At 60.8% G+C, this 114,412-nt stretch carries 93 protein-coding genes, 7 tRNA genes and 10 pseudogenes (1 of these 110 only partly in view); 70 read left to right on the top strand and 40 right to left on the bottom strand.

The genetic code is table 11. The annotated features are described in order from the left end of the window. The first annotated feature begins 193 nt into the window (after window positions 1–193). Window positions 194–763: a phosphonate metabolism protein/1,5-bisphosphokinase (PRPP-forming) PhnN gene (gene phnN / locus R1A29_RS20950; RefSeq protein WP_438299450.1), complete on the top strand. Its 570-nt coding sequence runs from the start codon at window positions 194–196 to the stop codon at window positions 761–763. Here phnN and R1A29_RS20945 read toward each other — a convergent pair. Together R1A29_RS20945 and R1A29_RS20940 are read right to left on the bottom strand one after the other, a co-directional pair. Beyond that, window positions 738–917, bottom strand: coding sequence for a PA3371 family protein (locus tag R1A29_RS20945; RefSeq protein WP_438299449.1), 180 nt, complete (start codon window positions 915–917; stop codon window positions 738–740). The genes phnN and R1A29_RS20945 overlap by 26 nt on opposite strands. 20 nt (window positions 918–937) lie before the next feature. Continuing rightward, on the bottom strand, window positions 938–1,168 hold the full coding sequence (locus R1A29_RS20940) for a hypothetical protein (RefSeq protein ID WP_438299448.1): 231 nt from the start codon (window positions 1,166–1,168) through the stop codon (window positions 938–940). Window positions 1,169–1,449: 281 nt separating this feature from the next. Here R1A29_RS20940 and R1A29_RS20935 point away from each other — a divergent pair. After that, window positions 1,450–1,526: transfer RNA gene (locus R1A29_RS20935), tRNA-Arg, on the top strand. Window positions 1,527–1,587: 61 nt separating this feature from the next. Here the strand turns inward: R1A29_RS20935 and R1A29_RS20930 are convergent. Then, on the bottom strand, window positions 1,588–2,961 hold the full coding sequence (locus tag R1A29_RS20930) for a lysozyme inhibitor LprI family protein (protein ID WP_438299447.1): 1,374 nt from the start codon (window positions 2,959–2,961) through the stop codon (window positions 1,588–1,590). Between the two features lie 222 nt (window positions 2,962–3,183). Here R1A29_RS20930 and R1A29_RS20925 point away from each other — a divergent pair, with 222 nt between their 5' ends. From R1A29_RS20925 to R1A29_RS20910, 4 genes and pseudogenes are all read left to right on the top strand, one after another. Continuing rightward, on the top strand, window positions 3,184–4,788 hold the full coding sequence (locus R1A29_RS20925) for a response regulator (protein ID WP_438299446.1): 1,605 nt from the start codon (window positions 3,184–3,186) through the stop codon (window positions 4,786–4,788). After that, on the top strand, window positions 4,785–5,477 hold the full coding sequence (locus tag R1A29_RS20920) for a sensor histidine kinase (protein ID WP_438299445.1): 693 nt from the start codon (window positions 4,785–4,787) through the stop codon (window positions 5,475–5,477). Before R1A29_RS20925 ends, R1A29_RS20920 begins: the two co-directional genes overlap by 4 nt. A 219-nt stretch (window positions 5,478–5,696) precedes the next feature. After that, window positions 5,697–6,937, top strand: a pseudogene (locus tag R1A29_RS20915) (glutamine synthetase family protein). A gap of 68 nt (window positions 6,938–7,005) precedes the next feature. Further along, entirely contained in the window at window positions 7,006–8,376 is a 1,371-nt protein-coding gene (locus R1A29_RS20910; protein WP_438299444.1) for an MFS transporter, read from the top strand. A gap of 75 nt (window positions 8,377–8,451) precedes the next feature. On the opposite strand, the pseudogene R1A29_RS20905 reads toward R1A29_RS20910, so the two are convergent. From R1A29_RS20905 to flgA, 4 genes and pseudogenes are all read right to left on the bottom strand, one after another. After that, window positions 8,452–9,185: pseudogene (locus R1A29_RS20905) on the bottom strand (flagellar brake protein). Window positions 9,186–9,280: 95 nt separating this feature from the next. Next, entirely contained in the window at window positions 9,281–9,748 is a 468-nt protein-coding gene (locus R1A29_RS20900; RefSeq protein ID WP_114884859.1) for a flagella synthesis protein FlgN, read from the bottom strand. A gap of 48 nt (window positions 9,749–9,796) precedes the next feature. Beyond that, window positions 9,797–10,123, bottom strand: coding sequence for a flagellar biosynthesis anti-sigma factor FlgM (flgM, locus tag R1A29_RS20895; protein WP_085711005.1), 327 nt, complete (start codon window positions 10,121–10,123; stop codon window positions 9,797–9,799). Between the two features lie 160 nt (window positions 10,124–10,283). After that, entirely contained in the window at window positions 10,284–11,045 is a 762-nt protein-coding gene (gene flgA / locus R1A29_RS20890) for a flagellar basal body P-ring formation chaperone FlgA (protein ID WP_438299443.1), read from the bottom strand. Window positions 11,046–11,127: 82 nt separating this feature from the next. Here flgA and R1A29_RS20885 point away from each other — a divergent pair, with 82 nt between their 5' ends. From R1A29_RS20885 to R1A29_RS20845, 9 genes and pseudogenes are all read left to right on the top strand, one after another. Next, on the top strand, window positions 11,128–12,060 hold the full coding sequence (locus R1A29_RS20885; RefSeq protein ID WP_065258844.1) for a chemotaxis protein CheV: 933 nt from the start codon (window positions 11,128–11,130) through the stop codon (window positions 12,058–12,060). 47 nt (window positions 12,061–12,107) lie between these two features. Beyond that, the gene (gene cheR / locus R1A29_RS20880) at window positions 12,108–12,935 is read left to right on the top strand and encodes a protein-glutamate O-methyltransferase CheR (RefSeq protein ID WP_007960327.1); all 828 of its coding nucleotides are present in this window, start codon (window positions 12,108–12,110) and stop codon (window positions 12,933–12,935) included. A 242-nt stretch (window positions 12,936–13,177) separates the two neighbouring features. Beyond that, window positions 13,178–13,585, top strand: a complete 408-nt coding sequence (gene flgB, locus R1A29_RS20875; protein WP_438299442.1) for a flagellar basal body rod protein FlgB — start codon at window positions 13,178–13,180, stop codon at window positions 13,583–13,585. 3 nt (window positions 13,586–13,588) lie between these two features. Beyond that, entirely contained in the window at window positions 13,589–14,032 is a 444-nt protein-coding gene (gene flgC, locus R1A29_RS20870; RefSeq protein WP_046031555.1) for a flagellar basal body rod protein FlgC, read from the top strand. Between the two features lie 15 nt (window positions 14,033–14,047). Beyond that, window positions 14,048–14,776 carry a flagellar hook assembly protein FlgD gene (flgD, locus tag R1A29_RS20865; RefSeq protein ID WP_438299440.1) on the top strand — a complete coding sequence of 243 codons (729 nt, stop codon included), beginning with the start codon at window positions 14,048–14,050 and terminating at the stop codon, window positions 14,774–14,776. A 30-nt stretch (window positions 14,777–14,806) separates the two neighbouring features. After that, complete coding sequence (gene flgE, locus R1A29_RS20860) at window positions 14,807–16,132, top strand: flagellar hook protein FlgE (RefSeq protein ID WP_438299439.1); 1,326 nt, start codon at window positions 14,807–14,809, stop codon at window positions 16,130–16,132. Between the two features lie 190 nt (window positions 16,133–16,322). Then, a complete protein-coding gene (locus R1A29_RS20855) occupies window positions 16,323–17,483 on the top strand; it encodes an efflux RND transporter periplasmic adaptor subunit (protein WP_438299438.1) in 1,161 nt (386 codons plus the stop codon). A 59-nt stretch (window positions 17,484–17,542) separates the two neighbouring features. Continuing rightward, window positions 17,543–19,497, top strand: a pseudogene (locus R1A29_RS20850) (MacB family efflux pump subunit). After that, window positions 19,494–20,879 carry an efflux transporter outer membrane subunit gene (locus R1A29_RS20845; protein WP_438299437.1) on the top strand — a complete coding sequence of 462 codons (1,386 nt, stop codon included), beginning with the start codon at window positions 19,494–19,496 and terminating at the stop codon, window positions 20,877–20,879. The pseudogene R1A29_RS20850 and the gene R1A29_RS20845 overlap by 4 nt, the downstream one beginning before the upstream one ends. Window positions 20,880–21,635: 756 nt before the next feature. On the opposite strand, the gene R1A29_RS20840 is transcribed toward R1A29_RS20845, so the two are convergent. After that, window positions 21,636–24,530, bottom strand: a complete 2,895-nt coding sequence (locus R1A29_RS20840) for a ribonucleoside-diphosphate reductase subunit alpha (RefSeq protein ID WP_085711001.1) — start codon at window positions 24,528–24,530, stop codon at window positions 21,636–21,638. 734 nt (window positions 24,531–25,264) lie between these two features. Here R1A29_RS20840 and R1A29_RS20835 point away from each other — a divergent pair. Both R1A29_RS20835 and R1A29_RS20830 read left to right on the top strand, forming a co-directional pair. After that, window positions 25,265–25,987 (top strand): response regulator, encoded by a 723-nt coding sequence (locus R1A29_RS20835; RefSeq protein WP_085711000.1) that lies wholly within the window; start codon window positions 25,265–25,267, stop codon window positions 25,985–25,987. Further along, window positions 25,984–27,594, top strand: coding sequence for an ATP-binding protein (locus R1A29_RS20830; protein ID WP_438299436.1), 1,611 nt, complete (start codon window positions 25,984–25,986; stop codon window positions 27,592–27,594). Before R1A29_RS20835 ends, R1A29_RS20830 begins: the two co-directional genes overlap by 4 nt. A 6-nt stretch (window positions 27,595–27,600) precedes the next feature. Here the strand turns inward: R1A29_RS20830 and R1A29_RS20825 are convergent, their stop codons facing one another. Further along, complete coding sequence (locus R1A29_RS20825) at window positions 27,601–28,326, bottom strand: 4'-phosphopantetheinyl transferase family protein (RefSeq protein WP_438299435.1); 726 nt, start codon at window positions 28,324–28,326, stop codon at window positions 27,601–27,603. An 84-nt stretch (window positions 28,327–28,410) separates the two neighbouring features. After that, window positions 28,411–29,202 (bottom strand): dienelactone hydrolase family protein, encoded by a 792-nt coding sequence (locus tag R1A29_RS20820; protein ID WP_114884849.1) that lies wholly within the window; start codon window positions 29,200–29,202, stop codon window positions 28,411–28,413. A 206-nt stretch (window positions 29,203–29,408) separates the two neighbouring features. Here R1A29_RS20820 and R1A29_RS20815 point away from each other — a divergent pair, with 206 nt between their 5' ends. Continuing rightward, window positions 29,409–30,086: a response regulator gene (locus tag R1A29_RS20815; protein WP_438299434.1), complete on the top strand. Its 678-nt coding sequence runs from the start codon at window positions 29,409–29,411 to the stop codon at window positions 30,084–30,086. Beyond that, window positions 30,083–31,429: an ATP-binding protein gene (locus tag R1A29_RS20810; RefSeq protein WP_438299433.1), complete on the top strand. Its 1,347-nt coding sequence runs from the start codon at window positions 30,083–30,085 to the stop codon at window positions 31,427–31,429. The genes R1A29_RS20815 and R1A29_RS20810 overlap by 4 nt, the downstream gene beginning before the upstream one ends. Before the next feature lie 4 nt (window positions 31,430–31,433). Here the strand turns inward: R1A29_RS20810 and R1A29_RS20805 are convergent, their stop codons facing one another. Next, window positions 31,434–32,432 (bottom strand): AraC family transcriptional regulator, encoded by a 999-nt coding sequence (locus R1A29_RS20805; protein ID WP_438299432.1) that lies wholly within the window; start codon window positions 32,430–32,432, stop codon window positions 31,434–31,436. Window positions 32,433–32,784: 352 nt separating this feature from the next. Between R1A29_RS20805 and R1A29_RS20800 the strand changes: the two genes are divergently transcribed. Further along, on the top strand, window positions 32,785–34,119 hold the full coding sequence (locus R1A29_RS20800; RefSeq protein WP_085710993.1) for a dicarboxylate/amino acid:cation symporter: 1,335 nt from the start codon (window positions 32,785–32,787) through the stop codon (window positions 34,117–34,119). A gap of 158 nt (window positions 34,120–34,277) precedes the next feature. Further along, complete coding sequence (locus R1A29_RS20795) at window positions 34,278–35,459, top strand: CaiB/BaiF CoA transferase family protein (protein WP_438299431.1); 1,182 nt, start codon at window positions 34,278–34,280, stop codon at window positions 35,457–35,459. Window position 35,460: 1 nt separating this feature from the next. Here R1A29_RS20795 and R1A29_RS20790 read toward each other — a convergent pair whose 3' ends face one another. Both R1A29_RS20790 and R1A29_RS20785 read right to left on the bottom strand, forming a co-directional pair. Continuing rightward, complete coding sequence (locus R1A29_RS20790; protein WP_007957760.1) at window positions 35,461–35,955, bottom strand: SprT family zinc-dependent metalloprotease; 495 nt, start codon at window positions 35,953–35,955, stop codon at window positions 35,461–35,463. A 157-nt stretch (window positions 35,956–36,112) separates the two neighbouring features. Beyond that, window positions 36,113–36,715, bottom strand: a complete 603-nt coding sequence (locus R1A29_RS20785) for a Yip1 family protein (protein ID WP_085710991.1) — start codon at window positions 36,713–36,715, stop codon at window positions 36,113–36,115. Window positions 36,716–37,004: 289 nt separating this feature from the next. Between R1A29_RS20785 and ttcA the strand changes: the two genes are divergently transcribed. Both ttcA and R1A29_RS20775 read left to right on the top strand, forming a co-directional pair. Then, window positions 37,005–37,829, top strand: a complete 825-nt coding sequence (ttcA, locus tag R1A29_RS20780) for a tRNA 2-thiocytidine(32) synthetase TtcA (RefSeq protein WP_064598661.1) — start codon at window positions 37,005–37,007, stop codon at window positions 37,827–37,829. Between the two features lie 69 nt (window positions 37,830–37,898). Continuing rightward, window positions 37,899–38,573 (top strand): DNA-3-methyladenine glycosylase I, encoded by a 675-nt coding sequence (locus R1A29_RS20775; protein WP_438299430.1) that lies wholly within the window; start codon window positions 37,899–37,901, stop codon window positions 38,571–38,573. A 51-nt stretch (window positions 38,574–38,624) separates the two neighbouring features. Here the strand turns inward: R1A29_RS20775 and R1A29_RS20770 are convergent, their stop codons facing one another. From R1A29_RS20770 to arsC, 3 genes are read right to left on the bottom strand one after another with little or no spacing between them, the layout of a single operon-like run. After that, window positions 38,625–39,050 (bottom strand): DUF2069 domain-containing protein, encoded by a 426-nt coding sequence (locus R1A29_RS20770; protein WP_305838382.1) that lies wholly within the window; start codon window positions 39,048–39,050, stop codon window positions 38,625–38,627. 1 nt (window position 39,051) lies between these two features. Then, window positions 39,052–39,648 (bottom strand): NAD(P)H:quinone oxidoreductase, encoded by a 597-nt coding sequence (gene wrbA, locus R1A29_RS20765; RefSeq protein WP_438299429.1) that lies wholly within the window; start codon window positions 39,646–39,648, stop codon window positions 39,052–39,054. Next, window positions 39,645–39,998: an arsenate reductase (glutaredoxin) gene (gene arsC / locus R1A29_RS20760; protein ID WP_438299428.1), complete on the bottom strand. Its 354-nt coding sequence runs from the start codon at window positions 39,996–39,998 to the stop codon at window positions 39,645–39,647. The genes wrbA and arsC overlap by 4 nt, the downstream gene beginning before the upstream one ends. 114 nt (window positions 39,999–40,112) lie before the next feature. Between arsC and R1A29_RS20755 the strand changes: the two genes are divergently transcribed. After that, entirely contained in the window at window positions 40,113–40,580 is a 468-nt protein-coding gene (locus R1A29_RS20755; RefSeq protein WP_114884832.1) for a TlpA family protein disulfide reductase, read from the top strand. A gap of 39 nt (window positions 40,581–40,619) precedes the next feature. On the opposite strand, the gene R1A29_RS20750 is transcribed toward R1A29_RS20755, so the two are convergent. Both R1A29_RS20750 and R1A29_RS20745 read right to left on the bottom strand, forming a co-directional pair. Next, window positions 40,620–41,024 (bottom strand): META domain-containing protein, encoded by a 405-nt coding sequence (locus tag R1A29_RS20750; protein WP_085710985.1) that lies wholly within the window; start codon window positions 41,022–41,024, stop codon window positions 40,620–40,622. Continuing rightward, window positions 41,024–41,458 (bottom strand): hypothetical protein, encoded by a 435-nt coding sequence (locus R1A29_RS20745; RefSeq protein ID WP_007957770.1) that lies wholly within the window; start codon window positions 41,456–41,458, stop codon window positions 41,024–41,026. Before R1A29_RS20745 ends, R1A29_RS20750 begins: the two co-directional genes overlap by 1 nt. 133 nt (window positions 41,459–41,591) lie before the next feature. On the opposite strand from R1A29_RS20745, the gene R1A29_RS20740 reads away from it, so the two are divergent. Further along, window positions 41,592–42,035 (top strand): hypothetical protein, encoded by a 444-nt coding sequence (locus R1A29_RS20740; protein WP_438299427.1) that lies wholly within the window; start codon window positions 41,592–41,594, stop codon window positions 42,033–42,035. A gap of 13 nt (window positions 42,036–42,048) precedes the next feature. Here R1A29_RS20740 and R1A29_RS20735 read toward each other — a convergent pair whose 3' ends face one another. Next, complete coding sequence (locus R1A29_RS20735; RefSeq protein ID WP_438299425.1) at window positions 42,049–43,038, bottom strand: 2-hydroxyacid dehydrogenase; 990 nt, start codon at window positions 43,036–43,038, stop codon at window positions 42,049–42,051. A gap of 83 nt (window positions 43,039–43,121) precedes the next feature. Next, a complete protein-coding gene (locus tag R1A29_RS20730) occupies window positions 43,122–45,875 on the bottom strand; it encodes a response regulator (RefSeq protein ID WP_438299424.1) in 2,754 nt (917 codons plus the stop codon). Window positions 45,876–46,092: 217 nt separating this feature from the next. Between R1A29_RS20730 and R1A29_RS20725 the strand changes: the two genes are divergently transcribed. The 7 genes and pseudogenes from R1A29_RS20725 to R1A29_RS20695 all read left to right on the top strand — a co-directional run bounded on the left by R1A29_RS20725 (window position 46,093) and on the right by R1A29_RS20695 (window position 54,425). Beyond that, entirely contained in the window at window positions 46,093–46,815 is a 723-nt protein-coding gene (locus R1A29_RS20725; protein WP_438299423.1) for a response regulator transcription factor, read from the top strand. Then, a pseudogene (locus R1A29_RS20720) lies at window positions 46,802–48,225 on the top strand (histidine kinase sensor domain-containing protein). Before R1A29_RS20725 ends, R1A29_RS20720 begins: the two are co-directional and overlap by 14 nt. 170 nt (window positions 48,226–48,395) lie before the next feature. After that, on the top strand, window positions 48,396–49,298 hold the full coding sequence (gene cysM, locus R1A29_RS20715) for a cysteine synthase CysM (RefSeq protein ID WP_114884822.1): 903 nt from the start codon (window positions 48,396–48,398) through the stop codon (window positions 49,296–49,298). Continuing rightward, window positions 49,298–50,650 carry a 23S rRNA (uracil(1939)-C(5))-methyltransferase RlmD gene (gene rlmD, locus R1A29_RS20710; RefSeq protein WP_438299422.1) on the top strand — a complete coding sequence of 451 codons (1,353 nt, stop codon included), beginning with the start codon at window positions 49,298–49,300 and terminating at the stop codon, window positions 50,648–50,650. Before cysM ends, rlmD begins: the two co-directional genes overlap by 1 nt. A gap of 124 nt (window positions 50,651–50,774) precedes the next feature. Further along, window positions 50,775–53,018, top strand: a complete 2,244-nt coding sequence (gene relA, locus R1A29_RS20705; RefSeq protein WP_085710978.1) for a GTP diphosphokinase — start codon at window positions 50,775–50,777, stop codon at window positions 53,016–53,018. After that, window positions 53,015–53,856, top strand: a pseudogene (gene mazG / locus R1A29_RS20700) (nucleoside triphosphate pyrophosphohydrolase). Before relA ends, mazG begins: the two are co-directional and overlap by 4 nt. A 26-nt stretch (window positions 53,857–53,882) precedes the next feature. Further along, window positions 53,883–54,425 carry a DUF2058 domain-containing protein gene (locus tag R1A29_RS20695; RefSeq protein WP_085710976.1) on the top strand — a complete coding sequence of 181 codons (543 nt, stop codon included), beginning with the start codon at window positions 53,883–53,885 and terminating at the stop codon, window positions 54,423–54,425. Between the two features lie 97 nt (window positions 54,426–54,522). On the opposite strand, the gene R1A29_RS20690 is transcribed toward R1A29_RS20695, so the two are convergent. The 6 genes from R1A29_RS20690 to R1A29_RS20665 form a co-directional block, all read right to left on the bottom strand. Beyond that, the gene (locus R1A29_RS20690; protein ID WP_007957795.1) at window positions 54,523–54,711 is read right to left on the bottom strand and encodes a hypothetical protein; all 189 of its coding nucleotides are present in this window, start codon (window positions 54,709–54,711) and stop codon (window positions 54,523–54,525) included. A 276-nt stretch (window positions 54,712–54,987) separates the two neighbouring features. Continuing rightward, window positions 54,988–56,208, bottom strand: a complete 1,221-nt coding sequence (gene fabB, locus R1A29_RS20685; RefSeq protein WP_007968959.1) for a beta-ketoacyl-ACP synthase I — start codon at window positions 56,206–56,208, stop codon at window positions 54,988–54,990. Window positions 56,209–56,219: 11 nt separating this feature from the next. Continuing rightward, on the bottom strand, window positions 56,220–56,735 hold the full coding sequence (gene fabA / locus R1A29_RS20680) for a 3-hydroxyacyl-[acyl-carrier-protein] dehydratase FabA (protein ID WP_003227150.1): 516 nt from the start codon (window positions 56,733–56,735) through the stop codon (window positions 56,220–56,222). Between the two features lie 247 nt (window positions 56,736–56,982). Continuing rightward, entirely contained in the window at window positions 56,983–58,884 is a 1,902-nt protein-coding gene (locus tag R1A29_RS20675; protein ID WP_438299421.1) for an ATP-binding protein, read from the bottom strand. Continuing rightward, a complete protein-coding gene (locus R1A29_RS20670) occupies window positions 58,881–59,813 on the bottom strand; it encodes an ABC transporter substrate-binding protein (RefSeq protein ID WP_438299420.1) in 933 nt (310 codons plus the stop codon). The genes R1A29_RS20675 and R1A29_RS20670 overlap by 4 nt, the downstream gene beginning before the upstream one ends. Then, on the bottom strand, window positions 59,814–61,877 hold the full coding sequence (locus tag R1A29_RS20665; protein WP_438302072.1) for a TonB-dependent receptor plug domain-containing protein: 2,064 nt from the start codon (window positions 61,875–61,877) through the stop codon (window positions 59,814–59,816). It lies immediately after the preceding gene. Window positions 61,878–62,133: 256 nt separating this feature from the next. On the opposite strand from R1A29_RS20665, the gene R1A29_RS20660 reads away from it, so the two are divergent. The 5 genes and pseudogenes from R1A29_RS20660 (at window position 62,134) to R1A29_RS20640 (ending at window position 66,199) form a co-directional block, all read left to right on the top strand. Continuing rightward, window positions 62,134–63,159: an NAD(P)H-dependent glycerol-3-phosphate dehydrogenase gene (locus R1A29_RS20660; RefSeq protein WP_114884804.1), complete on the top strand. Its 1,026-nt coding sequence runs from the start codon at window positions 62,134–62,136 to the stop codon at window positions 63,157–63,159. A gap of 32 nt (window positions 63,160–63,191) precedes the next feature. Beyond that, window positions 63,192–63,539: a DUF4389 domain-containing protein gene (locus tag R1A29_RS20655; RefSeq protein ID WP_438299419.1), complete on the top strand. Its 348-nt coding sequence runs from the start codon at window positions 63,192–63,194 to the stop codon at window positions 63,537–63,539. Continuing rightward, window positions 63,536–63,986, top strand: a pseudogene (sixA, locus tag R1A29_RS20650) (phosphohistidine phosphatase SixA). Before R1A29_RS20655 ends, sixA begins: the two are co-directional and overlap by 4 nt. Before the next feature lie 82 nt (window positions 63,987–64,068). After that, complete coding sequence (locus R1A29_RS20645; protein WP_438299418.1) at window positions 64,069–65,724, top strand: AMP-binding protein; 1,656 nt, start codon at window positions 64,069–64,071, stop codon at window positions 65,722–65,724. A gap of 31 nt (window positions 65,725–65,755) precedes the next feature. Then, on the top strand, window positions 65,756–66,199 hold the full coding sequence (locus R1A29_RS20640; RefSeq protein WP_007957810.1) for a hotdog fold thioesterase: 444 nt from the start codon (window positions 65,756–65,758) through the stop codon (window positions 66,197–66,199). Between the two features lie 18 nt (window positions 66,200–66,217). On the opposite strand, the gene R1A29_RS20635 is transcribed toward R1A29_RS20640, so the two are convergent. Continuing rightward, complete coding sequence (locus tag R1A29_RS20635) at window positions 66,218–69,238, bottom strand: RHS repeat-associated core domain-containing protein (protein ID WP_438299417.1); 3,021 nt, start codon at window positions 69,236–69,238, stop codon at window positions 66,218–66,220. Window positions 69,239–69,456: 218 nt separating this feature from the next. Between R1A29_RS20635 and R1A29_RS20630 the strand changes: the two genes are divergently transcribed. The 4 genes from R1A29_RS20630 to R1A29_RS20615 all read left to right on the top strand — a co-directional run bounded on the left by R1A29_RS20630 (window position 69,457) and on the right by R1A29_RS20615 (window position 73,170). Then, window positions 69,457–70,263 (top strand): alpha/beta fold hydrolase, encoded by an 807-nt coding sequence (locus R1A29_RS20630; RefSeq protein WP_438299416.1) that lies wholly within the window; start codon window positions 69,457–69,459, stop codon window positions 70,261–70,263. Continuing rightward, window positions 70,260–71,114, top strand: coding sequence for an alpha/beta hydrolase (locus tag R1A29_RS20625; RefSeq protein WP_438299415.1), 855 nt, complete (start codon window positions 70,260–70,262; stop codon window positions 71,112–71,114). Before R1A29_RS20630 ends, R1A29_RS20625 begins: the two co-directional genes overlap by 4 nt. Before the next feature lie 127 nt (window positions 71,115–71,241). Continuing rightward, entirely contained in the window at window positions 71,242–72,048 is an 807-nt protein-coding gene (locus tag R1A29_RS20620; RefSeq protein WP_438299414.1) for a DUF4892 domain-containing protein, read from the top strand. 69 nt (window positions 72,049–72,117) lie between these two features. After that, window positions 72,118–73,170: an AI-2E family transporter gene (locus R1A29_RS20615; RefSeq protein ID WP_438299413.1), complete on the top strand. Its 1,053-nt coding sequence runs from the start codon at window positions 72,118–72,120 to the stop codon at window positions 73,168–73,170. A gap of 675 nt (window positions 73,171–73,845) precedes the next feature. On the opposite strand, the gene xopAW is transcribed toward R1A29_RS20615, so the two are convergent. The 3 genes from xopAW to R1A29_RS20600 form a co-directional block, all read right to left on the bottom strand. Continuing rightward, on the bottom strand, window positions 73,846–74,700 hold the full coding sequence (gene xopAW, locus R1A29_RS20610) for a XopAW family type III secretion system calcium-binding effector (RefSeq protein WP_438299412.1): 855 nt from the start codon (window positions 74,698–74,700) through the stop codon (window positions 73,846–73,848). Between the two features lie 109 nt (window positions 74,701–74,809). Beyond that, window positions 74,810–75,859 (bottom strand): sensor histidine kinase, encoded by a 1,050-nt coding sequence (locus R1A29_RS20605; RefSeq protein WP_248740101.1) that lies wholly within the window; start codon window positions 75,857–75,859, stop codon window positions 74,810–74,812. Next, the gene (locus tag R1A29_RS20600; protein ID WP_438299411.1) at window positions 75,859–76,608 is read right to left on the bottom strand and encodes a response regulator; all 750 of its coding nucleotides are present in this window, start codon (window positions 76,606–76,608) and stop codon (window positions 75,859–75,861) included. Before R1A29_RS20600 ends, R1A29_RS20605 begins: the two co-directional genes overlap by 1 nt. A gap of 295 nt (window positions 76,609–76,903) precedes the next feature. Here R1A29_RS20600 and pyrF point away from each other — a divergent pair, with 295 nt between their 5' ends. Then, window positions 76,904–77,602, top strand: coding sequence for an orotidine-5'-phosphate decarboxylase (gene pyrF / locus R1A29_RS20595; RefSeq protein ID WP_162803507.1), 699 nt, complete (start codon window positions 76,904–76,906; stop codon window positions 77,600–77,602). A gap of 52 nt (window positions 77,603–77,654) precedes the next feature. On the opposite strand, the gene R1A29_RS20590 is transcribed toward pyrF, so the two are convergent. Continuing rightward, window positions 77,655–78,659: an NADP-dependent oxidoreductase gene (locus tag R1A29_RS20590; RefSeq protein ID WP_438299410.1), complete on the bottom strand. Its 1,005-nt coding sequence runs from the start codon at window positions 78,657–78,659 to the stop codon at window positions 77,655–77,657. Between the two features lie 226 nt (window positions 78,660–78,885). Between R1A29_RS20590 and R1A29_RS20585 the strand changes: the two genes are divergently transcribed. From R1A29_RS20585 to R1A29_RS20570, 4 genes and pseudogenes are all read left to right on the top strand, one after another. Continuing rightward, window positions 78,886–79,647: an SDR family oxidoreductase gene (locus R1A29_RS20585; protein WP_085710959.1), complete on the top strand. Its 762-nt coding sequence runs from the start codon at window positions 78,886–78,888 to the stop codon at window positions 79,645–79,647. 192 nt (window positions 79,648–79,839) lie between these two features. Continuing rightward, window positions 79,840–81,238 (top strand): annotated as a pseudogene (locus R1A29_RS20580) (PLP-dependent aminotransferase family protein). A 108-nt stretch (window positions 81,239–81,346) separates the two neighbouring features. Further along, window positions 81,347–82,447 (top strand): annotated as a pseudogene (locus R1A29_RS20575) (HAMP domain-containing protein); the annotation flags it as partial. Further along, the gene (locus R1A29_RS20570) at window positions 82,427–83,308 is read left to right on the top strand and encodes a methyl-accepting chemotaxis protein (protein WP_371856510.1); all 882 of its coding nucleotides are present in this window, start codon (window positions 82,427–82,429) and stop codon (window positions 83,306–83,308) included. The pseudogene R1A29_RS20575 and the gene R1A29_RS20570, both read left to right, overlap by 21 nt. Window positions 83,309–83,945: 637 nt before the next feature. Here R1A29_RS20570 and R1A29_RS20565 read toward each other — a convergent pair. After that, window positions 83,946–84,704: a hypothetical protein gene (locus tag R1A29_RS20565; RefSeq protein ID WP_065261849.1), complete on the bottom strand. Its 759-nt coding sequence runs from the start codon at window positions 84,702–84,704 to the stop codon at window positions 83,946–83,948. A 387-nt stretch (window positions 84,705–85,091) separates the two neighbouring features. Between R1A29_RS20565 and R1A29_RS20560 the strand changes: the two genes are divergently transcribed. The 6 genes from R1A29_RS20560 (at window position 85,092) to R1A29_RS20535 (ending at window position 85,716) form a co-directional block, all read left to right on the top strand. After that, window positions 85,092–85,167: transfer RNA gene (locus R1A29_RS20560), tRNA-Glu, on the top strand. A gap of 2 nt (window positions 85,168–85,169) precedes the next feature. Then, window positions 85,170–85,245: transfer RNA gene (locus R1A29_RS20555), tRNA-Gly, on the top strand. A 104-nt stretch (window positions 85,246–85,349) separates the two neighbouring features. Beyond that, window positions 85,350–85,425: transfer RNA gene (locus R1A29_RS20550), tRNA-Glu, on the top strand. Between the two features lie 3 nt (window positions 85,426–85,428). After that, window positions 85,429–85,504, top strand: a tRNA-Gly gene (locus R1A29_RS20545). 58 nt (window positions 85,505–85,562) lie between these two features. After that, window positions 85,563–85,638 (top strand) — tRNA-Glu (locus R1A29_RS20540). 2 nt (window positions 85,639–85,640) lie between these two features. Further along, window positions 85,641–85,716: transfer RNA gene (locus R1A29_RS20535), tRNA-Gly, on the top strand. A gap of 126 nt (window positions 85,717–85,842) precedes the next feature. On the opposite strand, the pseudogene R1A29_RS20530 reads toward R1A29_RS20535, so the two are convergent. The 4 genes and pseudogenes from R1A29_RS20530 to R1A29_RS20515 form a co-directional block, all read right to left on the bottom strand. Next, a pseudogene (locus R1A29_RS20530) lies at window positions 85,843–87,583 on the bottom strand (dipeptidase). 238 nt (window positions 87,584–87,821) lie between these two features. Further along, complete coding sequence (locus R1A29_RS20525; protein ID WP_438299409.1) at window positions 87,822–88,460, bottom strand: LysE family translocator; 639 nt, start codon at window positions 88,458–88,460, stop codon at window positions 87,822–87,824. Between the two features lies 1 nt (window position 88,461). After that, on the bottom strand, window positions 88,462–89,232 hold the full coding sequence (locus R1A29_RS20520; RefSeq protein ID WP_085710954.1) for a 2OG-Fe(II) oxygenase: 771 nt from the start codon (window positions 89,230–89,232) through the stop codon (window positions 88,462–88,464). Window positions 89,233–89,322: 90 nt separating this feature from the next. Then, on the bottom strand, window positions 89,323–89,949 hold the full coding sequence (locus R1A29_RS20515) for an alanyl-tRNA editing protein (protein WP_438299407.1): 627 nt from the start codon (window positions 89,947–89,949) through the stop codon (window positions 89,323–89,325). 90 nt (window positions 89,950–90,039) lie between these two features. Between R1A29_RS20515 and R1A29_RS20510 the strand changes: the two genes are divergently transcribed. Next, on the top strand, window positions 90,040–91,035 hold the full coding sequence (locus tag R1A29_RS20510; RefSeq protein ID WP_438299406.1) for a LysR family transcriptional regulator: 996 nt from the start codon (window positions 90,040–90,042) through the stop codon (window positions 91,033–91,035). 63 nt (window positions 91,036–91,098) lie between these two features. On the opposite strand, the gene R1A29_RS20505 is transcribed toward R1A29_RS20510, so the two are convergent. Beyond that, complete coding sequence (locus tag R1A29_RS20505; protein ID WP_007950758.1) at window positions 91,099–91,506, bottom strand: PA2817 family protein; 408 nt, start codon at window positions 91,504–91,506, stop codon at window positions 91,099–91,101. A 74-nt stretch (window positions 91,507–91,580) separates the two neighbouring features. After that, window positions 91,581–94,028, bottom strand: a complete 2,448-nt coding sequence (locus R1A29_RS20500) for an acyl-CoA dehydrogenase (RefSeq protein WP_438299405.1) — start codon at window positions 94,026–94,028, stop codon at window positions 91,581–91,583. A gap of 247 nt (window positions 94,029–94,275) precedes the next feature. Between R1A29_RS20500 and R1A29_RS20495 the strand changes: the two genes are divergently transcribed. The 4 genes from R1A29_RS20495 (at window position 94,276) to R1A29_RS20480 (ending at window position 97,442) form a co-directional block, all read left to right on the top strand. Then, window positions 94,276–94,935, top strand: a complete 660-nt coding sequence (locus R1A29_RS20495) for a transglutaminase-like domain-containing protein (RefSeq protein ID WP_438299404.1) — start codon at window positions 94,276–94,278, stop codon at window positions 94,933–94,935. Between the two features lie 43 nt (window positions 94,936–94,978). Further along, on the top strand, window positions 94,979–95,602 hold the full coding sequence (locus R1A29_RS20490) for a glutathione S-transferase family protein (RefSeq protein ID WP_134827769.1): 624 nt from the start codon (window positions 94,979–94,981) through the stop codon (window positions 95,600–95,602). Between the two features lie 131 nt (window positions 95,603–95,733). Beyond that, on the top strand, window positions 95,734–96,666 hold the full coding sequence (locus R1A29_RS20485) for an ABC transporter ATP-binding protein (protein WP_134827768.1): 933 nt from the start codon (window positions 95,734–95,736) through the stop codon (window positions 96,664–96,666). Then, complete coding sequence (locus R1A29_RS20480; protein WP_085710947.1) at window positions 96,663–97,442, top strand: ABC transporter permease; 780 nt, start codon at window positions 96,663–96,665, stop codon at window positions 97,440–97,442. The genes R1A29_RS20485 and R1A29_RS20480 overlap by 4 nt, the downstream gene beginning before the upstream one ends. 54 nt (window positions 97,443–97,496) lie before the next feature. Here the strand turns inward: R1A29_RS20480 and R1A29_RS20475 are convergent, their stop codons facing one another. Then, window positions 97,497–98,015 (bottom strand): DUF2062 domain-containing protein, encoded by a 519-nt coding sequence (locus tag R1A29_RS20475; RefSeq protein ID WP_114884766.1) that lies wholly within the window; start codon window positions 98,013–98,015, stop codon window positions 97,497–97,499. A gap of 136 nt (window positions 98,016–98,151) precedes the next feature. Here R1A29_RS20475 and R1A29_RS20470 point away from each other — a divergent pair, with 136 nt between their 5' ends. The 12 genes and pseudogenes from R1A29_RS20470 to R1A29_RS20415 all read left to right on the top strand — a co-directional run bounded on the left by R1A29_RS20470 (window position 98,152) and on the right by R1A29_RS20415 (window position 109,567). Continuing rightward, window positions 98,152–100,395 (top strand): DNA internalization-related competence protein ComEC/Rec2, encoded by a 2,244-nt coding sequence (locus R1A29_RS20470; protein ID WP_438299403.1) that lies wholly within the window; start codon window positions 98,152–98,154, stop codon window positions 100,393–100,395. Window positions 100,396–100,473: 78 nt separating this feature from the next. Further along, on the top strand, window positions 100,474–101,109 hold the full coding sequence (locus R1A29_RS20465) for a MotA/TolQ/ExbB proton channel family protein (protein WP_162803506.1): 636 nt from the start codon (window positions 100,474–100,476) through the stop codon (window positions 101,107–101,109). Continuing rightward, window positions 101,106–101,534, top strand: a complete 429-nt coding sequence (locus R1A29_RS20460; protein WP_007950767.1) for an ExbD/TolR family protein — start codon at window positions 101,106–101,108, stop codon at window positions 101,532–101,534. The genes R1A29_RS20465 and R1A29_RS20460 overlap by 4 nt, the downstream gene beginning before the upstream one ends. Next, window positions 101,534–102,544, top strand: a complete 1,011-nt coding sequence (lpxK, locus tag R1A29_RS20455) for a tetraacyldisaccharide 4'-kinase (RefSeq protein ID WP_438299402.1) — start codon at window positions 101,534–101,536, stop codon at window positions 102,542–102,544. Before R1A29_RS20460 ends, lpxK begins: the two co-directional genes overlap by 1 nt. Window positions 102,545–102,567: 23 nt before the next feature. After that, window positions 102,568–102,753, top strand: coding sequence for a Trm112 family protein (locus R1A29_RS20450; protein WP_003179363.1), 186 nt, complete (start codon window positions 102,568–102,570; stop codon window positions 102,751–102,753). Continuing rightward, on the top strand, window positions 102,750–103,514 hold the full coding sequence (kdsB, locus tag R1A29_RS20445) for a 3-deoxy-manno-octulosonate cytidylyltransferase (protein WP_433898330.1): 765 nt from the start codon (window positions 102,750–102,752) through the stop codon (window positions 103,512–103,514). Before R1A29_RS20450 ends, kdsB begins: the two co-directional genes overlap by 4 nt. Continuing rightward, a complete protein-coding gene (locus tag R1A29_RS20440; RefSeq protein WP_085710942.1) occupies window positions 103,514–103,978 on the top strand; it encodes a low molecular weight protein-tyrosine-phosphatase in 465 nt (154 codons plus the stop codon). The genes kdsB and R1A29_RS20440 overlap by 1 nt, the downstream gene beginning before the upstream one ends. Continuing rightward, window positions 103,975–104,993 (top strand): annotated as a pseudogene (gene murB, locus R1A29_RS20435) (UDP-N-acetylmuramate dehydrogenase). Before R1A29_RS20440 ends, murB begins: the two are co-directional and overlap by 4 nt. A gap of 215 nt (window positions 104,994–105,208) precedes the next feature. Beyond that, a complete protein-coding gene (locus R1A29_RS20430) occupies window positions 105,209–105,679 on the top strand; it encodes a (2Fe-2S)-binding protein (protein ID WP_265813554.1) in 471 nt (156 codons plus the stop codon). After that, window positions 105,676–107,997 carry a molybdopterin cofactor-binding domain-containing protein gene (locus R1A29_RS20425; RefSeq protein WP_438299401.1) on the top strand — a complete coding sequence of 774 codons (2,322 nt, stop codon included), beginning with the start codon at window positions 105,676–105,678 and terminating at the stop codon, window positions 107,995–107,997. The genes R1A29_RS20430 and R1A29_RS20425 overlap by 4 nt, the downstream gene beginning before the upstream one ends. Beyond that, on the top strand, window positions 107,997–108,974 hold the full coding sequence (locus R1A29_RS20420; protein ID WP_438299400.1) for an XdhC family protein: 978 nt from the start codon (window positions 107,997–107,999) through the stop codon (window positions 108,972–108,974). The genes R1A29_RS20425 and R1A29_RS20420 overlap by 1 nt, the downstream gene beginning before the upstream one ends. Continuing rightward, a complete protein-coding gene (locus R1A29_RS20415) occupies window positions 108,971–109,567 on the top strand; it encodes a nucleotidyltransferase family protein (RefSeq protein WP_438299399.1) in 597 nt (198 codons plus the stop codon). Before R1A29_RS20420 ends, R1A29_RS20415 begins: the two co-directional genes overlap by 4 nt. A 69-nt stretch (window positions 109,568–109,636) precedes the next feature. Here the strand turns inward: R1A29_RS20415 and rne are convergent, their stop codons facing one another. Next, on the bottom strand, window positions 109,637–112,870 hold the full coding sequence (gene rne / locus R1A29_RS20410; protein WP_438299398.1) for a ribonuclease E: 3,234 nt from the start codon (window positions 112,868–112,870) through the stop codon (window positions 109,637–109,639). 697 nt (window positions 112,871–113,567) lie between these two features. On the opposite strand from rne, the gene rluC reads away from it, so the two are divergent. Further along, a protein-coding gene (gene rluC / locus R1A29_RS20405; protein WP_011335441.1) for a 23S rRNA pseudouridine(955/2504/2580) synthase RluC crosses the window boundary here: on the top strand, window positions 113,568–114,412 show its 5' portion. The gene runs 118 nt beyond the window's last position; only the first 845 of its 963 coding nucleotides appear in the window; the start codon lies at window positions 113,568–113,570; its stop codon lies beyond the right edge, outside the window.

Genomic DNA, 114,412 nt, shown 5'->3' with positions numbered 1-114,412 from the left:
AGAAATGCGGACTGGTTTGAAAAGAATGCATCGGCCCGTATCGCTGACCGCGTCCTGAAGCGCACGAAGGGATGCCCGAAGGCCTCGGACCGTGCATGCTATGCGAATAAAATCCTTGTTCCTTACCTTGTACAGGATAGTGGCAAATGGCCGATTTACTAGGGGCAAATGTCCGCCGGAGGGCGTTTTCAGGATGGATGGCAGGCTGATTTATCTTATGGGGCCATCCGGGTCCGGCAAGGACAGTCTGATCGATGCTGCGCGTGAGCCTTTGCATGCGCTGAACTGCGAAGTGATGCGTCGGGTGATCACGCGTTCGGCTGAATCGGTGGGCGAAGATGCGATCGGAGTATCACCGCAAGAGTTCGAGCGGCTTCAGCTCGCAGGCGAGTTTTCGCTGGCCTGGCAGGCCAACGGTCTCTCCTATGGAATACCGGCGGAAATGGACCAATGGTTGAAAGCCGGGAAGCATGTGCTGGTTAATGGTTCCCGGGCGAACCTTCGACAAGCGATAGAAGGCTACCCTTCGCTGCTGCCGGTGTTGCTGACGGTGCGGGATGATGTTTTGCGTGAGCGCCTGCTCCGGCGCGGTCGCGAGACGCTTGAACAGATCAATGCAAGGCTTGCCCGGAACGCGCTGTTCAAGGAAAGACGTTCAACCGACAGACCTGTGCATTTGATCGACAATTCGGGTGATCTGGCGGATGCCGTCGGTCATTTGCTGCAATTGGTCAGCTTCAGCGCAGTACCGGATCAAACTTGATCCTGCGCCCGGCAACCAGGGCCAGCGCAAACAGAACAGCGAAAACGCCGCAGCCGATCAGCGGCAGAGAGATTTCTGTTTCTTCGAACAGCGAGAAATGCAGAACACCGCTCAAGACAGCGAGGATCAATAACCCCAAGGCGGATTTGGACATGCGGTACTCCCGAAAATGATTCAAAACACCAAGCGTTCCGACATCTGTGTCGTCGGTGCCTGATCGGACTCGCTGACGTCATGCGCAGCAAAACCGCGCTGATCGTTCATCACCGCCCATTGCGGTGCCTTCTGCACTTGCAGGTAATGCGGCATGCGCTGGGCCACGGCTTGGTTGTGCTGGGGGATGAAATGAAAACCCACCAGAACCGTCAGGGCGATTGCGTTTGCGAGCAAGAGGAAGCGGTTCATGAGGCGATGCTCCGTTTGTTCTTTTGCAAGAACGGAAGCAGCTGCCGTGCCAATAGTCTAACCGCTGTTAAGTCCTTTAAAAACAAGCATTTGGAAGGGCTTTTAGAACGGTGCGGATTGCATTCTGCAATGATGGCTTTTTGCGGTGATGCAAATTGCACGACAAAACATCCCACGATGCTGGAAGGCGCCTGCCTACACTCAAAAAGCCCCGCGGACGACATGACAAATCGGGGCCTGCCCGTTAACATGCACGCCGTCTGTCGCTTCGGCAGTTTTGTGTCTCAGTAGCTCAATTGGATAGAGCATCCCCCTCCTAAGGGGAAGGTTGGCAGTTCGAACCTGCCCTGGGACACCATCTATTGAAAAGCCCCGTGCAGAGAAATCTGGCGGGGCTTTTTGCTGCGCGGGATAATGACCTAGAACGTCTCGGCGCCACCTTCGGCTTTGCCAATCGAGGTGCTGATCTGGGTGATGTGCCGACGCCCGTTGACCGTATAACCACGCTCCTGGCCCTCAGACTCTGGCTTGCGCATCGTCAGTTGTGCATAAAGCCCGTTCTTTTCATCGTATGTGCCGAACCAGTTGATCAGTCGTGCGACAAAACAATCATCACCGATGATCACGGGGAAGTCGGCGACAGGTTCGATCGCGTAATAGCTCGCACCGTAGCCGTAGTACTCCTCACTGTCCTTGGCGGTTTGGGGGATGGGGCAGAGTGGTTTTTTCTGCTGGCCCGTCATCCCTGGATTTGCATTCATGCCCGTCACAGCTTTGGCTAGCGCCTTCTGCAGGGATGGTTCCAGTTCGTAGGCTTTATTGCTGTCCTCGATGTATTGAGTGTGTGGAACGGTGAGTTGGTAGTCGTAGCGCACGCTGACAGTCGGCACCTGCCTGTTGACCTTCAGAGGATTGAGCAGGTAGACCTGATCTTCGCCGTAGCTACCGTTTCGGTAGGCGAAATAGATTTTTCCGCGAGTAGCGATCAGGTACGCGGACTGATTGGCGCCTCGGTCATTGGTATAGAAAAGTACGCTGTCGCTACTGGCTTGAGAGTCAATCTCAGCCGTTCTCCTGACAAATCGGCCGTCGACCTGACGCCAGGTTTCCGTGTAATGAAACATCCCGGTGCCGCCGGCGTAGGTTTCCACGATGAGGTCACGCTGGCCGTCTCCGTCCAGATCCATCAGGGTGTACGAGGTTTGACCTGCCTCTGCGGCTCCCTTGATGGCGGATGCTTGCAGTGCTTTCCACTCGTCTTGAGTGACATCTTTGGGAATGCGTGTGGGAAAGAGTGGTTGCTCGTCTTCATCCAGCTCGGCTGAAAATGAGCTGCCGACTTCGCCAAGGGTCAGAGAATCCAGCGCCCGCTCCAGCGCAAACTCCGGATTCTCCCTGCTCATCTCCTGAACCCGCCGCTGCAGATCCTCCATGACCTGCCTGTCAATGTCGTCGGGCTTATAGGCAACCGCCTCAATCCACTGCGCGTGCAATACCTCCAAGCGATTCCGATAGTGCTGGCTCAGGCAGTCGATATTTTCAGCGCATTCATTACGTTCGTTCAGCCACCGACGCTGGGTCTTCCTCAGTTCGCTCTGTGTCTGCGGGGCGGTCTTGATCAACTTGCGATAAACCGACCCCATCTGCGCATCCAGCTCATACAGAGGCTTGTTCGCACAAATCGTGGTTTCCACAACACTTGCAGCCTTTGTGCAGTCCATTCCGGTCGCCATTGCCTGCTGGAAAAACAGCAGTGCACAGGCCGACACGATGCAACGTCCTTTGATGTACACGATGAAAACCTTGAAGTAGGAGGGTAAGAGCAGGCGCGCAGGGTAATCGCTGTGCGATGAATCTTGAACCCCCGCTTCAAGAGAACCGTTGATCCGGCCGATAACCCATACGGTGACTTCAGAGTCGCACGAAATCGCTTGATAGCATTTTGCCGGCAGCTATCATCTGCGCGCCTGAAATGTGTCCCCGGTCCATCCTCTTCAATTGCCTGGAAATCCTCGATGCTGTCGTATCACCAAAAGAGTTTTCTGATCGTCGATGATTTCTCGGATTTCCGCAGTTCCGTACGCTCGATGTTGCGTGAGTTAGGCGTCAAGGACGTGGACACCGCTGACACCGGTGAGCAGGCGCTGAAAATGTGTGCGCAAAAGTCCTACGATTTCATTCTTCAGGACTTCCACCTCGGTGACGGCAAGAAAAACGGTCAGCAGGTGCTGGAAGACCTGATGATGGAGAAGCTGATCAGTCACGAAGCGGTGTTCGTGATGGTCACCGCCGAGACCAGTCAGGCGATGGTGCTCAGTGCTTTGGAGCATGAGCCGGATGCCTACCTGACCAAGCCGTTCAATCGCATCGGCCTGGCACAGCGTCTGGAGCGTCTGGAACAGCGCAAGACCCTGCTCAAGCCGATTCTGCAGGCCCTCGATCGTGGCAAACCGATGGAGGTGCTCAACGCCTGTATCGCCCTGTGCAAGCAGGACATCCGCTATTCGCCGCTGTGCCTGCGCTATCGCGCCGATGCCTTGCGCGACATGAATCAGAACGAAGCGCTTGAGCGCCTGTATGACAGCATCATCGCCGACCGACCGTTGCCGTGGGCCTTTGCCGGACTGGGCAAGTTGCTGTTCAAGCGCGGTCAGGTGGCCCAGGCCAAAGGCGTGTATGAAAAAGCCCTGAAAGTGTTTCCGATGATGCCGGCGCTGTACGACGGCATGGCCGATGTGTTGGTGGCCGAGGGCGATACCAAGGGGGCGCAGAAGGTGCTGGAGGAGGCGATTCGCCTGTCGCCGCTGGCGGTGCGCCGGCAGGCGCTGCTCGGCAAGCTGGCAATGACCAACGAAGATTTTGACACGGCCTCGAAGGCTTACCGTCAGGCGGTGGCGCAGGGGGCGCAGTCGCGTTTCAAGGATCCGGAAAGCAATCTGGGTCTTGCCCATGCGTTGATCAGCAAGGGTAGCGAGAAAGGTCTCGATACTCGCACGCGGCTGGAGATCAACACCACCCTCAGTGCCGTGGCCAAGGAAAACCCGACCGATCCTGGCTTGCAGATTCGCGCGCGTCTGATGAAGGCCACCAGTCTGCTGCTCAATGACGCCGAGACCGCCGAGAAGCTCACCGAGCAAGCGCTGATGCGTCTCGACGGCATGGAGCAGTTCATGAGCCCCGAGGCCGCGTTGCTCGTTGCCAAGCAATTGCAGATGCTCGGCCAGGCAGAGGCGGGTACGTCGATGCTCAAGAGCTGCGCGGAAATCTACGGCGATGACCCGACGGTGATGAAAGACATCGCCAAGCTCACCGACGACCCGACTATTCTCAGCTCCAGTAATGCCGCCGCCGACCTCAACCGTCAGGGCGTGCGGGTGTACAAGACCGGCAACCTGGTGGAGGCCCGCGAGGTATTCCGCAAGGCGCTGAAGATGCAACCGAAGAACATCAGTATTGCGCTGAACATGGCGCAGTCGCTGCTGCACGGCACCGACACCAGTGTGCCCTCGGCGGAGCTGGAAGAATGTCGGGCCTGCCTGAAAATGGTTGGCCTGATGCCCGACACCGACGCGCGTTATCCGCGTTATCAGAAGCTGAAAAGCAAGGCGTTTGGCGAATGAACCAAGACGAGCAGGCACTGGATTTTTCCACGGTGATTGCCTCCACCGTGCACGACATGAAGAACTCCCTGGCCATGCTGATGCAGGCCCACAGCCAATGGCTGGCGCGTTTGCCCGAGGCTCAGCGGCAGGCGCCGGAGCAGGGCGTGATCGACTTCGAGTTCGCCCACCTCAACGGCATGCTGGTGCAGTTGCTCGGGCTGTACAAGCTCGGCGTCAACCAGATGCCGTTGCAGCCGGCGTATCACGAACTGGACGATTTCATCGAGGCGCAACTGGCGGCTCATCAAGAGGTTTTCGCCAGTCGCGGTATCGTCGCGACTTACGAAGTCGACCCGCTCAGTCCATTGGGTTTCTTCGATCGTGAACTGATCGCTTCGGTGCTCGGCAATTGCATCAACAACGCGATCCGCTACGCCCGTGAATCGCTGCTGATCACCGTCAGCGATGAGGCCGGGCAACTGGTGTTGAGCATCAACGACGACGGTGACGGTTACCCGGTCGAGATGCTCGAGCGTCAGGCCGATTATGTGCAGGGCATCAATCACAGCAGTGGCAGTACCGGCCTCGGTCTGTACTTCGCCGGACGCATCGCGGCACTGCATCAGCGCAACGGTGTCGGCGGTCGTACCGAGATCCGCAATGGCGGGCCATTGGGTGGCGGCGTGTTCAGTATTTACCTGCCCTGATTCACGAATTTATCGACTGGCATTCTTTTTGTTGGCCGCTGCTTGATATTCCGAACAGCTGAAGCCTATTTTGTCCGGGTCGCCGTTCGCGGCTCGCACAATAACAAGGATTGCGTCATGACAACCGATGGCCAGCGTTCACTCGCGCAGCGATTGACGGGCATTGATGAAATTGAATGTGTCACGCCGGATTTGAACGGCGTGCCACGGGGCAAGGTAATGACCGCCGAGGGTTTCCTCGAAGGGCGGCGTTTGCAGATGGCCCGGGGGTGCTGCTGCAATGCATCATGGGGGGCTATCCCGCTGCACGGTTCTACGGCAGCGATGACGGCGACCTCGCGCTTGTGGCCGATCCTGCGCAGATCCATCCTCTACCGTGGAGCCAGGAGCCGCGCGCGCTGGCCATCTGTGATGCCGATGAGCTGACCGGCGAGAGCTCCAACCTGTCGACTCGTGGCCAGCTGAAGAAAGTCATTGCCCGCTACGCGGCCCTCGGCCTGGCGCCGGTAGTGGCAACTGAACTCGAATTTTTTGTGTTCGCCCCGAACACCGATCCAACGCAACCATTCCAGCCACCGGTCGGCCTCGACGGTCGTCGCGAGGACGGTCACTCGGCGTTCAGCGTCAGTTCCAACAACGGTCTGCGACCGTTCTTCAGTGAAGTCTACAAGTGCATGGCGGCCCTGGGCCTGCCGCGCGATACCTTCATGCACGAGATGGGCGTCAGCCAGTTCGAGATCAACCTGCTTCACGGTGATCCGTTGCTGCTGGCCGACCAGACCTTCCTGTTCAAGCACCTGCTCAAGGAAGTCGCGCTCAAGCATGGCCTGACCGTGGTCTGCATGGCCAAGCCGCTGGCACACACACCGGGCAGTTCGATGCACATTCACCAGAGCATCGTTGACACCCATAGCGGCAAGAACGTGTTCAGCGACGAGAACGGCCAGCCAACTGCGATGTTCCGCCACTTCATCGGCGGGCAGCAGGCGGGCATGGCGGACTTCACCGCGCTGTTTGCACCGAACGTCAATTCCTACCAGCGCCTGTGCCATCCGTTCGCGTCGCCGAACAACGCCTGCTGGTCCCACGACAATCGCGCGGCGGGTCTGCGGATTCCGGCCAGTTCGCCGGTGGCCCGCCGGGTCGAGAACCGTTTGCCGGGCGCCGATGCCAACCCTTACCTGGCCATCGCTGCGAGTCTGGCGGCCGGTCTGTATGGCATCGAGCATGAGCTGGAACCGAGCGCGCCGATCCAGGGCGAATTCGACGTGCCGGACAATCTTTCGCTGCCGTGCACCCTGCACGCTGCGCTCGAGCGTTTGAAGCGCAGCCAGTTGGCGCGGGAACTGTTCGGTAACGAGTTCATCGAAGGCTACATCGCTTCGAAGACCATGGAGCTGACCAGTTTCTTTGATGAGATCACTCCCTGGGAACGGCGCGTTCTGGCAGCCCAGGCCTGACGAAATGTCGTCATCGGGCTATCGTTTGATAGCCCGACACTCACCGCAAGGAGCCGCTCGGAACGCCGATGCGCCAAATCTGGAAATCCTTTCGAGCGCTGTATTTCGCCTCGCTGATGATGTTGATCGGCTCGGGCCTTCTTTCTACTTATCTGGCGTTGCGCCTGGCGGCCGACCATGTCGACGGACTGTGGGTCGGTGCGTTGATGGCGGCCAACTATTTCGGTCTGGTGCTGGGCGGCAAGATCGGTCACCGGTTGATCGCCCGGGTCGGGCATATACGTGCGTACTCCGCTTGTGCGGGGATCGTCGGCGCGGCGGTGCTCGGTCATGGTCTGGTGGACTGGCTGCCGGCCTGGCTGGTACTGCGGACCATCGTCGGCCTCGGCATGATGTGCCAGTACATGGTGATCGAGAGCTGGCTGAACGAACAGGCCGACGCCAACCAGCGCGGTGTGGTGTTCAGCGGCTACATGATCGCTTCGTACCTGGGGCTGGTGCTCGGGCAGCTGATTCTGGTCATGCACCCGGGCCTGGGTCTGGAGCTGTTGATGCTGGTTGCCCTGTGTTTCGCATTGTGTCTGGTGCCGGTGGCGTTGACTCGGCGGATTCACCCGGCACCGTTGCATCCGGCACCGATGGAGCCACGCTTCTTCATCAAGCGCGTGCCGCAGTCGTTGAGTACGGTGCTGGGTGCCGGTCTGATCATCGGCTCGTTCTACGGTCTGGCACCGCTGTATGCGTCGCAGCAGGGGCTGTCCACCGAGCAGGTCGGTCTGTTCATGGGTACCTGCATTTTTGCCGGGCTGCTGGTGCAGTGGCCGTTGGGCTGGTTGTCAGACCGTTATGACCGGGCCTTGCTGATCCGCTGCTTCGCCGGGTTTCTGGCTATAGCCGCATTGCCGCTGGCGATCATGCCGCAGGTGCCACTGGAGATTTTATTCATCGTCGGCTTCCTGTGCTCGCTGGTGCAGTTCTGCCTGTACCCATTGGCCGTCGCGTTCTCCAACGACCATGTCGAAGGTGATCGGCGGGTGTCGCTGACGGCGATGCTGCTGGTGACCTACGGGGTCGGTGCCAGCATCGGGCCGTTGCTCGCCGGTGTGTTGATGAAAATGTTCGGCAGCCAGAGCCTGTATGCGTTCTTCACCTTTTTCGCGCTGGTGCTGGTGTGGCGAATCCGGCCGAAAGCCGTGACCAACCTGCACCAGGTCGACGACGCACCGCTGCATCACGTGGCGATGCCGGACAGCATGTCCAGTTCGCCGCTGGTGGCGGCGCTCGATCCACGGGTCGACGAGCAAGTGGTGCAGGAGCAGATGCAGACCACCGTTGCGCCAGAGCCAGTGCCTGAGCCCGTCACCGAACCTGAACCGCCTGTGGAGCCCGAGACCGGCAGTGACAATCCTGCGCCGGACATCAGTGGCGCCAGGCCTTGATCCTGGAAAAACACCAGGCATAAAAAAACGGGCAGTCACCGCAAGGGACTGCCCGTTTTTCAGGGTGCGTACGAATCAGAGATCGTCTTTGTCGAAGCGCCGTGCTTCACGTTGCAACTGATAGACGAAACGCTCGACGTTACGCGCTGCCGGGCCACTGATGTTGTGAAAGCGCAGGCCGGCGAAGGTGATGTTGAGTTTTTCTTCGAAGTGCAAGTAACGCAGCTCGACCGCCGCTGGCTGATTGCCGAACAGCGGCGGGGCGATCAGGCGATCGTAGACCTGGCCCAATTGCAGGCGGTCGGTGATGTCGCCTTCGAAACGCAGTTTGCAGCCGGTGGCGGAGATATCCAGGAGTTTACCGCCAAGAGGCGACTTGAGCTTTTCTCCCCCAGTTCGACGCTCACCAGGTCGGTCAGCTTCAGTGCAGCGCGGAAGGCGTTGCGACGCTGGTGATAGACCACTTCGGTAGGCATCTCGCCGACATAGAAGCGGTCGCCGTCGGATTCCTTGATGTCCAGCGTGCCGTTGTATTCCCAGGCGATGCGTACGCCTTCATGGAAGCCTTCGACCTTGAACGGTTCACCAGCCAGCAGGAAGCGCTCGCCATCGCGCGGAATCATTTCATCCAGGGCAATGGTGGCGGTTTCCCGGTCAACCTTGATCAGGTAGCTCTGGAAGCGCTGGCTGCGCTCGTGAAAGGTGATGATCAGCGGATCGTGGCTCTCTTGCAGCTGGCGCAGATTGCTGGAGATCTCCAGGGGCGTGGTAAGCACCTTTGGGGGCTGCGGAGCGTCATCATTGGACACGTTAAATCAATCTCCAGACAAATTTTGACTACGGCTGGCCAGTATTTTGCCAGCATGTATCGCGCGTTGATAGGGCGCAAGCATAGAAGAAAGAATCACGCCTGGCTGAGCGCGCGGGGTTTCTGCAGTTTGGAGAAGGTGCCGCTGGCATCGTAGAGCGCGGGAGGCTCGCCACCGGTGAGGATTTTCAGCTGATTGGCCGTGGCGGCCTGCTGCATCACGATCGACTGGCCATTCTTGACGTTGGCCGCCTGGCACTGGGCGATCAGGTCAGTCAGGACATCGCTCTGGCTCAGCAACTGATCGCCGATGCTCGACTGGCTGGCCAGTTGTTCAAGGCCCTGGCGGTCGAGCGACAGATTGAGGCTGGCGAGGATTTCGCTGCGTTTGCGGCCATGCTGCTCGAGCAGAATGATCAATGCCTGTTTGCGCGCCAGAATTTCTTCCAGCAGGGGCATGTCGCGACCGTGCAAGGCGAGGGACTCGGTATGCAGTAACTCCAGCAGTTGTTGAGCTGGAGCAAAGTCGTCGGTGATCAGTTGCAATAAAGTAGTGTCGTGCATGGCTGGCCTTGGGTTTTAAGCGTCCAAAAGCCTGGCGCAGACCGAGGCCTAGCGCTGGGCTTCGAAGTTGAGCAGTTTGCTGGCTACACGGTTGCTGTCGACTTTATAGCTGCCATCGGCAATCGCTGCTTTCAACTCGGCCACGCGGGCTTTGTCGACGGCAGGCTGATCGCGCAGCTTGTCAGTGACCTTCTGCAACTGTTGAGCCTCATTGCTGAGGTGTACCGATTCCCCGCTTTTTGCGGTACTGGCCTGTTCGGCCGGGGTATTCAGCGGCGCGGAGGTGCCGGTTTCGGCGGTTTCCTTGGGCGCGCTGGTACGTGTACTGCCCGTAAGTGACGAGGAGCTGTTCAAACGGCTGAAATCGATGACCATGTTAAAAACCTCTGGGAATTTGGACGCTTGCCATGTTCTCGGCCATCCCCTGGAAAACTTTAGGCTCTTTTACCAATGAGCCTGCATGCGCCGCGCAGATCCTGCTGCGGCACAGTTTAGGGAACAGCCGGGGTCGGCGCCAGTTTTCTCCTTGCCTGTTTTACATGGCCACTTCCACCTGGCCCGGCGCCATGACCTGCGCCTTGATGACCCGCTGGGAGTTGAGGTTTTTTACCCGGATCTGTTCTTTCAGGCCGCCGTTGGACAGGGCTTCGCCGGGCATGCGCACGGCGAGTGTGCCGCTGCGGGCGGTAATCACCACCTGGTCGCCCTTGCGAACGACTTCTGCCTGCTCCATGTGCACCAGGGTCAGCACCTGGTCGGCTACCGTTGGTCGGGTCAATTTTTGCCCGATGGCCTCGTCTACCGACGTCAGGAAACCCTGATTGATCTGGCTCACGTCATGTTCACGCAGCGTCACGTCCTGAGGCTCGATTATCCCGGCGCGCTTGAGGGGACGAGTGGTCGTCACAACCTCGCGAAACAGGCGGACTTGAGCGGGCACGAACACTGTCCAGGGCGATGCGCCTTCACAGCGGACCTTGACGGTCACCCGACCCAAAGGGCGCCCCGGACTCTCCAGGGAGGCTGTCAATTCCTTGTCGCACATAGGCATGCGCATACGCGGATCGAGCTGCTTGACCTCGATTTCATAACGCCCTTCCGTTTGACTGGTAGCCAGATAGTCTTCTACGGTGAATTCAAGAAAGCCCTGAGTGACGCCGATAAGCATGTCAGGCAAGGTAACCGCATCAGCACTGGCAGGGCTGCCCGCGAAAAACAGGCAAGCGGCGGACACCGCGCAAAGTCCTCTGCGGATAGGGGATGTCAGGCGTCGGAAAAATGTCGTTTGAGTGTTCATACGAGTTAAAAAGCAAGCGCCGTGCCGTTTAGCAATGAATGTGCGTCGCAACAACACTTGGCGTTGGTGTAGGAGTCTGGGCATGGCTGGTGTAATGGATTCGGTGAACCAGCGCACGCAACTGGTAGGGCAGAATCGCCTGGAGCTGTTGTTGTTCCGTCTCGACGGCCAGCAGCTCTACGGGATCAACGTGTTCAAGGTTCGGGAAGTGCTGCAGTGCCCGCAACTGACGTTGATGCCCAAGTCCAGTCCTGTCGTGTGCGGGGTGGCGAATATCCGGGGGGCGACCATTCCGATCCTCGATCTGGCAATGGCGACCGGCTCCGGGGCGTTGAAAGACAAGAACAGTCCGTTCGTGATCATCACGGAATACAACACCAAGACCCAGGGTTTCCTGGTGCGCTCGGTGGAACGTATCGTCAACATGAACTGGGAAGAGATCCATCCGCCACCCAAGGGCACCGGTCGCGATCATTACCTGACCGCTGTGACTCGGGTGGATAATCAGTTAGTCGAAATCATCGACGTCGAGAAGGTGCTGGCGGAAGTCGCACCGACGCCGGAAGCGATTTCGGTCGGCGTGGTGGATGTCGAGACCCAGAGCAAGGCGCTGTCTCTGCGGGTGCTGACGGTCGATGACTCGTCGGTGGCGCGCAAGCAGGTGACACGCTGCCTGCAGACGGTCGGTGTCGAAGTGGTGGCGCTGAACGACGGCAAGCAGGCGCTGGATTACCTGCGCAAGCTGGTCGACGAGGGCAAGAAGCCGGAAGAAGAGTTCCTGATGATGATCTCCGACATCGAGATGCCGGAGATGGACGGGTACACCCTGACGGCGGAAATCCGCGGCGACCCTCGCATGCAAAAGCTTCATATCATCCTGCATACTTCGTTGTCGGGTGTTTTCAACCAGGCGATGGTCAAGAAGGTCGGTGCCGATGACTTCCTGGCCAAATTCCGTCCTGATGACCTGGCATCCCGGGTAGTCGACCGGATCAAAGCAGCAGATATCAGCTAGGGGCCTTCTGCCCCTGGCGGTCAACACGATTTAAGAGGCGGCATCATTTGTCTACGGGTAATTTGGATTTCGAACAGTTCCGGGTCTTCCTGGAAAAAGCCTGTGGCATTTTGCTCGGTGAAAACAAGCAGTACCTGGTGTCGAGCCGTCTCAACAAACTGATGGAGCAGCAAGGCATCAAGTCCCTGGGTGAGCTGGTACAGCGCATCCAGACCCAGCCGCGCAGCGGTTTGCGCGAGCAGGTGGTCGATGCCATGACGACTAACGAAACCCTGTGGTTTCGCGACACCTATCCGTTTGAAGTCTTGAAGAACAAGGTGCTGCCCGAGGCAATCAAGGCTGCTCCCAACCAGCGTCTGCGGATCTGGTCGGCGGCCTGCTCGTCGGGTCAGGAACCCTATTCGCTGTCGATGTCGATCGACGAGTTCGAGCGGACCAACATCGGTCAGTTGAAGATGGGTGTGCAGATCGTCGCCACGGATCTGTCCGGCAGCATGCTGACCAACTGCAAGACCGGCGAGTACGACAGCCTGGCGATCGGTCGCGGTCTGTCCGCTGATCGGCTGCAGCGCTACTTCGACCCGAAAGGGCCGGGGCGCTGGGTGATCAAGGCGCCGATCAAGAACCGGGTGGAGTTCCGCTCGTTCAATCTGCTCGACAGCTACGCCAGTCTTGGCAAGTTCGACATCGTGTTCTGCCGCAACGTGCTGATCTACTTCTCCGCCGAGGTGAAGAAAGACATCCTGTTGCGCATTCACAGCACGCTGAAGCCGGGCGGTTATCTGTTCCTCGGCGCTTCCGAAGCGCTGAACGGTTTGCCGGACCATTACCAGATGGTCCAGTGCAGCCCGGGGATCATTTACCAGGCGAAGTGACTGGCACCGGCAACACAAAAAACGGGAGTCCTCGGGGGGCTCCCGTTTTTTTATGCCTGAGATTTTTGCGGTGGCGGCAAGCGGCAGAAAAGCGGCATCCGGCGGAAACCCGTTGCCGCTTTTCTGGCATTGCCGTCTTGCCGATCTCCCTGCAAAGCCCCGAAAACCGGGGCTTCTTAAAACTGGCACGACGCTTGCTATAGCCCTGTTACGAAAAACCCGGTCACCTGAAGGTTCCCGACATGAGCATCAGCTTCGATAAAGCGCTCGGAATTCACGAAAAAGCCCTGGGCTTCCGCGCCCAGCGTGCCGAAGTCCTGGCCAACAACATCGCCAACGCCGACACCCCGAACTACAAGGCTCGGGATCTGGATTTCTCCAAAGTGCTCGAAGCACAGACCCAGAAAACCAACAACGGCACTATCGCCCTGAACATGACCAACAGCCGTCACATCGAGGCTGAAGGCCTGGGCAATGGCGACGAGTCGCTGATGTATCGCACGCCGATGCAGCCGTCGATCGACCAGAACACCGTTGACGCCCAGCTGGAACAGTCGAACTACGCGGAAAACGCCGTCGGCTTCCAGGCCAGCTTCACACTGCTCAACAGCAAATTCAAAGGGCTGGTGTCAGCCCTGCGCGGAGAGTAATCCATGTCCCTGTCCAGCGTTTTCAACATTGCCGGCAGCGGCATGAGCGCCCAGACCACGCGTTTGAACACCGTGGCTTCGAACATCGCCAACGCCGAAACCGTATCGTCGAGCATCGACCAGACCTATCGCGCCCGTCACCCGGTGTTCGCCACCATGTTCCAGGGCGGCCAGAGCGGCGGCAGCAACTCGCTGTTCCAGAGCCAGGACGCCGCAGGCCAGGGCGTACAGGTGCTCGGCGTGGTCGAAGACCAGAGCAACCTCGAAGCGCGCTACGAGCCGAATCATCCGGCCGCCGACGCCAAGGGCTACGTCTACTACCCGAACGTCAACGTGGTGGAAGAAATGGCCGACATGATTTCCGCGAGCCGGTCCTTCCAGACCAACGCCGAAATGATGAACACCGCCAAAACCATGATGCAGAAGGTACTGACCCTCGGTCAGTGATAAGGGGCGACTGCCATGAGTGTTACTGATACCACCAGCAGCCTGAGCATGAAGGACATCCTGGCGAACTCGTCGAAAAAGACCAGTTCGACCACCGGTGACGGCATCGCTTCGGCCACCAACAGCGCCACCGGCGGCCAAGCCCTGGGCAAGGACGCGTTCCTGCAACTGCTGGTGACCCAGCTGAAAAACCAGAACCCGCTCGACCCGCAGGACAACAGTGCATTCGTTGCCCAGCTCGCGCAGTTCAGCAGCCTCGAGGGGATCACCACCCTCAACAGCACCGTGAGTTCGCTGGCCGGCAACTACAACTCGTCGCAAGCCTTGCAGGCTTCGTCGCTGGTTGGCCGCAACGTGATCGTGCAGACCAACTCGGTCCAGCTCGACGACCCGAGCAAAGGCATGACCGGTTCGGTCACCGTTCCGTCGTCGATTGCCGGCGGCACCGTCAGCATCACCGACAGCAGCGGCACGGTGGTTCGCACCCTTGATCTGGGCAGTCGCGCCGCAGGCAGTGCGAGCTTCACCTGGGACGGCAAGGACAAGGATGGCAACCTGGTCAAGACCGGTACCTATACCGTCAAGGCCAATGCATCGATCAACGGCACTTCGACCGATATGGCGACCTACCTGCCGGCAACCGTGACCAGCGTGACGATCAGCCAGACCGGCGGCGAGCTGATGCTCAACCTGTCCGGCAAGGGCACCGTTGCCCTGTCCAAAGTACAAACCATTGGTATATAGAGCCGACTAACCGGCACAAAGGAGTGGAATATGTCTTTCAATATCGGCCTTAGCGGTCTCTATGCAGCCAACAAGCAACTGGACGTGACCGGCAACAACATCGCCAACGTCGCGACCGCCGGTTTCAAATCGTCCCGTGCAGAATTCGAAGACGTCTACTCGGCCACTCGCCTGGGTAGCGGCAGCAAGGTCATCGGTAACGGCGTGCGCCTGGCCAACGTTTCCCAGCAGTTCACCCAGGGTGACATCAACAATACCGGTAACGTGCTGGACATGGGTATCAACGGTTCCGGCTTCTTCACCATGAGCAACAACGGCTCGATTTCCTATACCCGTGCCGGTACGTTCAAGGTCGACGACAAGGGTTTCATCACCAACACCGACTACACCTCGCGCCTGCAAGGTTATGGCGTGGATGCCAACGGCAAGATCATCAACGGCGTACTGACCGACCTGAAGATCGACACCTCGAACCTGGCGCCGAAGTCCACGTCGTCGGTGACTTCGACGATCAACCTTAACTCGTCGGAGAAGCCGATCGACCAGACGGCGTTCCCGTTCGATCCGGCCAAGCTCGAGTCGTACACCAAGTCGTTCAGCACGCCGATCTATGACACCCAGGGCAACTCCCACGTCATGGATCAGTACATGGTGAAAACCTCCGACAACACCTGGAAGGTTTACACCCTGGTAGACGGACGCAACCCGGATGCAACCGGCAGCAACCCGGTCACTACGCCTCCTGTTGCGTCGACCCTGACGTTCGACAGCGCAGGCAAATTGGTGCAGGTCAGCACACCAAACCCGGCGGACCCGGCCAACCCGATCATCAGCAGTGACTTGAAGCTCACTAACTGGAAACCGGGCACCGTGACCAATGGCGTCTTCACCCCTAACGGCGCGGCAGCAAACCCGGCGGGTGTGACCATTTCCCTGGCCAAGACCACTCAGTACAACGCTGACACCGCGCGTTCGATCCCGACTCAGGATGGTTATGCCACCGGCCAGATCACCAACCTGACCATCGACGGCACCGGTACCCTGTTCGCCAACTTCAGCAACAACCAGAACAAGGCGATCGGCCAGGTTGCGCTGGCCAGCTTCACCAACGAACAAGGCCTGCAAGCGATCGGCGGCACCAGCTGGAAGGAAACCTTCGCGTCGGGGGTTCCGGGTTATGACGCTCCGGAAACCGGTACTCTGGGTTCTATCCAGTCCAACTCGCTGGAAGAATCCAACGTTAACCTGACCAACGAACTGGTGGACCTGATCAAGGGCCAGAGCAACTATCAGGCGAACGCCAAGACCATCTCCACTCAGAGCACCATCATGCAGACCATCATTCAGATGACCTGATATTGATGCTTTGTAAAAAGCTGTAACGGAAAGCCCCTCTTTGAGGGGCTTTCTGGTTTAATGCGCGCGCCGGGGCCACTCGTCCGCGGCATTCGCATTTGCGCAGGCGCATTCACACGTCTGCTCACGCTATACCCGGGCGCCAATGAGCGGTTCGCCCAACCACTGACAGGGATGTAACGATTACTTCATGGTTTTTTTCTCTCGCTCCCGAATCGTGTTCGGGACGCTGCCCGTTATTGCCTTGCTGGTCTGGTTTGTATGGGGTCAGGGCTGGGGCGCCACTCCAACGAAATTCCTGACAGCGACCGTCACCGTTGAAGATCTGGAAGAGACCGTATTGGCCAGTGGTACGGTCAAACCCTTTCAGCAGGTCAGCGTCGGCGCACAAGTCAATGGGCAACTCCAGAGTCTGAAAGCCGGGTTGGGCGATACGGTGCGCCAGGGCCAGCTGTTGGCTGAGATCGACCCGTTGTTGCCACAGAATGAATTGCTCAAGTCCCGGGCTGCTTTGCTCAGTGTCCGGGCGCAATACAAAGCCCGGCAGGCGATGATCCGCCAGTACGAACTTGATTTTCGTCGCAAGCAAAGCCTGGTTGCCAGTGAAGCCGGATCGCGGTCCGATCTGGAAATTGCCGAGGCGCAGTTGCAAAGTTCGCGCGCCGAACTGGCATCCCTGGCCGCGCAGATTTCCCAGGCGGAGATAGAAATCAGGATCGCCGAAGTCAACCTCGGATATACGCGGATCAGTGCGCCGATGGATGGCGAGGTCATTGCTGTGGTGACCAGGCAGGGCCAGACCGTCGTTTCGGCGCAGAGTGTTCCGACATTGCTGATACTCGCCCGTCTGGACCGGATGACGGTCGAAGCGCGAATCTCGGAAGCAGACGTGGTTCGGGTCAAGGCCGGTCAGGCCGTGTCCTTCAATATTCTGGGTGATCCGGACCGGCGTTTTACCAGCCACATACGAGCTGTGGAGCCGGCGCCCGAGTCCATTGCCCGGCAGGATCAAATGCAGGGTGGCGGTGGCTCGACTGCCGGTGGTGCCGATGCCGCGGTGTATTACAACGCGCTGTTTGACGTACCCAATGACGATCGTTCGTTGCGCACCTCGATGACGGCGCAGGTCAGCGTTCTGCTCGACTCGGTGCCCAAAGCCACAACGGTCTCGGTGGCTGCGCTGGGCAAGCGTGTCGCTGACGGTCGCTATGAAGTGCGCCGACTGGTTGATGGTCAGGCGCAGACGGTGCTGGTGACAACCGGGTTGCGAAATGACCTGAGCGTTCAGGTGCTGGACGGGCTCAAGGAAAATGATGAAGTCGTTGTCGGCGAAGAGCCCGAGCCTCGATGAGCAGCGCCGATAATCTTCACGGCTGGACGCCAAGCCCCGTGAAAGACGAGCTGCCGGTCATGCCTTTGCTGGCTCTTGAGGGTGTGCAGCGTTGGTTCGCCGATGGTGAGGCTCGGACTCATGTGCTGCGTGACGTGAATCTGACCATCGCCGCTGGTGAAATGGTAGCGATCGTCGGGCCGTCCGGCTCTGGAAAATCCAGTCTGATGAATATCCTCGGATGCCTGGATCGTCCCTCTGCTGGCCGCTACAGCATCAACGGTGCCGACATGGCCCGAATGAGTAGCGATGAGCTGGCGACGCTGCGTCGTGAGCATTTCGGATTCATTTTTCAGCGCTTTCATTTGCTGTCGCATCTGAGTGCGGAGGCCAACGTGCAGGTGCCGGCCATTTACGCCGATCAGCCGTTTACCGAGCATCGGCAAAAGGCCAGGGGGCTGTTGCAGCGTCTCGGGCTGGGTCAGCGCATGCTGCATCGGCCAGGACAACTTTCCGGTGGACAGCAGCAGCGGGTCAGCATTGCCCGTGCCCTGATCAATGGCGGCGCGATTGTTTTGGCCGACGAGCCCACCGGCTCGCTGGATTCGCGCAGTGGCGAGGAGGTGATGGCGATCCTGCGCGAGCTGCATCGCAGCGGTCACACGATCATTATCGTGACCCATGATTCGCAGGTGGCGCAGTGCGCAGACCGCATCATCGAGATCCATGACGGCGAAATTGTCAGTGATCGTTTGAATGCCGACCGCAAGGTGCTGGCGGCGCCGGTCACCGAGCCAGGCGACAGCCCGCACACCAAGGGGGCGACGCGACAGCGGTGCATTGGCGCCGCTTCAGCGAGGCCTTCAAGATGGCCTGGATCTCTCTGCGCAGCCATCGCATGCGCACATTGCTGACCATGCTGGGGATCGTCATCGGTATTGCCTCGGTGGTTTCCGTGGTAGCGCTGGGGCAGGGCGCACAGACCCGAGTGCTGCGTGATATCAGTGCGATGGGCACCAATACCATCGATGTTTATCCGGGCAAGGATTGGGGGGATGAGCAGGCAGCTTCAATCCGGACATTGCAGCCCGTCGACTTGCGGATCATCCAGGCGCAGTCCTGGGTAGACAGTGTTTCTGCGATGGTCAGTGGCAACCGGACGATTCGTTACCGCAATCTGCATGTCAGTGCCACGGTCAATGGTGTCAGTCAGGATTACTTTCAGGTGATGGGCATCCGCGTGAGCCAGGGCGCCATGTTCAATGCAAGTGATGTGGTACGGCGCGCTCAGACGCTGATCATCGACCACAACACTCGACAGCGGCTGTTCAAGGACTGGGAGCAACCGCTGGGCAAAGTCATCCTGGTTGGTGGCCTGCCTTGCACGGTGGTGGGGGTCATGGAAAGTCGCGATGACGGTTTTTCAGGGCCGAGCCTGCAAGTCTATTTGCCTTATACGACGGTGATGGGGCGGTTGTTGGGGCAGAGCCATTTCAATTCGATCAAGGTTCGGCTCAAGGAGCAGGTTGCCAGTCCCGCAGCAGAGCAAGCGCTGCAGACATTGTTGGTGGCACGTCATGGGCGTGCGGATTTCTTCCTCAGCTCCAGCGACAGCATCCTTAAAATCGTGCAGAAAACCACGGACACACTGACGCTGCTGATCTCTGCCGTGGCGTTCATTTCACTCTTGGTCGGTGGTATCGGGGTGATGAATATCATGCTGGTATCGGTCACCGAGCGCACCCGGGAGATTGGCATCCGCATGGCCGTCGGTGCGCGGCGCGCGGACATCCTGCAGCAGTTTTTGATCGAGGCTGTGCTGGTCTGTCTGCTGGGGGGCTTGCTGGGTGTCCTGCTTTCGTTGTTGATCAGTCAGGTGTTCGGCTACTTCGTGCAGACAATCGTTATGGAGTTCACCGCTTTGGCCATGATTTCAGCGTGCTTGTGCTCGCTGCTGGTCGGAGTGTTGTTCGGTTATATCCCGGCGCGCAATGCCGCCCGGCTTGATCCCATTCAGGCGTTGTCCCGAGAATGAAGTACATGAAATGCAAATGGATCTGGGCATTGCCGTTGCCTTTGTTGTTGGGGGGCTGTAGTGCTCTGCTGCACAGCGAATACCGCCAACCGGAAGTGAAGACGCCGGCCTTCTGGTTTGGTGACGCGGCCCGTGAGCGCTCATTGAGTGTGCGAGAGCGATGGTGGGAAACGTTTGATGATCCGCGTCTGAACGCCTTGGTCGACAACGCCCTGGCGCGCAATAACGATCTTGCAGTTGCTGCGCTCAGAGTGCGTCGGGCAGCGCTTCAGGCAGGACTCACGGGCACCAATATCACGCCCGATCTGGACGTGGGGGCGGGGGCGGACTGGAGCAGGAATCTACATCGAGACAATTCAGGCCAGCGTCGATTTTCCACGAGCTCGTCGGTGCGTTACGAAGTCGACTTGTGGGGGCGGCTGGCGAGTACGCGCGATGCCGGGCAATGGGCGCTGTTGGCGACCGACTTTGATCGGCGTGCCAGTGCGCTGAGCCTGGTGGGTGCGACGGCGCGCCTGTATTGGCAAATCGGTCTGTTCAGTGAACTGACCCAATCGGCACGGGAAAGTATCCGGTACGCCGAACAGACGTTGCAACTGGTGCAGTCCCAGCGTCTGGCGGGGGCGGCAACAGGGCTTGAAGAGGCGCAAGCCGAGCAGGTCCTGGCCACGCAGCGTGCTGTATTGAGCGACTATCTGCAGCAACTTGAAGTGGCGCGCAACGCACTGGCCATTGTCTTCGATCAGGCGCCCGAGCATCGGTTTGCAGAACTTGTGCAATTGCCTTCGACGACTTTGGCGAGTGTGCCGGCAGGCTTGCCGGCTGATCTGGTTGATCGACGCCCGGATCTGCAGGCGGCTGAATGGCGATTACGCCAGGCGCTGTCGAACTATGACGCAACGCGTGCCAGTTTTTATCCTTCGTTCACACTGACTGGCGGTCTGGCGACTGGCGGTAGTCGGGAGTTAAGCCAAGTACTCAACAACCCTGTCGGACTATTGGGCGTTGGTATCAGTCTGCCGTTTGTTCAGTGGAATGTTCGCAAATACACGGTGGGTATATCGGCGGTGGATTATGAGGTGGCGATAATCGATTTTCGCCAAAGCCTTTATATCGCGCTGGCGGAAGTTGAAGATGCGCTATCGGCGCAAGTGCAGTTTGCTGATCAGGGAATGCGGCGAGAGCAGGCTCTGGCCGCTGCAATAAAAGCCGAAGGGTTGGCCGAAATCCGTTATCGCAGCGGGCAAACGGGTATCAAGGAGTGGCTGGACCTGCAAGAGAGCCGTCGTGCCGCGCAAATTTCACTGGCGCAGAATCGCTTCGAGCGACTGCAGGCGCGAATGGGGCTGTATCTGGCGCTGGGCGGAGGCTTCGCGCGTTAATTTATTGCGCAGATAAACGTTAACTTGTTGGAACGTTGTTTTTAATTAAGGAAGATTGTGTCGCGTGTCCGGTTTTAGTTAGCGTATTTTTTTGATCGTGGTCAATTTTTTATATGCAGTTGAAGTTGTAGGGTTTTGTGTGTCTGTTGAGTTTTTGTGGATTTGATTAACGGAAAAATAGTTTTGGATGTTGCTGTTTCTTTGTTGTTTTTAATTGTTTCTCAATGTAATGTGCGCGCTCTTTCGTCAGGGTCTTGATGAAGGGATGAGTGTTCGGCTGTAACACTCTTACTGCTGTCTCAGGTTGTGTCGGCAAGATGATGAACTATGAAATTATTGCGCCGACGGCCGTTTGAGACGTTTATTTGAAATGGAGATCGTTATGTCGCTGCGTATTGGTTTTGGTCTGACTTTGGCCGCAAGTTTGCTGTTGGGTGCAGTCGTTGTTCAGGCTGCTCCGGCTTCCTGGTGGCTTTATGAGTCGGCTTCGACCGGCCGTACTATGTGCAGCAACGTTCCGCAAGCCAGTGGCTGGGTTCGTGTTGCCGGTCCTTACAATAACGGCGGCTGCCGATAGTAAGCACCAATAAGGAGGCTCCTTCTGTGAAGGGGCCTTTTTTGTATCGGCTGAACCCTGTTCGTTAGAGCCTTGGTGTTTGGCAGACAAAAGAAAACCCCCGACAAACCAGAAGTCTGTCGGGGGTTTTCTTTTGTCTGGAGGAATCAGGCGTCTCGCAACGCCCGATTCAGCTCAGCTTATTGGCAAGCTTCGCAATCCGGCTCGTCGATGGCGCAAGCCTTCGGTACTGGAGCCGGGCCGGCTGGCGCTGCCAGGACCGAATCGTCACCGTGGTTGCCGCCGCTGGAAACAGCGTTCAGCTTGCCGGTGTTGATGGTCGACTTCTCGGTGCTGGTTGCGGCCAGGGCACGGAGGTAGTAGGTGGTTTTCAGACCACGGTACCAGGCCATGCGGTAGGTCACGTCGAGTTTCTTGCCCGATGCGCCGGCGATGTACAGGTTCAGCGACTGGGCCTGGTCGATCCACTTCTGACGACGGCTGGCGGCGTCAACGATCCACTTGGTGTCCACTTCGAACGCGGTCGCGTAGAGCTCTTTGAGTTCTTGCGGGATGCGCTCGATCTGCTGAACCGAACCGTCGTAGTACTTCAGGTCGTTGATCATGACCGAGTCCCACAGACCGCGAGCCTTCAGGTCGCGAACCAGGTACGGGTTGATCACGGTGAATTCGCCCGACAGGTTCGATTTCACATACAGGTTCTGGTAGGTCGGTTCGATCGACTGCGATACGCCGGTGATGTTGGCGATGGTGGCGGTCGGTGCGATGGCCATGATGTTCGAGTTACGGATGCCTTTCTGTACACGGGCGCGAACCGGTGCCCAGTCCAGGGACTCGGTCAGGTCAACGTCGATGTACTTCTGGCCACGTGCTTCGATCAGGATCTGTTGCGAATCCAGCGGCAGCACGCCTTTGGACCACAGCGAACCCTGGAACGTCTCGTACGAGCCGCGTTCGTCGGCCAGGTCGCAGGACGCCTGGATCGCGTAGTAGCTGACCGCTTCCATCGACTTGTCGGCGAACTCGACGGCAGCGTCGGAACCGTAAGGGATGTGCTGCAGGTACAGCGCGTCCTGGAAGCCCATGATGCCCAGGCCGACCGGACGGTGACGGAAGTTGGAGTTCTTCGCCTGCGGTACCGAGTAGTAGTTGATGTCGATCACGTTGTCGAGCATGCGTACCGCTACGTCGATGGTGCGCTTGAGCTTGGCGGTGTCCAGCTTGCCGTCGACGATGTGGTTCGGCAGGTTGATCGAGCCCAGGTTGCAGACCGCGATCTCGTCCTTGTTGGTGTTCAAGGTGATCTCGGTGCACAGGTTCGAGCTGTGAACCACGCCGACGTGCTGCTGCGGGCTGCGCAGGTTGCACGGGTCCTTGAACGTCAGCCATGGGTGGCCGGTTTCGAACAGCATCGACAGCATCTTGCGCCACAGGTCTTTGGCCTGGATGGTCTTGAACAGCTTGACCTTGCCCGGGTACTCGGTCAGGGCTTCGTAGTACTCGTAGCGCTCTTCGAAGGCCTTGCCGGTCAGGTCGTGCAGGTCTGGTACTTCGGATGGCGAGAACAGGGTCCACTTGCCGTCATCGAAGACGCGCTTCATGAACAGGTCAGGGATCCAGTTGGCGGTGTTCATGTCGTGGGTACGACGACGATCATCACCGGTGTTCTTACGGAGTTCGATGAACTCTTCGATGTCCATGTGCCAGGTTTCCAGGTAGGCACACACCGCGCCTTTGCGCTTGCCACCCTGGTTAACGGCAACGGCGGTGTCGTTCACCACTTTCAGGAACGGAACCACGCCTTGCGACTTGCCGTTGGTGCCCTTGATGTACGAACCCAGTGCACGAACCGGGGTCCAGTCGTTGCCCAGGCCACCGGCGAATTTCGACAGCATGGCGTTGTCGTGGATCGCGTGGTAGATGCCGGACAGGTCGTCCGGAACGGTGGTCAGGTAGCAGCTCGACAGCTGTGGACGCAGGGTACCGGCGTTGAACAGGGTCGGGGTCGAAGCCATGTAGTCGAACGAGGACAGCAGGTTGTAGAACTCGATCGCACGGTCTTCTTTCTGCTTCTCTTCGATCGCCAGGCCCATGGCCACGCGCATGAAGAAAATCTGCGGCAGTTCGAAACGCACGCCATCCTTGTGGATGAAGTAACGGTCGTACAGGGTCTGCAGGCCCAGGTAGGTGAATTGCTGGTCGCGCTCGTGGTTGATCGCCTTGCCCAGTTTTTCCAGGTCGAAGTCGGCCAGCACAGGGTTCAGCAGTTCGAACTCGATACCTTTGGCGACGTAGGCCGGCAGCGCCTTGGCGTACAGGTCGGCCATCTCGTGGTGGGTCGCGCTCTCGGCGACACCCAGGAAGCCCAGGCCTTCGGCGCGCAGGGTGTCCATCAGCAGGCGGGCGGTCACGAACGAGTAGTTCGGCTCGCGCTCGACCAGGGTACGTGCGGTCATTACCAGTGCAGTGTTGACGTCGTTCAGGGCCACGCCGTCGTACAGGTTCTTCAGGGTTTCGCGCTGGATCAGGTCGCCGTCGACTTCGGCCAGGCCTTCGCAGGCTTCGGTGACGATGGTGTTCAGGCGGCCCATATCCAGTGGCGCGAGGCTGCCGTCGGCGCGGGTGATGCGGATCGACGGGTGCGCCTGAACCGGTGCATCGGCGGTGGTGCGGGTGGCGCGTTCCTTGGAACGGGCGTCGCGGTAGATCACGTAGTCGCGAGCCACTTTCTGCTCGCCGGCACGCATCAGGGCCAGTTCGACCTGGTCCTGGATTTCTTCGATGTGGATGGTGCCGCCCGACGGCATGCGACGCTTGAAGGTCGCGGTGACCTGTTCGGTCAGGCGGGCAACGGTGTCGTGGATTCGCGACGAAGCGGCAGCGGTGCCGCCCTCAACTGCGAGAAACGCTTTGGTGATAGCGACGGTGATCTTGTCATCGGTGTAAGGAACGACAGTGCCATTACGCTTGATCACACGCAGTTGACCAGGCGCGGTGGCAGCCAGATCCGAATTCGAATCGGCGGCCTGCGGCAAGGTGCCCTGCGGGTTCTCGCGAGTTGTGTCGGTTTGCATGGGTGTCTCCACGTTCTCTATGTTTGTTTGGGCACCATCACGGTGCCCACCGTTCCGTCCTGAAGCACTACAACCGGCCAGCGCCGGGTAACGACTTCGGGACAGTTCAGGAAGTGGGCCTTGTGGGCGCCGCTTCCATGCCGAAGTCTTCGGTTCGCGCGATACGCGTGAAACCGCATTCCTTTCGGGGAGCAGTTTCGGACTGCAACACCCGTACCGTTTACGCCGTGATCGGCTGAAAAACGGTAGCCATCCGCAGGCGCGGTTTGGGCTTCTGAAAATACGTTTGGTTCAACCCGACAATGGCAATAAAAAGCCTTGAATTCACTGTCCGGTTTGTGTTTGGTTTTTGGCGCGAACCCCTACATGTAGGGTTTTTTTGGGCGCGGGCTACAAGATAATGCGTTTTGGGGGGCGATTGCAACGGACAGCCTGTGGATAACCCTGTGCGTAAATTGTGTGCGAAACAGGGAAAACCTTTGTAGGCCGTGAACCTGCTGAGCTAGACCGTTTGTCACTGTTTTTTCGCCGGGAAAAACGCTTCAGCGGATTTTTAAGGGCGCGAACCCTATCACAAAAAACGGCCTTGTCCGAACGCATTTACCGACTTGTGTTCTCGCTGTACGCCGTTTATACAATCGGCCCTGACACACGCATTCTTATCCTCCTTAAAGATGACAAAAAGACGGGAGGATCCTTCCTTTATTCGCAGCATCGGCAAGCAGAGGTCACCCGTGGAGCAAGAAGCCTGGCAGGTATTGATAGTCGAGGACGACCAACGACTGGCCGAACTGACCCGCGAATACCTGCAAGCCAACGGATTGCGCGTGGAGATCGAAGGCAACGGGGCGCTGGCGGCGGCGCGGATCATCAAGGAACAGCCGGATCTGGTGATCCTCGATCTGATGCTCCCCGGTGAAGACGGCCTGAGCATCTGCCGCAAGGTGCGCGACCAGTACGACGGGCCGATCCTCATGCTGACCGCGCGCACCGACGACGCCGACCAGATCCTCGGCCTCGACATCGGCGCCGATGATTACGTGTGCAAACCGGTGCGCCCACGACTGTTGCTCGCGCGCATCCAGGCGTTGTTGCGACGCAGTGACGCACCGGAGCCGGCGGCAGGCAAACCTCGCCGTCTGCAATTCGGCCCGCTGGTAGTGGACAACGCCTTGCGCGAAGCCTGGCTGAGCGACAGCGGCATCGAGTTGACCAGCGCCGAATTCGATCTGCTGTGGCTGCTGGTGTCCAACGCCGGACGCATCCTGTCACGGGAAGAAATCTTTACCGCGTTGCGCGGCATCGGCTACGACGGTCAGGACCGCTCGATCGATGTGCGCATCTCGCGCATCCGCCCGAAGATCGGTGACGACCCCGATCACCCGCGTCTGATCAAGACTGTGCGTAGCAAAGGTTATCTGTTCGTGCCTGAAGCCTGCGTAGAACTGCCGCTGTGAATTCGATCTTCCTGCGCATCTACGGCGGCATGTGCGCGGCACTGATTCTGGTGGCGGTGCTCGGTGTTCTCGCGCTGCACCTGCTCAACCAGGTGCGCAGCGAGCAATATCGCGAACGTCTGGCCCACGGCACGTTTTCCCTGATGGCCGACAACCTGCAACCGATGAACGATACCGAGCGCCATCGCGCCTTGCTGGTCTGGGAACGGCTGCTGGGGATTCCGCTGACGTTGCAGACGTTCACCCAGACCGATCTCGATCTGACCCAGCGCACCCGCGTGCAGCGCGGCCAGGCCCTGGTCGAGCAGACCGGGCCGCACGCGGCCAAGGTCTACCGTCTGGTCAGCGACAAGGAGCAGTTGGTACTGGTGGGCGAGGTGCAACAGATCAGCGAGCAACTGGCCCGGGCGACCATCTACCTGCTGGCCGATGAACTGGTGCGCGTGCCGGTGGGCGAGCAACCCAAGCGCCTCGCGCAATTAAAGGAAGAGAAGGGGTTCGGTTTCGATCTGCGGCTGGTCACCGTGGACGAGGCCGACATGGATGAGGACCAGAGCCGTCGCGTCTCGGAAGGCGATACGGTGATGGCGCTGGGCAAGGGCGGTGATTCGATCCGGGTGTTCGCCGGGATGGTCGGTACACCGTGGGTGCTGGAAATCGGTCCGCTCTATCAAATGAATCCGTACCCGCCGCAATGGCTGGTGCTGATTGCCGCATTGGGTCTGACCCTGATTGGCCTCATCGTCTATTTATTGGTGCGTCAGCTCGAACGGCGCTTGCGTGGCCTCGAAGCGGCGGCCACGCGCATCGCCAAGGGCAGCCTGGAAACCCGTGTTCCGGCGCGCGGTGCCGACTCGGTGGGCAAGCTGGCGGCAGCGTTCAACGGCATGGCCGAGCACCTGCAACAGTTGCTGGCGATCCAGCGTGAGCTGGTGCGCGCGGTGTCCCATGAGTTGCGCACGCCGGTGGCGCGTCTGCGATTCGGTCTGGAAATGATCGGCTCGGCCACCACCCCGCAAGCGCTGGAGAAGTACCGCGAGGGCATGGACCACGACATCGAGGACCTCGATAAGCTGGTGGACGAAATGCTCACCTATGCGCGGCTGGAGCAGGGTTCGCCGGCGCTGACCTTCCAGCGCATCGACCTCGATGCACTGGTCAATCAGGTAATCGGGGAACTGGCGCCGTTGCGTGCAGATGTCACCGTTCAGCGCGGTCTGTGCCTGTCGGCGGCCGATTGCGACGATGCCTGGGTCGAGGCCGAACCGCGTTACCTGCATCGGGCCTTGCAGAATCTGGTGGGCAACGCCATGCGCCATGCGCGCTCGAAGGTCACGGTCAGTTATCAGGTCGGGCAGATGCGTTGTCGGGTGGATGTCGAAGACGATGGTCCCGGTGTGCCGGAAAGTGCCTGGGAGAAAATCTTCACGCCATTTCTGCGGCTGGACGACAGCCGTACCCGGGCGTCCGGCGGGCATGGATTGGGGCTGTCGATCGTGCGGCGGATCATTCACTGGCATGACGGCCGGGCGCTGATCGGCAAGAGCAAGAGTCTGGGCGGGGCGTGTTTCAGCCTGAGCTGGCCGCGGAATCAGGAGCGGCGCTGAAGCCGCTCAAGCCTGGATGCTGACCAGACTCAACAACTGCCCGTCGTGCACGCCGAACTGTGCGTCCAGTTCGGTCCCGTTGCGCCATTCGCTGGACAGGTCCGTCAGCAGGCGCAGCCTCACATGACCTTGCTCGGTCCATTCGAGCACTTCGGCGTGCTCGAAATAGAAACGCTTCTGGACGATCGGGTACAGCGCCTTGAACAGGCTTTCTTTCACCGAAAACGTCAGGGTCACCCACAACGCCAATTGATCGCGGGCGCCGGCGGCCATGCGCTGCATCTCCGCTGGCGTGAGGATTTCCCCGGCCAGCCGTTCGGCCCGTTCGGCGTTGAGCAGGTTTTCCATATCCATGCCCAGCCCACGCCAGTGTCGTTTGTTGGCGACAATTGCCGCCGCCCGGCCCGTGCTGTGGGTGATCGAGCCGCAGATATGCGACGGCCACACTGGCGCTCGATCCTCGCCAATGGCCGGGACACTGCCTGAGCCTTCCAACTGCTCTAGCGCAGCCCGGGCGCAGACCCGCCCGGCGAGAAACTCCGCCTGACGCTTGGCCACCGAGCGCTGGATGCTCGGCGGCGGCTCGATGGCACTGCGGCGAAAGTCATCGCCGAGCATTTGCGACGGATCGAAGTGGGTGCTCAGCAGCACGGTGTCCGGCAGCACGGTCGGCAATGGCCAGTGGGCATCGAGCGGGGTGCAGCAAGCGGGGAGGAGGGGGCTGGAATTCATGGCGGGCATTTTGCCGGGTTGCTTTGAGGCTGGATAGTGCGCAGATGTGGAACGTTCCCGCGCAGGGCGCGGGAACGAGTGGGTTCAGCCAAAAATTTTCTTGAAGAAAGCCTGCATGTCCGCCCAGGATTTTTCATCCGCAGCCTTGTTGTAGCCGATGTCCGGGCCACCGTGATCGCCGTGGCTCAGACGATCCGCATCGGGGTTGGTGAAACCATGCTTGGCGCCGTCAAGGCTGACGAATTTATAGTCGGCGCCGGCCTTGTCCATTTCAGACTTGAACGCCGTGACGTTGTCGGCGGTGACCATGCTGTCCAGTGCGCCGTGCTCGACGAGGATTTTCGCCTTGACGCTGCCGGGCGTCGCCGGAGTCTTGGTGGCGAGTGCGCCGTGGAAACTCACCACGCCGGCCAGTGGCACACCCTGGCGTGCCGCATTCAACACCACGCCACCACCGAAGCAGTAACCGATGGCGGCCAGTTTGCCGGTGTCGGTCTGTGGCTGCTTTTTCAGCAGGTCGAGGCCGGCCTCGAAGCGTTTGCTGGCGGCATCGGCGTTCTGCGTGGCCGCCTGCATGAACGCCATCGCGTCTTTCGGGTGCTCGGTGTTCTTGCCGTCACCGTACATGTCAATCGCCAGGGCGCTGTAGCCGAGGCCGGCGAGATCCCGGGCGCGGCGCTTGGCGTAGTCGTTCAGGCCCCACCATTCATGGACCACCACCACGCCGGGGCGAGGGCCCTTGATCGCGTCGTCATAGGCGTAATAACCGATCAGTTTCGTGCCATCGGCGCTCTGGTAAGGTATTTCCTCGGTTTTGATTGCAGCCGCGCTGAGGCTGCTGAAAGCGAGCAGGGTGAGGGCAAGGAACAGGCGCATGATCGGGTCTCCTGACAGTAAAAGGTCAAGACAGCCTAGTTCATTTGATTGCGCCCGGGTTCAGGGTGCGTTCAGGGCAGGTACAGGCCGGGTTCAGTAATCTTGAACCACGTCCGAGGGATGAAATGAACAGGACCCTCAAAAGCGGCAGTACACCGTTGTCGCAGGTATGCTGTTGGAGATGCTGATTGGCCCGGGAGAGTGTCATGAAACTGTTGGTCGTCGAAGATGAAGCGCTGTTGCGCCATCACCTGCAAACCCGCCTGACGGAAAGCGGTCACGTGGTCGAGTCCGTGGCCAATGCCGAAGAGGCGCTGTACCAGACCGGGCAATTCAATTTTGACCTGGCGGTGATCGACCTCGGCCTGCCGGGCATGGGCGGGCTCGACCTGATCCGCCAGTTGCGCCAGGACGGCAAGAGCTTTCCGATCCTGATTCTCACCGCCCGCGGCAACTGGCAGGACAAGGTCGAAGGCCTGGCCGCCGGTGCCGACGATTACCTGGTCAAACCGTTCCAGTTCGAAGAGCTTGAAGCCCGGCTCAATGCGCTGCTGCGTCGCTCCAGCGGTTTTACCCAGTCGTCCATCGTCGCCGGGCCGCTGCTGCTCGACCTCAATCGCAAGCAGGCGACCCTCGATGAACAGCCGCTGGCGCTGACCGCCTACGAATACCGGATTCTCGAATACCTGATGCGCCACCACCAGCAAGTGGTGCCCAAGGATCGCCTGATGGAGCAGCTGTACCCGGACGACGACGAGCGTGATCCGAACGTGATCGAAGTGTTGGTCGGGCGCCTGCGGCGCAAGCTCGAAGGCCCCGGCGGGTTCAAACCGATCGACACGGTGCGCGGCCTCGGCTACCTGTTCAATGAGCGCTGCACTTGATCCGTTCGCTTCGTGTTCGCTTGATGTTGGCCGCCACGACGCTGGCGGTGTTCTTCATGCTCGCCTTGCTTCCGGCGATGCAAGGGGCGTTCAGCCTGGCGCTGCAGGATTCCATCGAGCAGCGCCTGGCTTCGGATGTCACCACACTGATTTCTGCTGCACGGATTGAAAACGGTCGGCTGGTGATGCCGATGCAGTTGCCGGACGAGCGTTTCAACCTCGCCGACTTCCGTCTGCTCGGCTACATCTACGACCGCGAAGGTCATCTGGTCTGGCGCTCGAAAGCGACCCAGGAAGAGCAGATCAACTACAAACCGCGTTACGACGGAATGGGCAGCGAGTTCGCGCGGATTCGCGAAGCCAGCGGCCAGGAGTTCTTCGTCTACGACGTCGAAGTCAAACTGCTTGGCGGCAAGAATGCGGCGTTCAGCATCGTCGCGCTGCAACCGGTGCGCGAATACGAAACCACCCTCGAGGGCCTGCGGGAAAACCTCTACCTCGGCTTCGGCGCTGCGTTGCTGGTCTTGCTTTCGTTGCTATGGATCGGCCTGACCTGGGGTCTGAAAGCCTTGCGCCGACTCAGTCAGGAGCTGGACGAAATCGAAAGCGGCACCCGCGAAAGCCTCACTGAACAGCACCCCCGTGAGCTGCTGCGCCTGACCGGCTCGCTCAACCGCTTGCTGCACAGCGAACGTCAGCAGCGCAGCCGCTATCGAGACTCCCTCGACGATTTGGCCCACAGTCTGAAAACCCCGCTGGCGGTGTTGCAGGGTGTCAGCGAAGACATGGCCCAGCGCCCCGAAGATCGCGATCAGGCCTGGGTGCTGCAAGCCCAGATCGAACGCATGAGCCAGCAGATCAGCTACCAGTTGCAACGCGCCAGCCTGCGCAAAAGCGGTCTGGTGCGCCATCAGGTACGCCTGCGCCCGGTGCTCAAAAGCCTGTGCGACACCCTGGACAAGGTCTACCGCGACAAGCGCGTACGCGTGGCATTCGACCTGCCGGAACACTGTTACCTGCCGATCGAGCAGGGTGCCTTGTTGGAAATGCTGGGCAACCTGCTGGAAAACGCCTATCGCCTGTGCCTGGGCGAAGTGCGCATCAGCGTGCGCGAAACCCTGGCCGGGAGCGAGTTGTGCATCGAAGACGACGGTCCCGGTGTCCCGCAACACCAGCGAGCGCGGATCCTTGAGCGCGGTGAACGTCTGGATCGCCAGCACCCGGGACAGGGGATCGGTCTGGCGGTGGTCAAGGACATCATCGAAAGCTACAACGCCAAATTGACCCTGGGCGATTCGCCGATGGGCGGGGCGGCGTTCAGGATTCATTTTCCGGCGGTGTGATCGCCTACTGTTCCTGCGCCCGATAAGCCCCCGGCGTCAGCCCCGTCCACTTCTTGAACGCCCGATGAAATGCCGACGGCTCGGAAAACCCGAGCTGTTCGGCGATCTGTTGCAACGACAGATCGGCCCGCCCCAGGTGATAGATCGCAATGTCCCGGCGCAGCTGATCCTTCAACTCCTGAAAACTGGTGCCTTCCTCGCGCAAATGCCGGCGCAGGGTTTGCGGGCTGATGTGCAGATGCGCCGCCACGGCTTCCAGGTCCGGCCAGCGTGCGCTGTCATGACTGAGCAGGCGGCGCAATCGGCTGCTGAGGCTGTTGCCGTCGTCCGGGCGAGACAGCAGGTCGGCGGGGGAGCGTTCGAGAAAGTGCTTGAGGGTGCGCTCGTCCTGCAACAGCGGCATGTGCAGATAGCGACTGTGAAACACCAGACTGCTTTGCGGCGCCGAAAACGCCAGCGGGCACGAGAACAGCAAATCGTACTCCGCCCCGTGCGCCGGTTTCGGGTAGCTGAAACTTGCCTGTTCCAGGCGTATCCGCTGGCCGATCAGCCAACTGCCGAGGCGGTGCCAGATCACCAGCAGGCTCTCGGAGAGAAAGTGATCCGGGTCCCACAATTGCGAATCGTCGAGGCTCAGGCGCACCCATTCGTCTTCATGAGTCAGGCTCAGGCGCGGGGCCTCGGGGAATAGGCTATAAAACAATAAGCCGCGTTGCAGAGCCTTTTCCAGGCTGCGGCAATGGATGATGGCGTGGCACATCATGGCGAAACTGCCGGTCTTGCTGGGCGCGTTGCCGAAGCCCAGGCATTCGTCGTCCAGGGCCAGCCACAGGTTCTGGATCAGTTGGGTGAACAGTTCCGGGGCGATCCGCGCACGGGGCTCGTCGAGCAGTTCGGGACTGATGCCCAGTTGCAGCAGCAAGCCCGAATAATCGAACCCGCGACGGCGCGCGCCACCGAGGGCGGCACGGGCGAAATGACTGGCGATGGTGCGTTCGCGCATGGGGGGCAGATCCTTCCTCTGGCGACCGATGGTAGCCGGCGGCTCTGATCGGCAACAAGGCGGATTTCCGCCAAATTGTAGGACGAGAGCAGGTGGGTTGGCGGAAATCCGCCACACTTGAGTAACCGAATGGTGACACAGAAAAACCTGCATCCCCTGATATCAAAAGGCTTGCAGCGATTTGCACCAAAGTGGCACGACGTTTGCGATAAGAGCGACAGAAGCGTGCGCCGAGCCGGTCCGGAAAGCGTCGTTCGACACAACAAATCCCTCCAGTGCAGGAGGGTTCGCAATTCAAGTGTCGCGTTCAACAGATGGATGTTGCCACGCGGGACTCTTGAGGAACTTTGCAATGACGACTCGTCAGCCACTGTACAAATCCCTGTATTTCCAGGTGATCGTCGCAATCTGTATCGGTATTGCGCTCGGCCACTACTACCCGCAGTTCGGCGTGGCCGTTAAGCCACTGGGTGACGGGTTCATCAAACTGATCAAAATGATCATCGCTCCGATCATCTTCTGCACCGTGGTCAGCGGCATCGCCGGCATGCAGAGCATGAAGTCGGTCGGCAAGACCGGCGGTTACGCACTCCTGTACTTCGAAATCGTTTCGACCATCGCCCTGCTGGTCGGCCTGATCGTGGTCAACATCGTGCAGCCGGGCAACGGCATGCACATCGACGTCGCCACCCTCGACGCCTCGAAAGTCGCCACCTACGTGCAGCAAGGTGCTGACCAGAGCGTTGTCGGCTTCCTGCTCAACGTGATCCCGACCACCATCGTCGGCGCGTTCGCCACCGGTGACATCCTGCAAGTGCTGATGTTCTCGGTGATCTTCGGTTTCGCCCTGCACCGCCTGGGTGCCTACGGCAAGCCGATCCTGGACTTCATCGATCGCTTCGCCCACGTGATGTTCAACATCATCAACATGATCATGAAGCTTGCGCCGATCGGTGCCTTCGGTGCGATGGCCTTCACCATCGGCGCTTACGGTGTCGGCTCGCTGGTGCAGCTGGGTCAACTGATGGCGTGCTTCTACATCACCTGCCTGGCATTCATCCTGATCGTGCTGGGTGCCATCGCCCGCATGCACGGCTTCAGCGTGCTGAAGATGATCCGCTACATCCGTGAAGAGCTGCTGATCGTACTCGGCACTTCGTCGTCGGAATCGGTACTGCCACGCATGCTGATCAAGATGGAGCGTCTGGGCGCGAAGAAATCGGTAGTGGGTCTGGTGATCCCGACCGGTTACTCGTTCAACCTCGACGGTACTGCGATCTACCTGACCATGGCGGCCGTGTTCATCGCTCAGGCGACCGACACCCACATGGACATCACTCACCAGATCACCCTGCTGGTGGTGTTGCTGCTGTCCTCCAAAGGCGCCGCCGGTGTGACCGGTTCGGGCTTCATCGTGCTGGCCGCCACCCTGTCGGCGGTAGGTCACCTGCCGGTGGCCGGTCTGGCACTGATCCTGGGTATCGACCGCTTCATGTCCGAAGCCCGCGCCCTGACCAACCTGGTCGGCAACGCCGTTGCCACCATCGTTGTGGCCAAGTGGGTCAAGGAACTGGACACCGACGTACTGGACGCCGAGCTGGCCTCGGGCGGTCGCGGTATCGTCGACCAGCGTCACGAAGACGACCTGGGTGTGGCCGAAGGCCCGACCCCGAGCAATGTGAAGTAAGCATCGATTGAATGGAAAAACCCGCTTCGGCGGGTTTTTTCATGTCTGCGATTTAATTGCACGATTTGAGCACAACGGTCAGCGCAACTGACGCATCCGGTAATTGCCCCATCGTTCATGGCTGCCTAGGCTGCATGCATCGTTGATGGAGATCGCCCATGTCTGCACCGTTGGCCTCACTGAAGATTCTGGATTTCTCGACCCTGCTGCCGGGACCGTTCGCCTCGCTGTTGCTGGCGGACATGGGCGCCGAGGTGCTGCGCATCGAATCGCCGACCCGTCTCGACCTGGTGCGGGTGTTGCCGCCCCACGATCACGGGATTTCGGCCAGCCACGCCTACCTGAATCGCAACAAGCGCAGCCTGGCGCTGGATCTCAAGCAGCCCGAGGCGCTGGAGTTGGTGAAGCAGTTGCTGGCGGACTACGACATCGTGCTGGAGCAGTTTCGCCCCGGCGTGATGGAGCGGCTGGGGCTGGGCTACGAGGCGCTGAAGGCGATCAATCCGAAGCTGATTTATGTGTCGATCACCGGTTACGGCCAGACCGGGCCGTACAAGGATCGCGCTGGCCACGACATCAACTATCTGGCGCTAGCCGGGCTCTCCAGTTACACCGGGCGCGCCGACAGCGGGCCGTTGCCGCTGGGCATGCAGGTGGCGGATATCGCGGGTGGCTCGCTGCACGGGGTGATCGGCCTGTTGGCGGCGGTGATTTCTCGCCAGCAAACCGGGCAGGGCACACACCTGGACGTGAGCATGACCGACTGCGCTTTCAGTCTGAATGCCATGGCCGGTGCCGGGTATCTGGCCTGCGGCGAGGAGCCGGGCTGGGAGGACCAGATGCTCAATGGCGGCAGCTTCTACGACTGCTACCGCTCTCGCGACGGGCGCTGGATGTCGGTGGGCAGCCTGGAGCCGGCGTTCATGCAGCAACTGTGTGCGGCGCTGGGGCGGCCGGAACTGGCGGCCCAGGGTTTGTCACCCAAACCCGAGCAGCAACGTGCGCTCAAGGATGCCTTGAAGGTCGAGTTCGAGAAGCATGACTTTGCCGAACTGTGCGAGCTGTTCGTCGGGATCGATGCCTGCGTCGAACCGGTATTGAGCCTGGGCGAAGCGGTGCAGCATCCGCAGTTGCAGGCGCGGGAACTGGTGACGCAGGTGCCCCGTGGGGATGGCTCGTCACAGGCGCAGATCGCCTGCCCGCTGAAGTTCTCCGAGGCGTTGCCGGCGCCGCGACATGTCGGCGCAGCGCCGGGGCAGCATACGGATCAGGTGTTGGGGGAGTTGGGCTTGAGTGTTGAGCGCATTGCCGAATTGCGGCGAGCCAAGGTGATCGCCTGACTTACTCGACCCGCATCTCGCCACTGAACACCAATGTATTTCGGCATCGGCGGCACAAATACCGCCGTCCCTGCCGCACCAGACTATGGCGCTGGGCCGAAAACGGAAAATCACTGTCGGCACATGGGCATTTGTAGATATAGCGGGTCACGCTGCGGCGTTTGACTTCGTAGGTGTGGCAGCGGTCCGGCGGCAGCTCGTAAACGCCGCGCATGATCAATTGCCACTCCTCGCCATGGGGCTGGATACGGTCGCCGAACAGTTGATGGGCGATCAGGTGCGCGACTTCGTGGGCCACGGTCTGCTTGAGGAAATGCTCGGTGTTCTCCCGGTACAGCTGCGGGTTGAAGCGCAGCAGGTTCTCGTGCAGATGCGCGACCCCGGCTTTTTGCCCGCGCAGCTTGAGGCTCACCACGGGGCGTTTGAAAGGACGTTTGAAAAAGGATTCAGCGAGTTGGAAACAGTCTTCGACGCGGGTATTGAGTTGCTCGGGCATGCTTGATGGATCTCCAGAGAGTCGGAGTATGCCGCAACCGTCCGTCCTTGCGTATCGCCGAACTGCCGAATGGTCGTGGCGCTTTTCCCTGGCATGAGAAGGCCGCCTCGCGGCGGCCTGTGTTGGCGGATCTTGTTCTTCTCGGCGGTGCGGCCAGCTAATTTGTGTAGACGGGCCCCACGCCCAGTCCCCAGACAATCACGGTAAACGCCATGATGGCCACCAGCACCACCAGACCCACCGCCAGCACCGAGCTGGAAAACAGAAATCCCTCGTCAGACGGAATGTTCATGAAAGTCGGCAGCCCCACATACAGCAGGTACACCGTGTAGCAGATGGCCGCCGTACCGACGATCATCCCCAGCCACATATGTGGATACAACGCCGCCAGCCCGCCGACGAACAACGGTGTTGCGGTGTAGGTGGCAAACGCGACGCAACGGGCCAGGCTCGGGTTGGCGTCATAGGTGCGGGCCATCCAGTGCACGAAGGCCCCCATGACCGCGACCCCGCCGAGCATCGCCAGGTACGACATGATGGTCATCCACAACGCGCTTTCGACGGTGAGCATCACCGGGGCGCGGCTGCCGATGACCCAGCCGACCTGAGTCGTGCCGATAAACGCCGAAACAGCGGGAATCGCCGCCAGAATCAACGTGTGCGTCAGGTACATGTGGCTGATGCTTTCCTCTTGGTCGCCACGGATTTCCTTCCATTCCTGATCGGGGTGGGTAAAAAGTCCCACTACGTGATGGATCATGCCAGTCACTCCTCTCGTTATTGCCATCGCCCCCCAGCGGAGCGCCTACGGGCCAATGTGGCCGAGCAAATACAGGTCTTCAGATTGCGTGCGACCTTATGTCGCAGTATAGGAAGGTCTTAACCGCACAGGTATTGGGGTCTTAGAGCAAATCGCGCTGTAAACCGGCGAGGTAATCGCGTCGAGGTCTGTACGAACGGGCATTCGAGGGGGCGACAACCTGTGGCCACAACCCCGGTGTTTTTGCGTAAAATGCCCGCCTTTCGTCACACCTCACGGATTTCGCGTCATGGGCACTCTTACGGTCAACCAGAACAAACTGCAAAAGCGCCTGCGCCGCCTGGCCGGCGAAGCAGTCACCGACTTCAACATGATCGAAGACGGCGACAAGGTCATGGTCTGCCTGTCCGGAGGCAAGGACAGCTACACCATGCTCGATGTGCTGATGCACCTGCAGAAGGTTGCACCGATCAAGTTCGAGATCGTCGCCGTGAACATGGACCAGAAGCAGCCGGGCTTCCCCGAGCACGTGCTGCCGGCCTACCTGAAAGAGCTGGGCATCGAGTACCACATCGTCGAGAAAGACACGTACTCGGTGGTCAAGGAACTGATCCCGGAAGGCAAGACCACCTGCTCGCTGTGCTCGCGCCTGCGTCGCGGCACGCTGTACACCTTCGCCGACGAAATCGGCGCAACCAAAATGGCCCTCGGTCATCACCGCGACGACATCGTCGAGACGTTCTTCCTCAACATGTTCTTCAATGGCAGCCTCAAGGCGATGCCGCCGAAGCTGCGCGCCGACGACGGCCGCAACGTGGTGATCCGTCCGCTGGCCTACTGCAACGAGAAAGACATCCAGGCCTACTCGGACTTCAAGCAATTCCCGATCATTCCGTGCAACCTCTGCGGCTCCCAGGAAAACCTGCAGCGTCAGGTGGTCAAAGAAATGCTGGTGGACTGGGAGCGCAAGACCCCGGGCCGTACCGAGAGCATTTTCCGCAGCCTGCAGAACGTGATCCCGTCGCAACTGGCTGACCGTAACCTGTTCGACTTCACCAGCCTGAAGATTGATGAAACCGCCGCTTCGCGTTTCGTTAACGTGGTGAACCTGTAAGCGATCCGATCGCTTGAAAAAAAACGGCGCTCGCGGGCGCCGTTTTCAATTCGTTTTTTAGGAGAGGGCATGCGTGACTACAAGTGGCTGCACGAATACTGTCTGAACCGCTTCGGTTCGGCGGCTGAACTGGAAGCCCATCTGCCCGTTCCCAAGACCCCGGCGCAACTGCGCCAGATCAGCGACGATCGTTATCTCTCGACCATGGCCCTGCGGGTGTTTCGTGCCGGGCTCAAACACAGTCTGGTGGACGCCAAGTGGCCGGCCTTCGAGGAAGTGTTCTTCAAGTTCGACCCGGAAAAAGTCGTGCTGATGAGCGCCGAACACCTTGAGCGGTTGATGCAGGACGCGCGGATCATCCGTCACCTGGGCAAACTGAAAAGCGTGCCGCGCAATGCGCAGTTCATTCTGGACGTCGAGAAAGAGAAAGGCAGTTTCGGCGCGTTGCTGGCGGACTGGCCGGTGACCGATATCGTCGGCCTGTGGACCTACCTGAAAAAGCACGGCCACCAGTTGGGCGGGCTGTCGGCGCCACGCTTCCTGCGCATGGTCGGCAAGGACACCTTCGTGCCGAGCTACGATGTGGTCGCGGCGTTGAATGCCCAGAAGATCGTCGACAAGGCGCCGAGCAGTCTGCGGGATCTGGCCACGGTACAGAACGCGTTCAACCAGTGGCATGAAGAAAGCGGCGAGCGGCCGATGAGCCAGATTTCGATGATGCTGGCTTACACCGTCAACCATTGAGGCCGAGTGATCGTTCCCGCGCAAAACGTGGGAACGATCTTGGGACAGCTGTCAGGCGACGGAGACTTCGCCTTCGCCCGCCAGCTTGCGATTCAACTGATACCGCCAGCGCACATACAGCAACGCCGAGCAGAACACCGCCAGACTGGCGATCATCTCCAGCACGCCGAACAGCTGGCGGCTCGGGTCATACGCCGCCAGTGCGCCCTTGATGAAATACAGGTTCACTACAAAGCACATCCACGAATGCCCGCGTGTGCTGCCCATGATCATGCCCGGTGCCAGCACCAGCCACGGGATCAGTTCGATCAGCAGAATCACCCACGGCCGTGCGCCATGCAGGTCGGCGAACACCAGGTAATACGCGGCGAGCAGTCCGGCCAGACCGAAAAAGCACAGCAGACTGATCACCCGCATCGCCCGCACCCGTGGTTCCAGCCATTCGACGGCGGGCAGGACTTTCGGCTTTCGGGCCATCTCAGTTCCCCAGTTTCTTGGCCGTTTTGGCCAGGCGTGCGCCCAATGCGCGACACAGCGCCACTTCATGCTGATCGAGACCGCTTTTGCCGTCAGCCCCGGCGTGATGGCTGGCGCCGTACGGCGTGCCGCCGCCCTGGGTTTCCAGCAGTGCCGACTCGCTGTAGGGCAGGCCGGTGATCAGCATGCCGTGGTGCAGCAACGGCAGCATCATCGACAGCAGCGTGGTTTCCTGGCCGCCGTGCAGGCTGGCGGTGGACGTGAACACCCCGGCCGGTTTGCCGACCAGCGCGCCGGTCAGCCACAGGTTGCTGGTGCCGTCGAGGAAGTACTTGAGCGGCGCGGCCATGTTGCCGAAACGGGTCGGGCTGCCGAGGGCCAGGCCGGCGCAGTTCTTCAGGTCATCCAGCGTGGCGTACAGCGCGCCTTCATCGGGAATGTCCGGCGACACGGCTTCGCACTCGGTGGAAATGGCCGGCACGGTGCGCAGGCGCGCTTCGAGGCCCGCCTGTTCGACACCTCGGGCGATCTGCCGGGCCATCTCGTTGGTCGAACCGCTGCGGCTGTAATACAGAACCAGAATGTAGGGCGCACTCACGGCAACAGCTCCAGGATCTGCTCCGGTGGGCGGCCGATGACGGCCTTGTCGCCGGCTTCGAGAATCGGGCGCTCCATCAGCTTCGGATGTGCGGCGATGGCTTCGATCAATTGTTTCTCGGTGAGACTGGAATCGGCCAGGTTCAAGGTCTTGTATTCGTCTTCGCCGGTGCGCAGCAGTTGCCGGGCGCTGATTCCCAGCTTGCCGAGCAGGGCCTTGATCTGTGCGGCGTCCAGCGGTGTTTCGAGGTAACGCACCACGTTCGGCGTCAGGCCACGGGCTTCGAGCAGTTCGAGCGCACCGCGGGATTTCGAGCAGCGCGGGTTGTGATAAAGCGTCAGATCGGTCATGGGCGGGTCGCTTCTTGCGTAGAGTGGCGGCTATTCTAACTGTGCAGCGCGCAATCCAGAACCTTGGGAGGCGATGGGTCGCAGGCGCATTCAATTTTTCACAAGGAACACGACATGACACGGCGACTGGCAGCGGCATTGACGATCATCGGGGCGTTGATGCTGGGGGGCTGCGGTAACGACTACGGCATCGATCAGAACGGGCAGAAAGTCGCGTCCGAGCGCCTGGACAAGCAATGGGTGGTACTCAATTACTGGGCCGAATGGTGCGGTCCGTGCCGCACGGAAATCCCGGAACTCAATCATCTGGCCGAAGAACTCAAGGGCAAGAAGATCGGGGTGTTCGGGGTCAACTTCGACAATGTGCAGGGTGAGGAGCTGAAAGGTGCCAGCGAGAAACTCGGCATCAAGTTCACTGTGCTGGCGCAGGATCCGGCGGATCTGTTCGAACTGCCGCGCAGTGAGGCCTTGCCGGTCACCTACATCATCGACAACAAGGGCAAGGTACGGGAACAGTTGATGGGCGAGCAGACGGCGGCGGGGGTGATGGCGAAGCTTGAGGCGTTGAAGGCGACCAATTAAGGTTCGTTCCCACGCGGTGCGCGGGAACGATCAGAAGGCTTAGCCCTCTTCCAGCCACCAGCGCAACGGCTTGCCTTCGGCAGGCCAGAAGCGCATCTGCTCGATGGGCGAAACGTCCCAGCGCTCGACTTTCTCCAGGGCCTGCAGGAAACGCTGTTCCTGCTCCATCAGCGCTGGAGCGCAGAGTTTGCGGGTCTTGCCGATCTTGCCGAAGCTGAGCTTGTCGCCATCGAGGGTATAGGGCGCAAACCAGTGGTTGCAGCCGCCATTGCCGTAGGCCCGGCCATCCTCGCCGAGGGTCACGGTCAGGTGGCTGTAATCCATCAGTGGCCGCTCGCCGATCCATTCCAGGATGTAGCTGCGGTCCTGTTGCAGTTGCACAGGCTCCGCGGCGCAGCCCATCAGGCCGGCGCCGACAGCGGCGGTCAGGGCCAGGTGTTTCATCATGCAGGCTCCTGGCATTTCGGGCACAGGTGCTTGTCACCGACGGCTTTCCAGCCCAGCTCGGCGATGCGCGCCGTGGCGGCTGGTTTCTCTGCCGGTTTGCCGAGCTTGGCGTCTACCGCGAATTCGAAGCTCAGCTCCTTGGCGCAGCTGTCGCAGTTGACCTGCCAGGTGTGGATCGCCAGTTCGCCGAACACCGGGCCGGTGGTCATCGCGGTCCATTGACCCGGCGGGTTGATCAGATGGCGGACGGTATCGACGGTCAGGCGCATGGACAAGTCCTTGCTGCCCTTGAGGGTCACGACCAGCACGTCACCGATACGGATCGAGCCACCGTTGCCGGTGACCTGATAACGGCCCGGTACGAGGGCGCGGCATTCGGTGAGGGTGTGTTGCGGGTTCATCAGGGTGTAGCGGAAATCGTGTTCGACCATGGGTCCTCCAAATATGCGCGACATGCTAGCACGGGCTTGATTGCAGAATAACGCGCACGTGCGACCTTCGATCCGGTTCAAATCGACACCACAGTCGTGGCAAACTGCCGCCTTCATTTCTAAGGAACGGAACATGGCGCTGATCGAATGTTATGAATGCAAGCGGAGCGTGAGCTCCGAAGCCACGGCGTGCATTCATTGCGGGGCTCCGTTGACGGAGGCGCAGGCACCGGCCAGGGCGAGCGCCGGTGGATCAACGATTTCCTTTGGCAGTCTGCCCCGGAACAAGGCGGTTCCCGAAGCTTTCGTCGCAGCCCCCGCGCCTGCCCCGGAACCCAAGGTCATGCCCGCCGCTGCCGGACGCCGGCGCCGGCAACAGGCCGAGCAAGCGGCCGAACCTCGGCTGAATGCCGACGGCGTGCGTCCGGTCGAAGGCTGGTTGAAGATCATGGCGTTCCTGATGCCGATGATCTTTGTCTGGTTCCTGCTGCGCAGCGGTCACTCCCTCAAGCAGCGGCTATTCGGGTTCGGCTGGCTGGGGCTGCTGGTTCTCGCGTCCACGCTGTCCCCGTCCTGATACCCCTGACGTTTCAGCCTTCGACCTGGTTCTGCGGTGATCCCGCCGCCCAGGTCGCGATGTTATGCAGGGTGGTCGCGGCAATCGCCCCCAATGCTTCGCGGGTCAGGAACGCCTGATGCGCGGTAATGATCACGTTGGGAAAGGTCAGCAGTCGCGCCAGTACGTCGTCCTGTAACGGCAGGTCGGAACGGTCTTCGAAAAACAGCTGCGCCTCTTCTTCGTAAACATCCAGCCCCAGATAACCCAACTGACCGTCCTTCAGGGCGTCGATCAGCGCCGGGGTATCCACCAGGCCACCGCGGCCGGTGTTGATCAGCATCACGCCCGGCTGCATGTGCGCCAGCGAATCACGGTTGATCAGGTGCTTGCTCTGCTCGTTCAGCGGGCAGTGCAGGCTGATGATCTGCGATTGCTCCAGCAGTTGCGGCAGGCTCAGGTAGCGCGCGCCCAGGGCTTCGACGGCCGGGTTCGGATACGGGTCGAAGGCCAGCAGCTCACAGCCGAAACCGTGCATGATTTTCGCGAATGTCGCGCCGATCTGGCCCGTGCCGACAATGCCGACAGTCTTGCCCACCAGATCGAATCCGGTGAGGCCGTGCAGGCTGAAATCGCCTTCGCGGGTGCGGTTGTAGGCCCGATGCAGTCGGCGGTTGAGCGCAAGAACCAGCGCCACCGCATGCTCGGCCACCGCGTGGGGCGAGTAGGCCGGAACGCGCACGACCACCAGCCCCAGGCGTTTGGCCGCGTTCAGGTCAACATGGTTGTAACCCGCCGAGCGCAGGGCGATCAGCCGGGTTCCGCCGGCCGCCAGACGTTCCAGCACGGGAGCGCCGAGGTCGTCGTTAATGAAGGCGCAGACCACTTCGTGCCGGTCGGCCAGCGGTGCCGTGTCGAGACTCAGACGGGCCGGTTGAAAGTGCAGTTCGATGCCGGCCGGGCAGTCGACGGCAAGGAAACTGTCGCGGTCGTAGGTCTGGCTGCTGAAAACGATCGTGCGCATGCAATCCTCCTGAAGCATCGACGCGGGCGCGAATCACCCGCGACCACTGTAGCCGCGTCGGCATTGATCGGCATTGCCGTGGATCAGGCGCTGATCTTCGCCTGCGCCGCCAGACGATTGATCGCCCGTTCCAGTTCATCCAGTGCGGTTGAGGCCTTGGGATCTTCCTGTTTGAGCAGGGTTTCGCTGCGTTGGCAGGCCGCGCGCAATTGCGGAACGCCGCAGTAGCGGGTAGCGCCGTGCAGGCGGTGGACCCGTTCGAGCAGACCGTTCTGATCCTGATTGTCGCGGGCCGTGCGAATGGCTTCACGGTCGGCCTCGAGCGAAGCCAGCAACATGGCCAGCATGTCCGCCGCCAGATCCGCCTTGCCGGCGGCCAGGCGCAAGCCTTCCTCGTGATCCAGTACTGGCAGGTCCTGATGCCCAACGAGGCTTTCTCCGCCACGGTCCGGTGCCTGATTGCGCAGCGCCAGTCCCGTCCACTTCAGCACCACTTGGGCCAGTTGCCGTTCGCTGATCGGTTTGGTCAGGTAGTCGTCCATGCCGCTTTGCAGCAGTGCGCGTTTTTCGTTGGCCATGGCGTGGGCGGTGAGGGCGACGATCGGCAGCGGCGTGCAATGACGTTCGCTTTCCCACTGACGGATCGTCTCGGTGCTCTGGCGCCCGTCCATGCCGGGCATCTGCACGTCCATCAGCACCAGATCGAAGGTTTCGCTCTGCACAGCCTTGACCGCGGCGTAACCGCTTTCGACGGCCAGTACCTTGGCGCCCATGTCTTCAAGCAGGGTCTGCACCAGCAACAGGTTGGCCGGGTTGTCGTCGACACACAGCACTTTCGGCGCGCGGCTCGACAGCGGTTCGCCGGGTTCGCTGCGGGTCTGGCGCGGGTTGACCATGTCCGACAGTGCCCGGCGCAGCTTGCGGGTGCAGGCCGGTTTGGACTGGAGCTGGCTGTGCGGGTTGGGCACCGAGAGATGGAACAGCGTCAGTTCGGTGGTCGGGCACAACACCAGTACCCGGCAGCCGAGGTGTTCGAGATCCCAGATGTGCTGGTTGAGTCGTTCCGGCGGCATGTCGTTGCTGGTGATGCCGAGCACCGCCAGATCGATGGCCTGATCGGTCTGATGGGCGCCGGTGACGCCATTGGTCAGGCTTTCCAGGGTATTGAATGGCGTGACGTCGAGCCCGCAGTCTTCCAGTTGATGCTGCAAGGCCTGACGCGCCAGTTCGTGATTTTCCAGCACCGCCACCCGACGCCCGAGCAACGGCGCAGCAGGCAGGTCTTCGCCATCGTCGCGGGTCTTGGGCAGGCTCAGGCTGATCCAGAACTCCGAGCCTTCGCCCGGAGTGCTGTCGACGCCGATCTCGCCGCCCATCTGTTCGATCAGACGTTTGGAAATCACCAGCCCCAAACCGGTGCCGCCGGGCTGGCGCGACAGCGAGTTGTCAGCCTGGCTGAACGCCTGGAACAACGCGCGCACGTCCTGGTTCGACAGGCCGATGCCGGTGTCCTGAATGCTGATGCGCAACTGCACGCTGTCTTCGTGTTCTTCTTCGAGCATGGCGCGGGCGACGATGGTGCCCTCGCGGGTGAACTTGATCGCATTGCTGACAAGGTTGGTGAGGATCTGCTTGAGCCGCAGCGGATCACCGACCAGCGACAGCGGTGTGTCGCGGTATACCAGACTCACCAGTTCCAGCTGCTTGGCGTGGGCAGCAGGGGCGAGAATGTTCAGGGTGTCCTGCAACAGGTCGCGCAGGTTGAACGGGATATGGTCGAGCACCAGTTTGCCGGCCTCGATTTTCGAGAAATCGAGAATTTCGTTGATGATCCCCAGCAGGCTGTCGGCGGACTTTTCGATGGTGCCCAGATAGTCGAGCTGGCGCGGAGTCAGCTCGCTTTTCTGCAACAGGTGGGTGAAACCGAGGATGCCGTTGAGCGGCGTGCGGATTTCGTGACTCATGTTGGCGAGGAACTCGGACTTGATCCGGCTCGCTTCCAGGGCTTCCTTGCGGGCCAGGTCCAGTTCGATGTTCTGGATCTCGATGGTTTCCAAGTTCTGGCGCACGTCTTCGGTGGCCTGATCGACGCTGTGCTGCAATTCTTCCCGGGCGTTCTGCAGGGTACCGGCCATGCGGTTGATGCCGGACGCCAGTTCATCCAGTTCCTGGCTGCCAAGGGGCGGCAGGCGGGTTTCCAGATGACCGTCCTTGAGCTGCGCGACGGCCTGTTTGATCTGGCTTATCGGGCGATTGATCGTACGGCCCATGCGCAGCGCCAGCAGTGCGGCGCCGGCCAGTCCTGCAGCGATCAGCAAGAGGCTGGCGAACAGGCTGCGGTAACCGCGCAGCAACATGCCGTTATGCGACAGTTCCAGCTCGACCCAGCCGAGCAATCGTTCGGACTCCTCGGGGATCATTTCGCCGGCCAGATTGCGGTGCTTGCCGAAAACCGGCAGCAGATAGCGAGTGGCATCGTTGCCGCTGCGCCGCAGCAATTGCGTGCTGTCGCCGCTCGGGGCCTGGTTGAGCATGGTCGGTCCGGCGTGGGCCAGTGGCGAGCGGTCCGGGCCGAGGAAAGTCACCGCACGCACGTCCGGTTGTTCAAGCGACTGAGTGGCGATGCGCTCGAGCAGCTCGGTATCGCCGTGACCCATGGCCCGTGCCACCAGCGGGGCAAGCTGTTCAGCGATCATCTCGCCGCGCTGCATCAGTTGGGCCTGCAGGTCGGACTGCTGCATCCAGGTGAAATAGCCGCCCAGTACCAGCGCCATCAGGCTGGTCGGCAACAGGGTCAGCAACAATACGCGACCTTTGATCCCCAGTTTCTTGAGCACGCCTTTCTCCTGCATCCCGCTGATCATTGACTCTTGCGTGCTTCCGGCACGCGGCATGGGCGCAGTGTAGCGATTTGCTTGCGGGCATTCCCGGGAAAAATGGTGTCGTGATTCGACCTGCCCGGCACCGGTCATTTGTCCGACGGGTCAACCGTGGGTTGCCCGGCGGCGGCCAATCTTGAATAATCGCCCAACTGAGAATTATTTGCAGATAGTCATGACTCCTGTCTCTGTTGGCCAGCCACGCATTCTTTCCATCGAGGACGATCCGGTGCTCGGTGCCTATGTTCACGAGCAACTGGGCCGCAGCGGCTTCCAGGTCACCTGGTGCCGGGACGGCAGCGAAGGCCTCAACATCGCCCGTCGTCAGCCATTCGACGTGGTGTTGATGGACATCCTGTTGCCGGGGCTCGATGGCCTTAACGTCCTGACTCAACTGCGCCAGAGCCATTCCACCCCGGTGCTGCTGATGTCGGCACTGGGGGCGGAGGCCGATCGCATCAGCGGTTTTCGCCTCGGGGCCGACGACTACCTGCCCAAACCCTTCAGCATGGCCGAGCTGCACGTGCGGATCGAAGCGATCCTGCGGCGTGTCGCTCTCGATCGGCGTCCGGCAATCAGCGCTGAGCCTGTAGCGGCGGGTGGTCTGCACTTCGACGATGAACGATGCGAAGTGTCCTACCGCAATCGAGCCGCCGGCCTGACCCGCAGTGAATACCGCTTGCTGGAAACCCTCAATCGCAATGATGAAGAGGTGCTGAGCAAGGCCTTCCTTTATCAGCACGTGCTTCAGCGTGGCTACGCAGCCCACGACCGCAGCCTCGACATGCACATCAGCCAGATCCGCCGCAAACTCAAATCGATCGGCTACACCGAGCGGGAAGTGCGCACGGTGTGGGGCAAGGGCTACGTTCTGAGCGCCGTCGATGAAGGCGTCTGACCTGCCGGGCCGGCATTCGCTGTTCTGGAAACTGGCCTGCCTGCTGGTGGCGTTCTGTCTGCTGATGATCTGGTTGAGCTGGTCCTGGGGCCGCTATATGGAGGAGCGCAACCAGTTTCTCTCCGACGAGGCGCGCGGCACATTGGCGCGTTATGCCGCCGAAGCCGAAGCGGCGTGGCAGCGCGATCAGCGTGTTGGCATTGACCGCTGGTTGCAGAGCATGGAATTGCGCGAGGCCGGTTGGGTCGGCGTAATTGGCGGTAACCTGCAGTCGCTGAGCAGTGATCCGCTGAACGCACAGGAAATCCAGCACCTGACCTTTCTGCGCGGCCTCGACTGGCCGATTCACAAGCAGGGCCGGCCGTGGCTGCGCGTACCATTCCCCACAGAACCGGCCGCCGGCAGCCTGGTCATCGAGCTGCCTGAACGCTTCCTGCCGGGCAAGTACCGAGTGTTCTGGCGAGTGATCACCAATGGTGTGATCCCCGGCCTGTTCACCTTGCTGCTTTGTGTGGGGCTGTATCGCTTGCTGGTAGTGCCGTTGAACAACCTGCGCGAACAGGCCAACGCGTGGCGTGCCGATCAACTGAATGTGCGTCTGTCGAGCGGCATCACCCAGCGCCCGGACGAGCTCGGCGAACTGGCTCGGGCCTTCGACTCAATGTCCGAACGCCTGCAAACCACCGTTGCATTGCAGCAGCAGTTGTTGCGCGACCTGTCCCATGAACTGCGCACCCCCTGAGCCGCCTGCGGGTGGCCAGTGAAAGCGAGCAGGACCTGCAACCGTTGCGCGAACGCATCGGTCGCGAGGTCGATGGCATGCAGCGGCTGGTGGAGGACACCCTGCAACTGGCCTGGCTCGAAACCGAACGCGCACCGCTGCCGGACGAAGCGATCCAGATCCAGGCCCTGTGGGAAATGCTCACGGAAAACGCCTGTTACGAAAGTTGTTGTCCGGTGGGCCAGTTGCAATGTGCGGTGGATGCATCGTGCTGGGTGCGCGGCAACCTCAATACCCTGGCCCAGGCGCTGGAAAACATCCTGCGCAATGCGATTCGTCATTCGCCCAAGGGCGGCATCGTGCGGCTGGATGGCCGGCGCAATGGCGATTACTGGTTGTTGTGGCTGGAGGATCAGGGCGGTGGCGTGGCGGATGCGGACCTTGAGCGGATCTTCTCGCCGTTCACCCGGCTCGATGGCTCGCGGCCGGGGGACGGTGGTTTCGGTCTTGGGCTGAGCATTGCGAGGAATGCGGTGCAGCGGCAGGGCGGGAGCCTTTGGGCTGAGAACGGCGAGTCAGGGTTGCGATTGAATTTGCGGTTGGTGGCCGATGACAATGCCGCCACTTCCGACGCCTTCGCTGGCAAGCCAGTTCCCACCGTGGATGTGTGTCGTCCGCAGATAGTGTGAACAGCACACGAAAGTGTCAGCACTGCTGACACTCTTTAAAAAGCCTCACCACCGGCGCGACTTTTACTGCTTATTCCAAGAAACCATAAGCACCGCACTTTGCGTGATATGGGCCGCGCAGGTTTGCCGGTATGATAGGCGCCCCCGCTGTCCGGATTGCGAAAAACGCCATGACCTTGCAGTACCCAACCATCGCCGATTGCGTCGGCAACACGCCGCTGGTGCGTTTGCAGCGCCTGCCCGGTGTCACCAGCAACACCCTATTGCTCAAGCTCGAAGGGAACAACCCTGCGGGTTCGGTGAAGGATCGTCCGGCGCTGTCGATGATCACCCGTGCCGAGTTGCGCGGGCAGATCCACGCCGGCGATACGCTGATCGAAGCGACCTCGGGCAACACCGGGATCGCCCTGGCGATGGCTGCCGCGATCAAGGGTTACAAGATGATCCTGATCATGCCGGACAACTCCAGCGCCGAGCGCAAGGCGGCGATGACTGCCTATGGTGCGGAGCTGATTCTGGTCAGCCAGGAAGAGGGCATGGAAGGCGCTCGCGATCTGGCTCAGCGGATGGAAGCCGAAGGCCGTGGCAAGGTGCTGGATCAGTTCGCCAACGGCGACAATCCCGAAGCTCACTACACCACCACCGGCCCGGAAATCTGGCGTCAGACCCAGGGCACCATTACCCATTTCGTCAGCTCCATGGGCACCACCGGGACCATCATGGGCGTGTCGCGCTACCTCAAAGAGCAGAGCGACAGCGTGCAGATCATTGGCCTGCAACCGATGGAAGGCTCGGCCATTCCTGGCATCCGCCGCTGGCCGCAGGAATACCTGCCGAAGATTTATCAGGCTGATCGTGTCGACCGCATCGTCGACATGGCGCAAAGCGAAGCAGAAGACGTTACCCGCCGACTGGCCCGGGAAGAAGGCATCTTCTGTGGCGTGTCCTCGGGCGGTGCGGTGGCAGCGATGCTGCGCCTGTCCAAAGAAGTTGAAAACGCGGTGATCGTCGCGATCATCTGTGACCGTGGCGACCGATACCTGTCGACCGGCATTTTCGACGCGGCCAACTGATGGCAAAGCACGAGAGAGGCCTGCGCTTCCAGCCCACCGGCGGCAGCAAGGCCCCGCAACTCCCGACCGGCAAAAAGCAGCGCTTGAAGATCGAGCGCCTGGCCAATGACGGTCGCGGCATCGCGTTTTTTGAAGGCAAGACCTGGTTCGTCCTCGGCGCCCTGGCGGGTGAAGAAGTCGAAGCGCGGGTGCTTGGCGCCCACGGCAAAGTGGTCGAGGCGCGCACCGAGCGTGTGTTCACCGCCAGCGAATTGCGTCGCCCGGCAGCTTGTCAGCACGCCGGTCGCTGCGGCGGTTGCAGCGTTCAGCATTTGCCCCACGGCGAACAGCTTGCCCTGAAACAGCGCATGCTCGCCGAGCAGCTTTCACGGGTCGCCGGTGTCGAGCCCGAGGAATGGGCCGCACCCTTGACTGGTCCGGAATTCGGCTACCGTCGCCGCGCCCGTATTGCCGTGCGTTGGGACAGCAAGGCCAAAACCCTTGAAGTCGGTTTCCGCGCTGCCGGCAGTCAGGACATCGTGGCGATCAACGAATGCCCGGTGCTGGTACAGCCCTTGCAGCCGATCATGACCCGCTTGCCCCAGATGCTCCGTCGCCTGAGCAAACCGCAGGCGCTGGGGCATGTGGAATTGTTCAGTGGCTCGTCCCTGGCCGTTCTGCTGCGTCACATGGCGCCGTTGTCCGAGGCCGACCTGACGATCCTCAAGGATTTCTGCGCATTCCATGAGGCGCAGTTGTGGCTGCACGGCGAAGGTGAGCCGCAGCCGGTCGATGCCACGCAGTCGCTGGGCTATCGCCTGGAGCAGTGGGGTCTGGAGCTGGCCTGGCGGCCGGGGGATTTCATTCAGGTCAATGCCGGGGTCAACGAAGCGATGGTCGCCCAGGCGCTGGACTGGTTGAAACCGACCGCCGACGAGCGCGTGCTCGATCTGTTCTGCGGTCTCGGCAACTTTGCCTTGCCGCTGGCCAAGGCCGTGCGTGAAGTGGTGGCGATCGAAGGCGTGCAGACCATGGTCGATCGCGCCGCCGCCAACGCTGCCAGTAACAATTTGCATAACACAAAGTTTTTTCAGGCCGATTTATCCCAGCCTTTGACCGATGCCGAATGGATCGGAAACGGCTTTTCTGCGGTACTCTTGGACCCACCGCGTGACGGTGCTTTCGAGGTGGTGCGCAAGCTCGCGACCCTGGGTGCCGAGCGGTTGGTGTATGTGTCGTGCAACCCTGCAACTCTGGCGCGCGATACGGTCGAATTGATCAAGCAGGGCTACCGGTTAAAACGTGCCGGGATTCTCGATATGTTTCCTCAAACGGCACATGTCGAGGCCATGGCGTTATTTGAAGCGAGCTAGGATGGCTCGTCTGATCCGACTGATCGGTCCGTGCAGCACTCGTCTTAGCCCCGCGAGTGCGAACGGGCAATCAAGGTCAGTGATTTGACGCATTGAGTCTGCGTCGTAGGGAAGGTAAAGCAAGATGGTACAGGTGAGAGCACACCAGCCGATCAACACCGACGGCAGTATCAATCTCGAGGCTTGGCTCGATCATGCGGTCAGTGTCGATCTGGCACTGGATCGCGAAGCCTTGAAGGAGGCCTGTGAGTACGCTCGACAGGCCGAGCAACAGTCCAACGCGGCGAAGAATCTCTGGTCCGAAGGCAGCGGCAGTTTCAGCACCGGCCTCGAGATCGCGGAGATTCTCGCCGACCTCAAGCTCGATCAGGATTCGCTGGTCGCGGCGGTGCTTTACCGTGGCGTGCGCGAAGGCCAGATCGAACTGGCAGCGGTCAGCCAGCGCTTCGGCCCGGTGGTCGCCAAACTGATTGACGGCGTGCAGCGCATGGCGGCGATCAGTGCCAGTCTCAGCCCGCGCCAGTCGATGGTGATGGGCACTCAGGGCCAGGTGGAAAACCTGCGCAAGATGCTGGTGGCGATGGTCGACGACGTACGCGTCGCGCTGATCAAACTCGCCGAACGTACCTGTGCGATTCGTGCGGTGAAAACCGCCGACGACGAAAAGCGCAACCGGGTCGCCCGGGAAGTCTTCGACATCTATGCGCCGCTGGCTCACCGTCTCGGCATCGGTCATATCAAATGGGAACTGGAGGATTTGTCCTTCCGTTACCTTGAGCCTGATCAATACAAACAGATCGCCAAGTTGCTGCACGAGCGGCGGCTCGACCGCGAGCGCTTCATCGCCGACGTGATGACCCAGCTCAAGGACGAATTGCAGGCCACCGGCGTCGATGCCGACATCAGCGGCCGGGCCAAACACATTTATTCGATCTGGCGCAAAATGCAGCGCAAGGGTCTGGAGTTCAGCCAGATCTACGACGTGCGTGCGGTGCGCGTGCTGGTGCCGGAAATGCGCGACTGCTACACCGCGCTCGGCATCGTCCACACCCTGTGGCGGCACATCCCGAAAGAATTCGACGACTACATCGCCAACCCGAAAGAGAACGGCTACCGCTCGTTGCATACGGCGGTGATCGGTCCGGAAGGCAAGGTGCTGGAAGTCCAGATCCGTACCCATTCGATGCACGAAGAAGCCGAACTCGGCGTCTGCGCGCACTGGCGCTACAAGGGCACCGACGTCAAATCCGGCTCGAACCACTACGAAGAGAAAATCTCCTGGCTGCGTCAGGTGCTCGAGTGGCACGAAGAACTGGGCGACATCGGCGGCCTGGCCGAACAGCTGCGGGTCGATATCGAACCGGACCGGGTCTACATCTTCACCCCGGACGGCCACGCCATCGACTTGCCGAAAGGCGCGACGCCGCTGGACTTCGCCTACCGGGTGCACACCGAAATCGGTCACAACTGCCGTGGTGCGAAGATCAACGGGCGCATCGTACCGCTCAACTACAGCCTGCAGACCGGCGAGCAGGTCGAGATCATCACCAGCAAGCACGGTACGCCGAGCCGCGACTGGCTGAACCCGAACCTCGGTTACGTCACCACGTCCCGGGCGCGGGCGAAGATCGTTCACTGGTTCAAGCTGCAGGCTCGCGACCAGAACGTCGCGGCGGGCAAGACCCTGATCGAGCGCGAGCTCAATCGCCTCGGTCTGCCGGCGGTGGATTTCGACAAGCTGGCCGACAAGGCCAACATGAAAACCGCCGAAGACATGTTCGCCGCCCTCGGGGCCGGCGATCTGCGTCTGGCGCAACTGGTCAACCTGGCGCAACAACTGGTCGAGCCGGAGCGTGGCAACGAACAGCTGGAACTGATTCCACGCAAGGCCACCGGCTACAAGCCGGGCAAGCGCGGCGATATCCAGATCCAGGGCGTCGGCAACCTGATGACCCAGATGGCCGGCTGCTGCCAGCCGTTGCCGGGCGATGCGATCGTCGGTTACATCACTCAAGGGCGCGGCGTGAGCATTCACCGTCAGGATTGCGCCTCGGTGCTGCAACTGGCCGGGCGCGAGCCGGAGCGGATCATCCAGGTCAGCTGGGGCCCGGTGCCGGTGCTCACCTATCCGGTGGACATCGTCATTCGTGCCTACGACCGTTCCGGCCTGCTGCGTGACGTTTCGCAGGTGCTGCTCAACGAGCGGATCAACGTGCTGGCGGTCAACACCCGCTCGAACAAGGAGGACAACACGGCGCTGATGTCCCTGACCATCGAGATTCCAGGGCTGGACGCACTGGGCCGGTTGCTGGGGCGGATTTCCCAGTTGCCGAACATCATCGAGACGCGGCGTAACCGGACTCCATGAAACCGACCTACAGCCTTGAAGACCTGTTGCACCTGATGAACCGTCTGCGGGATCCGCAGTACGGTTGCCCGTGGGACATCAAGCAGACCTACGCGACCATCGTCCCGCATACCCTCGAAGAAGCCTACGAAGTCGCCGACGCCATCGAGCGCGGCGACTTCGATCACTTGCAGGGGAGTTGGGTGATCTGCTGTTTCAGGTGGTGTATTACAGCCAGCTGGCGCGGGAAGAAGGGCGGTTCGAATTTGCCGGGGTGGTCGACAGCATCACCCGCAAGCTGATTCGTCGTCACCCGCATGTATTCCCCACTGGCGATCTGTATGCACCGCTGGATGTGCCGCGTCTGAGCGAAGAGCAGGTCAAGCAGCGCTGGGAGGAGATCAAGGCCGAAGAGCGTGCCGAGAAATCCGCCGAGCCGCAGCAACTGTCACTGCTCGACGATGTGCCCGCTGCGTTGCCGGCCTTGTCCCGCTCGGCCAAGTTGCAGAAGCGTGCCGGGCAGGTCGGTTTCGACTGGCCGGATGCCCTGCCGGTGCTGGACAAGGTGCGCGAAGAGCTCGATGAAGTGCTCGAAGCCATGTCCGAGAATGACCCGCAAGCGGTGGCGGACGAGATCGGTGACCTGCTGTTTTCCGTGGTCAATCTGGCCCGGCACCTGAAGGTCGATCCGGAAACTGCACTGCGTGGCGCCAACGGCAAGTTCGAACGACGCTTCCGTTTTATCGAACAGGCATTGCGCGACACCCACCGCCCCATGGAAGATTGCACCCTCGAAGAGTTGGACGCCCTGTGGGGTGAAGCCAAACGTCAGGAAAAGAATTTGCCCAGCTGCGGCTGAGCCGTTGCCCAAGTGAGTAAGCATCAATGAGCCTTTCCCTTCGCGACCAGTTGCTCAAGGCAGGACTGGTCAACCAAAAGCAGGCCAAACAGGTCAGCAAAGACAAACAGAAACAACAGCGTCTGGCCCACAAGGGCCAGATCGAACTGGACGACTCCCAGCAGCGTGCTGCCCAGGAAGCTCAGGCCGAGAAGGTCAAGCGCGACCAGGAGCTGAACCGTCAGCAGCAGGAGAAGGCCGAAGCCAAGGCCCGCGCTGCGCAGGTCAAGCAGTTGATCGAAGTCTCGCGTCTGCCGAAGCTGACCACCGAGGACTACTACAACTTCGTCGACGACAAGAAGGTCAAGCGCATCTCCGTCAACACGCTGATGCGCAATAAGCTCAGCAGCGGCTCGCTGGCGATCGTGCACCATGCCGGCGGCTATGAAGTGATTCCTCGTGAAGCGGCCCTGAAGATTCAGGAGCGCGATCCACAGCGCATCGTGCAGCTCAACGAGAAGGTCGAAGAGGTGAGTGCCGAGGATGATCCATACGCCGCGTATGTGATCCCTGACGACCTGATGTGGTAAGCGGGTTTTGCCGGGCTCCGAAGCGGCCCTGAAACACCCGATAACGACAAACCCCGCCAATGGCGGGGTTTGTCGTTTTCAATGCTGTGGTTTCGGTTCAGGCGGATTTCAGATCCCGCTGCCGTTCTTGCAGTTCCAGTTCGGCCTTGTAGTTGTGGGCGTCGATCTCGTTGTGGAACATGCCGACCAGCAAGTCTTGTTGATGCACATCCCAGATCCGTACGCCGGCGGCTACGCCTTCATGGGACATGTGTGAATCGTCGCGTTCAGTTACTTTTACAGTCATCTGCTAGCTCCAATCTCTGTTATCTGCAGCAAGGCGTGTGCAGGACTCTTTTATAAAATTTGTTAGCCTGCTAAGTAAATGCTCGATTTGTGCAATGTATTCTTGCGAAATCTGCAACAGCGCTGGAGCCCGCTGAATCCGCGACATTCAGTCGCAGGGCGGTAAGTTGCATGACAGAAGTTTCATTTTGGCGCGGCTGAAAAGTGCTTTTTCCAGGCGAAAAAAAACGCCCCGAACCAGTCGGGGCGTTTTCATGTGCGGCTCAGCGGAAGGGAATTACTTGCCTTCCCAGCGCTTCAGCACGAGGGTGGCGTTGGTGCCACCGAAGCCGAAGCTGTTGCTCATCACGGTGTTGATGGTGGCGTTCTCGCGGGTCTTGGTCAGCACCGGCAGATCGGCCACTTCAGGGTCCAGTTCGTCGATGTTGGCGGAACCGGCGATGAAGTTGCCTTCCATCATCAGCATGCAGTAGATCGCTTCGTGAACGCCGGCGGCGCCCAGGGAGTGACCCGACAGGCTCTTGGTGGAGCTGATGGCCGGGGCCTTGTCGCCGAACACTTCACGCACGCCTTTCATTTCCGCGACGTCGCCGACCGGGGTCGAGGTGCCGTGGGTGTTCAGGTAGTCGATCGGAGTGTCGACGGTGGACATTGCCATCTGCATGCAGCGGATGGCGCCTTCGCCGCTTGGAGCCACCATGTCGTAGCCGTCGGACGTCGCGCCGTAGCCGACGATTTCCGCGTAGATCTTCGCGCCACGGGCCAGAGCGTGCTCCAGCTCCTCGACCACGACCATGCCGCCACCGCCGGCGATGACGAAACCGTCACGGTCGGCGTCGTAGGCGCGGGAGGCTTGTTCCGGGGTGTCGTTGCGCTTGCTGGACAGGGCGCCCATTGCGTCGAACAGGAACGACTGGCTCCAGTGCTCCTCTTCACCGCCACCGGCGAACACGATGTCCTGCTTGCCCATCTGGATCTGTTCCATGGCGGTACCGATGCAGTGAGCACTGGTGGCGCAGGCAGATGCGATGGAGTAGTTCAGGCCCTTGATCTTGAACGGAGTGGCCAGGCACGCCGAAACGGTACTGCTCATGGTCCGCGTTACACGGTATGGGCCAACGCGCTTGACGCCTTTCTCGCGCAGGATGTCCAGCGCTTCCATCTGGTTCAGGGTCGACGCACCGCCCGAACCGGCGATCAGGCCGGTACGCGGGTTGGACACCTGCTCTTCGGTCAGACCGGAATCGGTGATGGCGTCTTTCATGGCCAGGTAGGCGTAAGCCGCTGCGTGGCCAACGAAACGATAGATCTTGCGATCGATCAGTTCTTCAAGGTTGAGGTCGATGGAGCCGGAAACCTGGCTACGCAGACCCATTTCGGCGTATTCCGGGTTGAACCGGATGCCAGGGCGGCTTGCACGCAGGTTAGCGGAGACGGTCTCTTTGTCATTGCCCAGGCACGAAACAATGCCCAGACCAGTGATAACGACGCGGCGCATGCGAATAACCCTTAGAAGTTGTCAGTGGAGGTGAACACGCCGACGCGAAGGCCTTCGGCGGTGTAGATTTCGCGACCGTCGACAGTCACCGAACCGTCGGCGATGGCCAGGTTCAGCTTGCCCTTGAGGACGCGTTTGATATGAATGTTGTAAGTGACTTTCTTGGCGGTCGGCAGGACCTGGCCGAAGAATTTCACTTCGCCCGAACCCAGCGCACGGCCGCGGCCCGGCAGGCCTTGCCAGCCCAGGAAGAAACCGACCAGTTGCCACATGGCGTCCAGACCCAGGCAGCCCGGCATCACCGGATCGCCCTCGAAGTGGCAAGCGAAGAACCACAGGTCAGGGTTGATATCCAGCTCGGCGACCAATTCACCTTTGCCGTACTTGCCGCCTTCTTCGCTGATCAGGGTGATGCGATCCACCATCAGCATGTTCGGGGCGGGCAGTTGCGCGTTACCTGGGCCGAACAGCTCACCGCGACTGCAGCGCAGCAGGTCTTCCCGAGTAAAGGCGTTTTGTTTGGTCATGCGAGCTCCTCAATAATCCCATGCGGCAGGTGGGGCAAATCTTCCCGACCGATCGACGCGTTCATGCCTCGAACCGGCAGCCTACTCATAGACTATTGCGTTGTGGTGAAAGTCACAGCACCAAGGACATGAATGTACACTTGTGCACTGAAATTTTTATTCAAGCCCCTTTTGAGGCCCGTTCGGGTGCCTAAGACTGCCGCACTTTCGCTTTTCACGCCAGTCGCAGATGCTCGAAAGGGCCTCTCTACTGCACCCAGCGCTGCAGAATCTGCTGCAGGTCATTGCGTTTGAATGGCTTGGCCAGGTAATCGTTCATGCCCGCCGACAGGCAGTTTTCCCGGTCGCCCTGCAACGCATTGGCCGTCAGGGCGATGATCGGCACATGGCCGCAGCCGGGCAGGCGGCGGATCTGTCGGGTCGCCTCGTAACCGTCGATGATCGGCAAGCGGCAGTCCATCAGAATCGCTTCGTAACGACTGCCCCCGGCGCTGCGTACAGCCTGCATGCCGTCGGTGGCAACGCTGACAGTGAAGCCCAGGCTGCGCAACATGGCCTCGATCACGGTCTGGTTGACCGGGTTGTCCTCCACCAGCAAGACATTGCGGCCTTCGCCGTCAGCCTTGCCATCCATTGCGCGTGGTGCCGCCAGTGCTGGCAAATCCTGCTTATATAAAGCCAGCGGAATTTCCAGGGTGAACACCGAGCCGCGACCTTCTTCGCTTTGCGCGCGCAAGGTTCCGCCCATGCGCTCGGCCAGGGTGCGGGCGATCGGCAGGCCCAGACCGGTACCGCCATAACGACGGGAGATTGAGCTGTCGGCCTGCTGGAACGCGTTGAACATCAATTCCAGGCTTTCGGAAGAAATTCCGATGCCGCTGTCGCGCACCGAGCAGGTGAACCACAGCAATTCGTGATCCAGCGACTGCCACTGCGCCTCGATGCTGACGCGCCCCTGTTCGGTGAACTTCAGCGCATTGCCCACCAGATTGACCAGAATCTGCCGGATCCGCGTCGGGTCACCCTGTACCTGCAAACCGCGCAGGTCTTCGGGAATCCGCAGTTGCAACTCCAGGCCACGCTGCGCCGCGCTGTGCTGGAACGATTGCGCGCAAGCGCCGATCAGGTCGGCGAGGTTGAACGGAATGTGCTCCAGCTCCAGTTCCGAACGCTCGATGCGCGAGAAATCCAGAATGTCGTTGATCACCTTGAGCAAATGCTCGGTGGACTCGGAAGCCAGCGCCGCGTACTCGATCTGCTCCTCGGTCATCTGCGTGGTTTCCAGCAATTGCAGCATGCCCAGGACACCGTTCATTGGCGTGCGCAGTTCATGACTCATCATGGCCAGGAAGTCCGATTTGGCGTTGTTGGCCTTTTCCGCCTCTTCACGAGTCTGGATCAGCTGCGCCATGGCCTGGTGCTGTTCGCGACTGGCCTGTTCCAGCGCCTGGGCCAGATTGTTGATGTGCTGCGACAAGGCCCCCAGCTCGGTGTCATCGACAATCGGCAACGGCGTCTTGTAGTCGCCGTCCTGAATCGCCTTGACCGCATTGCCAATGTCGCGGATCGGCTGCGACAGGCTGCCGGCCAGGCGCCGCGCCAGAACGAAGGTGAAGAGCAGGGCAAACAGCGCCAGGATCCCGGCCTTGAGCAGGATTTCCTGTTGGCGCTGACTGAATGCATCGTTGGACAGGCCGACGATCACCCGTCCCAGGTAATCCTCGCTGGCACCGCCGTTGTTGGTCTTGCCGTCCTGAAAGAAATCATTGTGCAAGGCAATCCGTTGCAGCCGCACCGGTGACTGGAACACTTCGACCTGATGCGGGCGTTTGTGCGTATCCGATGGTTGTTCGACATACGCCAGAATCCGGTTGGCGCTGTCCTGGATTTCCAGAAACCGCACATTGGGCGTGGCCAGTGTGGCTTTCAGCAGGCTTTCCAACACTTCGTTGTTGCCGGAAATCACCCCGTACTCGGTAGCGGGCGCGAGCTGGTTGGCGATCAGTTGGCCAGTGTGATTCAGCTCCTGACGCAGATCCTGGATGCGCACGAAGGTGAAAAAACTGATCAACAGCAAGGTCAGCAACAGCGCAGGGCCCAGGCTGATCAACTGGGTGCGGGTATTGATGTCCCAACGGCGGAAAATCATGGGCGGCGCTCTCCTTCGGCCAGCTCTTCGGCAACAGACGCTTCATTCATCGGTTCTATGCCTAATGAACGAGCGACCTGCGCATTGCTTGATACTTTAAAACGCCCGGGATAGAGCGATCGCGGCCAGGCGGCCGGTGGGCGGTCGAGCAATTCGTCGAGCACCGTCAGCCAATCGCTTTGATCGCTGTAGGTACTGGCGAGGCTGCCGGCACGTACGAACGAGACGTTCGGGCCGACCAATGCCAGTTGTCGCGAATAGCTGCTCAGCAGCAGGTTTTTTGCGGTTCTCGGGTTGTACAGGTCAGGGTCGTCCAGGCCCAGCAGCACATCGCTGTTTTTCAGGACGTTTTGCAAGGGACGGTTGTCGTGGGTGTTGTCCCAGCGTTGCGGAACGATCTGCAGGTTCAGCGGCTGGGCGGCCGATTGCAGTTCCTTGAGCAGGAACTCGCTGTGCTGATCGAACAGCACGCCGACCCGCTGAGCCTGGGGCAGAATCCGTCGGATCAGTTGCAACTGGCGACTCAGCGGCGGATCGCTCCACAGCAGGCTCAGGTGCGGCGGTTGCGCGGTGCCGAAGCGTTGCCGGGCCTGCAGGCGGCTGATCCGCAGGACCAACGTCGCCGGTCCCTGAGGTTCCTGCATGCGCCAGTCGAGGCTCGGCAGGTCCAACAGAATCAGGCGCAGGCTGGATGGCAGCTTGCCCGGCGCCGGCAGGCTCGCCAGTGGCTGGAAATGTACGCGGTCGGTTGGGCGCAGTTCGCTCAGGGCCTGGACGAACGATTGCACGCCGGGGCTTTCCTCGGCGCCGGTCAGCAGAATGTCGGCCGCTTGCACCGCCACTCCGTGCAGCCACGCTGTCAGGAACAGACACAGTCCGGCCAGCCATTGGGCGGCCGTTGGCATCTTTCGTGACATGGCGTAACGCATCTAGAACTCCAGCTCGGCGCTGAAGTACATCACCCGGCGTTCGTCGTAATTGTTGTCGACGAACGTGGTTGGCTCATTGTCCAGACGCTGTTGCAGCACCCCGGCCAGTTGCAGTTGAGCCTTGCCCAGCGGGATGCGTTTGGCGATGCGCGTGTCGACCCGTTCGAAACGATAGCCGTTGAGTGCATTGTCGCCGTAATAGAAGAGGGCACTGTTCCAGCCCTGGCCCCAATCGCGCAGCCAGCCGGCCGAGCCACTGTTGCGCGCGGTGAACTGCTGGTCCAGCGGGTTGCTTGCTTCGGCGTCGACGTAGGCGTAGGTCAGGCGCAGTCGATCGGCCGCACTCAGGCGCCAGTCCAGCTGGGTTTCGGTGCCGCGAAAGCGCGAGTCGTTGGCGTTGCTAGCGATGTACTGGTTGTTGCGCAGCGGTTCGCTGATCATCCCGGTGATTTCGTCGTAGAACAGCTTTACGTCCAGCGCCAGGCCCCATTCAGGGAAAAAGCCGTTGTAGCCCAGTTCCCGCGAGCGCATGTGCTCCTGGTCCAGATCGCCGGGGCCCCGGGTCTTGACGAAGTAACGGGCCGAAGACTGGCCGTAGGCGGAGGGGCGCAGGTTGGTCACCTGATAACTCCAATTGACGTTGTTCTCGAACATGTCCGGCGAGCGGATCGCTTCCGAGTACACCGCACGCAGGCTGTGGCGCGGGTTGATCAGGTAATTGACGGCAAACCTGGGCGTCAGCGAACTGCCGATAAGTTGAGTGTTTTCAAACATGGCGCCGCCCTGCAACAGCCAGTGTTCGCTGGCGCGCCACTCCAGTTGGCCAAAGGCGCGCCACGTGGTGTCGTCCAGCGTTCCGTTGAAATAGGTCTCGGAATCGGCCCGGTCGTAACGATAGTTCAGGCCGCTGACCAGACGCAGACTGTCGGACAGACTGAGGGTGTCCTGCAACTCCAGGTCATAGCGCGATTCCCGGGCACTCTGGTCGATGTCGCCGCACAGCGTCCGGCTGGCGCCGTTGCGCCATTGATCGAGCACCTGATTGGCCAGGGCCATTTCCGCGGGCGTGCCGGGCGCAGCTCCGGGCCCGGTGTAGCGGGTGATGTTGCGCGCCAGTTGCTCGGTGTAGTTCGGGTTGAGCTGCCACAGCTCCGTAAGCTGCGGGCTGAATGACACCTCGGCGTCGCAGGCGCGCCAGGTCTGCTGGCGATCCCAGTGTTGCGCCGAGCCTTGTACATAAAGGCTGTGATCGGGGTTGATGTCCAGGTTCCAGCGCACCGAGCCGGCGTAATCCTTGGCGATTACGTCGGAATTGTTCCCGGCAGCGGTAATCCCGGAGAACACCGGGCGGTAGGTGTACGGCCGCTGATTGGTCCCGTCCTTGGCGTTGAGTTGCCAGTCCACGCTCTGGTTGTCGCTCAGCGTCTGACTGACCGCAAGGCTGAAGCGGTTCAAGCGGCGGCTGTCACGGTAATCGGCGCCGGTGCGGTCGCTGTCGAAGCCGTCATCTTCCTGGCCAGACAGCGACAGACGCAGGTCGCCGCCATTCCAGCCCGTTCCCTGGCTGGCATAAAAGTCGTTGATGCCCCGTTGGCCACGGGTGATTTTCAGCCGAGTGCCGTGGCTGTCGGCCGGGTTGCGGGTGATGATGTTGACCACTGCCATCAGCGCGTTGGCGCCGTAACTGACGGTGTTCGGGCCGCGAAAGACTTCGATGCGTTCGATGTCTTCCATGGCCACCGGAATGTCGCTCCAGTCCACCGTGGCCAGGCCGGCGCGGTACACCGAGCGGCCATCGATCAGCACTTGCATGCGCCGCGCTTCGGTGGCGTTAGTGCCGTGATAGTTCACCACCGCCTGATTGCCGCTGATGTTGCCGACCATCATGCCGGGCACCAGGCGCAGCAGTTCGCTGATGTCCCGGGCGCCGCTGGCGTTGATCAGTTCGCTGTCGATCACGGTCATGCTGCCGGGGACTTCCGCCGGCGACTGTTTCAGGCGCGTGGCCGTGAGGATCTGGGGCAAGGCCTCGCTGTCGAGAAACAGGTCGTCCGCCAGCAACATCGGGCTGAACAGCAGCGCCAGCAGCAGGGACGAACGCGGGGAAGGAGTGCCAGAAAACACGACGCAGCCTTGATAGCAAAGAATTGGCGCGCATGTTAACCGAGGACAGTGACTTTTCCAGTCACGTTGCGGGCATTTTCCTCGGATTTATTGGTCTTCTTCCTACAAGTGCGGGTAATTGACGCCGGGGCTGTCCGAGAAGGGGCCGCTCCGTATAATGCCCGCATCGCCACTGGTATGGATTAACGGATTACATATGACTGAACAGCGCCCGATTGCGGTCCTGGGAGGCGGAAGTTTCGGTACCGCCGTGGCCAATCTGTTGGCCGAGAACGGCCATCAAGTCCGGCAGTGGATGCGTGACCCCGAGCAGGCCGAGGCCATCCGGGTCAATCGCGAGAACCCGCGTTATCTCAAGGGCATCAAGATTCTGCCGGGCGTGACGGCCGTCACCGACCTGCAGGAAACCCTCGATGCCTGCGAGTTGTGCTTCGTCGCGTTGCCATCGAGTGCACTGCGCACGGTATTGGCGGCGCATGCCGAGCGCCTGAGCGGCAAGATGCTGGTCAGTCTGACCAAAGGCATCGAAGCCCACACCTTCAAACTGATGAGCCAGATCCTCGAAGAAATCGCCCCGCAGGCGCGCATCGGCGTGCTGTCCGGGCCGAACCTGGCGCGGGAAATCGCCGAGCACGCGCTGACCGCCACGGTGGTCGCCAGTGAGGACGAAGAACTGTGCAAGGAAGTGCAGGCCGCGCTGCATGGTCGCACTTTCCGTGTATATGCCAGTGCCGACCGCTTCGGCGTGGAGCTGGGCGGTGCACTGAAAAACGTCTACGCGATCATTGCCGGCATGGCGGTGGCGCTGGAGATGGGCGAAAACACCAAGAGCATGCTGATCACTCGCGCCCTGGCCGAGATGACCCGGTTCGCGGTGAATCAGGGCGCCAACCCGATGACCTTCCTCGGTCTGGCCGGGGTCGGCGACCTGATCGTCACCTGCTCGTCGCCGAAAAGCCGCAACTATCAAGTCGGTTTCGCTCTGGGTCAGGGTTTGAGCCTCGACGAAGCGGTATCGCGCCTCGGTGAAGTGGCCGAAGGGGTCAACACCCTGAAAGTGCTCAAGGCCAAGGCCCAGGAGGTCGGCGTGTACATGCCGCTGGTCGCCGGGCTCCACGCGATCCTGTTCGAAGGGCGCACGCTGGAACAGGTGATCGGCCTGTTGATGCGCGCCGAGCCGAAGACCGACGTCGACTTCATTTCCACCAGCGGTTTCAACTGATTGCCTTTTATTTCAGGGCAGGGGAGCTAGACATGAACGATCCGAAAACCGAAGCCAAGTACGAATCCATCCTGCTGCGGGTGTTGTGGATGATCGTCTACATCGTGGTCTGGCAAGTGGCGCAGTTCATCCTCGGCGCGGTGGTGCTGGTGCAGTTGATCTATCGTTTGATCTATGGCGCCCCGAGCGCCGGTCTGATGAATTTCGGCGACAGCCTGAGCCAGTTCCTGGCCCAGATCGGCCGGTTCGGCAGTTTCCACAGCGACCAGAAACCCTGGCCGTTCGCCGACTGGCCGGCGCCGCGTGCCCCGGAAGGTGAAGCGCCACACGTCGTCGCGCCGGCACCGCATCCGGCCCGGGATGAGGAACCCAAGCTATGAAACTCTGGGTATTGCGTCACGGCGAGGCCGAGCCCTATGGCTCGCGCCCCGATTCGAGCGGAATTGACCGCTCACGGCCGCAAGGAAGTGCTCAGCAGCGCCGCCCGATTGATGGGCCAGCCACTGACGGCGATTTACGCCAGCCCGTACTTGCGTGCGCAGCAGACTGCGCAGCTGGTGCGCGAGGCACTGGGTTTCGAGCCGGAGATCCGCACGGTCGAATGGCTGACACCGGAAGTCGATCCGGATCGCGTCGCCGAGCAACTGGTGTCGGTGAGCAACGTGCTGCTAGTCAGCCACAATCCGCTGGTCGGGCATCTGCTCAGCTACCTGCAACATGGCGCCGGTTATCCGCCGGAAAAGGTCAGCACCGCCGGACTGGCCGAGCTTGAGCACAGCGAGTTGCTGATCGGCTCGATGACGCTCAACAGCCTCAAGCATCCGTGAAATTTTTTGTATGAAATAGTCAACCAAGCACTTGCTTGGTTGACTACGCTTGCTCCATCCCAAAAAGAAAGGAGCGAGTCGCATGTCTGCTGCTTTTCGATTGCCGCTGGACGTGTTCTACGAGCGCGAGGCCCGACACCCGCGCCAACGCTTTCTGGTGCAACCCGTCGGCGGCGGGCAGGTCGAGACGCTGACCTGGGCCGACGTCGGCCATCAGGCCCGCTGCGCCGCACACTGGCTGCGCTCCCGGGAGTTGCCACAGGGCAGCCATATCGCCCTGATCTCGAAAAACTGCGCCCACTGGATCATCGCCGACCTGGCGATCTGGATGGCCGGGCATGTCTCGGTACCACTCTATCCCAACCTCACGGCCGACTCGGTCCATCAGGTCCTCACTCACTCCGAAAGCGTACTGGCGTTCATCGGCAAACTGGATGACTGGCCGGGGATGTCGGTCGGGGTGCCGACGGATCTGCCAACCATCAGTCTGCCGCTGCACCCGCCGGGCGAGTTCGATTTCAACTGGGGCGACCTGCAACGTTATTCACCGATCCAGGACGACCCGCGACCCGCCGCCGAGCAACTGGCGACCATCATCTACACCTCCGGCACCACCGGCCTGCCCAAAGGCGTGATGCACAGTTTTGCCAACCTCGGGTTCGCAACGACTCGCGGCACACAGTTGTTCGGCCTCAATGAAAACGATCGGCTGCTGTCCTATCTGCCGCTGTGCCATGTGGCTGAGCGGATGTTCGTCGAACTGGCGTCGATCTATACCGGGCAAACCGTTTTCTTTGCCGAGAGTCTCGATACTTTTCTCGACGATCTGAGACGGGCGCGGCCGACGGCGATGTTTGGCGTGCCGAGGATCTGGACCAAATTCCAGATGGGCGTCTACAGCAAGATCCCGGCGAAACGTCTGGATTTTCTCCTCGGTCTGCCCTTCATCGGCAAAAGGATCGGCCACAAGGTGTTGGCCGGGTTGGGGCTGGATGCCCTGCGCGTGGCGTTGTCTGGTGCAGCGCCGGTGCCGCTGACCTTGCTGCGCTGGTATCAGAAACTCGGGCTCGACGTGCTGGAGGTCTACGGCATGACCGAGAGTTGCGGCTATTCGCATATCTGCCTGCCGGGGCAATACGAGGAAGGCTGGATCGGCCGGCCATGTCCTGACGTCGAGGTGCGAATCGACGACTCCGGCGAAGTGCAGGTGCGCAGCCAGGCCAACATGCTGGGCTATTTCAAGGAACCACAGAAAACCGCCGAGACCCTGACCGTCGACGGCTTCCTGCGCACCGGCGACAAGGGCGAACAGGACGCCGAAGGGCGTTTGCGCCTGACCGGGCGGCTCAAGGAAATCTTCAAGACCAGCAAAGGCAAATACGTCGCCCCGGCGCCGATTGAAAACCGCCTCGCCGTGCATACCCGGATCGAGCAGGTCTGCGTGGTCGGCGATGGTCTGAGCGCACCGCTGGGGTTGTGTGTGATCTCGGCAGCCGGGCATGAAGACGCACGGCCGCAACTGCATTCGAGCCTGGAAAAGCTGCTGGAGGAGGTCAACGCCGTGCTCGACAAGCACGAACGCCTGCGGCGTCTGGTGGTGGTCAAGGACAGTTGGGCGGTGGAAAACGGATTCCTTACGCCGACCCTGAAGATCAAACGCAACGTCATCGAAGACACCTACGGCGCGCGCTTCGAAGAATGGAGCGAGCGCAGCGAGGCGGTGCTGTGGCAGGATTGAGCGACGATCAAAACAACAAAGGAAGCCTGCGATGACCTTGTGGCGTACCACTCCGAACATCGAGCAGTTGAACGCAATCCAGAAAAACACCATCGGCGAAGTGCTGGACATCCGCTTCGAGTCCTTCGACGAGGAATCGCTGACGGCCAGCATGGTCATCGACCATCGCACCCATCAGCCTTACGGCCTGCTGCACGGCGGCGCCTCGGTGGTGCTGGCCGAGACTGTCGGCTCCATGGCCAGTTACCTGTGCATCGATGCCAGCAAGTTCTATTGCGTGGGGCTGGAGATCAACGCCAACCATCTGCGTGGGCTGCGCAGCGGACGGGTGACGGCGGTGGCCAAGCCGATTCACATTGGCCGCACGACCCATGTCTGGGACATCCGCCTGACCAGCGATGAAGGCAAGGCCAGTTGTGTGTCGCGGTTGACCATGGCGGTGGTGCCACTGGGAGAACAGCCGCCTGCCCGATGAGGATAGTGGCCGGCAGTCTCACATGTGCGTCATCTGATAGCGCAGATTCGACCGGGAATATCTGCGTTGATTGTGCGTCGTTTCGCTGATGACGTGGTAAGTCACGGTGACTGCCGGGTCAAAGGGCACATTGTCGGAAGTCGGCACGCTTTCCTGAGTGAGGCCGACGTCAGTCTTGGCATTTTCCACATCGAAATTGTTTTGCCTCAGTACGCTACTCAAGCCGGGAGTCGCGGTGGTTACGAACGTCGAGCGCAAGTCGCCGATGGCGCTACTGATCGCCCGGCTCACGGCGGCCTGGGTGTTTGCATCCAGCGTGCTGTATCCCGGTATTTGCGTGGCAGCAAAGTTGGCAATCTGTCCCAGCGATGAAAAGAAATGCCGGCTGCTGTAGCCGACCACGGCTTTCTTGGGATCGAAAGTTGCCGGCGTGCCTTTGGACGGCTTGGCGGGCGTGCCCCGCAGCCCCCTCACGGCAGATGCGCCCCCTGCACCGAGCCCGGTCGACGTCGATGCGCCAATAATCGATTGCAGGGCTTTGCCCACCGGCTGTGCCCCGAACAACGCCGAGCTACCGTACCCCACCGCACCGCCAATGGCCCCCACCGCTCCCATACTGGCTGCGCCTGTGACGAAATCGGCACGGCCTACGGACGGATTACTCGGTCCGGTATTGGCTAAAAGCTGGGCGGACAATTCGCGAAAGACTGTGCCGAACGTGCTGCCGATCTGTGCGACGGCTGCGGTGTTGCCTTTTGGATCGAGCATGCCGAGCAAGGACGGTGCCGCCCCCAGCGCGGCTCCCATTACGGCGCCGCTGAGTTGCGCCAACAGCGGGCCCCAGCTGTCGGGATCATCCATGCGCAGTGCGGATCTGGCCCAGTTGGCGCTCGCGTAGCCACTGATGCCACCGGTAATAAAGCCCGCCGTGGCGCCGACTGCCGTGACGGCCACACTCATGGGTGACAGGAACCCGGCGACGGCATATTGCACGGCAGCGGCAATCAAGGCGCTGGGAAAGTCCCGCGCTGCCGTTGCACCTACTGCCGCGACAGTGTCGAGCCCTGCCAGTCCCTGAAGGTCGACGAACCGGACCGGGTTGCCGCGCACCATCGCATACAGGTTCAAACCATCGACAACGCCCGCCGGATCGGCGCTTATCCAGCACATCCACCAGGGCGCGTAATATCGTTGGCCGAAGTAATAAAGGCCCGTTGCATCTCGCTCCTGACCCGCATAGCGCCGGGTCTTGTAGCTGGCTTGCACCTTGTCTGGACCGGCCCACCAGCAAGTGCCGCCATGGGGGTAATAATGTTCCTGACTGATGATGTTGGCGTGCTGGTCGAGCATCAGCAGGCTTGAGCCCAGATGGTTGCTCAGACTGTAGTGAATCAGATCGGCACCGGGGCCGCCGCGAGTCCAGTGCAACACCTCGACAGCGCAGCGTCCGGCCTGCACGCGTTTGATGGACATGGACTCACCGGGCGATTCTCGTCGGGTCAGATCCGGCAGGTAGCGCGTCTCGTGGGTTTGAATCGAGGCGCCACTGTGTACCAGGCGAACCTTGCGTTTACGCTGTCCGCCAACGTCGTAGATGTAGCGTTCACTGTCATTCGGACCATTCTCGCGCAACACCTGATCGACCTGGCGTAGACGGTTGCTCGCGGTCCAGGTCAGATCCTGACCGGGCTGCAGCAGGCGTTTATTGCCGTTGGAATCAAACCCGGCAACGATTTCAGTCTCGCTCGGCAGGCTGCCGTCGGGCTTTTGTGCCAGTCCTCGATTGCTGTAGCGGGAAATCGCCATGCGTTGCGTCCAGCTATGGCTTGCAGCCACATGCACCAGCTTCGTGAGATTACCGCCCGGATCGTAGCTGTAGCTTTGGCGGTAGTTTTCCAGTTGCCCGGGATCCGCTGGCGATCCGAAGTCGGGTTCCTGCGGCCCGTTCTGGGTATTGATCCGTTGCCAGCCGGTGGCTGCAATCAGTTGATACAGGCTGTTGTAGGTATAAGTGCTGGTCGGTTCGATTTTCTGATTTCGAAAAAAGCGCGTGGGCTGTGCCAGGTCGTTGATGCCGAGAATATTGCCCATGCGATCATAGCTGTACGTCAGGTGTTGCAGCGGCGGCTGGCCGGCAAGCCCGGCAATGATTTCCATCAGATAACCGCTCTGTGGGTGGTATCGGCTTTCGCTGATCACGCCATTGCCAGCAAGTTGCCGCTGAATCTGGCCGCCAGCGCTGTATTCGATATCCCGCAGCAATACGCTTTCGTCCGTCTGACCTGCGAGTTCCAACCGGATTCGGGCGAGTTGGCCCGCAACATCCAGATCGGAAAACTGCACATTGCCTCCTGCGTCTTCCAGACTGATTCTTTCTCCCAGCGCGTTGTAGCGGGTGCGTGTGGTGGCACCACTACCCGATTCATTGAGCAGGTCCCGGTCCTCCTCGGCAGCCGGCCAGTCCGAGTCGTCGAGTTGCTCGAGAAAATGCCGGGTCTGGGCGGTGTCTGCGCCCGTGAGCGCGAAACTCGGGAAATGCAGGGTGCCTGCGTCGTCGTCCAGGCGTATCAGTTGTCCGCACTGATTGTGTAACGCCAATGACGGGTCGCTATCGCCATAGGTGTAAAACGCCCGGTTGCGCGCAGACATTCCATCAGCGATTTCAATGATCCTGGTCGGACGCATCAACAGGTCATACTCGGTTTGAATCTGCGTCCCTTGACCGTCCCGGCTTGACAGGCCTTGACCGGCCACGCCGGGGAGCATCCAGCGGCGGCCGGAATCGACGCTGTCGCTGTGCAGGGTTACGCCTGTCAGGCTGAACACCGTAGTCAGATTGGGGCGGGCATCCGGATCGGTTCCGATCAGGGCGTGCAGTCGCGGATCACAGCTGACGGTCGCCTGTCCGGCGGCGTTATAGGTCTGGCGATGGATACGCGACGCTGCTGTCGCACCGGGCGCCTCACGGCAGTAGGACACAGAAGCAATGTCCAGTCCTCGCGGATCCAGTACTGAGACAGTTGGCGTGTTCTTGTGCATGGGAACAGCTTCCCTGAGGCGTTTCGTATTGCTGCACTTAGTGCCGAGTCGAGGAATCGCGTCAACTGTCAGAACTTACAGGTACAGCCTGTTTTCCGACGGGCTGCAGGGTATCGATGAAACGACGTTGTCATTATTCCTGGCAGTAACGGTCATTGCTGTCGGGCGTCGTCTTGCGGACAATCAACGCCACGTTTACCGCCCATGGATTTGCCCGTATGTCGCAACCGATCTTTTTCGCCCACGCCAACGGTTTCCCTTCCGGCACCTATGGCAAGCTGTTCTCGGCGCTGGCGCCCGAGTTCCGGGTGACGCATCTGGAGCAGCATGCCCACGATCCGCGTTTTCCGGCGGGTGACAACTGGTACCACCTGGTGGACGAGTTGATTCATCACCTGCAACAGCAGGACGAGCCGGTGTGGGGCGTTGGCCATTCCTTCGGCGGGATGTTGCATTTGCACGCCGCACTGCGCTGCCCGGAGTTGTATCGCGGGGTGGTGATGCTCGATTCGCCGGTGCTGACCCGCACCGATCGCTGGGTGATCCGTGCCGCCAAGCGCTTTGGTTTCATCGACAAACTGACACCGGCCGGTCGCACCTTGGGACGACGCGAAGAATTCGCCGACCTCGACAGTGCCCGCAGCTACTTTGCCGGCAAGACCCTGTTCCGCGGGTTCGATCCAGAATGCTTCGACGCCTACCTGCAACACGGATTGCACCAGGTTGGCGACAAGCTGCGCCTGCGTTTCGATCCGGCCACCGAGATTAGTATTTATCGCGGTGTGCCGCACACCAGTCCGGGGCGTACCCGGCAGCTTCAGGTTCCGCTGGCGGTGGTGCGCGGGCACAAGAGTCGCGTGGTGATGAATCATCACGCCCGGCACGTTGGACGCCTGCCTCGGGGCGAGTCGCTGACCGTGCCCGGCGGTCACATGTTTCCCCTTGAGCGGCCGCAGGACACTGCACAACTGCTGAAGAACCTGTTCAGTCGCTGGGAAAACCGCCAGCACAAGGATTGCGCATGAGCCCGTCGGTCGAAGAAGTGCGCCTGAGCCTGCCGCATATCGAGCTGGCGGCACACATTTTCGGCCCGGAAGACGGCTTGCCGGTGATCGCCCTGCATGGCTGGCTGGATAATGCCAACAGCTTCGCTCGCCTGGCGCCGAAGCTCAAAGGTTTGCGCATTGTCGCGCTGGACATGGCCGGTCATGGTCATTCGGGGCATCGCCCGGTCGGCGCGGGTTACGCCTTGTGGGATTACGCCCATGACGTGCTGCAGGTCGCCGAACAACTGGGCTGGAAGCGCTTCGGCCTGCTCGGGCATTCACTGGGGGCGATTGTTTCGCTGGTGCTGGCGGGGTCGTTGCCGGAGCGCATCACCCATCTGGCATTGATCGACGGGGTGATTCCTCCCACAGATAAAGGCGAAAACGCCGCCGAACGCATGGGCATGGCGCTGCAGGCACAGCTTGATTTGCGGGAAAAGCGCAAACCGGTCTACGCCACCCTCGACCGGGCCATCGAAGTGCGCATGAAAGGCCTGGTGGCGGTCAGTCGTGAAGCCGCCGAATTGCTGGCGCAGCGGGGGCTGATGCCGGTGCCCGGCGGTTACACCTGGCGCACCGACAACCGCCTGACCCTGCCATCGCCGCTGCGTCTGACCCAGGAACAGGCGATGGCCTTCATCCAGCGCATTGCCTGTCCGACGCAATTGGTGGTGGCGGCCGACGGCATGCTGGCCAAACACCCCGAGCTGCTGGAGCGTCTACCCTTTAGCCGGGAACAGCTGCCAGGCGGGCACCATCTGCACCTGAACGACGAGTCGGGTGCGGTCCTTGTCGCAGACTGTTTCAATCGGTTCTTCGCCATTCCTTGACTTGCCCCGGGCAACTGTCGAGGCTGGGCGGGTTGAAATGGGAGACAACCACAATGGATTTCTACACCGCTGCGAACCCGAATAGCCAGAAAGGCGCCCCGGCCATGCCGATCCGATGAGCCTGTCCATGCGATCTTTCAGTCTGCTGGCGCTGTGCTGTTTCAGTCCCGTGTTGCTCGCTGCCGACCTGCCGGGCAGTCAGGATCTGCCGATCGTGCCGCGTCTGGCCGATGCGCAGATCGTCGACTATCGCCCGGCCGCGACGCTGGAGCGGATCTACCCGATGGGCTCGATCCGCAAGATCAGCGGCCAGTTGCGTTTCGACGGCCAGGTCGGCGCCCGTGGGCAGACCACCTCGGTCACCTACGAGCTGCCGCCGGAACATTCCGCCAATGAAGCCTTTACCGTCGCCCGCGAGGCCCTGCAAAAACAGGACGCCGAGCTGTTGTTCTGGTGTCAGGCCAGGGATTGCGGCGAAAGCAGCCTGTGGGCCAACGAAGTGTTCGGCAATGCCAAGCTGTACGGTGCCGACGAGCAGCAGGCCTATCTGCTGCTGAGGCTGGCGGCACCTCGCGACAACACGCTGATGGCGCTCTACAGCATCACTCGCGGCAATCGCAAAGCCTATCTGCATGTCGAGCAGTTCGAGGCCACCACGCCGTTGGGGGAGCTGTTGCCGACGTCCGCGACCCTGTTGCGCCAGTTGAAAGACACCGGCGAGCTGAAATTGCCGAAACTGGCTGGCGATCCGGATGACACCTGGCTGCGTCTGCTGTCCCGTGGCCTGAACCTCGACACGACGTTGCGGGTGACGGTTTCCGGGCCCAAGGCCGAAGCCTGGCGTCAGGCACTGATCACGCAGGGCGTGCGCGCCGCTCGCATGGAGACCGGCAATGTCGAAGGTGCCGGCCTGCGCATCGATCTGTTGCGATAAGGTGTCTCTGGCGGACACGCCCGGCGTGTTCGCCTACTCTTTGCCTGACTGACTTTTTCGAGATTTCACATGCCCAATAATGATCGTCTGCTGGTGCAGATCCTGTTGCTGGTGTTGTTCGGCGCCAGTTTCTGGGTGATGGCGCCGTTCTGGTCGGCGCTGTTCTGGGGCGCGGTGCTGGCATTTGCCAGTTGGCCGTTGATGCGTCTGTTGACGCGCTGGCTCGGCGGACGCGAATCACTGGCGGCAAGTATCCTGACCCTGGGCTGGATGCTGCTGGTGGCGGCACCGCTGGTTTGGCTTGGGTTCAACCTGGCCGATCACGTGCGCGATGCCACGGTGTTCATCAAGGATGTGCAGGTTGACGGTCTGCCGGAAGCGCCGGCCTGGCTCGGCACGATTCCGCTGGTGGGGGAGCGGCTGGTCGGTTTCTGGAACAGTGTCGATCAACAGGGCGCGGCGTTGATGGTGTCGCTCAAGCCTTATCTGGGACAGGTGGGCAACTGGCTGCTGGCGCGCAGTGCGCAGATTGGCGGCGGAATTCTCGAGCTGACCCTGAGTATTGTCTTCGTATTCTTTTTCTACCGAGACGGGCCACGGCTGGCGGCGTTCGTGCACAGCCTGCTGGAGCGGTTGATCGGTGATCGTGCCGGGTATTACATCGATCTGGTGGCCGGTACGGTGCAGCGGGTGGTCAACGGGGTGATCGGTACGGCGGCAGCGCAGGCGATCCTCGCGTTGATCGGGTTCCTGATTGCCGGGGTGCCGGGTGCTTTGGTGCTGGGGATCGTGACGTTCCTGCTCAGTCTGATTCCGATGGGGCCGCCGCTGGTGTGGATTCCGGCCACGGCGTGGCTGGCCTGGAAGGGTGAGTACGGGATGGCGGTGTTTCTCGGGATCTGGGGGACGTTCATCATCAGTGGCGTGGACAACGTGCTCAAGCCGTATCTGATCAGCCGTGGCGGGAATCTGCCGCTGGTGATTGTGTTGCTCGGGGTGTTTGGCGGGTTGATTGCGTTCGGGTTTATCGGGTTGTTTATCGGGCCTACGCTTTTGGCGGTGGCTTATAGTTTGTTGACGGATTGGAGCAAGAGTCAGGGGCGGGTTGAGGATCGGCGTTGACGGTGGGCCTTGGCGGCCTTTGGGCCGGCCAGGCTTTGGGTTGTTTTGGGTGAATATCCGTTTCTTCGGGTGTTGCGGCTGGCGGTTTCGCCCTTACGGCGAGTCCCTTTTTCAGACGCCAAAAAGGAACCAAAAGGCTTGGCCCCAACGTTCGGCGCCTCGCTGTGGCTCGGCGTCCCTTCGCTCCGGGATTCATCCGGGGGCATCGCCTACGGTTTGCTTCGCTGCACCTCCTCTCGATGTGTTTGGCTTCGCCAAACGGCGCTTCGCGCCCACCCCCGGATAAATCCCTCCACTCAGCCTCTCAACGGGGCCGGTACGTCAAAAGCGGTACTTGAGCTAACGCTCATCGTGTTGAGTGGTGGGAAGCCAAAGCCAAAGCCAAGGCCAAGGCCAAGGCCAAGGCAGAAGCAGAGGTAGAGGTGGAGGTGGAGGTGGCCGGTGCGGGATGTGTGCTTTCAAAGACCCGAGTTCACCTCGGTATGTCACGTCGGCGTACCTCCCCCCAAACCACTCGGTCAGTTCCCTCTCCCTTTGGGCGGTCCGACGTTTCGGGAGGGCTAGGGTGAGGGGCTGTCTAACTGGCACACCCCGGATCAATGGTAATCCACTAACCGGGCAAGCTCCATTCACTCCCGGTTTCCAGGCCGGAAGTGATTCCCTCACCCCGTTACCTCAAGTCGCCACATTCAAATACTTGCCCACCGACGCCGCACTATCGAGCGAATACTGCTTGCTCAAATTGGCAATCATCCGGTTCAACGCTTCGGTAGTGGTTTGATTGGCACTGGCTGTCTGTTCATCGTCCGGGCGTTCGCGACCTGCGTGAAGTGCGGCCTTCAATTCGTCACTGCTCACGCCACCACTGCTGTCGCTATCCAGCACCTTGAGCAGCGCCGCACTGCTATCGCTGCTGGTGGACGATGTGCTGTCACTGGCCTGCAAAGCACTGCTCAACTCGGTCGCCGTCACATTGCCGTCGCCGTCCGTATCGAGCTGGCTGAACAGTTGGTCACTGGAAACCCGGGGTGGTGGCGGTGGCGGGGTGAGGCTGGCGGTGAGTTCGTCCTGGCTGACGACCCCGTCCTTGTTCTTGTCCAGGGCGGAGAAGATTTTGCTGCTGTCGGCGGTGCTGCCGGCGCTGGTCAGGCCGCTGCTCAGTTCGTCGCCGCTGATGGCTCCGTCGCCGTCGGTGTCGAGGGCTTTGATCAGGGCGTCGGCGAGGTCGGTGTCGGGGGCCTGGTTGTGGTCGGGTGGTGGCGGTGGGGCCATGGCGGCCATTTCTTCGGCGCTGAGGCTGCCGTTGCTGTCGCTGTCCAGGTCGCCGAATTGTTTGCTCAGGTTGACCAGCAAACCATCGTTGGATTTTTGCGACAGGGCGCTGTTGAGTTCGTCCTGATCCACCGCGCCGTCGCCGTTGCTGTCGAGTTTGGCGAACAGTTCCTTTTGCAGTTGCTGGCTGCGGGCGTTTTGTGTGGAAGTGCTGCTGGTGCTGGTATAGCTCGTGTAGTTGCTGACGCTACCGATCATGGGCTCACTCCTTGTAATGGAAAACCGGTTGATGAACCGGCGCTTGCAGACTCAAGGCGTGAGGTGTCGCAGGTATATGGGTTTTGTACCGGACGGTACACAGTCGGGCTTACAGTCGTGGCAGGCGAATCACGGCAGTAAGGCCGCCGCCAGGCGTTTCTTCGAGGTTTAGTTGTCCGCCCTGGCGTTGCGCGGCTTCCCGGGCGATGGTCATGCCCAGACCGACGCCGCCGGAGTTGCGGTTGCGCGAGCCTTCCAGGCGGAAAAACGGCTCGAACACGGCTTCGCGTTTGTCCGCTGCGATGCCCGGGCCGTGGTCGATGACGCGGATCAGCAGGTGTTCGCGCTGATCCTGCAGCTCGATGTGCGCCTGCCCGGCGTAGCGCAAGGCGTTGTCCATCAGGTTGTTGATGCACGAGCGCAGGGCCATTGGCTGAACCGCCAGGGGCGCGCAATGGCCGCTGACCTGGACGTCGGCGCCCTGATCCTGGGCGTTCTCGCACAGGGATTCGACCAGCGCCTGCACGTCCATCATCTGCAGCGCTTCGCTGGTACGTTGTTCGTGCAGGTAGGTGAGGGTGGCGTCGAGCATGCCGATCATGTCGTTCAGGTCCTGACGCATCTGGCCCTGGAGTTTGTCGTCGTCGATCTTTTCCAGGCGCAGTTTCAGCCGCGACAGTGGCGTGCGCAGGTCATGGGACACGGCGCCGAGCATGCGCGCGCGCTGCTGAACCTGTTCGCGAATCCGCTGCTGCATCAGGTTGAAGGTATGGGCCGCCTGCCGGGCCTCGCGCGGACCGGACTCTTCCAGCGGCGGGCTGTCGAGGTTTTCGCTGAGGCGTTCGGCGGCGTCGCTCAGGCGCTGGATCGGCCGGCTCAGGAGTTTGGCGCCGTACCAGGCAGCGATCATCAGCGAGATGAACTGAAAGGTCAGTGGCACCAGCGGCCCGCCGAACCAGGGGCGCGGCGGTCGATGGGCGAAGCGCGGATCCGGTGGCGGACGTTGTCCTTCGACGCCCTGGGAAAATTCCGGTGGCGGAGGGGGCGGAGGCGGGCCGTAATGGTGGAACCAGGCGAAAGCCAGCAGGTGCGCCAGGACGATCGCCACGAACAGCACGCCAAACAGGCGGCCGAACAGCGTGTCGAAGCGCCCCCGCATCAGCCGATGTCCCGTGCGTCGAACAGGTAACCCTCACCGCGTACGGTCTTGATCAGCTGGGGGGCTTTCGGGTCGTCGCCGAGTTTTTGCCGCAAACGCGAGACCAGCAGGTCGATGCTGCGGTCGAAGGCTTCAATCGAGCGGCCACGGGCGGCGTCCAGCAACTGTTCGCGGCTGAGCACCCGGCGCGGACGTTCGATGAACACCCAGAGCAGGCGGAATTCGGCGTTGGACAGCGGCACGACCAGACCATCGTCGGCGATCAACTGACGCAGGACGCTGTTCAGGCGCCAGTTGTCGAAGCGAATGTTCGCACGTTGTTCGGTGCGGTCGTCGCGCACCCGACGCAGAATTGTCTGGATCCGAGCCACCAGCTCCCGGGGTTCGAACGGTTTGGCCATGTAATCATCGGCACCCAGTTCCAGGCCGATGATGCGGTCGGTGGGTTCGCAACGGGCGGTGAGCATCAGGATCGGGATGTCCGATTCGGCACGCAGCCAACGGCACAGCGACAGGCCGTCTTCGCCGGGCAGCATCAGGTCGAGCACCACCACGTCGAAATGCTCGGTCTGCATCGCCTGGCGCATGGCCGCGCCGTCAGTGACGCCGCTGGCGTGAATGTTGAAACGGGCCAGGTAGTCGATCATCAGTTCGCGGATCGGCACGTCATCGTCGACGATCAGGGCGCGGATGCTCCAGCGCTTGTCGTCTTTCTGCTCTTCATTCACGGAGACTTGGGAGTTGTGCATGAGGCTGTTCATCTGCCAGTAAGCCGCCAACCACAAAGATAGGCTGCGAGGTTGTGGTTTCAGCATAGGCGTCCGGCCGTGAGGCGGGAAGGGCTGCTGTAAGGACTTGTTGCGGCTGGCGAGGCTAGCGCGGGCGCATGTTGTCGGCGTGTCGGTTGTGTATCGGCTTCGACACAATACCTTGCAAGGCTATGCTGATCACGTCCGGCGCGACGATTTACCGATCATCGGGTGCCGCGCCGCCGCCGGTTCCGCTACAATGCGCGCCGATTTCGACTTGCCTGAGAGCCCATCCATGTCCGCCTGCCAGACTCCTATCATCGTCGCCCTGGATTTCCCTACCCGTGACGCCGCACTGAAGCTGGCCGACCAGTTGGACCCGAAACTGTGCCGGGTCAAAGTGGGCAAGGAACTGTTCACCAGCTGTGCCTCGGAAATCGTCGGCACCCTGCGCGACAAGGGTTTTGAAGTGTTCCTCGACCTGAAATTCCACGACATTCCCAACACCACGGCGATGGCGGTCAAGGCCGCTGCCGAGATGGGCGTGTGGATGGTCAACGTTCACTGCTCCGGTGGCCTGCGCATGATGGCGGCCTGCCGTGAAGAGCTGGACAAGCGTAGCGGTCCGCAACCGTTGTTGATTGGCGTGACCGTGCTGACCAGCATGGAGCGTGAGGATCTGGCGGGTATCGGTCTGGACATCGAGCCGCAGGAGCAGGTGCTGCGTCTGGCAGCGCTGGCCGAAAAGGCCGGGATGGACGGTCTGGTGTGCTCGGCGCTGGAAGCCACGGCGCTGAAAACCGCGCACCCGTCGCTGCAGTTGGTGACGCCGGGCATTCGTCCGGCCGGCAGCGCCCAGGACGACCAGCGTCGCATCCTGACCCCGCGTCAGGCGCTGGATGCCGGTTCCGATTATCTGGTGATCGGCCGTCCGATCAGCCAGGCGGCGGATCCGGCCAAGGCCCTGGCTGCGGTGGTTGCCGAACTGGCCTGACCGAACTGCTGAAGATGCAAAGAAGGGAGCCTGATGGCTCCCTTCGTTGTTTTCAGACCTTCAACACCAGTTTGCCGAAGTTTTCACCGCTGAACAGTTTGCCCAGAGTCTCCGGGAACGTTTCCAGGCCTTCGACGATGTCTTCCTTGCTCTTGAGCTGACCCTTGGCCATCCACCCGGCCATTTCCTGGGCGGCACTGGCGTACTGCGCGGCGTAATCCATCACTACGAAGCCTTCCATCCGCGCGCGGTTGACCAGCAGTGACAGGTAATTGGCCGGGCCTTTGACCGCTTCTTTGTTGTTGTACTGGCTGATGGCGCCGCAGATCACCACGCGGGCCTTGAAGTTCAGACGGCTGAGCACCGCGTCGAGGATGTCGCCACCGACGTTGTCGAAGTAAACGTCCACGCCTTTCGGGCATTCGCGTTTAAGGCCGGCCAGCACGTCTTCACTCTTGTAGTCGATGGCGCCGTCGAAGCCCAGTTCATCGATCAGGAACTTGCACTTGTCCGCGCCGCCGGCGATGCCAACAACCCGGCAGCCTTTGATCCTGGCGATCTGCCCGGCGATGCTGCCGACCGCGCCCGCTGCACCGGACAACACCACGGTATCGCCGGCCTTCGGAGCACCGACATCGAGCAGCGCGAAATAGGCGGTCATGCCGGTCATGCCCAATGCGGACAGATAAACCGGCAGCGGTGCCAGTTTCGGATCGACCTTGTAGAAACCTCTTGGCTCACCGAGGAAATAATCCTGCACGCCCAAAGCACCGTTGACGTAGTCGCCGACGGCAAACCCCGGATTGTTTGACGCGACGACTTTGCCTACGCCCAACGCGCGCATGACTTCGCCCAGACCCACCGGCGGGATGTAGGACTTGCCCTCATTCATCCAGCCGCGCATGGCCGGATCGAGAGACAGGTATTCGTTCTTGACCAGAATCTGCCCCGCCGCCGGCTCGCCGACCGGTACTTCCTGATAGGTGAAGGTTTCGCGGGTGGCGGCGCCCACCGGGCGTTTGGCGAGCAGGAACTGACGATTGGTCTGGTTGGTCATGACAGGCACTCAACGGAATGAAGCCTTGTTGATAGACCGTCCTCGGCGATGCCGCAAGGTTGGCTGACGAGGCGAATGCAGGCCGATCAAACAGGGTGATAGTGGCCCGCACGGGTTCATCACTGCGATTCATGGGCGGTCAAACGGCCGTCTGATAGTGCTGCCGTCGGGGAGGCGGCTGTGGCTATGCTGCCTTCATCAATCCCCCGCATTCGAGGACATAACAATGAGCATGACGTTTTCCGGTCAGGTCGCCGTCGTCACAGGCGCCGCCAACGGTATCGGTCGCGCGACCGCCCAGGCATTCGCCGCCGAAGGTCTGAAAGTGGTGGTCGCCGATCTGGATGCCGCCGGGGGCGAAGGTACTGTGGCGCTGATTCGTACAGCGGGCGGCGAAGCGACCTTCGTGCGCTGCAACGTGACCGTCGAAAGCGAAGTAAAAAATCTGATGGACGAGGTGATCAAGACCTACGGCCGTCTCGACTATGCCTTCAACAATGCCGGCATCGAAATCGAGAAAGGCAAACTGGCTGAAGGATCGATGGATGAGTTCGACGCGATCATGGGTGTCAACGTCAAGGGCGTCTGGCTGTGCATGAAGTACCAGTTGCCGTTGCTGCTGGCCCAGGGCGGCGGGGCGATCGTCAACACCGCGTCGGTGGCCGGGCTGGGTGCAGCGCCGAAGATGAGCATCTACGCCGCCTCCAAGCATGCGGTGATCGGTCTGACCAAGTCGGCCGCCATCGAGTACGCCAAGAAGAAAATCCGCGTCAACGCGGTTTGCCCGGCGGTGATCGATACCGACATGTTCCGTCGCGCCTACGAGGCCGACCCGAAGAAAGGCGAGTTCGCCAACGCCATGCACCCGGTCGGCCGCATCGGCAAGGTCGAGGAAATTGCCAGCGCCGTGCTGTACCTGTGCAGCGATGGCGCAGCGTTTACCACCGGCCATTCATTGGCCGTGGACGGTGGCGTTACCGCATTCTGAGAGGGCGTCGACCGACACAATAAAAGACCCGCCCGCCCGCGGGTTTTTTTGCCCGTTTATAGTTCCGTACCGTTGATAAACATTGTGTTTCAAATGGTTAGAGCAGTGGCTTTTGACGGTGTTCTCGCACAGCCTGACCGACGCGGCTGTGATTTACTGCCGCGAGTAGAACGGACAGGAGTTTGGCCACTCATGGAATTGAGAATTGACCGACAGGCAATGGTGCCGGTCGTGCAGCAGATTGTTGATGGTTTGATCGAGTGGATCGTACAGGAAAGGTGCCACCGACGACGCGCCTGCCTTCTGTAAGGCATATCGCCCGGTCGAATCTGCTCAGCCAGTCGAGCGTTGTGGAAGCTTGCGAACGACTGGTGACACAAGGCGTTCTGGCCTCGCGTCAGGGCGGAGGGTTCATGGTTGCGGCTACGTTGCCGTCGAGCTGCAAAGCATTCGACAGCCTTGCTCGCGCGAGCGGGCGACACGACTGTGATCCGCAGTCAGAATGGCGCGCCGGCCTGAAACTGGGTGACGGCAGCCTGCCGCAGAGCTGGCGAGAACCGGACGACCTCAGTTATGCGATTCGCCAGGTGGCCCGCGCCGACATGGTCAGTCTGTTCAACTACAACACGCCCCTGGGACTCCCCGCGTTGCGCGAACAAATCGTCAAACGCCTCGGATTGCTGGAAATCAAGGCTGATGACGATCGCGTGCTGACCACGGCCGGTGCCAGCCACGGGCTGGATCTGATCGTGCGAACCCTGTTTCGGGCCGGCGATTGTGTGGTGGTCGAAACACCGGGTTACGCACCGCTGTTTGATCTCCTGCGGCTGCACGGTGTGCGCATGCTGGAGGTCAACCGCACCCCGGTGGACCGGACATCGAAGCGCTCGAGATTCTGCTGCGGCAATTCCGGCCGGCGGCGATGTTCATCAATAGTCACCACCATAATCCCACCGGAAGTTGTCTGACGCCGACAGTCGCACGACGCATTCTGCAATTGAGCAAAACCTACGACCTGCGGTTGATCGAAGATGACGTCTTTGCCGATCTGCACAACGGCAGCGGCACGCGATTGGCTGCGCTGGACGATGAAGGGCGGGTGATCTATGTCGGCAGTTTTTCCAAGACACTCAGTAGCTCTTTACGGGTAGGCTTCGTGTTGGCCGGTGTCGAGGTGATCGAGCAACTGGCACGGGTCAAGACGATCAGTTGCATGGGCACCTCGAGGTTCAGCGAGGCAGTACTGGCGACGCTGCTGGCCAGTGGTGCCTATCGCAAGCTGGTGCAGCGCCAGCGTCAGCGGCTCAATACCGATCGTGCCGCAGCCCTTCAAGTGCTGGAGGATGCCGACTGGGAAGTGTTTGGCAAGCCGACGGGTGGCCTGTTCATCTGGGCCCGTTCACCATTGGCGAACGAGGAGCGCTTGCGCAGACAGGCCTTGCGTTGTGGCGTGCGATTGTCCTGTGGGACGTCATTCAGTCCCAGCGGTAAAGCCAGTGACTGGCAGCGGATCAATGTGGCCTACGCCTGCGATCCGAGGGCACGCCAGTTCTTTAGCAGTTCAGCCGTGGATCGACCTCAATTGTTCTGAAAACGACGCGTGCGTAGCTTTTTGCCATTATTCCGACGCCAGAGTCTTGTGCTGGTTCATGGCCATTGCGACTCTTCGGCAACAGACTTTGGCAGGGGGCTATGCGCAATGATTTCGGCCGTGCAAGGACGTTTTGCCAACCTCGGTATGGCGAAAAAACTGGGTATCGGATTTGTGCTGGTGTTGCTGTTGACCGCACTGGTGGCGGCTATCGGCGTCTGGTCCCTGCAAACCATCAGTCAGCGCTTCGACGGGCTCAAGCAGATGTCTTCGCTCAACAGCGGCCTGCTCGATGTACGCCTGTTGGAGCGGGACTATGCCCTGCACGGCAACCCGAAAACCGTCGATGCGCTGCATGAAGGTGTGGACGGCCTGATTGCGCAGACCAATACGCTCAAGGCGCAAGCATCGGCCAATGTTCCGGTGATGAACGATGTCGAACAGTCACTGATTGCTTACCGCAAGGCCTTCGATGAGTTCGTTTCGCTGACTCAGGCCAAGGATCTGGCGCTGGAAATGGCCAGTTGGTCGGTGTCCAGCGTCGCCAATAACCTTGACGTCCTCCAGGCCGGGCTCGCCGATGATGGCGCCTATACCTTGAAAGACAGCGAAGGCAAGGATGGGGCGCAGTTCATCGAGCAGGCCAGCCAGGTCAGCCAGGTTTCGCGGCTGATGCTGCAGGCCATGAACGAAGCACGGGTGCGCCTGGATCAGAGCCGCAAGGGCGACGACAGCGCCAAGGGCAACATCGAACAGGCGGCTCAGGCCCAGACGCAAGCCGAACAGCTGAAATCCGTGGTCAAGGATGAGGGGTACCTGACGGTGCTCAATGAGGTGTCAGGCCATATCGCCGGTTTCAATGACAAGCTTGCCGAGTACACCGGGCTGCTGGCGCAGGAAAAAAAGGTGTCCGAACAATTGCATCAGCGAGCGGCCGAGGTGGTGGAGCGGGTCGATCAAGCTTATGTCGCCCAGGATGTCGCGATGCAGGGTGAGTTGAAGAAGAACTCGGTGCTGATCATCGGCTCGTCGGCATTGGCATTGGTGGTCGGGCTGATTGCGGCTTGGGTGATCACCCGGTTGATCGTCGCGCCGTTGCGCAGCGTGATGCATGTCGCTCAGCGGATCGCCGCCGGTGACTTGAGTGCAACGGTGGAAGTGACTCGTCGAGACGAGATCGGCCAGCTGATGCAGTCCATGCAGCAGATGGGCGCGGGCCTCAGCAGCATTGTCAGCGGGTTGCAGGCGGGTATCGAACAGCTGGCCAGTTCCGCGCAATCGCTGTCGGCGGTGACCGAACAGACCAACCTGGAAGTCAGCAGCCAGAAAGAGGAAACCGAGCAGGTTGCCACGGCCATGAACCAGATGACCGCTACCGTTCACGACGTGGCGCGCAATGCCGAAGAAGCGGCGCTTGCGGCGCAGACTGCCGACGGCAAGGTCGAGAGCGGTCAGCAGGTGGTGCGCCAGAGCATGGCGCGGATCGAGCAACTGGCGGATTCGGCGACGTCCGCCAGTTCGAGCATCGAAAGCCTGAGCGCGGAAATCCAGAACATCGGCACGGTGCTCGAAGTGATCAAAAGCGTCGCCGAGCAGACCAATCTGTTGGCGCTCAACGCCGCTATCGAAGCGGCGCGGGCGGGCGAGCAGGGCAGGGGCTTTGCGGTGGTTGCCGATGAGGTGCGGGCGCTGGCTCGGCGTACGCAGCAGTCGACTGAAGAGATCGAACGGCTGGTCAGTGCTTTGCGCTCGGCGGCGCATTCGTCGGTGCAGCAGATTCAGAGCAGTGGTGAACTGGTGAAGCTGGCGGTGAGCGACGCGTTGCAGACTGAAAGTGCGCTGGGGAGTATTGCAGCGGCGGTTTCGTTGATTCAGCAGATGAACCAGCAGATTGCGGCGGCGGCCGAGGAGCAGAGTTCGGTGGCCGAGGAGATCAATCGCAGTGTGACCAGTATTCGGGCGAGTGCGGATCAGTCGTCGATTGCAATGCGCGGGAATGCGGCTTCGAGTGTTGAGCTGGCGCAGTTGGGGAGTGAGTTGCGGGGGATGGTGGGGCACTTCAGGCTTTGATTTGGGGTTGACCTTGGCGGCCTTTGGGCCGACCAGGTTTTGGGGTGGTTTGGGTGAATATCCGTTGCTTCGGGGGTTGCGGCTGGCGGTTTCGCCCTTACGGCGAGTCCCTTTGGCAAACGCCCCAAAGGAACCAAAGGTCTGGGCCCCGGCGTTCGGCACCTCGCTGAGGCTCGGTGTTCCTTCGTTCCGGGATTCATCCGGGGGCATCGCCTCCGGTTTGCTTCGCTGCACCTCCTCTCGATGTGTTTGGCTTCGCCAAACGGCGCTGCGCGCCTATCCCCGGATAAATCCCTCCACTCAGCCTTCCGATGGGGCCGGTACGTCAAAAGCGGTACTCGAGCTAACGCTCATTGTGTTGAGTGGTGGAAAGCCAAAGCCAAAGCCATAGCCAAAGCCAAAGCCAAAGCCAAAGCCAGAGCAGAAGAAACAGAAGAAGGTGCAGCAGCAGGAGTCGAGTTGCACGCGTTTTAAAACCCGAGTTCAACTCGGTATTTCACGTCGGCGTACCTCTCCCAAACAACTCGGTCAGTCCCCTCTCCCTTAGGGAGAGGGTTAGGGTGAGGGGGGCTTTTGATCTTCTGCTTTGAAGCCAATAAAAAAGCCACCTCTCGGTGGCTTCTCTCAACATCTGCACTCAGTCGTAAATCACTTTCTTCTTCCAGTCCGCATCCGCCTCGACATCCTTGAGGCCGGCAGTCAGCTGGTTTTCTTCGCCTTCGACCGGGGCGATCTTGTCCATGACCTGGGCGTTGGCGCGGGCCAGGAGTTTTTCCAGGTATTGGAGTTGTTCGGCGTAGATCTGCGGGTCCTGCTGTTTGCGCAGGTATTGCACGCCGCGTTCGAAGGCGAGGCGGGCCTGGCCTGGCTGGTTTTGTTGCAGGGCGTGCTGGCCGAGGTTGTTGAAGAACTCGATGTGGAGCAGCACCAGGATATGGCGCACTTCGCGGATCCAGTGCTTGGCTTCGTTCGGTGGCAGGAAACCGTCCTGGGCGGCGCGGGTGATCTGGCCGTGGAGGGCTTCAAGCAGGAAGCGCACGTCTTTGGCCTTGGCTTCGGTCTGGATCGGCGCCGGCGGGTTGTTGACCGGGATCGATTCGCCCTGGGCGACGAGGGCGCTCAGTTCGGTGATGCGGGCCTTGGTGGTGGCGCTGGTTTTTTCCAGGTTCAGCAGGCGCTGGCAGACGTTCAGTTCCAGGCGGGTCATCAACAGCTTGAGGGCCGGGGTCATGAACTGGCCGGGGAAGGTTTCGGTCAGTTCGCCACAACGGCGCAGGCGGTCGTTGAGTTCGACTTTGGTGCGGGCCTTCTCCAGTTTGGTGTTTTCCACCACATGGTTCATGTAGCCAATGGCGATCAAGATTGCGATCCCGGCTATGACTAGCAGGGTGATCATGAGTGGTGTCACCGGTAAGACCTCTTAATAGGGTTCGCGTGCGAGTGTAGTAGCTCGGCATATAGGAGCCTAGCGCCGCTCGACGGGTTGGATCAGCGAAGCTTCATCTGTATCGGCCGCAAGCCTGCTTATATAAATGCTGGCCCTTGGGGTACAGATTGCCATCACCTGTGCCGTGGACTATAACGCCTTGGCGAGTGGCGGAATATAGGCGTCAATCGTCGGGCGACGGAAAAGTCCGATTCGACCCGCAAAGCGGTTCGAAGTCATTGATTTAAATAAATTTATATCAGGGGGTTGACGACCTTCCAATCCATCCATAGAATGCGCGCCACTTGCAGCGTAAAGCACACAGCGAAACGCGGCAGGGAGTGAATGTTGTAGTGTGTCCCCTTCGTCTAGTGGCCTAGGACACCGCCCTTTCACGGCGGTAACAGGGGTTCGAGTCCCCTAGGGGACGCCAATGCGGGAATAGCTCAGTTGGTAGAGCACGACCTTGCCAAGGTCGGGGTCGCGAGTTCGAGTCTCGTTTCCCGCTCCAATTTTAAACGGCAGTGCCCTCGGGCGGTGCTGAGTGAAACCAGAACCAAGTCTTCGGATGCGGATCTGGACACCGAAACACACACCATGTGTTCCGGGTAGCGTGTCCCCTTCGTCTAGTGGCCTAGGACACCGCCCTTTCACGGCGGTAACAGGGGTTCGAGTCCCCTAGGGGACGCCATTTGCGGGAATAGCTCAGTTGGTAGAGCACGACCTTGCCAAGGTCGGGGTCGCGAGTTCGAGTCTCGTTTCCCGCTCCAAATTCAAGAAGCGCCGCTCCGCAATGAGCGGCGTTTTTATTAGTGAAAGTTGTAGCCTGTCCCCTTCGTCTAGTGGCCTAGGACACCGCCCTTTCACGGCGGTAACAGGGGTTCGAGTCCCCTAGGGGACGCCATTGCGGGAATAGCTCAGTTGGTAGAGCACGACCTTGCCAAGGTCGGGGTCGCGAGTTCGAGTCTCGTTTCCCGCTCCATATTCAACAAAAAACGCCGCTCAGTGATGAGCGGCGTTTTTGTTTGTGCGTTATTTGTAGCGCCATAAAAAAGGACCTCACGGTCCTTTTTTGTGGGCCCGTCACCTTGGCGGGCCGGTGTCGCGATCAAAGCTTCGGCAGTTGCCCGATGCGGCCCATCATTTCAGTAACGATCTGCAGATCCAGCAGGAACTGGTCAACCGTCTTGAACTCGCCATCGGTGTGGCCGGTGTATTTGACCTCAGGTCGAGCCAGGCCGAATTGCACACCGTTGGGCAGTTCATGCACCGAGGTGGCGCCGGCAGAGGTGCCGAACTCGTGTTTCATGCCCAGGTTTTCGGTGGACACGGCCAGCAGCGCCTTGACCCACTCACCCTCCGGATTGCGGTACATCGGCTCGGCGATCGAGTAATCGAAGTTGACCGCGACGTGGGTTTTCTTGCTCCAGGCCGCCAGTTTGTCGGCGATTTCGCTCTTGAGCACTTCCGGCGACTTGCCCTTTGGCACGCGCAGGTTGACCGCGAGTTTGAAGGTCTTGTCATCCATTCCGACATAGGTCAGAGAGGTGGTCAGCGGGCCCATGAAGTCATCGGCGAAACCGACCCCCAACTTGCCACCTTTGTAGTCCAGACCCCAGTTGTCGGCGGCATATCGGGCGGCATCGGTGATTTGGTTGTGTTTAAGCGCAATCTTGCCATCCACACTGTGAATGAAGTCCAGCATGCGCGCGACCGGGTTTACACCGGATTCCGGTTCGGACGAATGCGCGGAAACGCCGGTAACGCTGAGTTTCACGTCCTTGCCATCGACCTTGGCATTCACTTCGAAATCGCCGCCATGTTGTTTGGCGTACTCGTTACCGGCCTTTTGCAGGCTGGCGGCCAGCTCGGCAGGCTTGTCTGTCACCAGAGTGACGACCGAAACCGATGGAATCTGGTTGGTCGCCATGCCGCCGGTCATCGAGATCAGTTCCGCGCCTTTGCCCTCGGCCTTGCGCTTGGCGAACTTGGCCATGACTGTGCCGTAGCCTTTCTCGGCGATCACCACCGGGTAGCCGCCATCCAGCGCCAGGTTGTACTCCGGCGTCGGGTTGCGTTCGAAGTAGTAAGGAATCGCGTCGCCGGTGGTTTCTTCGGTGGTGTCCACCAGCAGTTTGAAATTGCGGGCCAGCGGCAGCTTTTTCTTCCTTGATCACCTTCATGGCATACAGCGTCACCACGATCCCGTTTTTGTCGTCCTCGGTGCCACGGCCGTACATGCGGTCGCCGATCAGCGTGACCTTGAACGGGTCGAGTTTGGTGCCGTCCTTCAGCACCCAGTTTTCCGGTGTCACCGGTACCACGTCGGCGTGCGCGTGAATGCCCACGACTTCGTTGCCGCTGCCGTCGAGAGAAATTTCGTAGACGCGGTTGTCGATGTTTCGGTATTTCAAACCAAAGGACTCGGCCAGGTCCTTGATCTTGGCGGCGATCTTGATGAATTCAGGATTCTCGTGCTGGGCAACACCTTCTTTGCGATCGGTCGGGATCTCAACCAGTTCGCGCAGGGTTTCAAGAGCGGCCTTGCCGTATTTCGCCCGGGTGTAGAGGCCCAGCAGGCGATAGATCTCGTTTTGCTGCTCGGCAGTCAGTGTCTTGTTGTCGAGAAACGCGCTGATGGAAGGGCGCAGGTCGTCGGCCTTGCTCAAGTCGCTCTTGGCCACTTCGCCGAGGAACTGGCGGAAATCACTGACCTTGGCATCGCTGAATGTCTTGAGGATGGTCGCGCTTTGCTGCGGTGTGATGTTGGCGTGGGCCGGCAGTGTCACAGACGAAAGGCTGGCCAGAATCAGGGTCGACGCGGCCAGTTGCTTGAGTGAAAAATCCATTGCTATGGGCATTCCTTTGCAGGCAGTGAGTAGGAAGTGTCTGATCGATGCGTCAGACGGTTTCGCAAACTAACACCACGCGCGAGTGATAGGGGAGCCCTTGAAGTGAGACACGTCGCAAAAATGACACAGAATCGAAAAAATAGGATCGAGGCCTCTAGGACAGGACTTACAACGAATCCCGAAAGTAAAAGAGGCTCGCCAGCGTGACTGAGCGAGCCTCTTTTATGGGCGCAGATTACATCGACAACACCAGTCGCCCGGCAAACAGGATCAAAATCACCCCCATGCTGCGCTCGAACCAATGGCCCATGCGCATAAACAACAGCCGCACTTTGCTGCTCGAAAAGAACAATGCAACGATCACAAACCACAACGCGTTCACGCTGCACATCCACAGTCCGTACAGGGCCTGGATTTCCAGCGGCGTGCTGGCGCTGATGATCGTGGTGAAGATCGCCAGGAAAAACAGCGTGGCCTTGGGGTTGGTGGCGTTGGTCAGGAAACCGGTGGAAAACGCCTTGAACAGCGATTGCTCACCCAGCGGTTCATCGCTGACCTTTTCGCCTTCCAGTGCGGTCTTGGGTTTGCTGCGGATCAGGCTGATGCCGAGGTAGAAAATGTAAGCACCGCCCACGACCTTGGCCACCGTCAGGAGCCACGGCGTGGTGTGCATCAAGGCGCCGACGCCCAGCAGGGTATACAGCACGTGCACGGAAATCCCCGCGCCGATGCCCAGTGCCGTGCAGATACCTACCAGCCGCCCGAAACGCACACTCTGGCGAATGGTCACAGCGAAGTCCGGGCCGGGAGCGACCACGGCGAGAAAGTGGATGGTGGCCAGCGCGAGAAACTCGCCCAGGTAATTCGATGTCATTTCAGCTCCAGAAAGTCAGGGGTGATGCATTGCCGCGATAGCCGACAAAAAACGAAAGGCTCAAGCGCGGATCTGCCACGCCCGGCGTTACCGAGTGCATGCGACGCGAATTGAACATGATGAAATCCCCCGGCTCCGGGCGGACTTCAAGGGCGGGTGGGCCGAGCAGTGCCGGGTCGATGCCGTAGCTGTCGCCGCGCATTTCGTCGAAGCGATCCGGTGAAATGTCGTCTTCCCACATCTGTAACGCGCCGCCCTCGGTCGGCATGTTCAGGTAGACGTTGCAGGCAAATTGCGCCTCCAGGCTGCGGGCCTGGAAACTCTCCGGCGCATCCTTGGCGAAAATGTCGTGGTGGGCGAGGAAGCAGACACCGGGTTTGACCACCCGTGACAGACCGACATACATCTTGCGCCCGTACAGGTTCTCCAGATGGGCGCCTGCCGGCCAGGATTCGTCGAGCATGCAGCGCAGGGTATCGATCGGCGAGGAATAGGGCGCGCAGCGATTGCGCAGTTCGGCAATGTTGCCGGTGGCGCGTTCGAAGTAATCCTCGATCAGCAACGGCTGGTTTTCCGCCTCATAGAACGCCATGCCGATGCGGCCAATGCTGGGGGCGTTGATGTAACCCTCGAAGCCGGGCTCGAGGATCTTGTCGCCAATCCGGATCGCCTGGTCTTCAGGCAAAAAGCCTTTGACGCGGATGGCGAGGACTTCTTCGTTGGCCAGTTTTTTTATGCACGTCTCATCGAGACGCTCGACGTCAAGCATCATGGTTTCAGGTCCATCTAACGAGTAGTCAACGGAACCGGCGAATGCGGTTCCCCCGGCGTCGGACGCTGCAACCGGCAGCGTCCGAAATCCTCAATCCACGCTGTAGTGGACGGACAACGTACCCTTCTTCTGCGAAAGGGACGCGATCGTGACTGTGCCCAGATCCTTCAGGCTGCGTACATGGGTGCCGCCGCAGCCGTAGGCTGGCAGCTCACCGAAGCCGATTTCCCGCGCGCCTTCGCGCAGGGATGTCAGGCGGGGCAGGTCGTGTTCGATCCATTGCCCGATGCCGTATTGAACGGTTTGCGCATCGACTTCCTGAGCACAATCCCCAGGCTTGAATTGCACCCGGCCTTCGTCCGGCCAATGGTGTGCCTTGATCGGCATCCAGCCCATGGCCTGGACAAAGTGGCCGATCAAATGCCCGGCGGAGTGCATGCGGGTGTTGAAGCGGCGACGCTCTTCATCGATGCGGATCTGGGTCATGCCCAGTGGCACCGGCTGGTCGACGAAATGAATGATCCGGTCCGGTTCCTGTACGACACGCAAGACCTGGCTGTCGCCGATCCAGCCCGTATCGCAAGGCTGCCCGCCACCTTGCGGGTGAAACAGAGTGGCGCGCAGCACCACAGCGAATTCGTTCTCGTGGGGCGTGCAGTCGAGGACTTCCACATTGGCCTTGAGGTCATCACTATGGAAAAAGAGGCGAAGCGTCATATTCCATGCCCTTATTAAAGTTTCTTTTTTAATTATATGAATCGTGCAATAACGTGATAATCCGTTCAAACATCAAAGGACTGTTGCGCTGTGAGCATAAATCTTCCTCTGCCGTTGCTCGGTGAAATGGCGATTTTCGTCAAGGTCGTGGAGACCGGCAGTTTCTCCGAAGCCGCTCGTCAATTGGGTTCGTCGCCCTCGGCGGTCAGCCGCAGTATTTCTCGGCTGGAAAAGGCATTGGCCACGCGGCTGTTGCAACGCACCACGCGCAAATTGCGCTTGAGCGATGGCGGGGAAGAGGTATTCAAGCGCTGTCAGGAGATGGTCAGCGCCGCTCGGTCGGTGATGGAGATCAGCGGTCAGTTCAACCACGAAGCCGAGGGACTGGTGCGGGTCAGTGTGCCGAAAGCGGTCGGACGCTTCGTGATTCATCCGCATATGCCGGAGTTTCTACGCCGTTATCCGAAGGTTGATGTGGAGTTGCTGCTGGAAGACCGGCAAGTGGACCTGATCGACGATCATGTCGACCTGGCGATTCGCATCACGGAGCGGCCGCCGGCAGGGCTGGTCGGGCGGCAGTTGCTGACCATCGACCATTTGCTCTGTGCAACGCCGCAATACCTGGCCGAGCATGGCACACCGACACATCCCCATGACTTGCTCAATCACAGCTGCATCTATCTGGGCGAAACCCCAAGTGATGCGCGCTGGAAATTCAAGAAAGGCAGCAAAGCAGTGACGGTCGGCGTGCGTGGCCGGTATGCCGCCAATCACACCGGCGTGCGTCTGGGCGCTGTGTTGCAGCACATCGGTATTGGCAGCCTGCCGTACTTCACGGCCCGCTATGCCCTGGAACAGGGGCTGGTCGTGCAGGTTCTGCCGGACTGGACATTCCTGGCGTCCTACCACGGCGGATTGTGGTTGCTGCATTCGCCAACGCGTTATCTGCCGCCGAAGTTGCGGGTGTTTATCGATTATCTGGTGGAGTGCCTGGAGAAAGAGCCGACATTGAGCAAACCGGGAAAACCCAACGCTGCAAAATCGCTGGCCGAGTACGAATTGCCGGAGGGGGAAGGGCTGCTGTAACGGCGGCGCAAAAAAAGGCCCGCATGGATCACCATGCGGGCCTTTTTCATTGTCTGGCGAAAATCAGTGCTTGCTGTCCTGGGCGGACATCGCCAGCAGTTGTTTTTCCTGATTCCAGTCGAACGGTTCATCGTTCTGTTCGGCTTCGTAACGGCGTTCTTCCAGTGCCTGATACATGTCGATTTCTTCATCGGACAGGTAGTGCAGGCAGTCTCCGGCGAAGAACCACAGCAGATCCCGCGGGATCAGGTGGGCAATTTGCGGGTAACGGGTAATCACTTGAGTCAGGATGTCCTGGCCCAGGTATTGGCTTTCGATCGGCTCGATCGGCAGTGACGCCAGCAGTTCGTCGAAACGCTCCAGGAACAGGGCATGGCTTTCTTCGGGAACCTGATCGGCCTCACCTACGGCGACCAGGATACTGCGCAGGTGGTCGAGCAAAACCAGATGATCGGCAACGACGTTGGACACGAGATAAGTCCTCAAGAGCAAAACGGGCGCGGAAGTATAAAGCCCCTGCGCCCGTTTTTCACTGATTGAAGGGATCAGCGGATTTTGCCGTCCGCCGGTTTCAATTCCTCTTTGTCGAAGTCATCGACATCGATCACCTTGCGCCGCGCCGCTTCGGCATCGCGCAGGGTCTGGGCTTCCACCGCCTGCAACACCCCGGCTTCCAGTGCCGCATCGATGGCGTGTTCGCCGGCGACCGGTTTGACCTGGCCGCTCTTGAGCGAGGTGTGCAGTTTCTTGTGCAGCGGTTGCGCAGCGTTCAACTGATCACAGGCGTGTTGCAACGCACCGACCGCATCGTCCGCCGATTGCGGGCGATAGCAGCCGGCGAGCAACTCTTCCAGCGCCGGATCGCCCTTGGCCCGACCGATGACCGCCGCCACTTCGGCACCGAGTCTGTCCGACGGGCCTTTGTGACGACGACCGAACGGGAACACGATCACTCGCAACAGACAGCCGAAAACCCGGTTCGGGAAGTTGGTCAGCAGTTCGTCCAGCGCTTTTTCCGACTGACCGAGGCTTTCCTCCATGGCCCATCTGAACAGCGGCTCCATGTACGCCGGGGAATCGAGGTCGTGGTAACGCTTGAGCGCCGCCGAGGCGAGATACAGGTTGCTCAGCACATCGCCCAGACGGGCCGACAGCCGCTCGCGGCGTTTGAGTTCGCCGCCCAGCAGCATCATGCTCAGGTCGGCCAGCATGGCAAATGCGGCAGCCTGCCGGTTGAGCGCGCGGAAGTAACCCTGGCTGAGCTTGTCGCCCGGCGCATGTTCGAAATGGCCGAAACCCAGGTTCAGCACCAGTGTGCTGGCGGCGTTGCTCACGGCAAATCCAATGTGCTTGAGCAACAGTCCATCGAATTCCTTGAGTGCCTGATCCTTGTCCTCGCGTCCGGCGAGGGCCATTTCTTTCAGTACAAACGGATGGCAGCGAATCGCGCCCTGACCGAAGATCATCAGGTTGCGCGAAAGAATGTTTGCGCCTTCCACGGTGATGAAGATCGGCGCGCCATTCCAGCTGCGGCCCAGATAGTTGTTCGGGCCCATGATGATCGCCTTGCCGCCATGCACATCCATGGCGTGGCTGATGCACTCGCGGCCGCGTTCGGTGAGGTGATACTTGAGAATCGCCGACAGCACCGAAGGCTTCTCGCCCAGATCAACCGCGTTGGCGGTCAGCATCCGCGCAGCGTCCATCATCCACGCGTTGCCGCCGATGCGTGCCATGGCTTCCTGAATGCCTTCGAACGCCGATAGTGGAACATTGAACTGCTCACGGATCTGCGCATATTGCCCGGTCACCAGGCTGGTGAACTTAGCCGCGCCGGTACCCACCGCCGGCAGCGAAATCGAACGCCCCACCGACAGGCAGTTCATCAGCATCATCCAGCCCTTGCCGAGCATGTCCTGGCCGCCGATGAGGAAGTCCAGCGGGATGAATACGTCTTTGCCGGAGTTGGGGCCGTTCATGAACGCGGCGCCCAGCGGCAGGTGGCGGCGGCCTATTTCCACACCGGAAGTATCGGTCGGGATCAGTGCGAGACTGATGCCCAGGTCTTCCTTGTCGCCCAGCAGGTGATCCGGGTCATAGGCCTTGAAGGCGAGGCCGAGCAGGGTCGCGACCGGACCGAGGGTGATGTAGCGTTTTTCCCAGTTCAGGCGCAGGCCGAGAGTTTCCTGGCCTTCCCATTCACCCTTGCAGATGATCCCGGTGTCGGGCATGGCGCCAGCGTCGGAACCAGCGAGCGGGCCGGTCAACGCGAAGCATGGAATATCGTCGCCCCGGGCCAGTCGTGGCAGGTAATGATTGCGTTGTTCGTCGGTGCCGTAATGCAGCAGCAGTTCCGCCGGACCGAGGGAGTTGGGCACCATCACGGTGGAGGCGAGGTCGCCGCTGCGGGTTGCCAGTTTCATCGCCACTTGAGAGTGGGCGTAGGCGGAGAAGCCCTTGCCGCCGAACTCCTTGGGAATGATCAGGGCGAAGAAACCGTGCTCCTTGATGTGGGTCCAGGCCTCCGCCGGCAGGTCCATCGACTGGCCGATCTGCCAGTCGGTGACCATAGCGCAGAGCTCTTCGGTCGGGCCGTCGATAAACGCCTGTTCTTCTTCGCTCAGTTGCGCCTTGGGATAGGACAACAGTTTTTCCCAGTTCGGACGGCCGCTGAACAGTTCACCGTCCCACCACACTGTGCCGGCATCGATCGCATCGCGCTCGGTCTGCGACATCGGCGGCAGGGTTTTCTGGAACCAACTGAACAGCGGCGCGCTGAAGTGTTTGCGGCGCAGATCCGGCAGCAGCAACGGAGCCGCGACGATGGCCAGTACGACCCAGAAGATCAGCAGCAACCAGCCCGGCGCGTGGCTGAAAATACCCATCGCCAGCAAATAGGCCGCGACGATCCCCAATGCCGGCAGCGGGGCGATGCGCCGGTGGGCCAGATACGCCACACCGACGATCAGAACCAGTATCCACAACAACAGCATATTCAATCCTCCGTGAACCAGGGCGAACGACCCTCCAGAGCTTAGACGGCATCTGCAAAACGGGGCGGTCAGAACAAGTTGATCTAAATCGTGGGAAACCCTGGATGGCTTTTGTAGTTTCGGTGGGCAACACGCGTAGGAAATCGTTCGCAGACTCCGCGGCTTTGCGTCCATGTTTGGCCGAAACGTCGTTATCTCTGTGCTGATCCTCTCGCTAGACTCCGGGTTCACCCAGGAGAATGTCGTCATGCGCGAGTATCTGAGCCCCGGCCGCTTCATCGATAGTGACCACCCCTCGGTGGTGGAGTTCGCAGAACGGCACCGTGGTGCCAGCCGCGACCCGCGCGCGCAGGCGATCAGTCTTTATTACGCCGTGCGCGAGGCAGTGCGTTACAACATGTACACCTTCAGCCGCGACCCGCAGACCTTGCGCGGCAGCTACGCGCTGGCGGCGGGCGAAAGTTATTGCGTGCCCAAGGCCACGCTGCTCGCCGGTTGCGCGCGCCATTGCGGGATCCCCGCACGCATCGGTCTGGCGGATGTGAAAAATCACCTGTCGACGCCGCGCCTGCTTGAATTGCTGAGAAGTGAAGTGTTTGCCATGCATGGTTATACCGAGCTGTTTCTCAATGATCGCTGGGTGAAAGCCACGCCCGCGTTCAATCAGAAACTCTGCGAAATGTTCAACGTGGCGCCGCTGGAATTCGACGGCATGAACGACAGCGTTTTCCACCCGTACAACAGCGTTGGCGCGCTGCTGATGGAGTACCTGGTCGATCACGGCCAGTTCGCCGATGTACCGGAATCCTTTTTCTTCGATCATCTGCAGAAATGCTATCCGCACCTGTTCAACGATCAGCAGACGCCACTGTCCAGTGACCTGCGCGGTGATGTCGGCAGCCGCTGATCCGGCGTATGCTGCTCGCCCACTCAATGGAAAAGAGGCGGTCATGCTGAAGATCTGGGGTCGCAAGAATTCGTCGAATGTCAGAAAACCGTTGTGGGCGGCCGAAGAGCTCGGGCTGGCCTACGAGGCGATCGATGCCGGTGGCGCGTTCGGCGTGGTCGACACGCCGGAGTACCGGGCGATGAACCCGAACGGTCGGGTGCCGGTGATCGAAGACGACGGTTTTGTGTTGTGGGAATCCAATGCCATCGTTCGCTACCTGTTGGCCCGGCATGCGGCGAACACCTCGTGGTATCCGGCGGATCTGCAGACCCGCGCCATCGCCGACAAGTGGATGGACTGGACCACGTCCAGTTTCGCAGGTCCTTTCCGCACGGTGTTCTGGGGCGTTCTGCGCACCCCGGCGGACAAGCAGGACTGGCCGGCGATTCATGCTGCGATCAAGGAATGCGAAGGTTTGCTGGCCATGGCCGATCAGGCCCTGAAAAACCAGCCATACCTGTCCGGCAGTGAAATCGGCATGGGCGACATTCCGCTCGGCAGTTTCATTTATGCCTGGTTCGAGATGCCGATCGAGCGCGCGCCGATGCCGCATCTGGAGGCCTGGTACGCGCGACTGAAGCAGCGTCCGGCGTATCGCAAAGCCGTCATGACCGCGTTGACTTAATACCTACTATCGACACACTTGACTGTACTTGTGCGGCGGCGGCAAGCACCATTGCGCTTGTGCGCCGCGGTTGTCTCCCTCGCCGCCCGCCGTCATTCAGTCCTTTTTCTCTTCTTGGTGCGTAATCCGATATGAGTTCCGCTCTGTCCATCCGGCAGCTAACCAAAACCTACGGCAACGGGTTCCAGGCCTTGAGTGGTATCGATCTGGACGTCGCCGAAGGTGACTTCTTCGCCTTGCTCGGCCCCAACGGCGCCGGCAAATCCACAACCATCGGCATTCTCTCGACCCTGGTGAACAAGACCAGTGGCACGGTGAATATCTTCGGTCACGACCTGGACAAGAACCCCGCAGCGCTCAAGCGCTCGATCGGCGTGGTGCCCCAGGAATTCAACTTCAACCAGTTCGAAAAGACCTTCGACATCGTCGTCACCCAGGCGGGCTACTACGGCATTCCGGCGAAAATCGCCAAGGAACGCGCCGAGCAGTACCTGACCCAGCTCGGCCTGTGGGACAAGCGCGATGTGCCGTCGCGTTCGTTGTCCGGCGGCATGAAGCGCCGTCTGATGATCGCTCGGGCGCTGGTGCACGAGCCGCGTCTGCTGATCCTCGACGAACCGACCGCCGGGGTGGATATCGAACTGCGTCGTTCGATGTGGACGTTCCTCACCGAACTGAACCAGAAAGGCATCACCATCATCCTCACCACGCACTACTTGGAAGAGGCTGAGCAGTTGTGCCGCAACATCGGCATCATCGACCACGGCACCATCGTCGAGAACACCAGCATGCGTCAGTTGCTCGGGCAACTGCATGTGGAAACCTTCCTGCTCGACCTGAAGAGCGATCTGGCGGTTGCACCGCAACTGGTCGGTTATCCGTCCCGTCTGGTGGATGCGCACACCCTGGAAGTCCAGGTCGACAAGTCCATGGGCATCACTGCGCTGTTCGGCCAACTGGCCCTGCAGAACATCGAAGTGCTGAGCCTGCGCAATAAAACCAATCGCCTCGAGGAGCTGTTCGTGTCCCTGGTGGAGAAAAATCTGTCGAAGGTGGCGGTATGAGTTCCGAACTGCGCCCCAACCTCGTCGCTCTCAACACCATCGTTTACCGCGAAGTCCGGCGTTTCACCCGGATCTGGCCGCAGACCCTGCTGCCGCCGGCGATCACCATGGTTCTGTACTTCGTGATCTTCGGCAACCTGATCGGCAAGCAGATCGGCGGCATGGGCGGTTTCTCCTACATGGAGTACATCGTGCCGGGGCTGATCATGATGTCGGTGATCACCAACTCCTACGGCAACGTGGTGTCGAGTTTCTTCGGCAGCAAGTTCCAGCGTTCCATCGAAGAACTGATGGTGTCGCCGGTGTCGCCGCACACCATCCTGATCGGCTACACCCTCGGCGGTGTGCTGCGGGGCCTGATGGTCGGCGTCATCGTGACGATCCTGTCGCTGTTCTTCACCAGCCTGCAGGTGCATCACCTGGGCGTTACCGTGCTGGTGGTGGTGCTGACGGCGACGATCTTCTCGCTGCTGGGTTTCATCAACGCCGTGTTTGCGCGCAACTTCGATGATATTTCGATCATCCCGACGTTCGTGCTGACGCCGCTGACCTACCTCGGTGGCGTGTTCTACTCGATCACCTTGCTGCCGCCGTTCTGGCAGACCGTGTCGCTGGCCAACCCGGTGCTGCACATGGTCAACGCCTTCCGTTACGGCATCCTCGGTGTGTCGGACATCCGTATCGGTATCGCGATCACCTTCATGCTGGTGGCGACCGTGGTGCTGTACTTCGGTTGTGCGCGGTTGCTGGTGAGCGGTCGCGGGATGCGTACCTGATCCCTCCGGCGCTGCAATAAAAAACGGCCTCCCACTGCGGAGGCCGTTTTGCATTCACGACTGGCGACTTTTCTTGCGTCGCGCCCATTGCCGGGCGACCCACCAGCGCCAGTACATCATCACCAGACAATAGGCGAGGGCGCCCAGCGCCAGCCCGACCACCACCGAACCGAGCAGGAACGGTTGCCACAGGGTCGAGAGTTCGCCGCTGATCCATTCCCAGGTCAATGAGTCCGGTAGGGTGCGGGCGGGGATGTCCATCAGCCACGCCCCGACTTTGTAGGTGCAGTAGAACACCGGCGGCATGGTGACCGGATTGGTCAGCCAGACCAGGCTGACGGCAATCGGCATGTTGCCGCGCACGGTGATCGCCAGTGCGGCGGCCACCAGCATCTGCGCGGGAATCGGCAGGAAAGCCGCAAAAATGCCGACGGCCATGGCCCGGGCCACCGAGTGCCGGTTGAGGTGCCAGAGGTTCGGGTCATGCAGCAACTTGCCGAGAAAGCGTAAGGATTTGTGTTCCCTGATGCTCGTCGGGTCGGGCATGTAACGTTTGAATAAGCGCCGGGGCATAAGGCTTCTCGGTCGGTTAAGGCGGCAAGTATGTCTGGATTCTACGAAGCGCCCATTCAGACTTTGTGACAATTGTTGACGACGCCCGCGCTCCACAAGCGCTATGCCTGAAGAGGGGACTCTCAAGGACGGGCGTATGCGCACAGGGATGATGGCGCTGGCAGTCGGTCTGCTGGCCCCGGTTTTTTTGCCGGCCTTGCCGCCGGTCGGATGGATGCTGTGTCTGCCGGTGGTGGCACTGATGCTGTTGCCGTTTCGCAGTTATCAGCTGGCATTTTTGTTGTTTGGCTTCGCCTGGTCGTGCATCGGTGCGCAGTGGGCGCTGGATGATCGACTGCCAGCGGAGCTGGACGGCGAGACGCGCTGGGTCGAAGGGCGGGTGGTCGGTCTGCCGCAGAGCGGCGACGGGGTCGTGCGCTTCGAGCTGGCCGATGCCCGTTCGCGTCACGGGAAACTGCCATCGCTGATGCGCCTGGCCTGGTACGACGGGCCACCGATCAACAGCGGCGAGCGCTGGCGGTTGGCGGTCAAACTCAAGCGTCCCGGTGGGCTGCTCAATCCCGATGCCTTCGATTACGAGGCCTGGCTGTTGGCGCAACGAGTCGGTGCCACCGGCACGGTGAAGGACGGCAACCGGCTGGCGGAGGCGCAGTGGGCCTGGCGCGACAGCATCCGTCAGCGTCTGCTGGCGGTGGACACCCAGGGCCGGGGTGCTGCGCTGGCGGCGCTGGTCCTGGGCGATGGCTCGGGGCTCAGTCGTGAGGACTGGCAGATCCTGCAGGACACCGGCACCGTGCATCTGCTGGTGATTTCCGGACAGCACATCGGTCTGCTGGCGGCGGTGATGTACGGGCTGATTGCCGGGCTGGCGCGATTCGGTCTGTGGCCGTTGCGTTGGCCATGGTTGCCGTGGGCGTGTGGTCTGGCGTTCGCGGCGGCGTTGGGTTACGGGCTGCTGGCCGGGTTCGATGTGCCGGTGCGGCGGGCCTGCGTGATGGTTGCGCTGGTGTTGCTGTGGCGATTGCGCTTTCGCCATCTCGGTGCCTGGTGGCCGTTGTTGCTGGCTTTCAATGGTGTGCTGCTGATGGACCCGCTGGCGGCTCTGCGCCCAGGGCTATGGTTGTCCTTCACGGCGGTGGGAGTGCTGATTTTTACGTTCGGCGGTCGACTGGGGCCGTGGCGCTGGTGGCAGACCTGGACGCGGGCGCAATGGCTGATCGCGATCGGTTTATGCCCGGTGTTGCTGATCCTGGGCCTGCCGATCAGCCTCAGCGGGCCACTGGCCAATCTGCTGGCGGTGCCGTGGATCAGTTTTGCGGTGCTGCCGCCGGCATTGCTCGGCACTTTGTTGTTGCCGATTCCCTATGTCGGCGAAGGCCTGTTGTGGCTGGCCGGCGGGCTGGTCGATGGATTGTTCCGTGCCCTGGCCCTGATCGCCGGGCGCTGGCCGGCGTGGGTGGCGCCATCGATGCCGGGATGGATCCTGACGCTGGGCTGCATCGGTGCCGTGTTGTTATTGCTGCCCCGAGGCATTCCATTGCGTCCCCTGGGCTGGCCGTTGCTGCTGGTGCTGGCATTTCCGCCCAGGGAGCGACTGGCCGAAGGCGTGGCGGATGTCTGGCAACTCGACGTCGGCCAAGGGCTGGCGATTTTGATCCGCACCCGTCACCACACATTGCTGTACGACACCGGGCCGCGCTTCGGCGATTTTGATGTCGGCGAGCGAGTGGTGCTGCCGGCCTTGCACAAACTGGGTGTGGAGCGACTCGATCTGATGTTGCTTAGTCATGCTGACGCCGACCATGCCGGTGGGGCGCTGGCCGTGGCAAAGAGCTTGCCGGTCACTCGGGTAATCAGCGGCGATCCGCCGGGGCTGCCCGAAGCGCTGAATGCTGAAACCTGTGAAAGCGGTCGGCAGTGGCAGTGGGACGGCGTTGCCTTTCATCTATGGCAGTGGGCCGGTGCCCAAGACAGCAATCAGCGCTCCTGCGTCCTGCAGATCGAAGCCAACGGCGAGCGACTGCTGCTGACCGGCGATATCGACGTCGCTGCCGAACGGGATTTGCTCAACAGCGTGTTGGCGGTCCCTACTCAATGGCTACAAGCCCCGCACCATGGCAGCCGCAGTTCCTCATCGATGGCGTTGCTCAAGGCTTTGCAGCCCCGGGACGTGCTGATCTCCCGGGGGCAGGGCAATTCGTTCGGGCATCCGCATCCGACCGTCATCGCCCGTTACCGCAAGCAGGGTTTGCGCATCCATGACAGCGCCGAGCAGGGTGCCATTCATCTGCAACTGGGCCGATTTCAGCCGGCCCGGTCGATGCGTCAGCAACGCCGGTTCTGGCGCGACCCGCCGCAGCCGGGGGCGGCGCACCGTTGAGTACGGTCGTCGGGGTGACGGGTCTTTATCGCGAACCGGTATGGTAAAGTGGCGCACTTTTTCGAGGGGGCTGTCACTGTGTGGGAATTGGTCAAATCCGGCGGCTGGATGATGTTGCCGATCATTCTGAGTTCCATCGCCGCCATGGCGATCGTCGCCGAACGCCTGTGGACGCTGCGCGCCAGTCGCGTCACCCCTGAGCATCTGCTGGGTCAGGTCTGGGTCTGGATCAAGGACAAGCAGCTCAACAAGGAAAAACTCAAGGAATTGCGCGCCAACTCGCCGCTGGGTGAAATCCTCGCCGCGGGCCTGGCCAACTCCAAGCATGGTCGCGAGATCATGAAAGAGTGCATTGAAGAAGCTGCCGCCCGGGTCATCCATGAGCTGGAACGCTACGTTAATGCGCTGGGCACCATCGCCGCCATGTCGCCGCTGCTGGGTCTGCTGGGTACGGTGCTGGGCATGATCGATATTTTCAGCGCCTTCACCGGTTCCGGCATGACCACCAACGCCTCGGTGCTCGCCGGTGGTATCTCCAAGGCGCTGATCACCACGGCGGCGGGCCTGATGGTCGGTATCCCGTCGGTGTTCTTCCACCGTTTCCTGCAACGCCGCATCGATGAACTGGTGGTCGGCATGGAGCAGGAAGCAATCAAACTGGTGGAAGTGGTGCAGGGCGACCGTGACGTCGATCTGGCCGGGGGCAAAGCGTGAAATTCCGTCGCAAGCCTCGGGAAACCATCGATATCAACCTCGCGTCGCTGATCGACGTGGTGTTCATTCTGCTGCTGTTTTTCGTCGTGACCACCACCTTCACTCGCGAAACGCAGCTGCGCGTCGATCTGCCGGAAGCGGTCAGCGGCTCGCCGGCCGAGGATCAGCAGGTCAAGCAACTGGACGTCGCCATCAGCGCTGAAGGCGTGTTCTCGGTGAACAACAAGATCCTGCCGAAGAACGACCTGGCGACCCTGATGGAAGCCATGCAGAAAGAAGCCAACGGTGACACCAACATGCCGTTGTCGATCAGTGCCGATGGCAAGACCCAACATCAATCCGTGATCACCGCCATGGACGCGGCCGGCAAGCTCGGTTTCAGCCATTTGCGCATGACCACGGTCGAGGCGGCGCCCAAATCCTGATGGCCATGTCCGATCGTCTGCTCGCCGCGTGGTATCAGGGGCATCCGGCCCTGACGCTGTTGCGGCCGCTGGAGTGGCTGTATCGCCGCGTGGTGGCTGGCAAGCGTCAGCGTTTTCTCGACGGCGAGGGCGAGATCTATCAATCGCCGGTGCCGGTGATCGTGGTCGGCAATATCACGGTGGGTGGCACCGGCAAGACGCCGATGATTCTGTGGCTGATCGAACACTGTCGGCGCAGCGGATTGCGGGTCGGTGTGGTAAGCCGTGGCTACGGCGCCAAACCGCCGCAATTGCCGTGGCGGGTCGAAGCCGATCACGGCGCCGACATTGCGGGTGATGAGCCGCTGCTGATCGTGCAGCGCACTGGTGTGCCACTGATGATCGATCCGAATCGCGGCGCTGCCGTCAAAGCCTTGCTGGCCAGTGAACCGCTGGACCTGATCCTGTCCGATGACGGCATGCAGCACTATCGTCTGGCGCGGGATCTTGAACTGGTGCTGATCGACGCCGCCCGTGGGCTGGGCAACAAGCGCTGCCTGCCCGCCGGCCCCTTGCGTGAACCGATCGAGCGTCTGCAAAGCGTCGATGGCGTGCTGTTCAACGGCGCCCCTGAGGATCGCGAGGACGGTTTCGCTTTCCGTCTGCAACCCACGGCGCTGGTCAATCTGCTCAGCGGCGAACGCCAGCCCCTCGAGCATTTTCCAGCTGGCCAGGCACTGCATGCAGTTGCCGGGATCGGCAATCCGCAACGTTTCTTCAATACCCTCGAAGCGCTAGACTGGCGGCCTGTGCCCCACGCGTTTGCCGACCACGCCGAATACAGCGTGCAGGCCTTGAGTTTCACGCCGTCATTGCCAGTGGTGATGACCGAAAAGGACGCGGTGAAGTGCCGCGCCTTCGCTGCCGCCGACTGGTGGTACCTGGCGGTCGATGCCGTGCCGTCGCCGGCCTTCGTGGCCTGGTTCGACACGCAGCTGATGCGCCTGTTGCCGGATCGTCTTTTGCCTTAAACCGTTTTATCCAGGGAATGCTCATGGACACCAAATTGCTCGACATCCTCGCTTGCCCGGTCTGCAAAGGCCCGCTCAAGCTCAGCGCCGACAAGACCGAACTGATCAGCAAGGGCGCCGGACTGGCGTACCCGATCCGTGACGGCATCCCGGTCATGCTGGAAAGCGAAGCCCGCACCCTGACCACCGACGAGCGTCTGGATAAATGACCACAGCCTTCACCGTTGTCATCCCGTCGCGCTACGCCTCGACCCGCCTGCCGGGTAAACCGCTGCTGGATATCGCCGGCAAGCCGATGATCCAGCACGCCTGGGAGCAGGCGAGCAAAAGCAGCGCCAGCCGTGTGGTCGTGGCCACCGACGACGCGCGTATCGTCGAGGCCTGCAAGGCTTTCGGCGCCGAAGTGGTATTGACCCGTGAAGATCACAACTCCGGCACTGATCGCCTGGCCGAAGTGGCTGCAAAGCTGGGCCTGGAGCCGGATGCCATCGTGGTCAACGTCCAGGGTGACGAACCGCTGATCCCGCCAAGCGTGATCGATCAGGTCGCCGCCAATCTTGCGGCCCACACCGAAGCGCGCATGGCCACCCTGGCCGAGCCGATCGAGGACGTGGAAACCCTGTTCAATCCGAACGTGGTCAAGGTCGTCAGCGACCTCAACGGTCTGGCGCTGACCTTCAGCCGTGCGACCCTGCCATGGGCCCGCGACGCATTTGCCAAGAGCCGCGACGTGCTGCCGGAAGGCGTGCCGTATCGCCGCCACATCGGCATCTACGCCTACCGCGCCGGTTTCCTTCAGGACTTCGTGAGCTGGGGGCCGTGCTGGTTGGAAAACACCGAATCCCTCGAACAACTGCGTGCCTTGTGGCACGGCGTGCGGATTCATGTGGCTGACGCATTGATCGCGCCGCCAACCGGAGTCGACACCGCCGAAGACCTCGAGCGCGTCCGTCGCCTGCTGGAGGCCTGATGCGCGTTCTGTTCGTGTGCCTGGGCAACATCTGCCGTTCGCCCACTGCCGAAGGCGTCATGCGCGCCAAGCTGCGTGAGGCCGGCCTGGACGCTCAGGTCGAAGTGGCTTCCGCCGGCACCGGTGACTGGCACGTCGGCAATCCGCCGGACAAACGCAGTCAGGCTGCGGCCAAACTGCGTGGTTATGACTTGTCGGCGCAACGTGCGCAGCAAGTCAGCCGCGCCGATTTCGCCAGCTACGACCTGATCCTCGCCATGGACAACAGCAACCTGAGAAACCTCAAGGCCTTGCAACCGTCGACTGGCAAGGCCGAGCTGGACCTGTTCCTGCGTCGCTATGAAGGCGAAGTCGATGAAGTGCCGGATCCGTATTACGACGGCGATCAGGGTTTCGAGCAGGTGCTGGATCTGATCGAGCGCGCCTGCGACCGGTTGCTGATCGAAGTGAAGGGCCGGTTATGAGTTTGCAGGTACACCCTCAGGTTTCCCTGAAACCTTTCAACACCTTTGGCGTCGACGTTCGCGCGCAACTGTTTGCCGAAGCCCACAACGACGCCGATGTGCGCGAAGCCCTGGCTTATGCGGCCGCCCACGATGTGCCGTTGCTGGTGATCGGCGGCGGCAGCAATCTGCTGCTGACAGCGGACATCCCGGCACTGGTGCTGCGCATGGCCAGCCGTGGTATCCGCGTCATCAGCGACGATGGTAATCGCGTGGTGATCGAGGCCGAGTCGGGTGAGCCGTGGCATCCATTTGTCCTGCATACGCTGGCGCTGGGTTTTTCCGGGCTGGAAAACCTCAGCCTGATCCCCGGCACCGTCGGCGCTGCGCCGATGCAGAACATCGGTGCCTACGGTGTCGAGATCAAGGACGTGTTCGCCGGCCTGACGGCGCTGGATCGTCAGACCGGCGAGCTGCGCGACTTCAGTCTGGAAGAGTGCAACTTCGCCTACCGCGACAGCGTGTTCAAACAGCAGCCGGGTCGCTGGTTGATCCTGCGGGTGCGCTTCGCACTGGATCGAATCGCCCATCTGCACCGGAATACGGCCCGGTGCGTCAGCGCCTGAGCGAGCTGGGCATCGAGCAGCCGACGCCGACGGATGTCAGCCGCGCCATTTGCAGCATCCGCAGCGAGAAGCTGCCGGACCCGGCGGTGCTGGGCAATGCCGGCAGTTTCTTCAAGAACCCGCTGGTGTCGGCGGCGGTAGTTGCGCAGATCAAGGCGCAGCACCCGGATCTGGTGGCCTACGCGCAACCGGGCGGGCAGATGAAGCTGGCGGCGGGCTGGTTGATCGAGCGGGCAGGCTGGAAAGGTTTCCGTGAGGCCGATGCCGGCGTGCATAAATTGCAGGCGCTGGTGCTGGTCAATTACGGCGCGGCAACCGGGCTGCAACTGCTCGATCTGGCGCAACGTATCCAGAAAGACATTGCAGAACGTTTCAATGTCGAGCTGGAAATGGAGCCCAACCGGTATTGAAGCAGCTCCAAGCTTCAAGCTCCGAGCGACAAGCTACAATTCCAGATCGTGAATGAGCTACTGCTTTTGCTCGAAGCTTGTAGCTAGAAGCTCGTAACTGAAAAGCCCTGTCTCAGCAGGGCTTTTTCGCCTGAGTCGATCTGCGTGAACCCACCGCTGATTTCCGGCGGCAGATTGCTCGACCCCATAACCTCCATGAATATGCGGGCGTGCCCATGATTACCCTGAAACTCAATGGCCAAGACCATCCACTCGATGTCACCGAGGACATGCCCCTGTTGTGGGCGATCCGTGACGTCGCCGGTTACAGCGGCACCAAGTTCGGCTGCGGCATGGGCCTGTGCGGCGCCTGCACCATTCATATCGACGGATTGCCGGTGCGTAGCTGCATCACGCCGATCGGTTCGGTGGCCGGGCAGAATGTGACGACCATCGATAACCTGCATGCCGATCCGATAGGCCAGATCGTCCAGCAAGCCTGGCTCGACACCGCCGTGGCCCAGTGCGGTTTCTGTCAGGGCGGGCAGATCATGTCCGCCACCGCGTTGCTCAAGACCAACCCGAACCCGAGCGACGAGCAGATCGAAGAGGCGATGGTCGGCAACATCTGCCGTTGCGGCACCTACAACCGGATCAAGACCGCCATCCGCCAGGCCTCCACTCACCTGAAGGAGGCCAAGGCATGAGCCGCTTGCCGAATGATTTCGCCCTGAGCAATCTGAGTCGCCGGGGTTTCCTCAAGGGTGTTGGTGCCACCGGCGCGCTGGTGCTGGCCGCCAGTTGGGGCTGGCAGGATGCATTGGCCGAAGACAAACCGAAGAAATTCGGCGCCGATGGCATGCCCAACGGCTGGATCGATGATCCGAAGGTCTACGTCAGCATTGCCGCCGACGGCATGGTGACCGTGGTCTGCAACCGCTCGGAAATGGGCCAGGGCGTGCGCACCAGCCTGACCATGGTGGTCGCCGATGAGCTGGAGGCCGATTGGGCCCACGTCAAAGTGCAACAGGCACCGGGCGATGAAGTGCGTTTCGGCAACCAGGACACCGACGGCTCCCGCAGCATGCGCCACTGGTACGAGCCGATGCGTCGTTGCGGCGCCGCTGCCCGGACCATGCTGGAGCAGGCTGCGGCCGCGCAGTGGAAGGTGCCGGTCAGCGAATGCCGCGCGCAATTGCATAAAGTCATTCACACGCCGTCCGGGCGCGAGCTGGGTTACGGCGAATTGGCCGCTGCGGCCAGTGCGTTGCCGGTTCCGGCTCGTGACAGCCTGCGGCTCAAGCAGCCGTCGGAATTCCGCTACATCGGCAAGGAAGGGACGAAAGCCATCGACGGCGAAGACATCGTCAATGGCCGCGCCGTGTATGGGGCCGACGTGCATTTCGACGGCATGCTGTACGCCGTGATCGCCCGCCCTGCGGTGTACGGCGGTAAGGTCAAGTCGGTGGACGACAGTGCCGCGCTGAAAGTGCCGGGCGTGCTGAAAGTCATGCAGATCGAACCGCGACCGCTGCCTTCGGAGTTTCAGCCATTGGGCGGCGTGGCCGTGGTGGCCAGCAACACCTGGGCGGCGCTCAAGGGCCGCGAGGCGCTGAAGATCGAGTGGGGCGACGGCCCGAACGCCAGTTATGACTCGATCGCCTACCGCAAGGAGCTGGAAGCCGCTTCGCTGAAACCGGGCAAAGTGGTGCGCAACACCGGCGACATCGAAAAAGCCATCGGCAGCGCTGCCAGCACCCTGGAAGCTTCTTACTACTTGCCGCATCTGGCACAGGCACCGATGGAGCCGATGGTGGCCATCGCTCGCTATAAAGAGGGTGTGTGCGAGGCTTGGGCGCCGAGTCAGGCACCGCAGGTCACCCGTGAGCGGATCGCCGAACGCCTCGGTCTGCCGTTCGATAACGTGACCTTCAACGTGACTTTGCTCGGTGGTGGTTTCGGTCGCAAGTCCAAGCCGGATTTCGTTGTCGAAGCTGCCATTCTGGCCAAGGAATTTCCCGGCAAGGCTGTGCGGGTCCAGTGGACGCGGGAAGACGACATCCACAATTCGTATTTCCACACCGTGTCCGCCGAATACCTCAAGGCCGGCGTGGGTAAGGACGGTTTGCCGTCCGCCTGGTTGCACCGCACGGTGGCGCCGAGCATCACCGCGCTCTTTGCGCCCAACATGAATCACGAAGCCGCGTTCGAGCTGGGCATGGGCTTCACCAACATGGCTTACGCGATTCCCAACGTACGCTTGGAAAACCCTGAAGCCACAGTACACACGCGGGTCGGCTGGTATCGCTCGGTGTCGAATATTCCCCATGGTTTTGCGATCCAGAGCTTCGTCGACGAACTGGCGCACAAGGCCAAGGAAGATCCGCTCAAGTACCAGATCAAACTGCTCGGCCCGGATCGACAGATCGACCCGCGCACGCTCAGCGAAGAGTGGAACTACGGCGAATCCCCCGAGCGTTATCCGATCGATACCGGGCGTATGCGCACCGTGCTGGAAACCGCGGCCAAGGCGGCCGGCTGGGGGCGGAAATTGCCCAAGGGCCGTGGCCTCGGCCTGGCAGTGCATTACAGCTTCGTCACTTATGTGGCGGCAGTAATCGAAGTCGAGGTCAAGGACGACGGTACGCTGATCGTGCACAAGGCCGACATCGCCGTGGATTGCGGGCCGCAGATCAATCCCGAACGGATCCGTTCGCAGTTCGAAGGCGCCTGTGTGATGGGCCTGGGCAATGCCGTGTGGGGCGAGATCAGCTTCAAGGACGGCAAGGTGCAGCAGGACAACTTCCATATGTATGAAGTGGCGCGCATGTCGCTGGCACCGAAGGAAGTGGCGGTGCATCTGGTGACGCCGCCGGGCGAGGTGCCGCTGGGTGGTGTCGGTGAGCCGGGCGTGCCGCCGATTGCGCCGGCGTTGTGCAATGCGATCTTCGCCGCGACCGGCCAGCGCATCCGCAGCCTGCCGGTGCGTTACCAGTTGCAGGGCTGGCAAAAGGCGCAAGCGTGATGGACAGCGCCGATCTCAATGTCCTGCGCAGCGTCCTGGAGTGGCGCCGCGCCGGGCAGCGGGTGGTGTTGTTCACTGTCGTGCAGACCTGGGGTACTGCGCCCCGGGCACCCGGCGCGATGCTGGCGCTGCGCGAAGATGGCGTGGTGATCGGTTCGGTGTCCGGCGGCTGTGTCGAGGACGATCTGATAGCCCGGCTGCATGACGGGCGGATTCCCGCCGACGGGCCGCCGGTGCAGTTGATCACCTATGGCGTGACCCGGGAGGAGGCGGCGCGGTTCGGCCTGCCGTGCGGCGGCACTTTGCGCCTCACCGAAGAGCGAGTCGGCGATCCCGCGTGGATCGCCGAATTGCTGGCGCGTTGTGAGGCTCATGAAATCGTTGCTCGTGAACTGAGCGTCGAAAGCGGTGAAGTGATTCTTTCGCCGGCGAGCAAAACGGATGCATTGGTTTTTGATGGCAAGACCTTGCGTGCCATTTGCGGCCCACGCTGGCGTCTGCTGCTGATCGGCGCCGGGCAGTTGTCGCGTTATGTGGCCGAAATGGCGCGGCTGCTGGATTTCGAAGTGCTGATCTGCGATCCCCGGACCGAGTTCGTGTATGACTGGGAAGAGCAGCATGGCCGTTTTGTCCCCGGCATGCCCGATGAGGCGGTGTTGAGCATTCAAGCAGACGAACGCACCGCCATTGTTGCCCTGACTCACGATCCGCGTCTGGACGACATGGCGCTGCTGACGGCGCTGGATTCCAGGGCGTTTTACGTCGGTGCCCTGGGCTCGCGCGTCAACAGCCTCAAGCGCCGGGAATACCTGGCTGAGCTAGGCTTGTCGCAAGCGGCCATCGCTCGATTGCACGGGCCGATCGGTCTACCCATTGGCAGTCATTCCCCGGCGGAAATCGCGTTGTCGTTGCTGGCGGAAATCGTCGCGATCAAGAATGGTGTCGAGTTGAAGCAGAAGAAGGCAGAGCGCGTATGAGTCGAACCATCGGAGTGATTGTGCTGGCGGCAGGCGAGGGCAGCCGCTTTCGCGAAGTGGCAGGTGCCGACAAGGACAAGCTGCTGGCCGATTGCACGGGGCGCGACGGAGCCGTTCGTTCAGTGATCGAGCAAACGTTGGTGAACCTGCCGGCGAGTCTCGACAAGCGAGTGCTGGTGACGACCGAAGCACGGCCACAGGCGATGCGGATGGCGCAGGCTTATGGGTGCGACATTGTTTCGATCGAGTCTACGGGGATGGGTGACAGCATTGCGGCGGGTGTGGCGGCTTGCCCGGATGCCGATGGCTGGCTGATTGTGCTGGGCGATATGCCGTTTATTCTGCCATCGAGCATTGAACAGGTAGTGGCGTCGATTGCCGACGATGCGGTCAGTGTTCCGGTGCAGGGTGGCGAGTTTGGACATCCGGTCGGATTTGGTCGCTCGTTTGGGCCGGGGTTGATGGCATTGTCCGGTGATCGCGGGGCCAGGCCTTTGTTCAAGCAGGGGCGGGTGGTCGAGGTTGCTGTGGATGATCCTGGCATGCTGTGGGATATCGATGTGCCGCAGGCACTGGTTTTTCCGCAGGCCTGATACAAACCGCGAGGCATAAAAAAAGCCCCGCCTGGATTACCAGGCGGGGCTTTTTATTGGCGTTTGGAATCAGACGAGAGGTTTAGGCTCGTGTTCTTTTTCCTGGGCCTGTTCGTGGTGCTCGACCGCTTCCTGTACGGAGCGCGGTGCTTCGGCAATCACTTCTACAGCAGCTTCTTCAGCGACCGGGGCAGGGGCTGCCTCGACCACTTCGGCAACGGCTGGAGCAGCGGCGGCAGCGGCAGCCAGTTCGGCTTCCTTCTGCAGACGCTCTTCTTCACGCTTGCGACGACGCACTTCACGCGGGTCGTTCGGGGCGCGGCCGCTTGGCGTCAGGGCGCTGACCGGAGCAGGCGCAGCGACTGGCGCTGGTGCTTCGGCCACGACTGGCGCTTCTACAACCGGTGCTTCAACGGCAGGTGCCGGTTCAGCGACAACCACTGGTTCGGCGGCCTTGGCTTCTTCCACGACAGGCGCTTCAACCACTGGTGCTGGTGTTTCAGCGACAGTCGGCTCGGCGACCCAGTTGAATGCGGTCTGTTCTTCGCGAACTTCACGAACGGTTTCGGTCACGGTTTCAGCGACGGTTTCGACAACCGACTCTTCAACCACGGCCGGTGCTTCGAAGGTCACCGCTGGTTCGGCAGCCGCTTCAACCTGAGGCTGAGCTTCGCGAACCGGCGCCACTTCGACTTCCGGAGCAGTAACTACTTCTACCGGAGTGGTGGCTTCAACAACCGGCGCTTCAACAGGAACAGTTTCCAGGGTTGCAGCGGTGGCGCGTTCGGCTTGCTCGTGGGCCTGAGCTTCGGCCGGAGCGCTGATCACGGTGCTGGCAACAGCGGCAGTAACGGCCAGGCCGGCAGCCAGATCGGCAGTGCTCGGCTCGGCGGTTTCAGCGTTCTCGGCGGATTCTTCCGAACCTTCGATCACGTTGCCGTTGGCATCACGCTGACGCTCGCGACGGTTGCTGCGACGACGCTGACCACGGGAGCGGCGGCGTGGACGATCGCCTTCGGCGTTCTCCGAACCGTCTTCCGGCAGTTGCTCTTCGTTGGTGGTGACTTCTTCTTCCGCGACAGCAGCGGCGGCTTGTTCGGCACGCGGTTGACGCTCTTCACGCGGTGGACGTGGCGCGCGTTCTTCGCGTGGCTGACGGGCCGGACGCTCTTCAGCGGTGGCGGCTACAGCGGCAGCGGCGGCTGGCGCGGCATCCAGAGGTTCACGCAGTTCACGTACGCGTTCTTCACGCTCGCCACGCGGCTTGCGATCTTCACGTGGAGCACGTGGTGCACGTTCTTCACGAGGGGCGCGTGGTGCGCGTTCTTCGCGGACTGCCGGTGCTTCGTCACGGGACTCGCGTGGCTCGCGCAGTTCGCGGGCTTCACGAGGCTGGCGCTCTTCACGTGGCTCACGCGGTGCGCGCTCTTCACGTGGAGCACGCTCTTCGCGCGGCTTGCGTTCTTCATCGCGACGACCGTTACGGTTGCGGCTCTGCTGACGACCGTTGCGACGCTCTTCGTTGCGGGCCGGACGCTCGGTGGCCGGTTTTTCAACCACAACCGGAGCAACAGGCTCTTCCTTGGTGGCGAACAGGCTGACCAGCGACTTCACCAGACCTTTGAACAGGCTTGGTTCTGGCGCGGCAACCGGCGCAGGGGCTGGAGCCGGAGCGGCAACTTCGGTCGGAACCGGTGCGTTGGCGCGGGCCGGAGCGGTCTTGACTGCGGCTTCCTGGCGAACCAGGGTGCGGGTCGCGGCGGCTGGCTGGACGTCTTCGACGTCGGCAGCAGCGGCAGCGATTTCGTAGCTGGACTGGTTGGTCGCGGCTTCCGGGTTGTCGTCACGCAGACGCTGAACTTCGAAATGCGGGGTTTCGAGGTGATCGTTCGGCAGGATGACGATGCGGGCGCGGGTGCGCAGTTCGATCTTGGTGATCGAGTTGCGTTTTTCGTTGAGCAGGAACGCGGCCACCGGGATCGGCACTTGCGCACGAACTTCGGCGGTGCGGTCTTTCAGGGCTTCTTCTTCGATCAGGCGCAGGATCGCTAGGGAAAGCGATTCGACGTCACGGATGATGCCGGTGCCGCTGCAGCGCGGGCAGACGATGCCGCTGCTTTCGCCGAGCGAAGGACGCAGGCGCTGACGGGACATTTCCAGCAGGCCGAAGCGCGAGATGCGGCCGATCTGTACACGGGCGCGGTCGGCTTCCAGGCATTCGCGGACTTTCTCTTCCACGGCGCGCTGGTTCTTGGCAGGGGTCATGTCGATGAAGTCGATGACGATCAGGCCGCCGATGTCGCGCAGACGCAACTGACGGGCGATTTCTTCAGCCGCTTCAAGGTTGGTCTGCAGGGCGGTTTCTTCGATGTCGCTGCCTTTGGTGGCGCGCGCCGAGTTGATGTCGATGGACACCAGGGCTTCGGTCGGATCGATGACGATGGAGCCGCCGGAAGGCAGTTCGACGACGCGCTGGAAAGCGGTCTCGATCTGGCTTTCGATCTGGAAACGGTTGAACAGCGGAACGCTGTCTTCGTACAGCTTGATCTTGCTGGCGTACTGCGGCATCACCTGGCGGATGAAGGTCAGGGCTTCGTCCTGGGCTTCAACGCTGTCGATCAGCACTTCGCCGATGTCCTGGCGCAGGTAGTCGCGGATGGCGCGGATGATGACGTTGCTTTCCTGGTAGATCAGGAACGGCGCGGAACGATCCAGCGAGGCTTCCTTGATCGCGGTCCAGAGTTGCAGCAGGTAATCGAGGTCCCATTGCATTTCTTCGCTGCTGCGGCCCAGGCCGGCAGTGCGCACGATCAGGCCCATGTCGGCTGGAGCGACCAGGCCGTTCAGGGCTTCACGCAGTTCGTTGCGCTCTTCGCCTTCGATGCGACGGGAGATGCCGCCGGCACGCGGGTTGTTCGGCATCAGAACGAGGTAACGACCGGCCAGGCTGATGAAGGTGGTCAGGGCTGCACCCTTGTTGCCACGTTCTTCTTTTTCGACCTGAACGATGACTTCCTGGCCTTCGCTCAGGACGTCCTTGATGTTGACGCGGCCTTCAGGAGCTTTCTTGAAGTATTCGCGGGAGATTTCTTTGAGGGGCAGGAAGCCGTGGCGCTCGGAGCCGAAATCGACAAAGGCAGCCTCAAGGCTTGGTTCGATGCGAGTGATACGGCCTTTATAGATGTTGGCCTTTTTCTGCTCGCGTGCACCGGATTCGATGTCCAGGTCGTAGAGGCGCTGGCCATCTACCAGTGCAACACGCAACTCTTCGGGTTGAGTTGCGTTAATCAGCATTCTTTTCATGTAGTACCGTCGGTTTCCGGGCTGCCGGAAACGGCGTTCGGCACACACGACTTCTCACGGTCGGTGTCAGGTGCGTCGGGAGTGGTTGGCCATTCCCGTGTCCAGCGATGTCCGGCCAATTGGGCCGTTATCGCGACGTACGCGTCCTGCTTGCTGTGGCTACTTAAGCACTCAGTCAGGAGGAGGAATCAACCGTGGCTGTGGACGAGATGAAGCGTCTTGATAAAGCCTGTTGCTACACAGTCCAGCGGTTGTGCATCTCCACCCTACACGTATCCCTGATAATTCGGGTGCTGCCGCGCGCAGAATCCGCAGCGGGTTGGCATTTACCGTGAGCTCCGAAAGGGGAGGTCACGCATCATGGCTAATTCAGGCGGTGTTTCCGGCGCTTTCGCTCGGGGTCATCCGCGGCTGACTGCACTTTGTGAACTGGCCGTGAATATGGCTCGCGTGGCGAGTCAGAACTCTGCTTTGCGGCGTGATTCAGGCCTCATGTCACCTGCGCTTGTTACAGCTGCAAACTCCACCGTTACGTAGCGAAAGCCCCGTAGGACGGCCTCGCGTCCTGGTGAATTGCGTTGGTCAGGGCCGGTTTTTGACCGTGGTTCCGCTGTCCAGGCCGCTTTTGGCGGCGTTCGCGACTATAGCAGCAATGATTAAGTGCTTCAATTCCATAAAAATTGTTATCATCCGCGGCATGACGACTACTGCCCCTTCGACTCCAGGCGTTCAATTGCTTGAGGTCTCGCCGGAATATGCCGGCCAACGAATCGACAATTTTCTTCTCGCCCGGCTCAAAGGCGTGCCCAAGACCTTGATTTACCGCATTTTGCGCAAAGGCGAGGTGCGAGTTAACAAAGGTCGGATCAAGCCCGAATACAAGCTGCAGGCCGGCGATATCGTGCGCGTGCCGCCGGTTCGCGTGCCTGAGCGTGACGAGCCGGTGCCTTTGGCCCAGGGCCTGTTGCAGCGCCTGGAAGCCTCGATTGTCTACGAAGACAAAGCCCTGATCGTGATCAACAAGCCCGCCGGCATTGCGGTTCACGGTGGCAGTGGCTTGAATTACGGCGTGATCGAAGCCTTTCGTCAGTTGCGCCCCGATGCCAAGGAGCTCGAGCTGGTTCACCGTCTCGATCGCGACACCTCCGGCCTGCTGATGATCGCCAAGAAGCGCAGCATGTTGCGTCACTTGCATGCCGCGTTGCGCGGTGACGGCGTCGACAAGCGCTATATGGCCCTGGTTCGCGGCAACTGGGCAACCTCGATCAAGCAGGTCCGGGCGGCGCTCGGCAAGAGCAATCTGCGCTCCGGTGAGCGCATGGTCGAGGTCGACGAGGAGGAGGGCAAGGAGTCGGTGACCGTGTTCAAGGTCCTGCGTCGCTTTGGCGATTTTGCCACTCTGATCGAAGCCAAGCCGATCACCGGTCGCACGCACCAGATCCGCGTTCACACGTTGCACGCCGGGCATTGCATTGCGGGTGACACCAAATACGGCGATGACAATTTCAGCAAGGAAATCCGTGATCTGGGCGGCAAGCGCCT

Source organism: Pseudomonas sp. NMS19W (genome assembly GCF_051554255.1).
GTDB lineage: Bacteria > Pseudomonadota > Gammaproteobacteria > Pseudomonadales > Pseudomonadaceae > Aquipseudomonas > Aquipseudomonas kribbensis.
Note: the sequence above shows the minus strand (reverse complement) of the source record. Positions and strands in the feature narration are given on the sequence as shown.

Bases quoted from the DNA above. Each gene is read 5' to 3' on its own strand.
- R1A29_RS20475 (WP_114884766.1), bottom strand. From the start codon at position 98,015: ATGCCCCGGCGCTTATTCAAACGTTACATGCCCGACCCGACGAGCATC.
- flgD (WP_438299440.1), top strand. From the start codon at position 14,048: ATGAGTGTTACTGATACCACCAGCAGCCTGAGCATGAAGGACATCCTG.
- R1A29_RS20425 (WP_438299401.1), top strand. From the start codon at position 105,676: ATGAGCCGCTTGCCGAATGATTTCGCCCTGAGCAATCTGAGTCGCCGG.
- R1A29_RS20735 (WP_438299425.1), bottom strand. From the start codon at position 43,038: ATGCGCACGATCGTTTTCAGCAGCCAGACCTACGACCGCGACAGTTTC.
- R1A29_RS20840 (WP_085711001.1), bottom strand. From the start codon at position 24,530: ATGCAAACCGACACAACTCGCGAGAACCCGCAGGGCACCTTGCCGCAG.
- R1A29_RS20750 (WP_085710985.1), bottom strand. From the start codon at position 41,024: ATGAAACACCTGGCCCTGACCGCCGCTGTCGGCGCCGGCCTGATGGGC.
- R1A29_RS20745 (WP_007957770.1), bottom strand. From the start codon at position 41,458: ATGGTCGAACACGATTTCCGCTACACCCTGATGAACCCGCAACACACC.
- flgB (WP_438299442.1), top strand. From the start codon at position 13,178: ATGAGCATCAGCTTCGATAAAGCGCTCGGAATTCACGAAAAAGCCCTG.
- R1A29_RS20785 (WP_085710991.1), bottom strand. From the start codon at position 36,715: ATGATCCATCACGTAGTGGGACTTTTTACCCACCCCGATCAGGAATGG.
- ttcA (WP_064598661.1), top strand. From the start codon at position 37,005: ATGGGCACTCTTACGGTCAACCAGAACAAACTGCAAAAGCGCCTGCGC.
- R1A29_RS20945 (WP_438299449.1), bottom strand. From the start codon at position 917: ATGTCCAAATCCGCCTTGGGGTTATTGATCCTCGCTGTCTTGAGCGGT.
- R1A29_RS20690 (WP_007957795.1), bottom strand. From the start codon at position 54,711: ATGACTGTAAAAGTAACTGAACGCGACGATTCACACATGTCCCATGAA.
- arsC (WP_438299428.1), bottom strand. From the start codon at position 39,998: ATGACCGATCTGACGCTTTATCACAACCCGCGCTGCTCGAAATCCCGC.
- R1A29_RS20470 (WP_438299403.1), top strand. From the start codon at position 98,152: ATGCGCACAGGGATGATGGCGCTGGCAGTCGGTCTGCTGGCCCCGGTT.
- R1A29_RS20630 (WP_438299416.1), top strand. From the start codon at position 69,457: ATGTCGCAACCGATCTTTTTCGCCCACGCCAACGGTTTCCCTTCCGGC.
- R1A29_RS20755 (WP_114884832.1), top strand. From the start codon at position 40,113: ATGACACGGCGACTGGCAGCGGCATTGACGATCATCGGGGCGTTGATG.
- R1A29_RS20590 (WP_438299410.1), bottom strand. From the start codon at position 78,659: ATGACCAACCAGACCAATCGTCAGTTCCTGCTCGCCAAACGCCCGGTG.
- R1A29_RS20495 (WP_438299404.1), top strand. From the start codon at position 94,276: ATGCGCGAGTATCTGAGCCCCGGCCGCTTCATCGATAGTGACCACCCC.
- flgM (WP_085711005.1), bottom strand. From the start codon at position 10,123: ATGGTCATCGATTTCAGCCGTTTGAACAGCTCCTCGTCACTTACGGGC.
- R1A29_RS20820 (WP_114884849.1), bottom strand. From the start codon at position 29,202: ATGCGCCTGTTCCTTGCCCTCACCCTGCTCGCTTTCAGCAGCCTCAGC.
- R1A29_RS20775 (WP_438299430.1), top strand. From the start codon at position 37,899: ATGCGTGACTACAAGTGGCTGCACGAATACTGTCTGAACCGCTTCGGT.
- R1A29_RS20885 (WP_065258844.1), top strand. From the start codon at position 11,128: ATGGCTGGTGTAATGGATTCGGTGAACCAGCGCACGCAACTGGTAGGG.
- R1A29_RS20605 (WP_248740101.1), bottom strand. From the start codon at position 75,859: ATGCGGGGGCGCTTCGACACGCTGTTCGGCCGCCTGTTTGGCGTGCTG.
- R1A29_RS20620 (WP_438299414.1), top strand. From the start codon at position 71,242: ATGCGATCTTTCAGTCTGCTGGCGCTGTGCTGTTTCAGTCCCGTGTTG.
- flgA (WP_438299443.1), bottom strand. From the start codon at position 11,045: ATGAACACTCAAACGACATTTTTCCGACGCCTGACATCCCCTATCCGC.
- R1A29_RS20500 (WP_438299405.1), bottom strand. From the start codon at position 94,028: ATGCTGTTGTTGTGGATACTGGTTCTGATCGTCGGTGTGGCGTATCTG.
- R1A29_RS20800 (WP_085710993.1), top strand. From the start codon at position 32,785: ATGACGACTCGTCAGCCACTGTACAAATCCCTGTATTTCCAGGTGATC.
- flgE (WP_438299439.1), top strand. From the start codon at position 14,807: ATGTCTTTCAATATCGGCCTTAGCGGTCTCTATGCAGCCAACAAGCAA.
- R1A29_RS20740 (WP_438299427.1), top strand. From the start codon at position 41,592: ATGGCGCTGATCGAATGTTATGAATGCAAGCGGAGCGTGAGCTCCGAA.
- R1A29_RS20695 (WP_085710976.1), top strand. From the start codon at position 53,883: ATGAGCCTTTCCCTTCGCGACCAGTTGCTCAAGGCAGGACTGGTCAAC.
- R1A29_RS20665 (WP_438302072.1), bottom strand. From the start codon at position 61,877: ATGTTGCTGGCGGACGACCTGTTTCTCGACAGCGAGGCCTTGCCCCAG.
- R1A29_RS20515 (WP_438299407.1), bottom strand. From the start codon at position 89,949: ATGACGCTTCGCCTCTTTTTCCATAGTGATGACCTCAAGGCCAATGTG.
- R1A29_RS20480 (WP_085710947.1), top strand. From the start codon at position 96,663: ATGAGTTCCGAACTGCGCCCCAACCTCGTCGCTCTCAACACCATCGTT.
- R1A29_RS20790 (WP_007957760.1), bottom strand. From the start codon at position 35,955: ATGCCCGAGCAACTCAATACCCGCGTCGAAGACTGTTTCCAACTCGCT.
- R1A29_RS20570 (WP_371856510.1), top strand. From the start codon at position 82,427: ATGCAGTCCATGCAGCAGATGGGCGCGGGCCTCAGCAGCATTGTCAGC.
- R1A29_RS20940 (WP_438299448.1), bottom strand. From the start codon at position 1,168: ATGAACCGCTTCCTCTTGCTCGCAAACGCAATCGCCCTGACGGTTCTG.
- kdsB (WP_433898330.1), top strand. From the start codon at position 102,750: ATGACCACAGCCTTCACCGTTGTCATCCCGTCGCGCTACGCCTCGACC.
- R1A29_RS20415 (WP_438299399.1), top strand. From the start codon at position 108,971: ATGAGTCGAACCATCGGAGTGATTGTGCTGGCGGCAGGCGAGGGCAGC.
- R1A29_RS20645 (WP_438299418.1), top strand. From the start codon at position 64,069: ATGTCTGCTGCTTTTCGATTGCCGCTGGACGTGTTCTACGAGCGCGAG.
- fabB (WP_007968959.1), bottom strand. From the start codon at position 56,208: ATGCGCCGCGTCGTTATCACTGGTCTGGGCATTGTTTCGTGCCTGGGC.
- cysM (WP_114884822.1), top strand. From the start codon at position 48,396: ATGACCTTGCAGTACCCAACCATCGCCGATTGCGTCGGCAACACGCCG.
- R1A29_RS20615 (WP_438299413.1), top strand. From the start codon at position 72,118: ATGCCCAATAATGATCGTCTGCTGGTGCAGATCCTGTTGCTGGTGTTG.
- xopAW (WP_438299412.1), bottom strand. From the start codon at position 74,700: ATGATCGGTAGCGTCAGCAACTACACGAGCTATACCAGCACCAGCAGC.
- R1A29_RS20845 (WP_438299437.1), top strand. From the start codon at position 19,494: ATGAAGTACATGAAATGCAAATGGATCTGGGCATTGCCGTTGCCTTTG.
- R1A29_RS20920 (WP_438299445.1), top strand. From the start codon at position 4,785: ATGAACCAAGACGAGCAGGCACTGGATTTTTCCACGGTGATTGCCTCC.
- R1A29_RS20600 (WP_438299411.1), bottom strand. From the start codon at position 76,608: ATGCACAACTCCCAAGTCTCCGTGAATGAAGAGCAGAAAGACGACAAG.
- R1A29_RS20635 (WP_438299417.1), bottom strand. From the start codon at position 69,238: ATGCACAAGAACACGCCAACTGTCTCAGTACTGGATCCGCGAGGACTG.
- R1A29_RS20585 (WP_085710959.1), top strand. From the start codon at position 78,886: ATGAGCATGACGTTTTCCGGTCAGGTCGCCGTCGTCACAGGCGCCGCC.
- R1A29_RS20520 (WP_085710954.1), bottom strand. From the start codon at position 89,232: ATGATGCTTGACGTCGAGCGTCTCGATGAGACGTGCATAAAAAAACTG.
- R1A29_RS20805 (WP_438299432.1), bottom strand. From the start codon at position 32,432: ATGCGCGAACGCACCATCGCCAGTCATTTCGCCCGTGCCGCCCTCGGT.
- R1A29_RS20725 (WP_438299423.1), top strand. From the start codon at position 46,093: ATGACTCCTGTCTCTGTTGGCCAGCCACGCATTCTTTCCATCGAGGAC.
- phnN (WP_438299450.1), top strand. From the start codon at position 194: ATGGATGGCAGGCTGATTTATCTTATGGGGCCATCCGGGTCCGGCAAG.
- lpxK (WP_438299402.1), top strand. From the start codon at position 101,534: ATGGCCATGTCCGATCGTCTGCTCGCCGCGTGGTATCAGGGGCATCCG.
- R1A29_RS20670 (WP_438299420.1), bottom strand. From the start codon at position 59,813: ATGCGTTACGCCATGTCACGAAAGATGCCAACGGCCGCCCAATGGCTG.
- R1A29_RS20925 (WP_438299446.1), top strand. From the start codon at position 3,184: ATGCTGTCGTATCACCAAAAGAGTTTTCTGATCGTCGATGATTTCTCG.
- R1A29_RS20655 (WP_438299419.1), top strand. From the start codon at position 63,192: ATGAACGATCCGAAAACCGAAGCCAAGTACGAATCCATCCTGCTGCGG.
- flgC (WP_046031555.1), top strand. From the start codon at position 13,589: ATGTCCCTGTCCAGCGTTTTCAACATTGCCGGCAGCGGCATGAGCGCC.
- relA (WP_085710978.1), top strand. From the start codon at position 50,775: ATGGTACAGGTGAGAGCACACCAGCCGATCAACACCGACGGCAGTATC.
- R1A29_RS20675 (WP_438299421.1), bottom strand. From the start codon at position 58,884: ATGATTTTCCGCCGTTGGGACATCAATACCCGCACCCAGTTGATCAGC.
- R1A29_RS20660 (WP_114884804.1), top strand. From the start codon at position 62,134: ATGACTGAACAGCGCCCGATTGCGGTCCTGGGAGGCGGAAGTTTCGGT.
- R1A29_RS20815 (WP_438299434.1), top strand. From the start codon at position 29,409: ATGAAACTGTTGGTCGTCGAAGATGAAGCGCTGTTGCGCCATCACCTG.
- R1A29_RS20900 (WP_114884859.1), bottom strand. From the start codon at position 9,748: ATGCACGACACTACTTTATTGCAACTGATCACCGACGACTTTGCTCCA.
- R1A29_RS20440 (WP_085710942.1), top strand. From the start codon at position 103,514: ATGCGCGTTCTGTTCGTGTGCCTGGGCAACATCTGCCGTTCGCCCACT.
- R1A29_RS20450 (WP_003179363.1), top strand. From the start codon at position 102,568: ATGGACACCAAATTGCTCGACATCCTCGCTTGCCCGGTCTGCAAAGGC.
- R1A29_RS20640 (WP_007957810.1), top strand. From the start codon at position 65,756: ATGACCTTGTGGCGTACCACTCCGAACATCGAGCAGTTGAACGCAATC.
- rne (WP_438299398.1), bottom strand. From the start codon at position 112,870: ATGAAAAGAATGCTGATTAACGCAACTCAACCCGAAGAGTTGCGTGTT.
- R1A29_RS20525 (WP_438299409.1), bottom strand. From the start codon at position 88,460: ATGACATCGAATTACCTGGGCGAGTTTCTCGCGCTGGCCACCATCCAC.
- pyrF (WP_162803507.1), top strand. From the start codon at position 76,904: ATGTCCGCCTGCCAGACTCCTATCATCGTCGCCCTGGATTTCCCTACC.
- R1A29_RS20625 (WP_438299415.1), top strand. From the start codon at position 70,260: ATGAGCCCGTCGGTCGAAGAAGTGCGCCTGAGCCTGCCGCATATCGAG.
- R1A29_RS20430 (WP_265813554.1), top strand. From the start codon at position 105,209: ATGATTACCCTGAAACTCAATGGCCAAGACCATCCACTCGATGTCACC.
- R1A29_RS20825 (WP_438299435.1), bottom strand. From the start codon at position 28,326: ATGAATTCCAGCCCCCTCCTCCCCGCTTGCTGCACCCCGCTCGATGCC.
- R1A29_RS20420 (WP_438299400.1), top strand. From the start codon at position 107,997: ATGGACAGCGCCGATCTCAATGTCCTGCGCAGCGTCCTGGAGTGGCGC.
- R1A29_RS20855 (WP_438299438.1), top strand. From the start codon at position 16,323: ATGGTTTTTTTCTCTCGCTCCCGAATCGTGTTCGGGACGCTGCCCGTT.
- R1A29_RS20485 (WP_134827768.1), top strand. From the start codon at position 95,734: ATGAGTTCCGCTCTGTCCATCCGGCAGCTAACCAAAACCTACGGCAAC.
- R1A29_RS20770 (WP_305838382.1), bottom strand. From the start codon at position 39,050: ATGGCCCGAAAGCCGAAAGTCCTGCCCGCCGTCGAATGGCTGGAACCA.
- R1A29_RS20565 (WP_065261849.1), bottom strand. From the start codon at position 84,704: ATGATCACCCTGCTAGTCATAGCCGGGATCGCAATCTTGATCGCCATT.
- R1A29_RS20910 (WP_438299444.1), top strand. From the start codon at position 7,006: ATGCGCCAAATCTGGAAATCCTTTCGAGCGCTGTATTTCGCCTCGCTG.
- fabA (WP_003227150.1), bottom strand. From the start codon at position 56,735: ATGACCAAACAAAACGCCTTTACTCGGGAAGACCTGCTGCGCTGCAGT.
- rlmD (WP_438299422.1), top strand. From the start codon at position 49,298: ATGGCAAAGCACGAGAGAGGCCTGCGCTTCCAGCCCACCGGCGGCAGC.
- R1A29_RS20490 (WP_134827769.1), top strand. From the start codon at position 94,979: ATGCTGAAGATCTGGGGTCGCAAGAATTCGTCGAATGTCAGAAAACCG.
- R1A29_RS20795 (WP_438299431.1), top strand. From the start codon at position 34,278: ATGTCTGCACCGTTGGCCTCACTGAAGATTCTGGATTTCTCGACCCTG.